The following is a 114616-nucleotide window of genomic DNA, read 5'->3' as shown; positions in this document are numbered from 1 at the left end:
TGGGCGCTTCGGGGTGCGCGCGGGGCAGCCAGGCGTGCAGCGGCACCAGGCCCGCCTTCGACGTGAACGCCACCGCCGTCAGCACGAAGACGAGCCCGCGCACGGTCGGCGACATGCCCGCCATGCCGGTACGCAGGGCGGCGAAAGTCTCACCCCCGGCCTGAGCGGCGTACACGGACAGTCCCGCGAGCAGCAGGACGAGCCCCAGGTGGGTCATCACCGCGTACCAGAGTGCCGCTTCCCGTACGGCGGGCCGGGCGCGGTGCTCGGCCAGGACGAGCAGCAGCGAGGTGAGCGCCATCAGCTCCCACAGCAGCAGGAACGTCGACACCGAGGCCGCTGTCGGCACCGTCAGCAGGGTCAGTGCGAACAGCGGCAGGGCCGCCTGCCCGCCCCGCGAGCCGAGGCCGTGCGGGCCGTGCCCGGCCACATAGCCGATGCCGTAGACGGCCACCGCCGCCACCACGGCTCCGGCGACCGCCATGAACAGTCCGGACAGGGCGTCCACCTCGAAGTGCGCCCCGGCCAGCGGGAGCAGCCCGGATACCTGGGCCGACCAGCGGCTTCCGCCCAGTGCAGCCACACCCGCCGTGCCACCGGCCACCCCCACACCCGCCGTCAACATCCCCGCCACCCCGCCGCGCACCCGCTGCGGCAGGACCAGCAAGGCCGCCCCACCCGCCACGCCGAGTCCGGTGGCCGTCGCGAGGGCGGCCGGGATCGTGCTCACCGGCCGGTCACCCTCCGCAGCGCCGCCACGATCTCGTCCGGCCGAGGCGGACATCCGGGCACCGCCAGATCCACCGGAACGACATCGCAGACGGCGCCCTCGACGCCGTAGCCACCCGCGAACTCACCGCAGTTGATCGCGCAGTCGCCGACCGCGACCACCAGCCGTGGCTCGGGCATCGCGGCGACCGTGCGCCGCAGCGGCTCGGCCATGTTCCGGGTCACCGGCCCGGTCACCAGCGCCACGTCAGCGTGCCGGGGCGAGGCCACCAGCCGGGCCCCGTACCGCTCGGCGTCGTAGACCGGATTGAAGGCGCCGGCGATCTCGATCTCACAGCCGTTGCAGGAGCCGGCGTCCACGCAGCGCACCTGCACCGAGCCGCCGAACTCCTTGGCTGCGGGCGGCTGTTCGCCCTCCGGCCTGGGTGGGGCGGGCTCGGCCACCCGCCCGGTGTCGTGGATCTTGCGCAGCAGACTCATTGACCGCCCCTCTCCCGTCGCTGGTGAGGACTTGCTTCCCGCAGGTGGCTAACGGGTTCTCCCGAAGCCGGAGTTACGTCACTTTTCCCATGTCTTGCAAAGTTCGCGTAGAATTGTCAGTTCTCGACGGGCCGGGATCCGCAGGGTCAAGGCGGCCGCCTCCCGCACCACAGAGCGCTGTCAACTCCCGGGAGACGGCCACCGCTTGGGAGCCGTCGCTAGGACGGCGGTTTCGCCTCCGTCTGGGCGGCCCGCAGATCGGCGAGCAGTTCGGCCTGCCCGGCCAGCACCCCGGACAGGATGGTGCGGGCAACCCTGAGCAGCTCGGCGATGTGCGGGCTGGTCAGCGAGTAGTACACGGTCGAGCCCTCCTTGCGGGTCACCACCAGGTTCGCCCGGCGCAGCACCGCGAGCTGCTGCGACAGGTGCGCCGGCTCGATGCCCACCTCGGGCAGCATCTCCGCCACCGCGTGCTCGCGCTCGCTCAGCAGCTCCAGCACCCGGATGCGGGCCGGGTGGCCGATCGTCTTGAAGAACTCGGCCTTCAGTTGGTACAGCGGCGTGCTCATCGTGCCGTCGCCTCCCCGGGACAGCAGTCCGGCCGCACCGGCCGGTCCTCGGCCCATCGCATCCACCTACTCGTCAACAACATGGGACCCATCCTCACGTGCGGCGACGGCCACGCCGAATCCGCGCACGAGAACCGGACCACCCGAAACCAGCAGTGACGACCTCAACAATTGCTAAGATTAGCAAGTTCATACGTGATGTGAGGGAGGCTTGCGTGAGAATCATCCCGCTGCGCGGCCCCGGGGTCGCCTGGTACAAGTGCCCCGCATGCCGCCTGAGGTGCCGCCCCAACGCCATCGGCGCGGACGGCGTCTGCCCACGGTGCGGGTATTCCCACATGATGCGGCTGTCCTTCGCCGTCGGCCGGGCCACGGCGTCCGCACCGCCCGGCGACCGGAACTGACCACAGGCGGAACAGGAGTTGGGTGAGGAGGCAGGGAATGGGTGTCTGGGCGGGGCAGAGCGGGAGTGGGATCCGTTTCGAGTGGGGGCCTGCTGGAGCGGGCCGCCTCAGCGCGGAGGTCGGTTGTCTGGTCGTCGTGGACGTGCTGTCCTTCACCACGGCGGTGAGCGTCGCCGTCCAACAGGGCATCCGGGTCCTGCCGTTCTGGCTTCCGGAGGGTCCCACCGCCCCGGTCGAGCGGGCCGCGGCACAGAAGGCCGCCACCGTTTACGCCCGGCAGTGTGGTGCGCGGCTGGCAGTTGCCCGCCGCGCCGTCACTCCGGACAGTCCCTGGTCGCTGTCCCCGGCCCATCTGCGTGCCGCCCCGTTGGTGGAGCGCCTGGTGCTGCCGTCCTCGAACAGTGCGGCCATCGCGGCAGCCGCACCGCCGAAAGTGCCGGTGATCGCCGCCTGTCTGCGTAACCTCACCGCGGTCGGCGGCTGGCTCATGGCCCACGGCTACGGCACCCCCGAGCATCCGGTGGCCGTGATCGCCGCAGGTGAGCGATGGCCGGACGGCAGCCTGCGCCCCTCACTGGAGGACCTGCTCTGCGCCGGCGCCCTCATCCGCGACCTGCACGCCCAAGGCGCGGGACCGCTGTCCGCCGAGGCGACGGCCGCAAAGGCGGCCTACGAGGGCACCGCCGACCTCACCCACGCGGTCGCCGCCAGCACCTCCGGCCGGGAGCTGGCCGCGACGGGCTTCGCCGCGGACGTGGCCGTCGCCACAGAGGAAGACACCTGCGCCGTCGTCCCCGTACGGGACGGCGACGGTGCTTTTGCCCCCGGCTGAACCCAGCGGGGTCGCTCTCCCGCCTGGTCTGCGGCCTGCCAGCCCGTCGTTTGCCACTCGTGGCAGCCCTCCGCAGGCTCGCCGTGCCGTGTGTGGTGGGCGGCGAGTGCGCCGACCCTGTCGCTGTGTACGGGGACGGTCGGGCACTCTCCGCCAGGAACGAGGGAGCCGTCGGCCGGGATCGCGGCCAGATCCAGGCCGCGGCCCGCCACCGCGAGACGCCCGCGTGCCCTCGGTGATCGCCGTCTGCCCCTCGGCCGACCAACTGCGCAGCTCGGTCAGATCGGCGATGACCGGACCGCTCCCGCGTCCCACCACCCAGCCGGTGGCACCGGCGAAGCTGTGGACGGCGTCCGGGCCCAGGCACCCGGAGACGGACAGGATGCCGAGATCCTGCTCGACGGTGTCGAGCCCCTCGACGGTCGAGGTCGTCAACTTCCTTGCGCGGTAAGCCTGTGCCCTTCAGAGGGGGAGCGTGATCCAGATGCTCTTGCCCTTGCCGTCGGCGTCGCCCCGGACGACCGCGGAGCCGCCCAGTCCGAGGGTGAGCTCCATGACGGTGGCCAGGCCGCTGCCGCCGGCATCGGTGACCGCGCCGTACAGCGGCGGCTGGTAGGGGTGGCGGTCGTGCACGGCGAAGGCCAGACAGCCTTCGCCCGCCGCGTAGATGACGGTCATCTGCGGGGAGAGCATCGCGGCGTGCCGGACACTGTTGGTGACCAGTTCGCTCAGGATCAGCAGAGCGGGGCCGACGGTGGGATGGCGCGCGCTTATGCCCCACTCGACCAGGGCCTGCTCGGCGGTCTCCCGGGCCGTGCGCACCGCGGACGGCATCGTGGGCAGCGTCAGCACATGCCGGTGGGGCAGGGCTTCCAGCCGGGTGGACATCAACTCTCCGTCCCGCGGGCCAGCCGGAAGCCGGAGACGGTCTGAGGGTGTACGCGGACGATCGTGTCGTGGGGGCCGTACGTCCAGCCGGTGAGCGTACGGCGGTAGTGGGCGGCCTCGTTCGGATCGGTGATCACCTCGGCGGGCCCGGCCACCGTCACCGTCCAGCCCGTGCCGGTCGCGACACGCACCTCGTCCACCTGGTACGTCGCCGTCAGCGGGACCGCTGCCGCCTGTACCGGAGTTCGCACCACCAGACGGCCGTACTCCCACGTATGCCGGCCGGGCCGGATGACGGTCAGGTCCCGCTGCGTGTACACCAGCCGCCCCAGCGCGCTGCCCTCCAGCAGCCACAGGGCCTCCGCGCCGGAGATCTCAACCATGCGCAGCGATGCGGGCGGTGTGCTCATCCGACGGTTTCCTCTGTTTCCTCACTGACGGACCGGGACCTCTGGGCGGGCAGCGGAGGCATCACACCGGCACACTCCAGATAAGCGCGCGCACCCTGGATCGCTTCCGGCGTGGTGGCGTACTCGCGCCCCTCCAAGCGCAGCAGTTCCAGCGCACCGACGGAATCCAGGACCTGACGCTGGCCTTCGCGTATCCCGGACGTCATGACGACGATGCCGCGCCGGTTCAGCTTCTCCACCACGTCCTTGAGGACCAGGGCGCCGGTGGCGTCGATGGTGGTGACCCGGGACATACGCAGGATGATCACGCGGACGTCGGCGACCTCGGCCAGCTCCAGCAGGAAGCGGTGGGCGGCGGCGAAGAACAACGGCCCGTCGATCCGGTAGGCCACGATGTGCTCGGCCAGCAGCGCGTGCTCCTCCACGCTGTGGTCACCGCGGTCGAGCGGGACCTCTTCGAGGCGGGCCTGCCTGGCGACCGCACGCAGGGCCAGGGCCCCCGCGACGACCAGACCGATGATCACGGCGTACACCAGGTCGAGGGCGAGCGTCGCGGCGGCGGTGAGGACGAGGATCAGCGCGTCGGAGCGAGTGGCCTTGGCCATCGCCTTGAGCGAGCCGACCTCGACCATGCGGATGGCTGTGGCCAGCAGCACACCGGCGAGCGCGGCGAGCGGGATCCTGGAGACGAGGGGCGCGGCCGCGAAGACGATCACCGCGAGGACCGCGGCGTGGACGAGAGAGGCGAGCCGGGAACTCGCGCCGGTGCGGACGTTGACCGCGGTCCGGGCGATCGCGCCGGTCGCCGGAACACCGCCGAACAACGGGGCCGCGATGTTGGCCAGCCCCTGGCCGAACAACTCCCGGTCGGGGTCGTGCTTCTGGCCGACCGTCATGCCGTCGGCGACCGAGGCCGACAACAGCGACTCCAGAGCGGCCAGCGCAGCCACTGCGACCGCCGGGGCGAGCAAAGTACCGAGCGAGCCGAGGTCGAGGAAGGAGAGGGAGGGCGCAGGCAGGCCGGACGGCAGGTCACCGATCGGCTTGGCCGCATCCAGGCCGGCGAGCTGCGCCACGGTCGTCGCCGCGATCACCGCGAGGATGGAAAAGGGGATCGTGGGCCGCCAGCGGGCCCCGATCAGCATGACGGCGGCGACCGCCACGGCGAAGGCCGAGGCAGTCCAGTTCGGGTGCTGCGCGAACTCCTGAAGCGCGTGCCAGGTCACCACCAGGACGCGGTCACCCTCGGGCTTGGGTACGCCCAGGGCGTTCGGGATCTGCTGCAGTGCGATCACGCAGGCGATGCCGAGGGTGAAGCCCTCGACGACGGGGGCGGGCACGTACTGCATGTACTTGCCGGCCTTCAGCACCGCCAGCGTGACGAGCATGACGCCGGCCATCAGCCCGACGGTCAGCACCCCGCCCGGCCCGTACTCGGCGACGATCGGCACCAGCACCACCGTCATCGCACCGGTCGGCCCGGACACCTGCAGATTCGACCCGCCGAAGAGCGCGGCGAGCGCACCGGCGATGACCGCGGTCGCCAGCCCGGCCTCGGCGCCGAGGCCGGAGGAGACGCCGAAGCCGAGCGCGAGCGGCAGCGCGACGATCGCCACGGTGAGACCGGCCAGCAGATCCCGGCGCGGATCCCGGTGCATCTCCGTCAGATCGGCACGGCCGGGCAGCAGCGAAGTGAACCGGGCCCCGGCCCGACCGAAGAAGATCCTCATCGCGCGACGGCCTCGGCGTCCCGCAGCTCGGCCAGCAACTCGTTCTGCCCGGTGAGCATCTCGGTCAGAATCCGGCGCGCGGCCCCCATCAGGTCCGCGACGTCTCCGCTCGCCAGCGCGTACACCACCGTCGATCCCTCGCGCTTCGAGCTGACGATGCCCGAGCGGCGCAGCACCGCAAGCTGCTGCGACAGGCTGGAGGGCTCCACCTCGATCGCGGCCAGCAGGTTCCGTACCGGCGTCGGCCCGTCCTGCAACAGCTCCAGCACCCGTATGCGTACGGGATGCCCCAGCATCCGGAAGAACTCGGCCTTGGCCTGATACAGCGGAACGGACACGGATTCCTCGGCTTCCCGACAGCGCCCCACCCGGAGCAGACATGAAGGCTGTGCCCGCGGCTACCGCGACGGATACAGCCGACACAGCATCTAATGAATTGCGAAGTTTTGCAATTCAGCATCCCGTTGCAGCCTGAGTGATTGCCCTATGAGCATGACGGCAGGCCGGGCAGCGGGGGCGGCTGTCGGTCGGGGAGTGGGCCGGTCGCCCCTCGCCAGTCGCGGATCAGGCTTTCTTGACCACGCTGGACTTGAGCTGCATCGCCCCGAAACTGTCGATCTTGCAGTCGATGTCGTGGCCGTCGACACCGTCGACGAGTCGGATGCCGCGCACCTTGGTGCCGGCCTTGATGCCCGAGGGGCTGCCCTTGACCTTGAGCGCCTTGACGACGACCACGGTGTCGCCGTCCTGCAACACGTTGCCGACCGCGTCCTTGACAACCCGCTCCCCAGCGGCGTCACCGCCCTCCGCGCCACTCTCGGCGGGAACCCATTCGTGGCCGCACTCCGGGCACACCACAAGGGCGTTCATCTCGTAGGTGTACTCACAGGAGCACTTCGGACAGGGAGGAAGATTCTCAAGCATCCCGTCAGGGTATCCGGCCCGAGCGTCTGTCCCGACGGACGAGAAAGACCACCGGTGACATCCCGGAAGCGAGGCATCCTCACTGACACGATCGGCCTGATCCTCGTTGCGACCGTCGCCGCTGCGATTCTCTCGGAGAATGCCCTGGGATACACCTCCTCGACCAGGCGAAAAACACGTACCCAACCATCACCAAGAGCTGGGTCGACACCGGCTTCAAGAAGGCCGTCGTGGAGCATGGCGCGAACCTCGGAATCGACGTCGAAGTCGTCGACAAAAACCCTGGGACCCACGGCTTTCACGTCCTGAAAAGGAGCTGGGCAGTGGAACGAAGTATGTGCACCACGAGGCGCCCTGTTTGTATCCCCGGCCGAGCCGGGAGGAACTCGGAAGGAGGTTTCTGGGCCGGATGACTTATCTGGATCCGAAAGGTGAAGGGGACAACAGCATGTCAGAGAACCAGTGACCGGGCCCAGTTGTCAGGGGCGGTGTGCTGGGCGGCCCGCGCGATATGGCGAAGACTGGATTGTTTGAAGCCCAATCTCTAGAAGATGCAAGTTCCCATCCGCCGGAAATGACAGCTGAAACCGGCGCCGCACTCTGCTCCGGCTTCGATTTTTGGCCGGAGCAGAGTGCGGCGCGATGTCCAGCGAGGACATTCAAGGAGATGAGTGGGATGCCTGTGTCGCGCTGGAACGTACGGACAGGGACGAACGTGGGATCGCCTACGGGACGCGAGTCCTATGGCGACGGAGGCCCCGTAGTAGTCGCCGGAGTCACGACCGGCCAGGGAGGACGGGAAAGCCGTTCGCATCGGGCGAAGGGGGCCAGGTGATTCGGACACCCCGACTCGGGAGGTATGCGAAATGCAGAGCGCCAAAACGGTGTTGGGTGTCCTGCGTGAACGCGGCAGGCATGGCCTGCCGTGTGATGAACTGTATCGGCAGCTGTTCAATCCGCAGTTGTATCTGCTGGCCTACGGGCGCATCTACGCCAACCATGGTGCGATGACGCCCGGGGTCACGTCAGAAACCGTGGACAGCATGTCACAGCGGAAGATCGACCGGATCATCGAGGCGATGCGCCACGAGCGTTACCGCTTTCGTCCGGTCCGGCGCGTTCATATCCCGAAGAAGAACGGGAAGACGCGTCCGCTGGGGCTGCCGACCTGGTCGGACAAACTCGTCGGTGAAGTGGTCCGCCTGTTATCGGAGGCGTACTACGAACCGACGTTCTCCGGCCGCTCTCACGGGTTTCGTCCCCGCCGTGGCTGCCATACCGCTTTGCGGGAGGTGGACCATACCTGGACCGGGACGTCCTGGTTCATCGAAGGGGACATCGCCGACTGCTTCGGCAGCCTGGACCATGAGGTCCTGCTGTCGATCCTCGGCGAGAAGATCCATGACCAGCGGTTTCTGCGGCTGGTGCGCAACATGCTGACAGCCGGATACCTGGAGGACTGGAGATGGGGCGCCACGCTCTCCGGAGCGCCGCAAGGCGGGGCGGCTTCCCCGATCCTGTCCAACATCTACCTGCACAAGCTGGATGAGTTCGTCGAGACAGTTCTGATTCCGGAGTACACCCGAGGGAAGCGCCGGGCCCGCAACCCGGCCTATCTGGAGTTGCAGAATCTGCTGGCGAAAGCCCGCCGGCGCGGCGACCGGGTACAGGCCCATGCGCTGCGTCAACGGATGGTGAGCCTGCCGAGCGCGGATCCCAACGATCCGGGATACCGCAGGCTGCGCTATATCCGCTACGCGGATGATCACCTCCTTGGTTTCACCGGACCGAAAGCCGAGGCCGAGCAGATCAAACAACGCCTGGGACAGTTCCTGCGTGATGAACTCAAGCTGGAACTGTCCCAGGAAAAGACACTGATCACTCACGCCCGCACCCGGGCAGCGAGGTTTCTCGGCTACGAGATCACGACCCAGCACAACGACACGAAGAAGACCGGCCGTTACCGTCGGGTCAACGGCCAGGTAGCACTCCGTGTCCCACAGGACGTGATCAAAGCCAAGTGCGCCCCCTATACCGATCGCGGAAAACCCGCGAAGAAGACGGCCCTGCTCAACAGCAGCCATCACGCGATCGTGGCGACCTTCGGGACCGTTTATCGGGGCGTTGTTCAGTACTACCTGCTTGCCGGAGATGTCTTCCGGCTGCATCGGCTGCAATGGGTCATGGAGACTTCTATGCTCCAGACTCTTGCAGCCAAGCACCGCTCGTCCGTGTCGAAGATGGCCGCCAAGCACAAGGCCAGAATCGACACCCCCAATGGGCCCCGAGTCTGTTTCGAGGCCCGAATCGAGCGGAAGAACAGGACGCCACTGGTGGCCCGGTTCGGCGGGATTCCCCTCCAACGGCAGCGGGCGGCGGAACTCGCCGATCGTGAGCCTGTCCGGGTGGACTACCCGCAGAAGGAACTCATTGCGAGACTCCTGGCGGATACCTGCGAGATCTACGGAAGCAAGGGCAACGTGCAAGTGCACCACGTCCGCGCTCTCGCCAACCTCGCACATGCCGGATGGCAGCCTTCCGACTGGGCGCGCGTCATGCTCCATCGACGCCGCAAAACAGTCGTGGCCTGCGACATCTGCCACGACCGTATCCATTCGGAACGGCCAGCCAGACCATTCACGCAGTAGTCACTGGAGAGCCGGATGACCGGGAAACCGTCATGTCCGGTTCGGCGAGAGGCCGCGCGGAACAGGACTCGCCCTCACGGCGAGCACCTCGCCGCGCGGCCGACCCAACCGGTTGGATCATGATGCACCGCCGCCTCGCCCGCGACTACGAGACCCTCACCGCCAGCTCCGTATGATCCACGTCGCATCGATCGACAACCTCGCCAAACGCATAACGGACGAGACCACGCCAACCTGGCGAGGAACTTACAAGGACTTAAAAGGCAATTCGACTAAATCAAATGCCCTCTGAAAAGGGGCGGTGATCTTGACGCTCACTGTCCCTCTTTTGTGCCGACTGAAAATCCTCGCCACAAGGCACTAACGCCGCACCCTCGGCATCCCCAGCCCGATCCACGAGATGATCTCCCGCTGGATCTCGTTGTTGCCGCCCCCGAAGGTGAAGATCACCGCTGAGCGGTAGCCGCGTTCCAGTTCGCCGTGGAGTATCTCGCCGGCCGAGCCCTCCTTCAGCGCGCCGGGGGCGGCGACGATCTCCAGGAGCCAGGCGTAGGCCTCGCGGCGGGCCTCGGAGCCGTACACCTTGACGGCGGAGGCGTCCTGGGGGGTGAGGGTGCCCTCCTGGACGGCGTTCACCATCTGCCAGTTGAGGAGTTTCATCGCGTCGAGCCTGGTGTGGATCTGGGCGAGGCGGCGGCGGACCCACGGGAGGTCGACGACGCGGCGGCCGTCGGCGAGTTTCGTCTCCATCGCCCAGCGCTGTACGTCGTGCAGGGAGCGGATGGCCATCGTGCCGTGGGCGGCGAGGGTGACGCGCTCGTGGTTGAGCTGGTTGGTGATCAGCCGCCAGCCCTGGTTCTCCTCGCCGACGCGGTGGGCGACGGGGACGCGGACGTTCTCGTAGTAGCTGGCGGTGGTGTCGTGCGAGGCGAGGGTGCGGATGAGGGTGCAGGAGTAGCCGGGGTCGGTGGTCGGCATGAGGAGCATGGTGATGCCCTTGTGCGGCGGGGCGTCCGGGTCCGTACGCACGGCCAGCCACACCCAGTCAGCGGTGTCCCCGTTGGTCGTCCAGATCTTCTGGCCGTTGACGACGTAGTCGTCGCCGTCCCGCACGGCGCGCGTCTTCAGGGCGGCCAGGTCGGTGCCCGCCTCCGGCTCGCTGTAGCCGATCGCGAAGTCGATCTCGCCGGCGAGGATCTTCGGCAGGAAGTAGGCCTTCTGCTCCTCGCTGCCGTACCGCATGATCGTCGGGCCGACGGTGTTGAGTGCCATCAGCGGCAGCGGTACGCCAGCCTGGGCGGCCTCGTCGAAGAAGATGAACTGTTCCATCGGGGACAGCCCTCGCCCCCCGTACTCCTGCGGCCAGCCGACGCCGAGCCAGCCGTCGCCGCCGAGACGGCGGATGGTCTCGCGGTAGAAGCGCTTCTGGGCCACGTGGTCGCTGAAGCGCGAGTAGGCCCGGTCCGGCACCAACTCGGCGAAGTAGGCGCGCAGTTCGGTGCGCAGCTGCTGCTGCTCGGGCGTGTATTCGAGATGCACGGCGCCTCCTGCTGGCTCCCCAAGGCCGGACCTGTCGGCGCACACGGTAGAACGTGTTCCAGAAATTGGGAATGGCGGTGCGGGTACCGGTGCACACATGCCGGAGGGGGTCCCGGACATCCGGGACCCCCTCGGGGCAGTGCCGCGATCCGGTCAGTGCGCCACGGGAGTCGCCTGTGGCTCGGCACCGCTCGCGCCGACGGCCGCTGCCGTCCTCGGAACGAGCAGTCGTTCCGCCAGCAGTCCGAAGACCAGGCCGAACGCGGTCCACATCGTCGCCTGGATGGCGAGCGTGGCCACCCGGTACTTCCACAGCAGGCTCGCGGAGAAGCCCGCCGGGACCTCGTTGGTGAACGACGGCAGGAAGGCGTACGCCAGTCCGACGACCACGACGAAGAAGGCGACCGCGGCGAGGGTCGCGTTCCAGTTGCCCAGGCGCGGCGCGAGGCGCTTGCCCAGGATCACCGCGCCGACGGCCAACAGCACGCTCAGCGCGACCATCAGGAAGAACAGCGCGGTGCGCTGGTTGAGAGTGTCGGGGTCGCCGACGGCGGGCGGGTTGGCCGGGTACTTGAGGAACGGCACGACGTACACGGCGAGCAGTCCGGCCCCGGCGAGGAGCAGCGCGGTCGCGCGCGGTCCGAAGCGGCCGATCCGGCCGAGCGCGAAGCAGTACGCGAGGGCCGCGATACCGCCGAACGCGACGCCGTAGACGAGGACGCCGGTCCCCAGACCCACGGTGGACTGCAACGCACGGGAGACGAGCGCCTGTTCGGCATGCCCGTGGGCCTCGTGCATCTCCTCGAACGCGATCGCGTCGTCGACGAGCGGCTCGGCGAAGAGGTACGCGACGACCCAGACGAGCACACCCGCGACAAGGCCCGCGAGCATGCCGCGGACCAGGAGGTTTCTGACAGTGGTGGAGTTCATGAGCTCGTACGTTTCCCCGTCGTCGTCAGTGGCAGGGGAAGCCGAGCAGGTGACGGGCGTCGTGCACCCACTCGTGCACGCCCTCGCCGGAGACCAGCGAGGTGGCGCCCTGTTCGGCGCCGACGAAGTAGAGCAGCACCAGCATCAGCACGCCGAAGAAGACCGCCCAGGGGGCGATCGCACCGATCGGCAGCTTCTCGGGTACGGCGGTGGGAACGGCGGTCGGCTGGACTGCGGACTGTGCCATGACAGGACCTCCTGGGGGAACTCGCGTCCCGTATCGGTGGTGCAGAGGACGACAGTCACGGGTCTGACTTGCCCCCGGACCGCACCGGGCGGGTGCGTACGGGGCTTACAGTGGCGCGACCGTGCCGGATTCCCACCGGCTTCCGTCGAACCGTCGTCAATATCGACGAGAAGGTACCGCGAAGCGGGGGCGCGGCCAAGGGCGCACAGGACGGCGTACAGCGCGCCGGTGCGCCGTACGCTGCCTCAAGTGCCGTACATGACAACGACATTGGGGCGGAATGAACGCGGGAGTGACCGGATGACGAGCCGAGTGATGTTGATCTCACCGGCGATCAGCGCGGCGCTGCGGGAGGCCCGTTTCGACGACGGCTGTCCCCTGGACGCGTCGGGTCTGCGGCTCGCCCGGGCGGCGGCGGGGACGCTCCCGCCGGTCTCCAGGGTGTGGGTCTCCCCCACCGCACGCTGCCGTGAGACGGCTCGGGCGCTGGGCCTCGACGCCGCTGCGGTGCCGGGCCCGGGCGGTCTGGACGTGGGCCGCTGGCGCGGCGCGACCCTGGCCGAGGTGGCGGAGAAGGAACCGGAGGCGCTGGCCCAGTGGCTGGCGGACCCTCGGTCGGCCCCGCACGGCGGTGAGCCGGTCCGCGCTCTCTGCGACCGCGTCGCGCGCTGGCTGGACGAAACGGCGGCGCAGGCCACGGGCCGGACCGTCGCGGTCGTCGAGCCGGAGGTGGTACGCGCGGCGACGGTACGGGTGCTGGGGGCGCCCGGGTCGGCGTTCTGGCGGATCGACGTTCCGCCGTTGACGGCAACGGAGTTGACCGGCCGGGCGGGACGCTGGAACGTGCGGGTGGGCGGGCAGCTCGGGGCGTCGCACGAGGAGTCGGGCGGGACGCCGCACCAGGGGCAGGGAGCGGCGCGGGCGTGAACCCGCGGGTTCACGAAACGCCGTGTCTCACCCGCCGACGCGCCCCGAGTCCGGCACCTGAAGCGTCCACGCGAAGTCCGTGCACGCCTGTGCGCACTCCCGGCACGCCTTCGCCGCGTCCTCGCCACCGGGGTGTTCGTCGAAGGCCTGGGCGGTTTCCAGGCAGACCGTGCTGCACCACTCCAGTTGGACCCGGAGAGCGGCCTCGTCCAGGTCCACCTGCTCGGCGAGCAGTCGGCATGTCGCGTCGCACACCTCCGCGCACAGAATGCCCTTGCGGCGCGCGAGTGCCTCGACGGCGGGCCCGTCCGGGTCCGCGAGACTCGCGCGCAGCGCACACGCCCGCGCGCACTCGGTGCACGCCTGGGCACAGACGAAACGGTCCTCCAGGAACCGGAAGAGTTCCTGTTGCGTAGTTGTAGGGGTCACGCCGATCGAGTTGCCGAAGCGCGACCCGCCAAACCTTTGATTCAGCTGTCGTAGTCGACCGTCAGCGTCTCCGACACCGGGAACGACTGGCAGGTCAGGACGTAGCCCGCGTCGACCTCCGCTGGTTCGAGGGCGTAGTTGCGGCGCATGTCCACCGCACCCGAGGTGACCAGCGCCCGGCAGGTGCCGCAGACGCCGCCCTTGCAGGCGAACGGCAGGTCCGGCCGGGTGTGCGCCGCCCCGTCCAGGACGGTCGCGTCCCGGGACAGCGCGGTGGTGGTGGAGCGGCCGTCGAGGGTGATCGTGACCCGGCTCACCGGGCCCTCGGCCACCGCGTCCGTGTGCCGGACCTGGCGGACCGGCTGGTCGTCTGCGTAGAAGAGTTCCTGGTGTACCCGGTCCGCGGGCACGCCCAGCTCCGCCAGCAGCCGCTGGGCGTCACGGACCATGCCGTGCGGTCCGCACAGCCACCAGTGGTCGGTGCCCGGCACGTCGACGAGGCCCGCGAGGAGTGCGGCGAGCCGTTCGGCGTCCAGCCGCCCCGACAGCAGCTCGGCCTCGCGCGGCTCCCGCGACAGTACGTGCCCCAGCTGGAAGCGCGTACGGTACATGTCCTTCAGGTCCGCCAGCTCGTCGGCGAACATCACGGTGTCCGTACGCCGGTTGCCGTACAGGAGGGTGACCTGTGAGCGGTCGTCGGCGGCGAGGACCGACTCGGCGATCGACATCATCGGGGTGATGCCGGAACCCGCGGCGATCAGCACGTGGCGGCCGGACACTGTCAGGTCGGGACTGAAGGCGCCGGTCGGGGTCATCACGTCGAGCACGTCACCCGGGCGCACCCCGTCGACCAGCCAGGACGAGAACAGGCCGCCGGGCACCACGCGTACGCCGATGCGGGGCTGTTCGCCTGCCGGGGCGCAGATCGAGTACGACCGCCGCTCCTCGCGCCCCTCGAACTCCCGGCGCAGGGTGAGCGACTGGCCCGGCGCGAAGGCGTACTCGGCGGCCAGGTCCGCCGGTACCTCGAAGGCGACGGCGACGGCGTCCGCGCACAGTCGTCGTACGTCGGCGACCTTCAGGGCGTGGAAGACCGGCCGGCGGCGTACAGGCGCCGTGGTCAGGGCGGTGGGCGCGGCCATCAGATCTCCTTGACGTACTCGAACGGCTCGCGGCAGGCGTGGCAGCGCCACAGTGCCTTGCAGGACGTGGCGGCGAAGCGGGAGGTCTCCTCCGTGTCCGCCGAGCCGCAGCGCGGGCAGGGCACCGTGCGCCGGACGGGCAGCAGCGAGAGGGCGACCGGGCCGCGCGGTGCGGCGCCGGGCGGGGCGATGCCGTGCTCGGTGAGCTTGCGGCGACCTGAGTCGGTGATCCAGTCGCTGGTCCACGGCGGGTTCAGCACCGTACGGATCTCCACCCGCGCGTACCCCGCCGCCCGCAGCCGGGCGGCGACGGCGGCGCGCATCTCGGCCATCGCCGGGCAGCCCGAGTAGGTCGGGGTCAGGCTCGCCACCACCGTCCCGTCCCCGGTCACCTCCACGGCGCGCAGGACGCCGAGGTCGGCCAGGGTAAGCATGGGCAGCTCGGGGTCCGGCACGCGCTCGGCGATGCTCCGGGCATGCCGGACCTCCTCGGGCCCGGTCGTGGTCACCATGTCGCCTCCGGGTGGGCGCGGGCCACGCTCTGCAACTCGGCGAGCAGCGGGGCGAGATGTTCGGTGTGCTGTCCGTCGCGACCGGCGCCGTGCGCCGCCGGAGCCTGCGGCACGGTCAGCCCGGCGGCTGCGGTGACCTGCCGCAGCACCTCGACGACCTCGGCCTCGACGTCGTACGCCGTGAACAACTCACCAATGTATGGGGCGACTTGGTCCAGGGCAGCGACCATCCGCCGGTGCGACTCGTCGGTGCCGTCGCCGAGCCGGACGGCCCATTCGGCCGCGTACTGCCGGTGGTACGTCAGCTCCTTGACGCCCTTCGCGGCGATCGCCGCGAGCACCGGATCGCGGTGGGCGGCGAGCCGTTCGAGGTGCGCGAGCCGCCAGGTGGACAGCACCAGCAGCCGCACGATCGAGAACGCGAAGTCCCCGATGGGCAGTTCGGCCAGACGTACGTTGCGGAAGTCGCCGGCGTCCCGGAAGTAGGCGTACGCGTCCTCGTCTCGGCCGGTGCCGTCGACCTGGCCCGCGCGCGCGTACAGCAGACGGGCCTGGCCGAGCAGGTCGAGGCCGATGTTGGCGAGCGCGACCTCCTCCTCCAGTTCGGGGGCGCGGGTGCACCACTGGGCCAGCCGCTGGGCCGACACCAGTGCGTCGTCGGCGAGTTCGACGCAGGTCGCGGCCAGCCCACCGGCGTCGACACCCTCGGGCACGGTGGTGTCGACGCCGTACAGCGGGTCCTCGAACCCGGTGCCGAAGGCCCAGCGGGCGTCGCTGCCGTCGTCGTGGCCCTCGGCGAGGGAGAGATAGACGTGGTCGTGGTCGATGTCGTTGCCGCTCATGTCCGCTGCTCCTCTCCCGGGGCTGGACGCGCTAGATGTGGGGGACATCGTCGGGGATGTCGTAGAAGGTCGGGTGCCGGTAGACCTTGTCGGCGCTGGGGGCGAAGAAGGGGTCCTTCTCGTCGCGCGAGGAGGCGGCGATGTGCTCGGAGGGCACCACCCAGATGCTCACGCCCTCGTTGCGCCGCGTGTACAGGTCCCGCGCGTGGGTGAGGGCCATCCGGTCGTCGGCGGCGTGCAACGAGCCCACGTGGACGTGGTTCAGCCCGCGCTTGCCTCGCACGAACACCTCGTACAGCGGCCACTCGTTGGACATCCCGTTGCTCATGCCACTGCCTCCTTCACGGTCCGGGCGCGCTGCTTGGCGGCGTGTGCCGTGGCCGCCTCGCGCACCCAGGCGCCGTCCTCGTGCGCTGTCCGGCGCCGTGCGATCCGTTCGGTGTTGCAGGGGCCGCCGCCCTTGATGACCCGCATCAGTTCGTCCCAGTCCGGGGTGCCGAAGTCGTGGTGGCCGCGCTCCTCGTTCCAGCGCAGGTCCGGGTCGGGCAGGGTCACCCCGAGCTTGTCGGCCTGCGGGACGGTCATGTCGACGAACCGTTGACGCAGTTCGTCGTTGGTGTGCCGCTTGATCTTCCAGGCCATGGACTGGGCGGAGTTGGGCGAGGCGTCGTCGGGCGGGCCGAACATCATCAGGGAGGGCCACCACCAGCGGTCGACGGCCTCCTGGACCATGGCGCGCTGTTCCTCCGTACCGCGCATCATCGTCATCAGCAGCTCGTACCCCTGCCGTTGGTGGAAGGACTCCTCCTTGCAGATGCGGACCATCGCGCGCGCGTACGGCCCGTACGAACTCCGGCACAGGGGAACCTGGTTGCAGATCGCGGCGCCGTCCACGAACCAGCCGATCACGCCGACGTCCGCGAAGCTCGGCGTCGGGTAGTTGAAGATCGACGAGTACTTCTGGCGGCCCTCGATGAGGCGTTCGGTGAGGTCCGCGCGGTCGGCGCCCAGTGTCTCGGCGGCGGAGTACAGATACAGGCCGTGCCCGGCCTCGTCCTGGACCTTCGCGAAGAGGATCGCCTTGCGGCGCAGCGAGGGCGCCCGCGTGATCCACTCGCCCTCCGGCTGCATGCCGATGATCTCGGAGTGCGCGTGCTGGGCGATCTGCCGGATCAGCGTCTTCCGGTAGCCCTCGGGCATCCAGTCGCGCGGCTCGATCCGGCGGTCCCGCGCGATCGTCGCCTCGAAGTGCTCTTCGAGCAGCCCCTCGCCGGACTGCTCGGCGCCGCCCGTGTCCGAGGCGGCGGAGTGTGTCGTCGTCATCGATACCCGCTCCCCAACCGACCATTCGTTCGGTATCAGTGTGACGACTTTTTCCCGCCCGCACAAGCCGTTGCCGGGACGGTCAGCAGGTGACGCGTCCGCCGCCGGTGTCGTACACCGCGCCGGTGGCGAAGCCGACCCGGCCGGAGGACGGGAAGGCGATCGCCTCGGCCGCCTCCTCCGGATGGCCGACCCGGCGCAGCGGGACGAGACGGGTGAGGCGGTCCAGGACCTGGGGGGCCGTGTCGTCGTTCATGGGCGTGACGGGTTCGCGTCAGTGCGACTCACGGCTCACCTCGGAGCCGCTGGAGCCGATGAGGAAGTCCAGGTCGGCGCCCGTGTCGGCCTGCAGGACGTGGTCGACGTACAGGCGTTCCCAGCCACGCCGGGGGTTGGCGAAGGCGGTGACGGTGGCCTCGTCGGGGGTACGGCGGGCGAGTTCGTCGGCGGGTACGTCGACGTCGAGGCGCCTGGCCGGCACGTCCAAGTCGATGATGTCACCGGTGCGGACGAGGGCGAGGGGGCCGCCGGCCGCCGCCTCCGGAGCCACGTGCAGCACGACCGTGCCATAGGCGGTGCCGCTCATCCGGCCGTCGCAGACGCGGACCATGTCACGGACGCCCTGTTCCAGCAGCTTCTTCGGCAACGGCATGTTGGACACCTCGGGCATGCCCGGGTAGCCCTTGGGGCCGCAGCCGCGCAGGACGAGCACGGAGTCGGCGTCCACGTCGAGGTCCGGGTCGTCGATGCGGGCGTGGAAGTCCTCGATCGAGTCGAAGACGACCGCGCGGCCCCGGTGTCGCAGGAGGTGCGGGGAGGCCGCCGCCGGTTTGACGAGCGCTCCGTCGGGGGCGAGGTTGCCGCGCAGGACCGCGATGCCGCCCTCGGCGACCAGCGGCTTCGCGCGCGTGCGGATGACCTCCGCGTCCCAGACCGTCGCGTCGTCGAGGTGGTTCACCAGCGGTTCTCCGGTGACCGTGAGCGCGTGGGGGTCGAGGAGGTCACGCACCTCGCGCAGGACGGCGGACAGGCCTCCGGCGCGGTGGAAGTCCTCCATGAGGAAACGCCCGGCCGGCTGGAGGTCCACCAGGACGGGGACGCGGGAGCCGATCCGGTCGAAGTCGTCGAGGGTGAGGGGGATGCCGAGGCGTCCGGCGACGGCCAGCAGGTGTACGACGGCGTTGGTCGAACCGCCGATGGCGGCCAGCGCGACGATGGCGTTGTGGAAGGACGCCTCGGTCAGAAAGGTGCTCGGCCTGCGGTCGGCGGCGACCATGTCCACCACCAGCCTGCCGGTGCCGTGGGCGGCCTCCAGCAGCCGGCTGTCGGGCGCCGGGATTCCGGCCACCCCCGGCACGGTCGTGCCCAGGGCTTCGGCCACCAGGGCCATCGTCGAGGCGGTGCCCATGGTGTTGCAGTGCCCGCGGCTGCGGATCATCGCCGACTCTGATCGGGTGAACTGCTCCTCGGAGAGCGTGCCTGCCCGCACCTCCTCCGACAGCCGCCACACATCGGTTCCGCAGCCCAGCGGCGCTCCCCGGAAGGTCCCGGTCAGCATCGGCCCGCCGGGCACGACGACCGCGGGCAGGTCCACCGAGGCGGCGGCCATGAGCAGCGAGGGGATCGTCTTGTCGCAGCCGCCGAGCAGGACGACACCGTCGACCGGGTTGGCCCGCAGCATCTCCTCCGTGGCCATCGCCGCCATGTTCCGCCAGAGCATGGCGGTGGGCCGCACCTGGGTCTCGCCCAGCGACACCACCGGCAGGTCCAGGGGGATGCCCCCGGCCTCGTACACGCCGTTGCGGACCGAGGCCGCCACCTCGTTCAGATGCGCGTTGCAGGGGGTCAGGTCGGAGGCGGTGTTGGCGATGGCGATCTGCGGCCGGCCGGTGAAGGCGTCGTCCGGTGCGCCCCGGCGCATCCAGGCCCGGTGGATGTAGGCGTTGCGCCCCTGTCCCTCGTACCACTGTGCGCTGCGAAGCCTCACCGTCGGCCCTTTCCAACAATCGGTACGGGGGTCTACCCTTCGGAACCTCATGGAGCATAGGCAGATGGACGGGGACGCGTCAGCCCCTGTGAGTGAGGCAGTCGCCGGGGGCGAGGGTGACGCCGCGCGTCTCGTGGGGTCCGACCGGGTGCTCGCCGTTCTCAAGGAGCTGGCCCGGTATCCCGACGGTGTGGGCCTGGAGGAGCTGACCCGGGTGATCGGGAGTCCCAAACCGACCGTGCACCGGGCGCTGGGGGCCCTGCGCCGAGCCGGGCTGGCCGACCGGGGCGCCCGCGGTCGCTACGTTCTCGGGGACGAGTTCCTGCGGATGGCCTTCTCCCACCACGAGGACCGTCCCGAGCACGTCCGGGTACGTCCCGTACTGGAGGCGCTGGCCGACCGGTTCGGCGAGACGGCGCACTACGCGGTCCTCGACGGCCGCGAGGTCGTCTACCGCGCCAAGGTCGACCCGCCCACCGGCGCCGTCCGGCTGACCTCGACTGTCGGTGGCCGCAACCCCGCCCACGCCACCGGCGTCGGAAAGACGCTGCTCGCCCATCGGTTGGACACCATCGAGGCGGTCGAGACGTGGATCGGCGACTCGCCCCTGGACCGCCGCACACCCCGGACCCTGTGCACGGCCGCCGCCCTGTACCGCGACCTGCGGGCCACCCGCGACCGGGGGTACGCCGTGGACGACCAGGAGAACGAGTCCGGCGTCAACTGCCTCTCCCTGCCCCTGTACGCGACCTCACCGACGAGTCCCTCCGGCGCCGTGAGCATCAGCGCGCTCGCCTATCGCACTCCGCTGCACACCCTGGTCGACGCGGTCGGCGAGATCCGGGAGCTGCTCGGCCCGCTGGGCCGGACCCGTCAATGACCCACCGATGACCCACCGTTGAGCCGTCGGCAGAACCTCGGCCCACTCCCCCGCTCCCCCACCGCCCCGCCGTCCGAACTGGAGACTGACCCGTGTTCCTCATGCGCATCGGTGCCGCAGGCGCCGAAAAGCCCGTCGCCCGCGTCGACGACGAGACGTACGTCGACCTCTCCGACACCGTCACGGACTTCGACGAGGCGTTCTTCGGGTCGGGCGGCCTCGACCGTGTCCGCCCCGTCGTGGCCGAGCGGACGGCCGCCGGCCAGGTGTCCCGCTTCGCCGGGGAGCGGATCGGCGCGCCGATCGCCCGCCCGCACCAGATCCTGTGCATCGGCCTCAACTACCGTGACCACGCGGCCGAGAGCGGGATGGCCGTGCCGGACGAGCCGATCCTGTTCACCAAGTCGCCCAACACCCTTGTCGGCCCGAACGACGACGTACGCATCCCGCGCGGGTCCGCCAAGACCGACTGGGAGGTGGAGCTCGGCATCGTGATCGGCCGCCGCACCAGCTACCTCGACTCGGTCGAGGAGGCACGCGAAGCCGTCGCCGGGTACGTGGTCGTCAACGACGTGAGCGAGCGCGCCTTCCAGCTGGAGCGTGGCGGGCAGTGGGCGAAGGGCAAGTCCGCCGAGACCTTCAACCCGGCGGGCCCCTGGCTGGCCACCCCCGACGAGATCGACGACGTCCTCGCGCTCGACATGTGGCTCGACGTCAACGGCGTCCGCCGCCAGACCGGCAACACCAAGACCATGATCTTCGACCCGTACTTCATCGTGCACTACCTGAGCCAGTTCCTCGTCCTGGAACCCGGCGACCTGATCAACACCGGCACCCCGCCCGGCGTCGGTATGGGTCTCACCCCGCCGGTGTGGCTCCGGCCCGGTGACGTGATGGAGCTGGGCATCACCCGCCTCGGCAGCCAGCGCCAGCACGTGCTCGGCCCGCGGTGACCGCCCACCGCCCCATGCGCGCGTTCGTCCTGACCGCCCCGGGGAAGTACGAGGTCCAGGAGGTCCCCGCCCCGGTGGCCGCCCCCGGCGAGGTCGTCGTCGACGTCGAGCGGGTCGGCGTGTGCGGCACCGACATGGAGTTCCACACCGGCGCGATGGCCTACCTGCACCAGGGCCACTCTTCCTACCCGATGCGTCTCGGCCACGAGTGGTCGGGGCGCGTGGCGGCGGTCGGCGACGGTGTCGACCGCGGATGGATCGGGCGCCGGGTCATGGGTGACACCATGCTCGGCTGCGGCTCCTGCCGTCGTTGCCGACGGGGCCATCAGCACGTGTGCGAGAAGCGGCAGGAGGTCGGTATCCGAGGTGAGCGGGCGGGTGCCCTCGCCGAGCAACTCGCCGTGCCGGCCTCCTCGTTGCACGCACTGCCCGACTCCGTCGACGCGGTGCTGGGCGCCCTGGTCGAGCCCGGGGGCAACGCCCTGCGCGCCGCCCGCGCGGCCGAACTGCGCCCAGGGGACCGGGTCCTGGTCCTGGGTCCGGGGACGATCGGCCTCCTGGTCGCGATGTTCGCGCGTGCCGCAGGTGCTGAGGTCCACCTGATGGGCGCCACCGACGGCTCGCTCGCCTTCGCCCGCGAGCTGGGCTTCGAGCACACCTGGCGGGAGGCGACCGTGCCGGAGCTGCCGTACGACGCTGTCGTCGACGCCTCCAACGCGGCCCATCTCCCCGATCTGGCCCTCCAGTTGGTCGAACCGGCGGGCCATGTCGTCTACATCGGCCTGGCCGGCGTACCCAGCAGGATCGACACCCGCGCCCTCGTCCTCAAGGACGTCACCGCGGTCGGTGTCCTGTCCGCCTCACCCGGTCTCGACGCCACCATCCGGGCGTACGCCGAGGGTTCGGTCGATCCTCGACCGCTCGTCGCCGCGACGGTGGGCCTCGACCGGGTCGGAGACGTCCTCGCGGGCGACCGCCCGGCGGGCGCGGGTCCCGGACCGAAGTTACATGTGGACCCGCGCCTGGGCTGAGGCCGGCGGAACACCGGCGCCTCGGTGACCGGCACGACGGACCGACCGCACCGCGACGCCGCTTCCTTCTACCGCTCTTCCTCTCTTCCTCTCTTCCTCTCTTCCTCTCTTCCTCTACTTGATGCTGATCTCCGCCACCTGGAGGCGGCGAATCGTGCTCTCGTCGGCGGCCGGTGCACCGAGTCCGGTGGCCCGTAGGCGCACATAGCGGCCGGTGGCAGCGGTGAGGGGGTAGGTCTGTGCGGTGCCGTTGGGGTTGGCCTGGCCGGTGACCGTGCGGACGGTGGTGTAGGACGTGGCGCCCTCGGCCCGGGTCCGCAGGGTGAAGTCGACGGGGAAGCCCGCGGTGCCGCCGCCGGCCGCGGCGGTGTCGGTACGGGGGTGCAGGGTGACCGAGCCGATGGCCCGGTCGGCGCCCAGATCGACCTCGATCCACACGGGTGTGTCACTGACATCGGCGGAGGCGAAGCCGATGCTGGTGAACCCCTTGGCACCGGTGACGCTTGAGGCGGTGCCGTCCAGCGCCCGGGTCTTGCCCCAGTCACCGTTCTCCAGCGTGCAGTTGCTGGTCACCGAGGTGGCCGCGGTGGGGACGGTGAGTTCGGCCAGCTGCAGCCTGTACTTGGAGGTCTCGTCCGCGGCGGGCGTGCCGAGCCTGGTGGCCTGCAGACGCACATGGCGGGCGGTGGTGGTCCGGAAACCGTAGGTCTGCACAAGGCCGTTGGGGTTGGGCTCGGCGGTGACGGCACGGACGGTCGTGTAGGCGCCGGCGCCGTCCGCGCGGGTCTGGACGGTGAAGTCCACCGGGAAGCCCGCCGTACCGCCACCGGCGGCGGGCGTGTCGGTGCGGGGGAAGAGGCGTACGGCGTCGATGTCCGTGTCGGCCCCGAGGTCGATCTCCACCCACACGGGGTTCGCGCCGACATCGGCGGAGGTGAACTCGTTGCTGGTGTAGCCCCTGGCGCCGGTCACGCCGGTGAGTGTGCCGTCGGTGAGCCGGTTCCCGCCCCAGTTGCCGTTCTCCAGGCTGTTGTTGCTGGAGACGGGCCTGCCCAGGGCGAGGTTGTCGAGCCGCCCGGTACCGGTGACGGTGAACCTCCAGGTGCCCGGCCGGAGGGTGAAGTAGACGTACGAGGAGTCCTCGCCCGCGTAGGTGAGGCCGCTGACGGCGCCGGTGGCGGAGCCGCCCGTGAAGACCGTGGTGCCGCCTGCCTTGATGACGGGCTGGGAGCCGCCGTAGGTGGGCACGCCGACGCGGGCCGTCGTGCCGTTCGGCGAGGTGAGGTCCAGCGCCACCTGGGTGCCCTCGCGGGTGAGGCCGAAGCGGATGTCGCCCTTGACGGTGGGCGTCACCGCGTTGATCTTCGTGAGGGTGCCGGTCTGCGGGACGACGTCGTACGTCGTCCAGCCGGGCCGGGTGGGGCGCACGCCGGCCGCGTAGGCGGACAGCGCGTACAGCGGGCCGCCGTTCCAGGCGTGGTTGTCGGTGCCCTCCGCCTTGGTCCACAGCTCCCACAGCGTGTGGGATGCGGGGTCGATGACCTGGGCGGCGAAGCGGTTGCGCATCCGCTCCTCGGCGACACCGGCCGCACCCATCAGGTACAGCGCCTCCAGGACGTAGAACTCCATGTACGGGCTGGCGTTGAGGTGGTTGCGCAGGACCTCGACGATCCCCCGGTGGCGCGAGACGGGGGCCAGGCCCGCGACCACGGCGAGGGCGTTGGCGCGGTCGTCCGTGTCGCCGTTGTAGCCGGGTGAGCGGTACTCGTTCTTCGAGGCGTTCCACAGCACACGGTCGAAGTTGGCCCTGATGCTGTCGCGTCGGGCCTTCCAGCCGGCCGTGTCGGCACTGTTGCCGCTGAGGTCGGCGAGGTTGGCGGCGGTGTCCAGAGCCAGGTAGTACCAGGAGTTGTCGAGGACGCGGGCGTCGATGTTGCTGCCCCAGTCCTCCCAGTCCCAGTCGCCGGCACGGTGCTTGACCAGGCCGTCGCTGTCCAGGGCCCACAGGTTCAGGTACTTCTTCACCGCCGGGTAGGCACCCGTGACCGCGTCGGCGTTGCCGGTGTGGAGGTAGTAGGTCCAGAACGACCACACCGAGGCGAGCATCTGGACGGGCAGTTCGGCGGTCCAGATGGTCGACGGCACCGGGGAGTAGAGCGCTCCGCTGTCCTTCTGCCAGGCCGCGAGCTGGGAGATGGCCTTCGCGCCGAGCGCGTGCGAGCGGGTGTCGAAGGTGTAGAAGCCCTCCTTGAGCTGGTTGACCACATCGCCCCACCACTGGGCACGCTCCCGGGTGGGGCAGTCCATGTAGTTGTCGCGCATGTTGACGTACATGGTGCGGGCGGCCTTGCCCCACAGGGTGTCGAAGAAGGCGTCGCTGCTGCTGAACGAACCGGCGAAGTCGGTGTCGTAGCCGGACTCGCGGTACTTCAGTTCCAGGACGGTGACACCGGCCGGGACGGTGTAGCGCACAGCGGTGCCGCTCATCCAGGCCAGCGACTCGAACTCCTGCACGCCGCCGGTGCAGACGTAGGTGGTGCGCACGTTGTAGGCGGTGCCGGGTTCGATGCCCGTCAGGTTGGCGCCGTCGTCGTAGTGGTCGGTCTGGATGCCGATCACCGCACCGGCCGGGGCGTCCACCTTGAGATACGGCGTGATCTGGAGGTTGGAGGGCAGGGTGGCGGAGATGGCGGTGCCGCCCTGCCCCGTGGACGGCAGCGACGCGGCGTTGGTGTAGGCCTTGAGGCCGGAGTAACGGAACAGCGGGACGGGCCGCTCGACGAGGTCGTTCCAGGGCGCGGCTCCGGCTGCGCCGAAGTCGGTGGGCGCCGTCCAGCCGCTGTCGTCGAAGCCGGGCGACTGCCAGTCCGCCAGGGAGACGGCGTTGCGGGCGTCGTAGTGGATGTTCGACTCGGGCAGCCGGAAGTTCGCCTGTGTCCCGCCGGTGTCGTTGGCGTAGCCGACGTGGACGGTGTGCTTCCAGCCGGTGTCGCTGACGATCCGGGTGGTCGTCGAGCCGGTCGTGACGTCCGACTGGAACAGTAGTCCGCCCTTGCCGCTGCTGTTGTGCGAGAAGCCCTGTTTGCCGAAGTGCCACACCAGCAGTGCGACGGTGTTGCTGCCGCCGGTCAGGTACGGGGCGAGGTCGATCACGTCGTGGTAGGTGCCCGTGCGGTTGGGGCCGCGCTTGAGCTGGCCCTCGAAGACCACCAGGGTCCCGTTCACCCACAGCCAGTACTTGGAGTCGGCGGCGATCCGTGTCACGGCACTGCCCGGCCTGGCGGCCAGGGTGAACGACCTGCGGAAGGCCACCCATTGGTTCGTCGTGGTGGACGGCGCCCAGATCCACTTGGCCGTCCAGGGGCCGGCGGCGGCTGCCGCCGGTGCGAGCGCGGGCAGCACCAGGGAGCTCAGCACGGGGGCGAGCGCCACGGCTGTGGCGGTGCGGAGGACAGACCTGCGGGTCATCTGTCGCATCGGGGGTCCGTTTCATGAAGGGGTGCGGGTTCGGAAGCTCGGGAAGGTCCCCGCCGCGCGAGCGCGCGTACGGGGAGGGCGAGCCGGCGTGCGTGGGACGGGTAAGGCAGGGCAGTGGTTGTCGCGGACGTCAGCCCTGTACGCCGCCCAGCAGCGCCTCCAGGTCGGCGGCGGCGCCGGCGCCCCCGTCCTCGAAGAGGACCTTGTTGGCCAGCGTGGGCAACTCACGTGCCGGCACGTCCAGATACGGCTCCAGTCGCCGGGCCAGCCGGGCGGTGTCCGTCCCCAGGCCGTGCCGGACCAGGACGCCGACCGTGCGCTCCCACAGACCGGGGTCGTCCATGAGGTCCCGTACGGTCGCCACCGAGGTCGAGGCCGGCGGGCAGGGATCCTCGGTCGTCCAGAAGTGCTTGCCGTGCGTCGCGGTCAAGGCCGGCCAGCCCTCGCCGGGCAGGTGGACGGTGGCCCGGGTCCCCACAGGGACGGTCACCTCCAGATGGAAGCGCCCGTTGTCGCGCCGCCAGCTCACCGAGGCCTCTCCGTAGGGCGTGATGTGCCGGGCGGAGGCATGGGTGAGGGCCCGGTCGGGCAGCGGTCGTACGGTGAACTCCCGGTATCCGGGGGCCGCGGGGGCGAGTCCGGCGACGGTGCGGTGCATCCAGTCGGCGACCGCGCCGAGCGCGTAGTGGTTGAACGACGTCATCTGGCCGGGGTTGACGCTGCCGTCGGGCAGCATGCTGTCCCAGCGTTCCCAGACGGTGGTGGCGCCCATCGTCACCGGATACAGCCAGGAGGGGCACCCCTTCTCCAACAGCAGCCGATGGGCGAGGTCGGAGCGTCCGACGGAGGTGAGGGCGTCGGTCATCAGCGGGGTGCCGACGAATCCGGTGGCGATCCGGAAGCCGCTCGTGCGGACCAGGTCGGCGAGCCTGCGCCCGGCGGTCCCGCGCTGCTCGGGGAGGGACAGCAGCTCCCACTGGAGTGCCATGGCGTACGCGGTCGGTGAGTCGCCCACGATCCGGCCGGCCGGGGTGACGAACGCGCGGGCGAACGCCTCCCGGGTCCGGGCGGCGAGCGCGGCGTACCGTGCCGCCTCCTCGGCGTGGCCCAGTGCCTCCGCGGTGCGGGCGACGACGTCCGCGCAGCGGACCAGGCACGCGGTGGCGACGACGTCCGCGGGCGTGCGGGCGGCGAACGGGTCGTCCGGCGGTGCGGCCGGGTCGAGCCAGTCACCGAACTGGAAACCGCCCGCCCACACCCCGTCGGTGGTCAGCGAGGCCGTCTTGTCGACCCAGGCGCGCGCACTGGCGAACTGCCGCCGCAGGACGTCGAGGTCGCCGTACCGCTCGTGCAGCACCCAGGGCACCACAGCGGCGGCGTCGCCCCAGGCGGCAGCGGTCGGCGTCTCGATGTCCAGGACGTCGGGGATCACCCAGGGCACCGCGCCGTCGGGGTGCTGGTCGGCGGCGAGGTCGGCGAGCCACGAGGAGAGGAAGCCCGCGGAGTCGAAGAGGAAGGCGGCGGTGGGTGAGAAGACCTGGATGTCTCCGGTCCAGCCGAGCCGTTCGTCGCGCTGCGGGCAGTCCGTGGGCACGTCGAGGAAGTTGCCGCGGGTGCCACGGACGACGTTCTCGTGGAACCGTTCGAGATCCGGGTCGGAACAGGCGAACCAGCCGGTGCGGCGCAGGTCGGTCCCCACCACCATGGCGTGCAGGTCCTCTGCCGTCAGGTCCGGTACGCCGCTGATCTCGGCGTAGCGGAACCCGTGGAAGGTGAGCGAGGGTTCGAGGACGGTCTCGGCGGCATCGGCCAGCAGGTAGGTGTCGACGGCGTCGGCCGTGCGCAGGGGCCGGGTGCACAGTTCCCCGTCCTCCAGGATCTCGGCGTGCCGGACGGTGACCTCCCGGCCGTCCGTGGCGCCGCGTACCCGAAGCCGGACCCAGCCGACGACGTTCTGCCCGAAGTCGGCGAGCGTACGCCCGGAGGGCGACTGCCAGACCTTCAGCGCCGGCAGCTTCTCGGTGATCCGTACGGGAGGACCCTCCGGGGCGACGAGTCGCGCCAGGTCCGCGTCCTCGTCGGGCAGCACCTCCACCGGGCCGGTCGCTTCGCCGGGCGTGATCCGCAGATCGGTGCGCTGGCCCTGGTAGAGGTCGTCGGCGACCACTCCGGTGTCCCGGGCCCGCCACTCCTCGTCGGTGCCGAACGTGTCCACCGAGCCGTCGGCGTACCGCACTTCCAGCTGGGCGAGGAGGGCGAGCCGGTCGCCGTACAGGGCGCGGGCGCCCCACCAGCCGAGGTGGCCCCGATACCAGCCGTTGCCGAGCACGACGGAGAGGGTGTTCTCGCCCTCCGCCAGCAGTGCGGTGACGTCGTGGGTCTGGTAGCGCAGCCGGTGACGGTAGCTGGTCCAGCCGGGTGCCAGGACCTCGTCACCGATCCGGGCGCCGTTGAGGGAGGCCGTGTAGACGCCGTGGGCGGTGGCGTACAGCCGCGCACTCACCAACCCCGGGCGCAGGACGACCGTCCGGACGAGTTCGGGGGCGGGCGCGTCCATGCCGCCGTGGTCGCGGGGGGTGATGAACCGGGCGCTCCAGTCGTCGGGGCGCAGCAGTCCCGTCTCGACGGTGGCGGGCGCGCTCCACTCGGTCGGCTCTCCCCCGGAGGCCACCCGGATCCGGACGGTGGCCCGGGTGCGGGAGGGCAACGGCTCGAACGGCCAGGGCACCAGGATCTGCTCGGCCGACTCGACCCGTACGACGGTGGCGGCGTCCAACTCCACCTCGTACGCCGTCTGCCGCCATCTGGGATCGTCGGTGCGCACCTGCCAGGAGAGGCGTGGCGCCGAGGCACCCACACCGAACGGATCGTCCCGGTGCTCGAACCGGATCGCTGCAACGGTGGTGCTGGGCTCCGGATGCTCCAGGATCATGCCTGTCCCCTCCCTCAAGTGTGGAACGTTCCACGTTTGAAACGACTCAACCATGAGCCGGGGAGGTCAGGGCGTCAAGAGGGGACGGGGAAGAAATCCGGGCGTTCGCTCTGCTCAGTGGCGCGGAGGAGCCGTGCTGCCGCGCACCACGAGGTGCGGGGTCGAGGCCATGACGACGGCGCGGTCACGACGGTTCTCGATCCGCTCCACGAGGAGCCGGGCGGCCGTCTCGCCCATCATGACGCCCGCCTGGTCCACGCTGGTCAGGTCCACCGGAGCGAGGGCGGCCACCGAGGTGTTGTTGTATCCGGCGAGCGAGAGATCCGCGGGAATGCGCAGGCCGAGTTCGGCGGCGGCCCGGAAGACGCCGGTCGCGGCGACGTCCGCGCCGGCGAAGATCGCGGTGGGCGGGCGCGTGGAGGTGAGCAGTTCCATGGCACCCCGGTAACCGCCCGCGTCCGAATACCCCGAGTTCACGACCCGGGCCAGGTCGGCGAGGCCGTGCCGGGCCATCGCCTCGCCGTAGGCGGCCCGGACGTGGTGTTCCGGCCGCTGCTGCCACTGGGTCCCGCGCACCGTCGGGTGCGAGAGGTGGGCGATGTCCCGGTGCCCCAGTCCGACCAGATGGTCCACCACGAGATCGACGCCCAGCCCGTCCTGGTTGACCACGCAGTCGTACGCCGGTGACGGGTCGTGGTGGCCGAGCACCACCGTCGGCACGTCGGCGGCGATGCGCACCACCTCCGTCCGGGGAACGGCGGGGGCGATCAGGATCAGGCCGTCCATCTGCCGGTCCACCATGGCGTGGATGAGCTTCGTCTGGTCGTCCATCTCGGCGGAGCCGCTGGAGCCCATGAACACCGCGTACTCACTGTTCCGCAGCTGCGCGTCCACCCCCTCCAGAAGGTCCGCGTAGAAGGCGTTCCGGATGCTCGCGAGCAGCACGCCGATGGTGTAGGTACGGCCCCGCATGCCGCGGGCGGCGGCATGCGGACGATAGCCCAGCTCGGCCATCGCGGCCCGCACCCGCTCGCGCATCGCGGGGCTCACCCCGTAGGCGTTGGTCAGCACCTTCGACACGGCCGAGGTCGACACGCCCGCGCTGCGCGCGACGTCGGCGATCGTCACTCTCTTCGCGCCGCCCGTTGTTCTCATGGGGGTCCCCACCTCCGTTGCCCTGTGCCGCTCCGACCCACATCGGCGTTTCCGGAACGTTACTCGCAGATGGCTTGACGGCTCCGGCAGGTTCGCTTCAATCTGTGGGGCATTCCCTTTGTGGCACGTTACACGAAAGGCCCGGCGCGGCAGGCCCAGCCGACAGCCACATCGCATCGCCCCGCGCCCGGGACCCGATGAACGGCCGCGACGGAACACAAGCCGATCCGGCAGCGAGCCCCACCGCTCCCCGCCACCTGCCTGGCCAAATCCACACTGAAACGATTCATCGACGCTCGAACGAAGGAACATCCATGAGGTCAAGCACTCTCGCCAAGAGAAGGGCCGTGGTGGCCGCGGCCGCCGTTCTGCCGCTGGTGCTCAGCGCCTGCAGCGCCGGCTCTCTCGGCTCGGCCGACGAGGACGGGGCCGCGACGTCGATCAAGCTTCTCGTCGACAACGCGCCCGACAACCTCCAGTCCGCGCAGCAACTGGCCAAGGCCTTCGAGGCGAAGAACCCGAAGATCAAGGTGAGCGTGGAAACACGTCCCGGCGGGACAGAGGGCGACAACCTCATCAAGACGCGGCTGCAGACGGACAGCATGGACGACCTGTTCGTCTACAACGTGGGTTCCCTGTTCCAGCAGATCGACCCGACGAAGACGCTCACACCCATCACCCAGGACCCGTACGTCAAGAATCTCGACGAGTCCTTCGTCCCGCAGGTCACGGTCGGCGGCCAGACCTACGGCGTCCCGTTGGGCTCGGCTCTCGGCGGCGGTGTCCTCTACAACAAGAAGGTCTACGACAGGCTCGGCCTGACGGTGCCCAAGACCTGGGCCGACTTCATCGCCAACAGCGAGAAGATCAAGGACGCCGGCATCGCTCCGGTCATCCAGACCTACCAGGACACCTGGACCTCCCAGCTTCTCGTCCTGGGCGACTTCCACAACGTGGCGGCGGCGGAACCGGGCTTCGTCAAGGACTACACGGAGAACAAGGCGAAGTACGCCTCCGACCCGAACGCGGTGAAGGGCTTCCAGCACCTGCAGCAGATCCACGACCTGAAACTGCAGAACTCCGACTACGCGTCGGCCACCCTCGTCAAGGGCCTCCAGATGCTGGCCACCGGCAAGGGCGCCCAGTACCCGATGCTCTCCACTGTCATCAGCGGGATCAAGACGAGCAACCCGGAGCAGCTCAACGACATCGGCTTCTTCGCGCTGCCGGGTGACGACGCCGCCACCAACGGCCTGACGGCGTGGTTCCCGAACGCCCTGTACGTCCCGAAGACCACCACGGGCGACAAGCTCGCCGCGGTGAAGAAGCTCCTCGCGTTCGCCGCGAGCCCGGCCGGCTGCACGGCCCAGGCCAAGGCGTCGACACCGACCGGGCCGTACCTGGTCAAGGGCTGCACCCTGCCGACGGACGTGCCGACGATCACCAAGGACGTCGCCGCGTACTTCACCAACGGCGCCCAGAGCCCGGCGCTGGAGTTCCTGTCCCCGGTGAAGGGACCGAGCCTCGACCAGATCAGCGTGCAGGTCGGCTCCGGCATCACCGACGCGAAGACGGGTGCGACCCAGTACGACAAGGACACGAAGAAGCAGGCACAGCAGCTCGGCCTGTCGGGCTGGTAGGAACGCACGTCAGTGCCTCCCCGCCCTCGTCGAGCGGTGCGGGGAGGCACCCGAGAGAGGTCGATCGATGACCACAGTTGCACCGACCCCGCCGAAGACGACCGGGCGGACACCGACGCCGGTCCGGGCGCGCCGGTCCCCGGGAACGCACAGTTCCTATCCCACCTGGTTCTACCTGCCCGCCGCGGCCGTCTACGGGGCGCTGTTCCTGGTCCCCACCCTCGCGTCGTTCTACTTCAGCCTGACCCGGTGGACGATCTTCAAGTCGACCTTCATCGGCCTGGACAACTACACCGAGTTCTTCCAGGAGCCCGCCCTCGTCAAGGGCTTCGTCAACACGTTCCTCTACGCGGTCGTCACCTCGGGCCTCAAGGTCGTCCTCGGCCTCTTCCTCGGGATCCTGCTGACCAGCCAGATCCGCGCCCGGGGCTATCTGCGCTCGGCCGTGTTCTTCCCCGTGCTGGTCAGCACCGTGGGCGTCGGCATCACCTTCACCGCCTTCATGGACCCCTCCACCGGCGCGATCAACAAGGCCCTCGCCGCGATCGGCATCGACGGTCCGGGATGGCTGACCGAGCCGTCGCTCGCACTGTTCTCGGTGGCCCTCGTAGACGTCTGGAAGGGCGTGGGCCTGGCGACCGTCATCTACATCGCCGGCATCGTGTCCATCCCACAGGACTACTACGAGGCGGCGAAACTCGACGGCGCGAACTCCTGGCAGCTGCTGCGCAACGTCGTCCTGCCGCTGAGCCGGCCCGCGACCTCCACCGTCATCATCCTGTCGCTCATCGGCGGCCTGCGCTCCTTCGACCTCATCTGGGCGATGACACGCGGCGGACCGGGCTTCAGCTCCGACGTGGTCGCCTCCGTCATCTACAAGCAGTACCAGGCGGGCTTCTACGGCCTGTCGACCGCCGGGAACGTCATCCTCTTCCTGGTCGTGACGGCGGTCGTCGTCCCGCTGTCCCGCTTCCTGGCCCGCAAGGAGGTGCAGCGATGAGGAACTCCACCCGCACCTGGCTGGGCGCCCTGTCGGTCACCGTCAGCATCGTCGTCTTCGTCGTCCCGTTCGCGTTCATCGTGCTCACGGCCGTCAAGGATCCGCAGCAGGCCTCCCAGCTCGACTTCTCCTGGCCACGCCACTTCCAACTGGTCGACAACCTCGTCGAGGTCGTGCAGGCGCGGGACTACATCCTCGTCATCGCGTTCGTGAACAGCGTGATCCTGACCGTCGCCAGTGTGACGGCGATGGTCGTCCTCGGCGCGATGGTCGCCTTCGTGCTCCAGCGCCGCGTCACCCGGTGGACGGGGATGATCAACTTCCTGGTCCTGTCCGGGCTGATCATCCCGCCGGCGGTCGTGCCCACGATCTGGGTCCTCCAGAAGGCCGGGCTGTTCGGCACGCTCCCCGGGCTGATCCTCGTGGAGATCGCCTTCGGGCTCTCCTTCTCCATCCTGCTGTTCCGCGCCTTCATCGCCACCATCCCGCGCGAACTCGACGAGGCCGCGATCATCGACGGCGCGTCCCCGCTGCGGCTCTTCTTCCGGGTCATCCTCCCGATGCTCCGCTCGGTCGTCGTGACCGTGATCGTCGTCCAGTCGGTGGCCGTCTTCAACGACTTCACCAACCCGCTGTACTTCCTGCCGGGCGAGCAGAACGCCACCGTCCAGCTGACCCTGTTCAACTTCCAGAGCCAGTACAGCACCAGCTACAACCTGCTCTTCATGGACATCCTGCTCATCACGATCCCGCCGCTGATCATGTTCCTGTTCTTCAACCGGCAGATCGTCGCGGGGATGACCGCGGGGGCCGTCAAGGGCTGAGTCCCGCCCGTACCGGCACCGGCACCAACACCTCACCGATACAAGGGAGTTTCGTGTGAACAGCCCCCATGCCGAAAGCCTCCTCCTGCGGATGCACAGACGACGGCGCCGTCCCGTCCTCGCCGCTCTGCTGGCCGCCACCCTGGCCGTCCTCGGTCTGGTCGCGACCGGCCGGGCGCAGGCGCTCAGCGGTGACATCCGTATGCACGACCCGTCCGTCATCAAGGTCGGCAGCTGTTACTACGGCTTCTCCACCGGGTTCGAGAACGACACGCTCAACCCCAGCGGGTCCATAACCGAGCGCAGGACATGCGATGCCACGGCGGCGACCGGCTGGACCAAGATAGGCAACGTCTGGGAGTCGACGCCGTCCTGGATCACCGCCAAGCTGGGTGCGACGCCGCCGAACATCTGGGCCCCCGACATCAAGTTCTTCAACGGCAAGTACCACCTGTACTACGCCGGTTCGCGCTGGGGCACCTCGTACGCCGTGATGGGTCTCGCCACGGCCACCAGCATCGAGGGGCCCTGGACCGACCAGGGCCTGGTCACCGACGTCAACTACCCCATCGACCCCAACGTCGACTGGGGACCGGACGGCCGGCTGTACGTCTCCTGGGGCTCCTGGACCGGCTCCGGCACCTACATGCACGTCCTGGACGAGTCGACAGGCAAGCTGTCCACGAGCGACAACAACCTCTGGCACATCGCCGTCGACATCGAGAACCCGACGATCATCCTCAACGGCGGCTACTACTACCTCTTCGGTTCGAAGGGGCTGTGCTGCAGCGGGACCAACAGCACCTACTACACGGTGGTCGGACGGTCCACGAGCATCACGGGCCCCTATCTCGACCAGAGCGGCACGAACATGGCGTCCGGCGGTGGGACACCGGTGCTCGCGGGCGCCTATCCCAAGGTGGCGGCCGGGGGCGCGGACGCCTTCGACGACGGCACGTCGAAGTTCCTCGCCTACCACTACTACAACGGCGACAACAACGGCCAGGAGTCCCTCGACATCCGCCAGGTCACCTTCGCCGGTGGCTGGCCCGTCCTCGCCGCCCCGCTGGGCTCCACCAGCAACCGCCTCCTGAACCGCAACAGCGCCAAGTGCGCGGACGTCTGGTTCGCGAGCACCGCCGACGGGGCGGCCGTCAACTCCGGCAACTGCAACGGCGGATCCAACCAGCAGTGGGCACTGACTCCCTCCGGTTCGGACTACCGCCTGGTCAACGTCAACAGCGGCAAGTGCCTCGAAATCCCCGGCGGTTCCAAGACCGACGGTGCGACGGCCGACCAGTGGACCTGTGACGGGGGCACGCACCAGCTCTGGCGCAGGACGTCGGTGATCGGCGCCTATGTCACCTTCACCAACGTCAACAGCGGGCTGTGCCTCCAGGTCACCGGAGGGTCGACCACCAACGGGGCGGCCCTGAACCAGTCGAGCTGCAACACCGGCACGAACCAGCAGTGGCTCGTGGTCTGACGCCAGGTACGCGTCCGCGGCGCCGCCGGCCGGCCCCGCGGACGCGTCCCTCCCACTGTCCCCTCAGCACACGCACATCAGCGCAGCCGGGCACTCACGCGGTACCGGCCGGACGCCAGCTAGCAGACATACACCCCGTCGGTGTGACCGACGAACCGGACGCCCTCCGCACGGTCCAGCGGTACACGGCCTTCGCGGACCGAGTCGGCCGACACCGCCGGAAGCCGCAGGGTCGCCGCACTGTTCGCGGGCACCACCACGTCGTACCCGAGGCCCCTGCCGCGGTCCGTGACGCGCCACTCGCTCCGGATCTCCCTGTACGGCGACTCGTACACCCCGGAGACCCGGGTGATCCCGCCTGTGGGATCGATGTGGTGTTGCGGCAGGAAGTGCTTGAACCCGGGGCTCTCCGGATCGCGGGCGATGCCGGCGTGCAGGCGTACATCCACTCCATGATCGCGCCGAAGGCGTAGTGGTTGAAGGAGTTCATGCCGACCGGCCCGAACCCGTCCTCCTCCGAGTACGAGTTCCAGCGCTCCCAGACCGTGGTGGCACCGTCCTTCACCGAGAACAGCCAGGACGGCAGCCCGTCCTGGTGGAGCAGTTCGTACGCCAGGTCCGCGCGGCCTCGTCGGTGAGGACGGGGGCGAGGACAATGACGCCGGCGTCCGCCCAACCGCTGCCGCCGCCCGGGAGGTTGAACCGGCCGGTCGGGGCGAGCCCGGTGAACTGCTCCTTGTCCGCACCGTAGTTGGCCTGGGAGTCGACGACGGTGTCCTGGAAGTGGCTGAGGACGACACCGGCGTCCACGTTGTACAGACCGGTCGCCGCGAAGACCTGGGTGTCGCCGGTCCAGCCGAGGCGTTCGTCGCGCTGGGGACTGCGCGATCGTTACGGCGGCGGCCTGCGTGCAACCGTCGCGAGGCGTCCGCCGGGCCACAGGCCCGTCCGTAGACTCGGCGGCAGCAGTTCCCAGGGAGAAGGAATCGAATGGAGCCGCCAGCACGACGTCGGCGCGTCACGATCGTCGATGTCGCACGCCACGCCCAGGTGTCCACGACCGCGGTGTCCAAGGTGCTGCGCAACGCGTACGGCGCCAGTCCCGAGATGCGCGCGAAGGTGCGCCGCGCGATCGACGAACTCGGTTACCGGCCGAACGCGGGAGCGAGAAGTCTCCGCGGGCAGACATACACCATCGGCGTGATGCTGCCCGACATCCGGAACCCCTTTTTCCCCGACGTGCTCGACGGCATCACCGGCCGGCTGACGGACACGGAGTACCAGGTGCTTCTGGGCCCCGGCTGCAACGGCGAGAAGGAGGAGGCGCGGGTCACCGAGGCGATGCTGGACCACGGCATGGACGGCCTCATCCTGGTCGCGCCGGTCTCGCCCCGCGCCCACCTCGAACACGTCGCCTCCTCCGTGCCGACCGTCGTCGTCGGCCGGCACGGTTCGTCTCCGGTGTACGACACGGTGGTCGACGACGATGTCGAGGGCGCGTCCCTGGCCGTCGGCCATCTCGCCGGTCTCGGGCATCGCCGCATCGCCCACATCGAGCACCACGAGACCGACCCGACACGCCTCATGGAGATGCCCAACGCCCGCCGCGCCGACGGATACCGGCAGGCCATGCGGGCGCTGGGGCTCGGGGAGTGGATCGACGTGGCCTCCACCAGCTACACCCAGGAGGGCGGCTACCAGGGCGCGCGGGAGCTGCTGGCCCGCCCCAGCGTTCCGACGGCCGTCTTCGCGGGTGCGGACATCGTGGCCATGGGTGTCCTGGCGGCGATCAACGAGGCGGGGCTCGACGTTCCCGGTGACATCTCGGTGGCCGGGTACGACAACACCACCTTCGCCGCGCTCGGCCCGATCTCCCTGACCAGCGTCGACCAGGCGGGCCACGAGATCGGCGGGCACGCCGCCCGCCTGCTCCTGGAGCGGCTCGCCGACCGGCAGAAACCCACGGACCAGGTCCGTCTGTCCCCCACCCTGGTGCCGCGCCGGACCACGGGCCGGCCACCGGAGTAGGCCGCGGGCCCAAGCAGCCCGGGGCATTCAACCGTTCGATTGAATGTGGGATTCCACCTGTGGAAAACGTTGCCCATCGAGGGGCGGCGGCGCAGGATGAAGGCCGCCCGGCGCCTCCGGCCATCGCCGACGTGCCGGTCGCTTCACCACGCCACCCCCCATCAGGAAGGCCACCCCAGCGTGTCCAGCTTCCTCAGCAGACGACGTGTCCTCGCCACCGGCGCGGGCGCCGCCCTCGGTGTCGGCGCGGTCGCCGCGAACGCCACCCCCGCTGCCGCCTCCCCCGCCACTTCCCGGGACACCACCCGGGGCACCTCCCGGGGCGAGGAGACCAGGACCCTCGACGAGCTCTACCGGACCGCTCTCGCGGAGGGCGGCAAGCTCGTCGTCTACGCCGGCGGCGACACCCCCACCCAGCAGGACGGCACCAAGGCGGCCTTCAAGGCCCGCTTCCCGGACATCGACCTGACGCTGATCGTCGACTACAGCAAGTACCACGACGTCCGTGTCGACAACCAGTTCGCCACCGACACCCTCGTGCCGGACGTCGTGCAGTTCCAGACCCTTCAGGACTTCGACCGCTGGAAGCAGCAGGGCCGTCTGCTGCACTACAAGCCCGCCGGGTTCTCCAAGGTCTACGACAGGTTCAAGGACCCACAGGGCGCGTGGGTGGCCACCGGAGCCATCGCCTTCAGCTTCATGTACGACACGGCGAAGGTCGGTTCGAGGACGCCTCTCACCCCGCGCGACCTGGTCGACCCGAAGTGGAAGGGCCAGATCGCCTCCTCCTTCCCGCACGACGACGACGCGGTGCTCTACCTCTTCACGCTGTACGCGCGGAAGTACGGCTGGGACTGGGTGGCGAGGTTCGCCGCCCAGGACGTGCGGTTCGCCCGCGGCAGCAACTCCCCGGGTGACGCCGTCTTCGGCGGGCAGAAGACCATCGGTGTCGGCACCGCGGGGTCGGCGGTCAGCACTTCACCCGTGACGTTCGCCATCGGCGCCGGGCATCCGTTCATGGCCTGGGGCCAGCGCATGGCCGTCCTCAAGCAGGCGAAGAACTCCACTGCCGCCAAGCTGTTCCTCAACTGGCAGTTGTCGAAGGAGATGCAGAACGGCTCCTTCAACGGCTGGTCCGTCCGGACCGACGTCACTCCCCCGGCGGGTCTGAAGCCGATCTGGGAGTACCCCGACGCCCACGTGGACGGCTTCCCCCGCTTCATGTCCGACCGCGCGGAGGTGGAGCGCTGGAAGCAGACCTTCGCCCTGTACTTCGGGGAGGTCAAGGGCGACCCGACACCCGGCTGGCTCGGGCTGCATCCGGGGGCGTAGAGACGGGTGGGCCGGCGTCCGGCCCACCCGGGACACCGGCGCCCGCCGCTCTCCCTGCCTCTCCCGGGGAGAAGCCGAGCGCTCCTCGAGATCAGGCCTCGGCCAGGGGAAGAGTCACCTCGAAGCGGCAGCCGCCGGGCACATTGCGCACGGCGGCCTGTCCGCGGTGTGCCTCGACGATGCCGCGGACGATGGCGAGACCGAGGCCGGCACCGGCCGGAGGGGTGCGGGCATGCGTGCCGCGCCAGCCGGTGTCGAAGACACGCGGCAGGTCCTCGTCCGGGATGCCACCGCAACCGTCGGTGACGGACACGACGACGCCGTCGGGGGAACGCTCGGCGGCGATCGCGACCGTACCGTCCGAGGGTGTCCGGCGGATCGCGTTGACCAGCAGATTGCTCAGCACCCGGCTCATCTCCTTGCCGTCGACCTCGACCGGCACCGGTTCGATGCGATCGCCGATCAGCCACACACCGTGCTCTCTCGCGAGAGCGTCCGCTCCCGCGAGGGCGTCGCCGACAAGGTCGTACATGGACATGCGCGACGGAGAGAGGGCGAGCGCCCCGGCGTGGATGCGGGAGAGTTCGAAGAGGTCACCCACCATGTCGTTGAGACGTTCGACCTCCGTGCGCATCTGGCGGAGGTAGCGGTCGGGTTCGGCGGCGACGCCGTCCTCCAGTGCCTCGGACATCGCGCGCAGCCCGGCGAGCGGGGTGCGCAGGTCGTGTGAGATCCAGGCGACCAGTTCACGTCTCGATGTCTCCAGGGCGCGCTCGCGGTCGCGGGACGCGGCGAGCTTCGCGCTGGTGCTGGCCAACTCCCGGCTCAGAGCGGAGAGTTCGGCGGTCGCCGAGCCGTCGGGAGCCGCGAAATGGCCGCCGTCACCGAAAGAACGGGCAGCCGCGGTGAGGGCCCTGCTGCCGGCGACGACCCGACGGCCGAGCAGCAGCGCGGTGGCCAGCGAGACGACCGCCGCCATCGCGACAACCATGGTCACAACGGTCAGGTCGTGCGAGGACAGGAACATGGCCCGCGCCACGGCCAGCGTGCCCGCGAGCATGGCCGCCACGGCAACGGCCACGACCACGGCGAGGGACATGGTCAGCGAGCGTCGCCGGATCAGCCACAGCACACCGGCCCCGACCAGCCCGGCCGCGACGGCGCCGAGAAAGGCGAACAGGGCGATCAGCAGGAAGGCGCGCATGGTCACACTGCCTCCTCGAACGGCGTGGTGTCGAAGCGGTAGCCCACTCCCCACACCGTCTGGATCAGCTGCGGGCTGGCCGGGTCGTCCTCCACCTTGCCCCGCAGCCGGCGTACATGGACGGTGACGGTGGACAGGTCGCCGAAGTCCCAGCCCCACACCTCACGCATCAGCTCTTCGCGGCTGTAGGCGCGGCCGTGGTTGCGCAGGAGGAAGACGAGGAGGTCGAACTCGCGGAGCGTGAGGCTGAGTTCGGCGCCGTTCTTGGTGGCGCGCCGGGCGGCCGGGTCGATGGTGATGCCTGCCCCGTGCACCGGGTGGGCTGCCGCGGCGGGCCGGGTCCGGCGCAGTACCGACTCGACCCGCAGCACCAGCTCGCGGGGGCTGAAGGGCTTCGTGACGTAGTCGTCGGCGCCCACTTCGAGGCCCAGGATCCGGTCGCCCTCGTCGCCACGGGCGGTGAGCATGATGACCGGCACGGGTCCACGGGCCCGAATCCGGCGGCACACCTCCAGGCCGTCCATGCCGGGCAGCATCAGGTCGAGCACCACCAGGTCCGGTCGGTTGGCGGCGGCCCGTACGAGTGCGGAGGGCCCGTCACCGGCGCGTTCCACGTCGTACCCCGCTCGGTCGAGATAGCCGGAGACGACCTCGGCGACCGTAGGGTCGTCGTCCACGACCAGGACGCGCATCGCGCCGACCCGCCCTCGGGGAGCGGGCTCGGTACCTGCGGATTCATGCGGCTGCTGCATGCACCCCAGCTTCTCACCCGCCTCACTTCGGTGCGGCGCGGCCGGCCCTACGTCCGCGATTCGTAAGAACCTGGCACCGCTGTCCTCCCGTGGCGGCTCGAAGGGGAGCCCTGTCGTCGGTCGTCACCACCCCGTAAGCAGCAGGTGGTTGAGGAGCAGGGCGAGAGCTGCCTGTGCCGTGAGCCAGGCGCGGGGCCGGGTCAGGAACGCGCAGGCCGGGAGCAGCCACAGGGCGAACGGCAGCCAGATGCGCTCCGTCTCCGCCTTGCTCATGCCCGAGAGGTCGGCGGTGAGCAGGGCGAGCAGCGCGGCGAACACGAGCAGGGCGAGCCGGGATCCGGGGGCGTCCACGCTCGTGCGCAGGCGACCGCGGAAGCCCTCGCGTACCGGAGCCGCGCCGGCCCGCCGCAGGCCCGCGACGGTCGCCGGACCCACCAGCAGGACCGTGCACGCGAGGTTCGCCCACACCCAGTAGCCGTAGGGGCGGACACCGCCGGCTCCCTGGTAGTAGCGGGTGACGAGCAGGCGATACGCCTCCCACCAGTTGAAGCCCGCGAACGTGAACGCGGCCGGGACGACCACGAGTCCGGCGAGGACGTACGGGAGTGGGCGCAGTCGTCGGGAGCCGAGCAGCACGACGCCGCCGGCGATCACCGCGAACAGTGTCAGCCCGTAGGAGAGATACGCGGTGAGCCCGAAGAGGAGCCCGGAGGCCAGGCCCGACGACCGTGGCCGGTGTCCGGTGACCGCGAGGGCGAGGAAGGCGACGGCCCAGGCGGCGACCGCCGCGAAGTATCCGTCCGCGGACGTGCCCATCCACACGGCCGCCGGGGCCAGGACCAGGAACGGCGCGGCCCGGCGGGCGAGCGCCTCCCCGCACAGCGCGCGCACGGTGACGAGAACCGCCACCGCCGCCGTCGCCCCGACGGTGACGCACCAGACGCCCGCCCAGGCCCCGCCGCCCAGCCCGATCCGGTCGAGGAGGACGAACGTGAGCGTGGCCCCGGGAGGATGCCCGGCGACATGCGCGGGCCAGGCGTCGGGGGAGCGGATCAGGATGTGGTGGGTGAAGTCCCGCAGGGCGGCGGGGATGTCGTGGAAACGGTTGACCGGTTCGATGACCTGGAGGTACTCGTACTTGGTCGTCAGCCGCAGGGCGATGCCGCGCTGCCATCCGTCGACCAGGGCGAGCGAGAACGTCCACGTCGTGGCGGTGCCGCAAGCGGTCAGCAGCAGCGCGCGCCAGGGCAGCCGGGCGGCGAGGAGCGGCCCGTACGCGACGACGGCGACGGCGACGCCAATCGCGGCCGGGGTGCCGGGGCCCACATGCGGCTCCCAGTGGCCGTACACGGGAGGCCAGCTCACACGAAGGGTTCCGTAGCGGTCCTGGATGACGGTACCGATCACAGCGGCCGTCGTGACGAGCAGCGCTGCGGCCAGGGCCGCGGACAGGTCGCGGAGATGATCACGGTTCACACCGGCACGCTAGGCCGGGGAGGGCCGGCCAGGGCTCCGGCGGGCCAGGACGTCAGCGTTTCGTCATGAGTCGCGGGCCCTGTCCCCCGCCTGTCCCGGCCTACGGTCGGACCATGCCCGACCAACTCCTCCCCACCTCCCCCGGTTTCTGGCGCAGTCCGCTGCGCGGCCCATGGTTCACCTCCGTGCTCGGCATCGTGCTGCTCGGCGGGATCACGGTGCTCTTCGTGACAGGCCTGCTGTCGTACGCGGCCTACAACCCGGATCTGTCCCCGGTGAACGACAAGACCCCGGACAAGCGCCTGCTGGGCTTCTACCTCTTCGCCTGGCCGACCGACCCGCCGTGGCTCTACCGGCTCACCCAGGGCGTCCACGTCACCCTCGGCATCGCGCTGATCCCCGTACTGCTGGCGAAGCTGTGGTCGGTCCTGCCCCGGCTGTTCACCCTCCCGCCCGTGCGCTCGCTCGCACACGGGCTGGAAAGGATCTCGCTGCTCCTGCTGGTCGGGGGCGCGCTGTTCGAGTTCACCACCGGCGTGCTGAACGTCCAGCTCGACTACCTCTTCCCCGGCTCCTTCTATCCGCTGCACTTCTACGGGGCCTGGGTGTTCTTCGCGGCGTTCGTGACACACGCGGTGCTGCGGGTACCGGCCGCGCTGCGCAACCTGCGCCACCTGCGCGACGAGGAGAACGGCCTCGTCGCGCCGGCCCCCACCCCGCCCACCTTCTCCCGCCGCGGCGCCCTCGGCTTCGTCGGCGGCGGCTCCCTGCTCCTGCTGGTCACGACGGCGGGCCGGAGTTTCGACGGGGCACTGCGGGAGACGGCTCTGCTCGCGCCGCACGGTGGCCCCGAACCGGGTTCGGGCCCCGGCGGCTTCCAGATCAACAAGACGGCCGCGTCGCGCGGGATCAGCACGACGGAGACGAGTGAGGAGGCGTGGCGGCTGGTCGTCGAGGGGCGCGGACGGACGGTCCGGCTGAGCCGGGCAGAACTGATGCGACTCCCCCTGCACGACGCCGCGTTGCCCATCGCCTGCGTGGAGGGCTGGTCGACCTCCGACCAGTCGTGGCGGGGCGTACGCCTACGGGATCTGGCGGCGCTCGTCGGGTACGAGGGCGACGCGCCGCCGGACGTACTGGTGGAGTCGCTCCAGCGGCACGGGGCGTTCCGCAGGGCCGCCCTGCGTGACAACCAGGTGGGCGACCCGCGTGCCCTGCTGGCCCTCTTCGTCAACGGCGCGCCTCTTACTCCTGACCACGGTCACCCGGCGCGGATCATCGTCCCCGCGGCGCCCGGGGTACTCAACACCAAGTGGGTGGCACGGATGACGTTCGGAGACCTGTGATGCGACGGCCTGTGGAGCGACGACCTGTGATGCGACGGCTTCCGGTGCGCCTGGGCTCGAGGAGCCCGTACGTCGGGAGCCCCTTCCAACTCCTGCTACTCGCCTGTTCGTTCACGCTCGCCGGGTACGCGGGAGTGCGGCTGTTCGCGGACGACTGGTTCTCGGTGGCGCTGTGGTTCGTGGGCGCGGCGCTGGTGCACGACCTGGTGCTGGTGCCCTTGTACGCGGGCGCGGACCGGATCGTCACACGGGCGCTGGGCATGCTGGGCTGCCGGGAGTGGACCGTCTTCGTGCGCGTCCCGGCGGCGTTCTCCGGCCTCCTGCTGCTGATCTGGTTTCCGCTGATCAGCGGACAGGTGGCGGACCGCTACCGGTCTGCCACCACCCTGTCCGGCGACGGGTTCCTGTCCCGCTGGCTGCTGATCACGGCCGTGCTGTTCGGCGGCTCGGCGGTGGCCCTCGTCCTGCGGTCGGCGCGGTCGGCGCGGTTGCGCAGGGCGACGAAGGAGCGGCCACCGGCCGTCCACTGACCCGCCGGGCGCCAGCCCGCGTGCGTCGCGAGCCGGAGCAGGGCCGGGGTGCCGAGGCGGGCCCAGGGGAAGGGCGGGCCGGCGGACCCGTGAGCGTCGGCGGCGATGCGGACGACGTGGACGGTGACGCGTTCGTCGACCTCACTGTCGGGGACGGTCTCGGTGATCAGGAGGCCGCCCTGACGGAGGAGTTGGGACATCCGTCGAAGGAGGGCGCCCGGGTCGCCGCCGATGCCGATGTTGCCGTCGATGAGGAGGACGGTGTCCCAGCGCCCCTCGGCGGGGAGCGGTTCGAAGACGGAGCGTTGCAGAGCCTGGCCGCCGAGCCGCACGGTGCGGGCGACGGCGGCTTCGCTGACGTCGATGCCGAGCGCGGGCAGGCCCCGGGACGCGAGTTCGGCGACGAGCCGCCCGGGCCCGCATCCCACGTCGAGCACGGCCCCTTCACAGTGCTCCAGGACCTTCATGTCCGCCGCGTCGGCCCCGGCGCACCAGCGTTCCACCTCCAGCGGCAGCAGCCAGCCGTCGGCGCGGCGGAGGAAGAGCGGCCCGCCACCGGTGGCCAGGGCCTCGGAGTACGGATCGGCAGCCCAGGGACGCGGAATGCCGGGGGACACGACGGACACGGGACGGTCCGAGCCGGTCGTCCTCGGCGACGTGATCTCGTGTGCGGTGCTCATCGACCGGCGACCGCTCCGAGACGCCCCAGCTCAGCGGCGAACCGGCTCCCCGGGGCAGCCGCGGCGACCGCCGCCGCGTCGCCCGCGGTGTCCACGTCCCGAAGGCACGGCAGCACGCGCACGCGCAGACCCGCCATGACGAGCCGCTCATACTGCACGGCACCCGTCGTGGGCGTCGACATCGGCACACCGCGCAGTAGTTCGGGGTCCGGGCGGGCGAGACCCAACGCCCAGAATCCACCATCCTCGGCCGGGCCGAAGTACGCGTCGCAGTCGGCGAAGTCCACGGTGAGCAGAGCGGGCGTCACCTGCGGGGTGTCCATGCCGATGAGCAGCGCGGGTCCGTCGCAACCGGCGAAGGCGGCGGCCAGCCGCTCGTCCAGACCTCCCGCGCACTGGGGGACGACGTCGAAGCCGGGCGGCAGCCAGGGGCCCGGCGCGCCGTCGAGCACCAGCACGCGGCGCCGGGCGGGGGTGGCCGCCACCGTCCGCAGGCTGTCCACGAGCGCCGCCTCGGCGAGCGCGGCCGCTTCCCGGGGCGTGTACGGCGGGGTGAGCCGGGTCTTGACCCGGCCCGGCCGCGGTTCCTTGGCGATGACGAGAAGTGTGGTCACTGAGCGGTTCCTCCAGGGAGTACGGAGAGCAAGTCGGCGGCGGTCCCGCCCCCGGGCGCCGGTGGTTCGGACAGGACCCGGCCCATGTCCCGTACCGCCTGCCAGGTGCCACGCCAGGTGCCGGTGACCTTGGAGTCACCGGTGCGCGGCAGGTACGGCACGTCGTGCTCGACGACACGCCAGCCGGAGTCGGCGGCGCGGACGACCATCTGCAGCGGGTAGCCGCTGCGGCGGTCCGTGAGCGCGAGGTCGAGCAGTTGTTCGCGGCGGGCGGCGCGGAGCGGGCCGAGGTCGTGCAGGCGCAGCCCGGTGCGGCGACGCAGCATCCGTGCGAGCGCGAGGTTGCCCATCCGGGCGTGCGCGGGCCAGGCGCCTCGGCCCTGCGGCCGGCGTCGCCCGAGCACGAGGTCGGCCGCACCCTCGCGTACCTCGCGCACGAAGGGTTCGAGGAGGGACGGGTCGAGTGACGCGTCGCAGTCGCAGAAGCACACGATGTCCGCGGTGGCCGCGGTCAGCCCGGCGTGGCAGGCGGCGCCGAAGCCGCGGCGCGGCTCGTGCACGACGGTCGCACCGAGGGCCCGGGCCAGCTCCGGCGAGCCGTCCGTGGATCCGTTGTCCACCACCAGCGCGCGCCAGTTGGGCGGGATGCGGGCGAGCACCCAGGGCAGGGCCTCGGCCTCGTTCAGGCAGGGAAGGACGACGTCGACAGGCGCGGCGACCGTCACCGCCTCCGGTTCTGACGCGGTTGCCGACACGGTTGCTGACGCTGATTCAGGAGGGGTCATCACGACTTTCACCCTACGAAGACAAGAGGCGGACGGCGGACTCCCGCTCCTTACGAAACACGGACGTCGCGTCGGGAGCGGGGCACACGGGAGAGGCGTGGGCTACTCCCCGCGAAGCCTTGCCTTCGCGAATTCCCGCATTCCCTCGGCGAACCCGACCTCGGCCTTCCAGCCCAGCTCGGCCCGCAGGCGGGACGAGTCCGCCGTGATGTGGCGTACGTCCCCCAGTCGGTACTCCCCGGTCACCATGGGTTCGGGCCCGCCGTACGCGGAGGCCAGCGCCTGCGCCATCTCCCCCACCGTGCGGGGCTCCCCGCTGCCGGTGTTGTACGCGACCAGCGCACCGGCCCGGGCCCCGGCCTCCAGCGCCGCCACGTTGGCCGTGGCCACGTCCCGCACATGCACGAAGTCCCGTCGCTGGCCGCCGTCCTCGAAGACCCGCGGAGCCTCGCCCCGGGCGAGCGCGGACCGGAAGAAGGACGCGACGCCGGCGTACGGGGTGTCGCGGGGCATGCCGGGCCCGTACACGTTGTGGTAGCGCAGCGACACCGCGGCGCCGTCCGTCGACCGGGCCCACGCTGCCGCCAGATGCTCCTGGGCCAGCTTGGTCGTCGCGTACACGTTGCGGGGATCGGCCGGCGCGTCCTCGCCGACCATTCCCGGTGTCAGGCCTTCCTCGCAGCGCGGGCACCGGGGTTCGAACCGACCCGCGTCCAGATCGGCCGCGGTCCGGGGCCCGGGTCGTACCGCCCCGTGCCACTCGCAGGCGTACGAGCCCTCGCCGTACACGACCATCGACCCGGCCAGCACGAGGTGCCGCACCCCCGCGTCCGCCATGGCGGAGAGCAGCACGGCCGTGCCGAGGTCGTTGTGCGACACGTACTCGGCCGCGTCACGGAAGTCCTTGCCCAGTCCCACCATCGCGGCCTGATGACAGACGGCGTCCACGCCCGGCAGTACGGCCGCGACCGCCTCGGCGTCGCGCACGTCCGGACCGTCGCGCAGGTCGAACACGACCGCCTCGTGCCCGCGCGCGGTCAGCGCCTCGACGACATGACTCCCGATGAACCCGGCTCCGCCGGTGACCAGTACTCGCATGACCGGAACGCTAGGAGCAGGGACGCACCGCACGGCAGCCCCACGCCCAGGTCGTCACAGCTCCGTAAGACCTCGGCACAGGTGGCAAACCCACGTCGCCCCTTCCCGGGGGATGTGCTCCGGAGACCTCGCGTCATGCCCACTTCGCCGCCCTGCCGACCACGCGACCCTGCGGTCGAACCCCCGGTTGAGCAGCGGCGGCAGCACGCTGCCGAAGCGCGCCGGCACTCGCGTGCCGGTGCCGGGGCAGATGGCGAAGCGTCGCCGGTCGATGCCGTCGACGATCACCGACGCGACCCTCTCCGCGCTCAGCGGTCCGATCGTGCCGCCGACCGCCCTGGTCTCCGCCGGCTTCCACCGGTTCTCCTCGGCGAGCGGCGGGGTGTCCACGTCCGCACCGCGCGGAGTCCATGTTCGCGGCGGCCGACAGCTCCTCCATCGGCGCCTCCGGACGCTCTCGTCCCCGCGCGATCAGCGATATCCGGGCGCCCGGTTACGCGAGCGGCCGGGCCGTGGCAACTCCGCTGCGGCGGCGCGGGCCGTCCGGCACGGGCCAGGGCGTTGTCGGCATCACTTCGGTGGTCGTACCGACTGCCGGATCACCAGTTGAGTGCCCAGCACCACATGGTCGTCGGCGAGAGGCTTCTCCCCCTCCAGCGCCAGGCGGACCGCGGTGCGTCCAAGGTCCTCGTAGGGAACCCGCACCGTGGTGAGCGCGGGCGTCAGGTCGGCGGCGAAAGGCACGTCGTCGAAGCCGACCAGGGACACGTCACCGGGCACGGACAGACCGGCCTCACGCAGCGCCGCCAGGGCACCGACGGCCACCACGTCCGTGCCCGCGAAGATCGCCGTGAAGCCCAGTCCTTCCTTCAGCGCGGCCCGGATCCGCTGATAGCCGGAGACCCTGGTGTACTGCCCGGCCACATCCAGCTCCTCGGCGTACGGAACGTCGTGGGCCCGCAGCGCCTGGCGATACCCGGACCGGCGCTGCTCCGCGCTGCTCATGAGGGGATCGCCCCCCAGGAACAGGACACGCCGGTGTCCCATGCCGAGCAGGTGGTCGACGGCCTGGAAGGCGCCGCCGCGATTGTCGTAGTCGACCACCGTCACCGGCAGGCTGGACGGCAGCGGCGGCCGTCCGCACAGGACCAGCCGGGAACCGGCGGATTCCAGCGCCCTGGCGTATTCGGCCATGCGCTCGTGATACGCGTCGTCCAGCACCGCTCCGCCGACGAGGATCACCGCCGCCGCGTGCTGCTCGCGCATGAGCTGCACCAGGTCGTCCTCCCGGCCCCGGTCGTTGTGGGTGACGCAGACCAGACTGAGCCTGCCGCGTGCCGCCGCCTCCTGCTCCACCCCTGCCGCGACATGGGCCAGTGAAGGTCCGGTGATGTCCTGCAGGACCATGGCGATCGGGCCGGCGACCTGGCCGGAGAGAGCCTTGGCGTGGACGTTCACCACGTAGTGCAGGGACTCGACGGCTGCCATGACCCGGGCACGCGTGGCCTCGGAGACCGGATAGTTCCCGGCGAGCGCTCGGGAAACGGTTGCCACCGACACGCCGGCCTTCACAGCGACATCACGAATCGTGCTGGGCCCGCCACTCGCACTCTTGGTACGCCGCCGCCTGCCGGGCTGCTTGAGTTCGGAGCCCGTTGGAGAGCCGCTTCCGTTGTCCGTCACAGCTCGACGTTACTGCATGTGAGGCCTCTTGCAGACAGCTGATGCGCGAATTACGGTCTTCGAACAGTAATCGTTTACTAGATTCACCGGAGTCGCCTCAATGTCCGTCACCCACCTGCGCTGGGGAACCGACGAACTGTCCCTGATCCTGTGCCTCGACCCTGCCGGTCCGGTCAGGGTGCTGGCAGCGGGCGAGGCGGCCACGCTGCCGGATCCCGGGCATGAACCCGAACTGTGCGCCCTGCTCACGCACCGCGCCCTGCCGTTGGTCGAGGTCCAGACCGCGGGCAGCGGCCGGCTCGGCACCTCGGGCAAGCGCCATGTGGACGGTGCCGCGGCGCTGGCCCTGCGCTACACCGGTCACGAGGAGGTGGTCCACGAGCGACGCGGGGACGGGAACAGCGACGGAGACGGGGACGAGGACGTACGCGTTCTGCGCGTGCGGATGGCCGACAGGACCACCGGTCTAAGCGTCACCGCCGTCTGCACCCTGCGGGAGGGCATCCCGGTTCTCCGCACCGAGGCCTGCCTGGAGAACGCGGGCGACCGTCAGGTCACCCTGGAGTACGTCTCCTCCTTCGCGTGCGCCAACCTCGCCCGCCATCTCGGGGACGGCGAACGCTGGGAGGACGGCCTGGCCCTGTGGCTCGCGGCCAATCCCTGGAGCGGCGAATACCGCTGGTCCAGGGCCACTCTGGCCGAGCGCGGTCTCTACGACGTGGGCATGGTGCCCTTCGGCCAGACCGGGTCGAAGAACCGGATCGCCGTGACCAGCACCGGCTCCTGGTCCTCCTCCGAACACCTGCCCATGGGCTGCCTGGAGGAGATCCGAACCGGCCGTGCCCTGCTGTGGCAGATCGAGCACAACGGGTCCTGGCACGCCGAGGTGGCCGATCGCTGCGACGACGTCTACCTCGCGCTGTCCGGGCCGACCGACCGCGAGCACCAGTGGCGCCGTGTTCTCGCCCCCGGCGGGTCGTTCCGTACCGTACCCGCCTCGGTCGCCTTCGTTCCCACGGGAGGACCGGAGGCCGCGCTCGACGCCATGACCCGGCACCGGCGCGCCACCCGGCGCCCGCACCCCGACCACCAGGTGCTGCCCGTGGTCTTCAACGACTTCATGAACAGCCTGATGGGCGAGCCCAGCACCAAGGCCCTGCTGCCTCTGGTCGACGCAGCCGCGACGGCCGGTGCCGAGTACTTCTGCGTCGACGCCGGCTGGTACGACGTCGAGCCGCCCGGCACGGTCGGCCCCGGCGGTGTCCCGGGATGGTGGGACTCGGTGGGCGAGTGGAAGGAGTCGGGGACCCGCTTCCCCGGCGGGCTCATGGAGGTCCTGGACCGCATCCGCGATGCGGGCATGGTCCCGGGACTGTGGCTGGAGCCCGAGGTCGTCGGCGTACGCAGCCCGGTCGCCGCCGCCCTGCCCGACGAGGCCTTCTTCCGGCGGGACGGCGTCCGTCTGGCGGAGTGGGGACGCCACCAGCTCGACCTGCGCCATCCGGCGGCGCGCGCCCACCTCGACGGGGTCGTGGACCGGCTGGTGCACCACTACGGCGTCGGCTACCTCAAACTCGACTACAACATCGACATCGGTGCGGGCACCGACGGCCCGGACAGTACCGACAGTCCCGGCGACGGCCTCCTCGGCCACAACCGCGCCCACCTGGACTGGCTCGACGGCGTCCTGGACCGTCATCCCGGCCTGGTCCTGGAGAGCTGCGCGGCCGGCGGCAGCCGCACCGACCACGCGATCCTCTCCCGCCTGCCCATCCACTCCGTCACCGACCAGCAGGACTTCCGGCTCCTCCCCGCCATCGCCGCCGCCGCGCCCACCGCGGTCACCCCCGAACAGGGCGCGATCTGGGCTTACCCCCTGCCGGAGCACACCGACGCCGAGCTGGGCATGGTGATGGTGACGGCCATGCTCGGCCGGGTCCATCTCAGCGGTCGCCCAGACCTTCTGACGGATCATCAAATGGACATCGTGCGCGAGGCGTTGGCCACCTACAAGACCTACCGCCATCTCCTGCCCACCGCCCGCCCCCACTGGCCGCTCGGCCTGCCGGACTGGCGCGGCGGCTGGCTCGCCCTGGCCCTCAGCACGGCCGACGACACGACCCTGCTGGCTCTATGGCGTCGGGACGGCGCGCCCGAGACCGTGTCCGTTCCCCTTCCGTGGACCACCGAGGCGGACCGGCCGCGCCTGCTGTTCGGGGCGGGGCCACGGCCGTCGTACGACTGGGACGGCCCGGAGCGCACCGTGCGGGTGACCCTCCCGGCCGAGCGGTCGGCGGTACTGCTGTCCTTCGGCACCGGCCCGGCCGACACCGCGACCTGAAGCCCGACGCTCTCGTGGGACGGCTGTGGCCCCTCGGTGAGCACGGGTTCACCGAGGGGCCACAGCCGTCCCACGACGACGGGGACCGGAAGGGACACAACACACGTACGCCGGCCGGAGGCCCATGCCGACAGCCGACTCAGGCGCTGATCGCCAGGTCCGCCAGGCTTACCGCGTGGGCGAGCCGGCGTCCTGCGGCGAGGAGTGCCAGTTCGTCGACGACCGTACGGCCGAGCCGTTCCAGTTCGTTGCCGAGCGATCCGGCGATGTGCGGGGTGAGAAAGACATTGGGCAGCCGATAGAGGGGGGACCCCGTGGACAGCGGCTCGGGTTCGGTGACGTCGAGCACGGCGCTGATCCGCCCGGCGACCAGCTCGTCGGTGAGCGCCTCGGGGTCGACGAGGGCGCCCCGCGAGGTGTTGATCAGTACGCCGCCGTCCCTGATCAGCGCCAGCCGGTCGCGGTCCAGCATCCGGTAGGTCTGCGGGATGTCCGGGGCGTGCAGGCTGACGATGTCGCTGGTGCGCAGCAGTTCCTCCAGGGACATCGGTACGGCGCCGAGGGAAGCCGCCTCGGCCTCGTCCACGTACGGGTCGTACAGGGCCGCCGTGAGGTCGAAGGGGCGCAGGAGTTCGAGCACCCGGCGGCCGATCCGCGAGGCGCCGATCACCCCGACGCGCCGGCCGAGGTTGCCGATGTCCGCGTACTCGGTGGGCGCGGGGTAGGCGCGCACGGTCCGAAAACGTTCACGCAGGCCGAAGGCGTCCTTACCGGCGAACAGGATCGCGGCGAGGGTGTACTCCGCCACCGGCAGCGCGTTGGCCTGCACCGCGCTGGAGACGGTGAGGCCGCGTTGCCAGGCATCCGCCCCGATGAGGCTGCGCACACTGCCCGCCGCGTGCAGCACGGTGCGCAGCCGGGGCGCGGCGGCCAGCGCCTCGGCGCCGATGTGCGGGCAGCCCCATCCGGTGATCAGGATCTCGGCCTCGGCCAGTGCCTCCCGCGCGGCCGGGTCGGTGAAGTCCTGGACGACGAGCGTGGAGTCGATCCGCACCAGTTCCCCCACCCGCGCCATCAGGTGTGGCGGAAAGAGCTCGGGCAGGTGGACCGGGTTCATCGCGAACACGGCTGAGGGCAGGTGTGGGCTGGGCATGGGACTCCTGCTTCGACGCGGAGAAAGGATCAGATGAAAGTAAACGTATTCTACGCTAGAGAGGATTCCAGCCAGGGGTCAATGGTTTCGCCTGAAGTCGAGACAGGGTCACCGTCACCCACCGGAATCACCAGGGACATAGATTTCCCAGGTCAGTAGCCCAGCAGGTAACGCATTTGAAAGTTTGGCGAAACAATCGGGCCTCGCCCTCTTGCGGTTCCAGCCATCAGCCCCTTACGGTCCACGCAGCAAACGGTTACTTTCCCTCTTCGGGTGTGACCCCGCCGGACCTTGCCGCCTTTGCCTCGCTGACCACCGCGCCGGCCCCCACACCGCACGCGCACCCTGTCCCCTGTGGAGGACCGATGACCACGTATCGCGCCAGAACCCTCAACGCGGCGGCCCTGACCGCCTCGCTCTGTCTCCTTCTCGCCGCCTGCTCAAGCGGCGACGGCACGAACGCCGAGGCCCGGCCGAGCACCGAGGGCAAGGTCACCCTGGAGTTCTGGAGCTGGACGGAGGGCATCGAGGCCCAGACCAAGGTCTGGAACAAGGAGCACCCCGAGACCCGGATCAAGTTCGTCAACGCGGCCGGCGACACCGCCTATCAGAAGCTCCGCGCAGCGGTGACCTCGGGCAACGCCCCGTGTCTGTCGAAGATGGACGGAATGAACCTGGCGGGCTTCGCCGCCGACGGTCTGCTCACCGACATCAGCGGGAACGCCGCCCAGTACAAGTCGCAGTACACCGCTCCGGCGTGGAACGCGGTCAGCCCGGGCGGCACCACCTTCGGCATCCCGATGGGCTCCTCGCCTCTGTTCACCGCCTACCGCGCGGACCTGTTCAAGAAGTACGGCATCGAGGCGCCCAAGACCTGGGACGACCTGATCGCCGCCGGCAAGAAGGCGAAGCAGCAGAACAAGGACGTCAAGATCTTCAACATGGCCGGCGAGGACCCGAGCACCCTGGTCGACCTGTCCTGGCAGGCCGGCGCCCAGTGGTACAAGGCGGACGGCGACCACTGGACGATCAGCTTCACCTCGCCGGAGGCGCTCAGGGCCGGTGACATCGTCCAGCAGCTCGTCGACGACGGCCTCGCCTCCAACGCCTCCTACTCCGACCCGGGCGTCTTCAAGACCTGGGACCTCGGCAGGACCATCGCTATGACCACCTCGACCTGGCAGCTGCCGATCTACGACACCAACTTCCCCAAGTCCAAGGGCAAGTGGCAGCTCGCGGACGCCCCGGTCTTCGACACCGCGCAGCCGCGGACCTCCAGCAACTTCGACACGACGGCCGTCCTCAAGGGCTGCAAGTACCCCGACCGCGCCACCCAGTTCGCCGCCTGGCTGAGCAGCAGCAAGGAGTCCCTGACCGCGCTCACGGACCCCGCCTCCAAGTCCGGCCTGTTCCCCGCGGTCAAGGACGTGTCGCCGTACGTGGACAAGATCATTCCGACCGAGATGTTCAACAAGGAGTCCGACAGCGCCACGGTGATCACCACGGCCGCCTCCCGGGTCGGCGACCAGTGGCAGTACGGGCCGAACTACGCGGCGATGTACTCCGAAATGCAGAAGCAGTGGGGCAAGGTCATCAAGAGGGAACTCACGGTCAAGGACATGCTGACCGGCCTGGAGAAGTGGACCGTCGACGACCTGAACAGCAAGGACATCAAGGCCGTCGCGGGCAGCTGACCCCTCCCGCCCGCTCGCCCGGAGACAGCCGACGCACCTCACCTGGAGACATCCCGTGCCCACCCTGACGCGACCGCCGGTCGCGACCGACTCCCCGGTCAGGCGGACCTCCCCCCGCCGGACCGGGAGGCGGGGAGCCTACAAGGGCCTGCTCTTCGCGCTGCCCTTCCTGGCCGGCTTCCTGTTCACCTACGTCCTGCCGATCGGCTACGCCTTCAGCCAGAGCCTGCACGAGAAGAAGAGCGCCGGGCTGGGCTTCGGCCCGACCCGGGTCGTCTTCACCGGCTTCGCCAACTTCGCGGCGATCCTGACCGACGGCGCCTTCTGGTCCAGCATGCTGCGCACCCTGCTCTTCGGAACCGCGCAGATCACGGTGATGCTGGGCATCTCGCTGCTGCTGGCCCTGCTGCTCGACGGTGTCGCCGCGCGGGCGGTCCGCTTCTTCCGGGCGGGGCTCCTTGTCCCGTACGTCGTTCCGAGCGTGGTCGCGACACTCATCTGGCTGTTCCTCTACAGCCCGACGATCAGTCCGGTCATCGACCTGGCCGACCGGGCGGGTGTGCACCTCACGTTGTTCGGCGGCATCAACACCTATCTCTCCCTGGGCAACCTGCTCACCTGGCAGGGCATCGGCTTCAACGTGATCCTGATCTCCGCGTCGCTCCAGGCCCTGCCACGGGAGCTGTACGAGGCGGCCCGGCTCGACGGGGCCCGCGAATGGCGCATCGCCTGGTCGATCAAGGTCCCGAACATCACCGGGATCCTCGTGCTGACCGGCATGTTCTCGCTCATCGGCCGGCTCCAGCTGTTCGCCGAGCCGCTGCTGCTGAGGTATGTCGCACCGGAGTCGATCAACACCGACTTCACACCGATGATGGAGATCTTCGACAAGGCGTTCAAGACCGGCAACTACCAGTACGCCGCCGCCGAGTCGCTGGTTCTCGCCGTCGTCACCGGCATCCTCGCCTTCGTCTTCTACCGCGTCACGAACAGGAAGATGTCATGACCACCGAGGCTGTCAACGCCACCGAGGCCACCAGTACCCCCGGGGCGGCCACCGGCCAGGGCGGCGGCACCGCGCACACGCGTCCCAGCAAGGCCACCGGCACGTCCGGCGGCGGTGTGCGCCCCACCCGGGGGGCGGTGGCACTCACCACCGGTCTGCTGATCGTCTTCCTGCTCTACTCGCTCGCACCCACCTGGTTCCTGCTCGTCTCCGCGACCAAGAACCAGACCGACCTCTACTCCACCTTCGGCCTGTGGTTCTCCTCCAACCACCTCGGTGACAACTTCCAGGCGATCTGGGACTACCACGACGGCGTCTTCCTGCGGTGGATCGGCAACTCCGTCCTCTACTCCACCCTCGGTGCGGCGGGCTCCACCTTCATCTCGCTCGCCGCCGGATACGGCATCGCGAAGTTCGAGTTCCGGGGCCGCGGCGCCCTGTTCGCGGTGATCGTCGGCGCCTCCCTGCTGCCGAGCACCCTGCTCGCGTTCCCGCTCTACCTCGTGTTCGCCGACATCGGGCTCACCAACACCATCTGGTCGGTGCTGATCCCGTACTTCATCAACCCGTTCGGGGTCTACCTCGGCAAGGTCTACGCCGACAGCTCCGTGCCCACCGAGCTGATGGAGGCCGCCCGCATCGACGGCGCCGGTGAACTGCGGATCTTTCTCTCCGTCGCACTGCGGCTGATGCGGACCGGTGGAGTCACCATCTTCATGCTCGACTTCATCGGCATCTGGAACAACTTCTTCCTGCCTCTGTTCATGCTCAACGGCGAGCGCACCTTCCCCGTCACCCTGGGCCTCTTCTCCTGGGTACAGCAGGCGCAGACCTCCCGCGACATGAACACGCTCGTCCTCACCGGATCGCTCTTGTCGATCATTCCGCTGGCGATCCTCATGTTCGCCCTCCAGAAGTACTGGCGCAGCGGAATTCTCATGGGCAGCCTCAAATAAGGATCAGCCATGACCAACACTCCCCAACGCCGTGAAGTGCTCAAGTACGCCGGTGCCACCGGTGCCGCCGCGGTCGGCCTCAGCTGGCTGACCAATCCGTCCGCGACGGCCGCGCCCGCCTTCCCGACCGCCACCCCCGGCCCCGGCTCGGCCGGCGCGTCCACGAAGTCCGCCGGCAGGCCCCTGGACATCGTTGTCTTCGGCAATGACGACTCCGAAAGCGCCCACGGTCTGACCGCCACGGGATCCGACACCGTCACCGGCGGCCTCGGCCAGAGCGCCCGCGTCCTCAACCCCTCGGAACCGGCGAGCTATTGGGGCGGCACCCTGAAGTTCAGCGTCGCCGTCAGCCCGACCGGCACCACCTACGTCACCGTCCGGCTGTGGGGCGACGAGCACGACCCGACCGCCACCGAGGCGGGCTTCGGATCCCAGAACTGGCGGCTGCAACTGTTCTGCGAGGGTCTTCAGATCGGCTACCAGGACGAGGGCGCCGTCGACAGCCTCGACATCCTCGACACCTCCCCGCGCGCCCCGGGCCGCTTCTTCTTCCACACCCTGCCCCTGCCCGAGAGGATGACCGCGGGCAAGGAGAAGGTGACCCTGGAGATCCGTTCCATGGGCCGCATCTGGTCCTACGGTCAGAACCAGGCCCAGCTCTACTACAACCAGACCACGCCCTCGCGCGGCATCTACCGGATCTACACCCACACGGAGCCGTACTTCGTGCCGCCCAAGGGCGAGGTCCAGGGGCCGGCCCCGATACCCGAGGCGCGCACCACGGGCGCGGAGGTGCTGGACGCCGTCAAGGCTCGGGTCCAGCGGGAACAGACCGACCTCCTCACCACCGCGACCCCCGCCACCATGGACGGCTGGGCGATGGAGTCGCTGGCCCAGGGCTACCTGTGGTCCGGCAGCCCCGCCTACCAGCAGGACGCCGCCGTCGAGCGGGTCCTGCAGGCCATCGACGGCCGCTACATGGCCTGGCAGTCCGACGCGACCGTGCTCACCGGCTCCGACCAGCAGTGGCAGGGCTTCGGCCGGGTCGGCCTGTGTCTGGCCCTGCTCTGGGACCATCTCGGCGACAGGCTGGACGCCAGGGTCACCGGCTCCCCCTACGAGATCGCCAACGCCGGCTTCGAGGACGGCGGCACCACCCCCACCTCCTGGAGCCGGCCCGGCTGGGCATCCGGCGGTGGCGGCACCTGGTCCCGCGACACCACCGTCTCCCGCACCGGCTCCGCCTCCCTCAAGCTCACCGCCACGACCGCCGGCGGCTACAGCTACGTCAACTCCGCACCCAGGACCAAGGTCGGCGCGGGCACGTACACGTACGGCGCGTGGATCAGGACGGACGGCGTGACCGGCCTCGGAGCCCACATCGACCCGCTCTTCTTCGACGCGAGCGGCAACCTGGTCGGCAGCGACCACAAGGTGTACGCCACCACCGGCACCCACGACTGGGAGTACGTCTCCGTCGATCTGACGACCCCCTCCGGGGCCACCCAGATCGAGCTGCATCTGCGGCTCTCCGGCCCCGGCACCGCCTGGTTCGACTCCGTCGACCTGGTCAAGCCGACCGAGCTGCGCAACGCCGGCTTCGAGGCCGGCGGCGCCACGCCCACCGCCTGGGCCAGGCCCGGCTGGGCCGCCGGTGGCACCTGGGCCCGCGACACGACCGTCGCGCGCACCGGCTCCGCCTCCCTCAGACTCACGGCCACCGGCGACAGCGGGTACAGCTACGTCTACGCCACCCCCAAGGTCCAGGTCGGCTCGGGCACATACACCTACGGCGCCTGGGTCAGGACCGACAGTGTGACCGGCCTCGGAGCCCACATCGACCCGCTCTTCTACGACGCGAGCGGCAACCTGGTCGGCAGCGACCACAAGAAGTACGCCACCACCGGCACCCACGACTGGGAGTACGTCTCCCTCGACATCGCGACCCCGGACGGCGCCACCCATGTCGAGTTCCACCTGCGCCTGACCGGCCCCGGCTCGGCCTGGTTCGACGACGTCGACGTCATCGCCCCCGCCGCCGGCACGGCGCAACAGCCGGTTCGCCGGGCGGCGTACAAGAACATGCTCCAGTCCAGCCGTGACTACTGGCGGCAGCACTTCCCGCACTACTCCAACCAGGCCCAGATATGCGCCATCGGCATCTACCAGACCAACCGGGGCCTGGGACTGCTGGACCAGGACCTCGCCCTTCCCGAGGCCAAGGCGCGCGACTACCTGTACCAGTCCATCGGCATGGTCCCCTACCTCGGCCCCGAGGACGCCGACGGCAACCCGACGAAGCCGCTCGGCGAGGGCTACTACCAGGTCACCAGGGCGGGCCTGACCCGCGAGCTGGGCTATGTCGGCAGCTACGGCGAGGTCACCGACTGGCTGGTCATGATGTACGAGTCGGTGACCCTGGGCCACGGTGGCCAGGAGGCTCCGGAGCTGCGCGAGCAGATGATCAAGATGGTCAAGGCGCGGGGCCGGTTCCGTGTCGTCGACGTGGACGGTGACAACGCCCGGGTCTCCCGCACCGAGACGGTCATCGGCTGGCGCAACGAGGTCTACCCCGGGGCCATCGCGTACGCCTCCCGCACCGCGTGGGACTCCAACCCGCTGATGTCCGCCGCCGTCTTCAAGGACCCCGACCTGGTCGGCTGGACCCAGGAGATGGTGGCGGACGGCCAGCTCTGGCCGCAGCTCAAGATCATCTCGACGTACAACTGGACCCGCGTCGGCCTCAACGCCCTGCGTCTGGTCTCCCGCGACTGGGACGACTTCCAGACGCTCGCCTCCCGCCCGGGCCGGCTGCCCACCGGCTGGGACAGCCCCGACTTCGTCTTCACCGACGAGGAGAACGGCGCCGTCGCCGTCAAGCACGGCAGGCAACTGCTCTTCGCCTCGCTCTACTGGCGGGCCCGCCAGGGCGTCAACGACTACGCCCGCATCCACCACGTCACCCCCGTCGACCAGCGTTCGGCGACCATCCGTCAGCACTCCGCGGGCACCACCGACGACACCTTCACCGCCCGCGACTGGATCCTGTGGGACTACGCCATCAACGACCCCGGTGCCGGAGGCCTCCCGCCCGGCGGTTTCCCCCCGCCCGGCGACACCCTCCACCAGTCCCAGGAGGGCGACGTCTACCATCTGGCGCCGGTCCCGGCCGACGTCCCCGACCCCACCCTCGGCGTCCACTTCGACGGCGTGGAGACCATGCTCGTCGGCCGCGCACCCTTCTACCACTGCGAGTACGGCGACTACCTGATCGCCATGAACACCAGCACCGACAAGGTCTTCACCCTCCCCGCACGTCAGGACTTCGGCCCCGCCCGCGACCTGGCCACCGGAGAGACCATCGGCGCCGGCGTCCGCCCCAGGGTGGGCCCGCGCAGCACGCTCGTCCTGCACCGGATCTGACCGTTCCCGAATCCCGTTCCCTTCACCGCACTCAGCGTCGAGTCGACAAGGAACCCCATGCAGAGCGCGCAGTCGCCGGCTTCCGGCCCCGAACTCCCGTCTCCCGCCGACCCCTACGGTCCCTCCACCGGGCCCAACCGGCGCCGCTTCCTCCAGCTCACCGCGATCGGCGCCGGCACCACGGGTATGGCCGGGGCCGCAGGACTGGCGGGAGCGACCAACGCCGCCGCCGTCACCTCCGGCCTCACCTCCCTCACCCACCCCGGCGTACTGCACGGCCTCGCCGACCTCAACCGGATACGCGCCAAGGTCGCCGCCGGCGCCTCACCCTGGATCGACGGCTACAACGTCTTCGCCGCCGACTTCTTCTCGTCGTCCTCGTACGTGGTCGCGGGCGGCCGGGCGACGGTCACCCGGGGCACCAGCCCCGAAAGCGGCAACGCGGAGCTCTGGTACGACTGCAACGCCGCGTACCAGAACGCCGTCATGTGGTACATCACCGGCGACACCGCCCACGCCTACAAGGCGCTGACGATCATCAAGTCCTGGACCGACGCGCTGCAGACCATCAACGGCGCCGACGCCGAACTCGCCGCCGGAATCTACGGCGCCAAGCTGGCCGCCGCCGTCGAGATCATGCACTACACCGGCCCGTCCGGCAGCTGGACTCAGTCCGAACTGGACGCCACCGTCGCCATGTTCCAGAACATCTTCGTCCCGCTCATCAACATCTACGGTGACGGCGGCTACGGCCTGATGGGCCTCAAGGGCATGATGCAGATCGCCGTGGCCTGCAACAACCTCACCCTCTTCAACGACGCGTACAACGCGTTCCACACCAACAGCTGCTGCGGGCTGACCAAACTCGTCCAGTCCGGCACCGGCCAGTGCTGCGAGTCCGGCCGCGACCAGGGGCACACCCAGCTGATCCTGGGCTCGCTCGCGGAGATCTGCCAGACCGGCTGGATCCAGGGCCTCGACATGTACGGAGCATCCAGCTCGCTTCTGCTGTCGGGCTTCGAATACACCGCGAAGTACAACCTCGGCAACACCGTCGCGTACGACGCCACCTTCGGGCGGTGCAACTGGCACTGGCCGAGCATCGGGTCGGACGGGCGCGGCGCGTTCAAGCCCATCTACGAGATGGCTTACAACCACTATGTGAAACGGGCCGGAAAGTCCGCTCCCTACACGGCCCAGGTGGCGGGCAGCCTCCGCCCGGAGGGCGCGCCGACCCAGTGCGACCAGGTCGGCTTCGGCACCCTGCTGTTCTCCCTCTGATCCAGCGACACCCGATCGGACCTCACGTGATCCACAACCCCGTCCTGCGCGGCTTCGAGCCCGACCCGGTGATCCTGCGGGTCGGCGCCGAGGACTACTACATCGCCACCTCGACCTTCGAGTGGTATCCGGGAGTTCGGCTCCACCACTCCCGGGACCTGGTCAACTGGCGTGCGCTGGGCGGCGCGCTGGACAGCCGCCGGCTGCTCGACCTGGCCGGGGTCCCCGACTCCGGCGGGATCTGGGCGCCGGGGCTGTCCTACGCGGACGGACTTTTCCACCTGGTCTTCACGGTGGTGGACACCTACGCGGAGGGCTGGAAGGACCTGCCGAACCACGTGACCACCGCGCCGTCGATCGAGGGCCCGTGGTCCGACCCGGTGCCGTTGCACGGCCGAGGTTTCGACGTCTCGCTCTTCCACGACCGGGACGGCCGCAGTTGGCTGCTCAACATGCGCTTCGACTGGCGCCCGGAGCACGACATGTTCGCGGGGATCGAGTTGCAGGAGTACGACCGCACCTCTCGAAAGCTCCTGGGACAGCCCAGGACGATCACCGTGGGCACGGCCGCCGGGGTCGCCGAGGGCCCGCACCTGTACCGCCGGGGCGACTGGTACTACCTCGTGCACGCCGAGGGAGGCACCGGCTACGAGCACGGGGCGGCCGTCGCCCGATCCCGCGACCTGTTCGGCCCGTACGAGCCGGACCCGGCCGGGCCGCTGCTCACCTCCCGGCACGACCCGACGCTGGACCTGCAGAAAGCCGGCCACTGTTCGCTGGTCGAGACCCCGGGCGGGGAGTGGTACGCCGCCCACATCACCGCCCGCCCCCACACCGAGCGGGGCCGCTGTGTGCTCGGCCGGGAGACCGCGCTGCAACCGGTCACCTGGACGGAGGAAGGCTGGCCGCGCATCGCGGGCGGCATCCCCGCGGTCACCGTCCCGGCGCCCGCGCTGCCGCCCGCGCCGTTCCCGGCACCGCCCGCGACCGACCACTTCGACGCGCCCCTCCTCGGCCCGGACTGGTCGACGCTGCGCCGCCCGGCCGACGAGGACTGGCTCAGTCTGACCGAGTGCCCCGGCTCGCTGCGGATCCGGGGCGGCCAGCCCCCGGCCGGTCGCCGGTCCCCGAGCCTGGTCGCACGCCGGGTCACCTCCGCCCACTGCTCGTTCGAGACCCGGGTGACCTTCGACCCGCACACACCGGACCACCTCGCGGGCGTGACCGCGTACTACAACACCCGCAACTGGCACTACCTGTACGTCACTTCGGCCGACGACGGCAGCCCCGTCCTGCACGTGCTCAGCTGCGAACAGGGCGCCCGCACCGCCCACCCCGTCCGAGTCCCCCTGGCTCCCGGTACGCCCGTCGTACTGCGGGCCGAACTCGACGGTCCCGTGCTGCGCTTCTCGTACGACACCGGAGGCGGGGCCGAGACCCTCCCGCTCGAACTCGACGCCACGGTTCTGTCGGACGAGGCCGCCGACGAGTTCCACGACGGCCAACTGCGCGTTCTCGGTTTCACCGGCGCGATGCTCGGTCTGTGGGTCCAGGACCTCGACGGCGCGGGCGTGCACGCCGACTTCGGCCACGCCACGTATGAGGCGGTGACCGGGTGACCACCACTGTCGACCTGTTCCACACCGTCCTCGGCCCCTCCGGCGCGCCCGCCCTGCTGCTGGTGCACGGGTGGGGCGGCGACGGTCGTGAGTGGTCACGGCACGCCGAGATCCTGGCCGCCGCCGGACACCGCGTGATCGTCCCCGACCTGCGCGGCCACGGCCGCTCCCCCGTCCCTGACGAGGGCAACACCCCGACGGCGATGGCCCAGGACCTGACAGCACTGGTCACCCGTCTGGGAGCCGGACCCGTCACCGCCGTCGGTCACTCCATGGGCGGCCAGGTGGTGAACCTGCTCGCCGTCGACCACCCGGACCTCGTACGCTCCGTCGTCGCCCTCGACCCCGCCCACGGAGCACACGGAGCCGAACTCGACGAGATCCCGCGCCGCCTGACCGCATACCGCGAGAGCGGCGCCCCGGCCGCGGTCCCCCTGGTGGCCGGCGCCTTCTCCCCCACCGCCCCGGCCGGTCTGCGCACCGCGCACATCCGCGCCATGCTCGGCACCCCCGGCCATGTCATCGCCCAGGCCTACGCGGGTATGTACACCGACCCCGGCGCGGTGGGCATCCGCCCGCACAGCGAGGCGTACCTGCGTCGTCGCACCTGCCCCGCCCTGACGGTATGGACCTCAGCCGAGGCCGCCGACTGGGAACGCGGCACCCTGTGGGCACCCGGATCCCGAGTCGACCACTGGGCCGCCACCGGCCACTATCTGCACGAGGAACACCCGGACCGCACCGTCCGGCTCATCGAGCAATGGACTGCGGCCGGACCGGCCCGCTGACCGGACCGGACGGCAAGTGGTCTACCTGATCCGCCCGACAGCCCTGGACGGTCACCCCTACACGTCGAAGGCGTGCCGAGGACAGCAGTTCAACAACAGCGTGCTCAGGCATGTGGTACCTCCAGGGGGCCATGTCGGCTTACCGGCCCGCCAGGACCGATGCCGCCGGGGCTTGTCAGGCGCTGTGGGTGGGGTAGTCGGTGTAGCCGGCCTCGCCGCCGCCGTAGAAGGTGGCGGGGTCGGGGGTGTTGAGGGGTGCGTCGACGCGTACGCGTGCGACGAGGTCGGGGTTGGCGAGGGCCATGGTGCCGACGGTGACGACATCGGCCAGGCCGTCTTCGATGTCCTTGGCGCGGGTGGCGATGTCGGTGCCGGCCCGGTTGAGGACGAGCGTGGTCGGCCACAGCTTGCGGAGGGTGTGCAGGAGTTCGTCGTCGCCGCCGTGAGCGATGTGCAGGTAGGCGAGATCGAGCGGGGCGAGGGCGCGCACGAGTGCCGGATACAGCTCGTGGGTGTCGCTCTCCGCGATGTCGTTGAACGGGTTGCCGGGAGAGATCCGGAGGCCGGTGCGGCCGGCGCCGATCTCCTCGGCCACAGCGGTGGCGACCTCGACGGCGAAGCGGATGCGGTTGTCGACGGAGCCGCCGTACTGGTCGGTGCGCTGGTTGGTGTTGTCGGCGAGGAACTGGTGCACGAGGTAGCCGTTGGCGCCGTGGATCTCGACGCCGTCGGCGCCTGCCGCGATGGCGGCCGCGGCGGCACGCCGGAAGTCGTCCACCGTCGCGGCGACTTCCTCGGTGGACAGTTCGCGCGGTACCGGCATCTCCTGGAGCCCGGTGGCGGTGAACATCTCGCCCGCCGCCTTGATCGCGGAAGGGGCCACCGGCTGCCGGTGGTGGGGGGTGTTGTCCGGGTGGGCGATACGTCCCGCGTGCATGAGCTGGATGACGATGCGTCCGTCGGCCTTGTGCACGGCGTCGGTGACCTTGCGCCAGCCGGCGATCTGCTCGCCGGTGTGGATGCCCGGGGTCACCGGGTAGCCCTGGCCGTCGGCGTTGGGCTGGGTGCCCTCGGTGATGATGAGGGCGTGCGAGGCGCGCTGTGCGTAGTACTCGGCGTTCAGCTCGGTCGGTACGCCTTCGGGGGTGGACCGGTTCCGGGTCAGGGGGGCCATGGCCAACCGGTGCGGCAGGGGGATCTCTCCGACGACGGTCGGGTTCCACAGGGCGTTCAACATGGGGATGTTCCTCGCAAAAAAAAGGGGGGTTAGAGAGCTTGCCTGGTGGCCTTCCGCCGTGGAAGGCAGACCGCGCGTAGGGGCAGTCGACGGTGCGCAGGAGCCTGCCGCGCTCATGACCGCCGGCGACGGAGGGGCTGGGTCCCGGCCGGCCGATCAGGAGGGAGGTCGCCGAGCGGGTCGGTCTTCACCCACGCCCCAGGACGCGTCGGTCGTGTGGGCGGCAGCGGCTGTGGCGTTGTCACAAGAGGACTCCCGCACCGGAGTCGGAGCGGTGGTCAGCCGCGGTAGCGATCGGCCGGGACCTTCAGCGACAGGTTCGGCACGAGCGCCTGACGCGCCTTCTCGAACGACTCCCAGTCGCTGATGTCCGGCAGCGACAGGATGGTGACGGGCTCCCCGGCGTCGAGGCCGGCGAGCGCCGCGTCGACGGCGTCGTCCACGTTCATGATGATCTCGTCGGGGAACGTCGCGAGGTCGACGCCGGAGCCGTCCCAGAGATCCGTGCGGACAGCGCCCGGCAGCACGGCCTGCACCACGACGGGGCTCTCGGCGAGTTCCTGCTGCAGTGCCTGGGTGAACGTCAGCACGTAGCTCTTGGTGCCGCTGTAGACGGCGCTGACGGGCAGGATATTGAGAGCCATGGCAGAGGAGATGTTCACGACGGTGCCCCGCCCGCGGGCCGTCAGCCCCGGCAGGACCGCGATGGTCAGCCTGGTCAGCGAGGTCACGTTGAGGTTGAGCAGCGCCTCGTAGGCCGCCGCGTCGGCGCCTGTCAGCGGTGTGAGCAGCGCACCGCCGGCGTTGTTGACCAGCATCTCGATGCTCTCGTCGGTCCGCAGACGCTCCTCGACCACGGAGAGCTGCGCCGCATCGGTGAGGTCGGCGGCGACGACGTCCACCGCGCGGCCCGTGCGGCTGCGGATGTCCGACGCCAGAGTCTCCAGCCGCGCGGCGTTCCGGGCCACCAGGATCAGGTCGTAACCCCGGTCGGCAAGCCGATGCGCGTAGGCGGTGCCCAGGCCTGCGGACGCTCCGGTGACGACGGCTGTCTTGTTCTGCGTGGTCATGGGGGGGGGATCTCGTTTCTGGTACGGCGGATGAGTAGGGGGCCAAAGCGTCGCCCTCGCTTTAGATTACGATAGATATCTAAAGGGCGCCAGTCAACGGCCCGGGCACCGCCGGCAACCGCACACAGCTGGAGACCGCTCGGCACACAGGGGGCCGGAGGACCGGCGCGGAGGGGGTTTCGGATGGCGCCCCCAGGCGCCTGGCCGCCATGGACGGTTACGCATACCGCTCTCACGACGGGCACGCGGGCACATGGGCACGGCAACGGCACCCCTACGGAGACCCGCACACCTCACATACGCCGAGCACAGCGCGAGCCGCCCCCAGCCGGCGTCGAATCGCTCCGGGCCCCTCGGGGGCGAGCGGCACGGCATCCGACTACGACAACTCCTCGACTTGCCGAGTACGGACCCAGGCGCCCAGGCATGGATTCACGCGGAAGAATGCGCTGCGGCCGACCGCCCGGCGCTTCACATATGATAGATGCACTTCACTATCTATCATGGACGGGTGGCCGATGAGTCGCGTTTCGCAGGCGCAAGCGCTAGAGAACCGTAGGCGCGCGGTCGCCGCGGCCTCCCGGCTCTTCCGGGAACGCGGCGTGAACGGCATCAGCGTCGCCGATCTGATGAAGTCCATCGGGCTGACCACAGGCGGCTTCTACAAGCAGTTCCCCTCCAAGGAGGCCCTGGTGGCCGAGGCGGCTCAAGCCGCTTTCGGGGACCTAGACCAACTCCTGGCTTCGTTCGACACGGCGCACGGCGATCACGCCACCGCACGCGGCGCCCTCGTCGACTTCTACCTGTCGACCGAGCACCGCGACCAGCCCGGCACCGGCTGCCCCACCGCGGGATTCGCCGGGGACACGGCTCGCGAGTCCGCAGCTGCGGAGGTGCGCGAAACGTACGCGGCCGGAGTCCAGGAATTCGCCGCGTGGATGTCCACCGACACCGACGACGGCCTTCCTGCGGTGGCCACCTTGGTGGGTGCGCTCCTGCTTGCCCGGGCCACGGCGGGAACAGAGCTGTCGGAGAAGATCCTGACGTCGACCCACGAAGCCCTGACCGCTCCACAGCAGCCTTGACCGAGATCCGGAACCCCGGTTGAACGGGTGTGGCCCAACGCCACGTAGCCAAAGGGTTGTTGGTCCCCTCAAGGGGATTGATCTCCCTGCGGCGGCAAGAACGCACTTCCCGTAACCGATCTTGCTGAGCCCCGCCCGCTGGGGCCGTTTCAGCGTCGGGCCGACGACCGCGCGAGACGGGCGAGACGTGCCCGATCGCGTGCCGGGCCTCCCAGAGGGACCGCCCGGCGCCGCCACGGATAGCTCACTCCTGGGCTCCAGCCGTCTCCACACGCGCAGAGACCGGAAGGCGACCTCGCTCTCCAGCGATGCCTCGGGGAAACCGACGCCCGTGCAACCCGCACACTCCCGTTGGCGTCCGTACCCGTGCCCCCGCCCAATCAGCGTCGATACTCTCGGGAGGAGGCTTCCAGAACCGTCCAACCACACGCCAACCGCACGCCAGCCACACCTGACGAACCATCATCGAATTCGGCATCCGTACCGCCGGAGCGGGGTTCCGAACGCCACGGACCGCCACGGTCCACAACTGACGCGACTTACTCTGACCTGGAAAGATACAAATCATAGGTCCATCCGCCAATCTCACCAGGAGGTACCCATGAAGATGCTCATCAACGTTCCGGAGACCGTGGTCGCGGATGCGCTGCGGGGCATGGCGGCGGCCCATCCCGAACTGACCGTCGACGTGGAGAACCGGGTGATCGTGCGGCGCGACGCGCCCGTCGCCGGGAAAGTGGCCCTCGTCTCCGGGGGCGGGTCGGGGCACGAGCCGCTGCACGGCGGGTTCGTGGGGCCGGGGATGCTGTCGGCCGCCTGCCCGGGCGAGGTGTTCACGTCTCCCGTGCCCGACCAGATGGTGCGGGCCGCGGCTGCCGTGAACAGCGGGGCGGGCGTCCTGTTCGTCGTGAAGAACTACACCGGCGACGTTCTCAACTTCGACATGGCGGCGGAGCTCGCCGAGGAGGAGGGCATCCAGGTCGCGAAGGTCCTCGTCAACGACGACGTCGCCGTCACCGACAGCCTCTACACGGCCGGGCGACGCGGTACGGGCGGCACCCTGTTCGTGGAGAAGATCGCCGGTGCCGCGGCGGACGAGGGTCGCTCGTTGGAGGAGGTGCGTTCCATCGCCCAGCAGGTCAACGACAGTTCCCGCAGCTTCGGCGTCGCACTCGGCGCCTGCACCACCCCGGCGAAGGGCAGCCCCACCTTCGATCTGCCGCCGGGCGAACTGGAGTTGGGCGTCGGCATCCACGGCGAACCGGGCCGGGAGCGGCGGCCGATGATGACCTCGGGCGAGATCGCCGACTTCGCGGTGGAAGCCGTGCTGGAGGATCTCGACCCGCGCAATCCCGTACTGGTCCTGGTCAACGGGATGGGCGCGACGCCGCTGCTGGAGCTGTACGGGTTCAACGCCGAGGTGCAGCGCGTGCTGACCTCGCGCGGGGTCGCCGTGGCCCGCACACTCGTCGGCAACTACGTCACCTCGCTCGACATGGCCGGCGCCTCGGTGACCCTGTGCGAGATCGACGAGGAACTGCTGCGCCTGTGGGACGCGCCGGTGCGTACGGCGGGTCTGCGCTGGGGCATGTGAGCCCCGCCGGACACACGGGGCAGTCGTCGCCCGGGCGGGCGGACCGCCCTCCGGGAGGGACAGCGACCAACGTACCTACCACGCAAGGAGATCTAGTGCTCGACGCCGACTTCTTCCGCCGCTGGATGACGGCGACGGCCGAGTCCGTCGGCCGCGAGGCGGAGCGGCTCACCGAACTGGACTCGCCGATCGGTGACGCCGACCACGGCATCAATCTGCGACGCGGCTTCGACGCCGTGGCCGACGTCGTGGCGGAGAAGGTGCCGGACACACCCGGTGCCGTCCTCGTTCTCGCCGGAAGCCGGCTCATCTCGACGGTCGGCGGAGCCTCGGGCCCCCTGTACGGAACGCTGCTGCGCCGCACGGGCAAGGCGCTCGGGGACACGGCCGAGGTGAGCCCGGAGCAGTTCACGGACGCGTTGCGTGTCGGGGTGGACGCGGTGATGGCGCTCGGCGGTGCGGCTCCCGGCGACAAGACGATGATCGACGCCCTCGTTCCCGCCGTGGACGCCCTCGGTGAGTCGTTCGCCGCCGCACGCGCTGCCGCCGAACAGGGCGCCCTCGCGACCACGCCCCTACAGGCCCGGAAGGGCAGGGCGAGCTATCTCGGCGAGCGCAGCATCGGTCACCAGGACCCGGGGGCCACCTCAGCGGCCCTGCTGATCGCGGCTCTCGCGGAGACCGCCGGTGAGTGACGGGACCGTGTCGAGCGGCGAGCAGGGCGCGCAGTTGGTCGGGGTCGTGCTGGTGTCGCACAGTGCGGCGGTGGCCGCCTCGGTGGCGGACCTGGCCCGGGCACTCATCGGCGGCGGTGGGACTGTTCCCGTCGCCGCGGCGGGCGGCACCGAGTCGGGCGGGCTCGGCACGAGCGCCGAACTGATCACCGCGGCGGCCCGTTCCGTGGACCGGGGTGCCGGGGTCGCCGTCCTGACGGACCTGGGCAGCGCGGTCCTCACGGTGAAGGCACTCCTGGCGGAGGGCGACGAACTCCCGGACGGCACCCGCCTGGTGGACGCCCCGTTCGTCGAGGGTGCGGTGGCGGCGGTCGTCACGGCGTCCACGGGAGCCGACCTCGCGGCGGTCGAGGCGGCGGCTGCGGAGGCGTACACGTACCGCAAGGTGTGAGCGAGCGGGGGAGGAAGCGGCGGCGAGCGGTCCACGGCCCGGCCCGCCGCCCCTCCCCCGGAACGGCTCGTCCGGAACGGGACGGGTCGGCTCAGTCGCCGGCCACGGTCTCGGTGCTCTCCGTGCTCTCGGTGCCCGCAGCGCCCGCCGTGCCGCCCACGCCGTCACTGCCGTCACTGCCGTCACTGCCGTCACTGCCGTCGACGGTCGGGCCGACGAACTGTTTCGCCAACCGCTCCCCCGCCTCCACCGCCGCCGCGTGGCTCTCGATCGGCGACACCCTGGAGTTCCTGAAGACGATGTACGTGACGCCGGAGGCCGTTCCGCCACCGTGCGGGTCGGGGTTGATGCCCAGCGCCGCGGCGGTGGCGTAGGACGCCTCGCCGATGATGTCCTGCGGGCCGGTGTCGCCGACGACCGCGTACTGGACGCGATCCTTGTAGATGACGGCGGCGACCGAGCCGCCCCGGATGCCGTGGTCGCGGTAGTTCCAGATGCTGCTGGCCATCGGGACGACGATGAACGGCAGGCGCTCGGGGTCCAGATAGCGGCCGTCGGACTGCTGGAAGGCGGTGGTGTCGGCGAAGTACGGGTCGGTGCGCCCGTTGCACCGCGGACCCGGACGGCCGTCGCAGTCGATGTCCATGTCGGCCTTCCAGAAGACGGCCTCCGCGGTGCCGCAGACCGGAATGTCCGCCCGGGCTCCGGCGTCGCTGCGGTAGTGGCCGTTGGACACGGGAACGCAGTCACGCACCTTGGCCAGCAGGTCGGAGGCCCGGACGCTGCCCTCGTACCGCACCGGCTCGTTCGGGTGGACGGCGGCGGGCATGGTCGGGGCGAGCAGGGCGGCGCCGGCCACGGCGAGCGTCAGCGTCTGGACACGCACGATAGGGGCCTCTCCTGGGGGAACTGACGGACACTCGGTCCAATCTGGTGCCGGTCCGATCACGCGTCCACCGTTGGGGGGCCGTACGGTGCATGCCCCGAACTCCCGACAGGGGCCGGGCGCCTGAGCCCGTGTCGGCTCCGGCCGCCCGGCCACCAGCGCCGGCGCGGGTCCTGCGACGACAGCGGTTCCGCGCCACTGACATGAACTGCCCTGGCAGCAGGGCCCGTTCAGTCTTGGTGCGCATCAGCATACGTAGTCGCGGCAGGCACGGAGCAGCCGCATCCCTCTTGATGCGCGCACCCCGCCGGGTCCATATTGGTCCGGACCAATACCGTGCGGGAGGGGCGGAGGGGAAGCAGCTGTGCGACGCGTCGCCCGGTACGTCACGTCCGTCTGCGGGGCACTGCTGCTCATCGTCTCCTGTGCCTGGAGCGGAGACGGGAGCGGCACCGACGGCCGGCTCCCGCCCGCCCCGGCCGGGGTCACGGCAGCCGCGGGCAGCGCGACCAGCGTGCACGTGATGTGGAACCGGGCGCCGGACGGACCCGAGGTCGCCGCGTACGAGGTGTATCGGGGCACGGTGAAGGTCAAGGAGGTGCCCGGCTCGGAGTACATGGTGGACGTCGTCGGCCTCGCCCCGGCCACCCGGTACGTCTTCACCGTGCGGGCGCGGAACACCGACGGGCGCTCCGGGCCGCCCAGCGAGGGCGTCCGGGCCACGACCCCCGCCGCGTCGGTCACGGACGCCACCGCTCCCACGCGCCCCGGCCGCACGCGGGGCAGGCCCGCCGGCAGCCGGTCGGTCCAGCTGTCCTGGGGCGCGTCGACGGACGAGCGGGGTGTGGTCTCGTACGACGTCTACCAGGGCCGGTCGAGAATCCACACCGTCAGCGGGGAGCGGACGACCGCCGTGGTCACCGGGCTGCGGCCGGGCACCCGCTACACCTTCACCGTCCGCGCCCGGGACGCCGCCGACAACGTCTCCCCCGCCGGCGCCCCCGTGCGGCTCACCACCGCGCCCGGCACCGACGACGGCCGCGCCACCGCCCCGACCGGCTTCCGTGCGGCGACCCATCGTGCGGACGGGGCGTACTACCTCGATCTGTCCTGGATTCCGCCGCGTGCGGACGGGCTCGTCACGGAGTACGGGATCCAGCTCGACGGGCGTCCGGCCACATCTCTCGTGTGGGGCGGGCCCGCTCCGCGCGAACGGGCCTCGTACAGCTTCTACGTGGGCCGGGACGCGGGGATCGCCCACCGGGTGCGGATCAGGGCACTGCTGCCGGACGGGACATGGGGCGGGTTCTCGGCGGAGCTGACGGCGGTGACAGCGCCGTAGGACGCGGGGAGACGACAGAGGGAGACACCGTCGGGCCGGGGCCGGGATCGCCTTGACAGGCCATCAGCGGTCCGCCGTACGAAGGAATCCGTCACCTGCCCGGTGGCCGTCCGGATGCGGGCCGGGACGGAAGCGCTTTGGCTGACCCCGAGGCAGCACGGGCGATCCCCGACCCTCGGCGGCGCATGGGACGTACCGCCAACCGTGCCGCCGAAGGGCAGTCCACATGCGAACCGTTCCCCTCCTCCTCCGATCCGGCCCGACCGTGGCAGCCGCCGTTCTCACCCTGGCCCTGACCGCCCAGACGGCTTCGGCGGCCGGGATCTCCGTGAGCACCAGCGGATCCACGGTCTCGGTGACCACCAGTGCGTGCCCCACCAGCAGCGGCAGCGGCTACGGCAGCGCCTCGCTCCTCAACAGCAGCCAGCGGTCCTTCACCGAAGGGCGTGTGGTCACGCTGTCGGGGACGAGCACCAGCCAGTCCGCCGTCTGGTCCAACGTCGGCACCGGCACCCACACCGTCACCGTGCGGTGCGCGAACGGCGACACCGCCGGTTCCCAGGCCGTCATCGTCAGCACCGCCTCGACACCCACCATCTCCGCGACGGCCTCCCCCACCCGGGGTGTCATGGGCGGACTCGGGGGCGCCGCCAAGGACTACGGCACCCTCACCTTCGCGGCGGGCGGCGCTCTGGTCGCGTGCGGGCTCGTGGCGACGGCCTGGGTACTGCGCAGGCGGGCCAAGCCCTACCGACTCTGAGCCGGGACCGCACACGGCCGGTGGCCGTCCGCGCGAGCACCCTCGCACGGACGGCCACCGGTCGTTGCGCGCGCCCGGGCCGCGCCTAGGCCCCGACTCCGATCACCACGTGCGCGTACAGCTCCTCGGACACCGCGAGCCGTGTGACCAGGCCGACGGCCTCGAAGGCCTCGACCGCGGTCGGCGCCTGTCGTTCACTCGTCTCGACCAGGAGGCAGCCGCCGGGGGCCAGCCACTCCGGTGCTCCGGCTGCGACCCGGCGCAGCACGTCGAGGCCGTCACCGCCGCCGTCCAGGGCGACCAGTGGTTCGTGGTCGCGCGCTTCCGGGGGCAGCAGACCGACCTCCTCGGTGGGTACGTAGGGCACGTTGGCGGCGAGGATGCCGACCCGGCCGCGCAGGCCGGCGGGCAGGGCGTCGAACAGGTCGCCCTCGTGGGCGTGTCCGGCGTACGCGGCGACATTGCGGTGGGCGCAGCGCACGGCCACCGGGTCGATGTCGGCGGCGTGCAGTTCGACTCCGGTGAGTTCGGCGGCCAGCGCGGCGCCGACCGCGCCCGAGCCGCAGCACAGGTCCACGACGACGGACGCGTCCGGGGCCTGGGCGAGAGCCTCGGCGACGAGGAACTCGGTGCGTCGGCGCGGCACGAAGACACCGGCCTCGACCGCGATGCGCAGGCCGCTGAACTCGGCCCAGCCGAGGACGTGTTCGAGCGGCAGGCCCGAGGCGCGGCGGGCGACCATGGCGGCCAGCTCCTCCGGATCGCGGGCGGCGGTGAGTATCAGTCGTGCCTCGTCCTCGGCGAAGACACAGCCGGCCGCGCGCAGGGCGGCGACAACGGAGGCCGAGGAGGAGTTGAGCGAATGAGAACTGGAGGGCATGGGAGCCGAGAGCCTTTCGGGAGCCGAAGGGCGCTCTCGCAGTCGGCTAAGCGGACCCGGCGAGGTCGGATGCGGTTCCGCAGCGCCCCAGAGGGGCGCGGGGAACCGCGCGACCAGCCGCGACGGCGCCGCAGCGGACCGACAGCCCCTCGCTGCACTTCCAGCGGAGGCGGTCCGTGCTGCCTTGAGGTGAGAGCACCCGAGCTGACACAGCGGTAATGGGTCTCACCTCCCAGGTGATGTCCGGCCGGGGCGTTCCACAGCCGGACGGCAACAGTACCCGAACAGTTCGGCCCGGGCGCCCCGACTCCGGTTGTTCCCGCTACGGCACCGCCAACTCCCGCTCGTCGCCCAGGTGTTCGGGCACCCGGGCGGCCAGGAACGCGGTTCTGCGGCGCAGCCGGAAGCCAAGGGACTCATAGAGCCGGATGGCGTGGGTGTTCCGGGCGGCGGTGTGCAGGAAGGGCGTCTCGCCGCGTTCCCGGATGCCGTGGGCGACGGCGAGGATCAGCCGGGTCGCCAGGCCCTGGCCGCGTACCGCGGGGTCGGTGCAGACCGCGCTGATCTCGGTCCAGCCGGGCGGGTGCAGCCGCTCTCCCGCCATGGCGACGAGGGCGCCGTCCCGGCGGATGCCCAGGTAGGTGCCCAGCTCGACCGTGCGGGGCAGGAAGGGGCCGGGCTGGGTCCGTTCGACGAGGTCGAGCATCTCGGGCACGTCCGCGGGGCCGAGGCGGACCGCTTCCGGGTCCGGCGCGGCGGCGAGGCCGTCGTCCACGAACTGCACGCCATCGATCTCGAACGTGATCTCCCAGCCCGCCGGGACCTGTCCGGCGAAGCCCGCCAGCGGCACTTCGGCGCCGGGGCCCGCGAGCACGGCGACGTCGGCCCAGTCGTCGGCGTCGGGCTCGTCGGGCAGCGCCAGCCACGGCGACACGTCGACGGGATAGCGCAGCACCCGGCCGCGCCGCTCGGCGAAGTGGGCGTGCGGGCCGGTCAGCGCGGCCAGGGCGGGGTTGTCGAGGACGTGCGGCGTGCCGTCGCTCATCGGGCGACCTCGATCACGATCTTGCCGCGTGCGTGACCTTCCTCGACCGTGCGCAGGGCCTCGCCCGCCCGGTCGAGCGGGAAGGTGCGGGTCACCTGCGGGTCCAGGTCGCCGCGTACGACGAGGTCCGCGACCGCTTCGAGGACGGCGGCGTTGCGGGCGCGCGCGACCCGGGCGCCGCCCAGTCCCTCCGCGACGTCGGCGGGCGCACCCGCCGTGATCAGCTTCGTGCGGTCGGTCAGCAGGGTCGCGGTCTCGGCGAGCACCTCGCCGCCGACCAGGTCGTAGACACCGTCGACGCCTTCGGGGGCAGCCGCCCGCACCCGTGCGGCCAGGCCGGGGCCGGACGGGACGTGCACCGCGCCCAGCGACTCGACGAAGTCCTTCTTGCCGTCGCTCGCGACCCCCACGACCCGCAGCCCCCGGGTGCGGGCGATCTGGAGGATCGCGGCGCCGACCCCGCCGCCCGCGCCGGTGACCAGCAGGGTCGCGCCCTCCGGCAGGGCGAGCTGCTCGACGCCGTCGTACGCGGTGGCCGCCGCGACGGGCAGGGCAGCCGCGTCCGTGAAGGACAGCCCGGCGGGCTTGGGCGCGGTCACCGTGACGGGCAGCAGGGCGTACTCGGCGTAGCCGCCCGCGACCGGGTTGCCGAAGACAGCGTCCCCGGCCTGGAAACCGGTGACGTCCGCGCCGACCTCAGCGACCACCCCGGCGACCTCGTTGCCGAAGACGGCGGGCAGCTCGCGCGCCGCGCCGCCCGCACGGGCGTACCCGGTGCGCTGCTTCCAGTCGACGGGGTTCACACCGGCCGCACGGACCGCCACGAGCAGCTGTCCGGGACCGGGGCGCGGCCGGTCCACGTCGACGAACGCCTCGGTCTCCGGACCGCCGAACCGTGTGAAGACGTACGCCTTGGGCATCTGCTCCCACTCTCCCTCGCTCGCGCCGGACCGGCCGAAACGCCGATCACCACAACCCGCACTCAACGGCAAGGCCGATCGCGGGGGTGCTATTCCCGGGGTCGGGAAGACCTGGGGAGAGTTCATACGCGCGCAATGATCACCGCGGGCCCGCGGTCCGGGGCATGTCCGGCGACCCCGTACGGTGGTACGCGTACCCACTGACCAGGCCTGACCGTGAGGCGCCCACCCTATGAACGTCACCCGAGGCTTCACCGGACGCCCGCGCGTCCTCCCCCACAGCCCTGAAGGCGTGGGAGGTGCCCCCATCGCCGGGTTGCCGCCCGGCCAGTACGACGCGGGCGACGACTGGCCCGTCCTGTCCGCCGAGGTCACCCCCGACCTGACGCCCGCGGACTGGTCCTTCCGCATCGACGGCCTGGTGGCCGAGCCGCACACATGGGACTGGGCCGGGGCCCACGCGCTGCCCGCGTCGGCGTACGAGGGTGACATCCACTGTGTGACGAGCTGGTCCAAGTTCGGGGTGCGGTTCGGGGGCGTGTCCCTGGACGCGTTCCTCGACGTCGTCCGCCCCGACGAGTCCGCCACCCACGCGGTCGCCTACTCGCACACCGGCTACACCACGAACCTCCCGCTCGCCGACCTGACCGGCGGCAGGGCGTGGATCGCCTGGGAGTACGAGGGGCGGCCACTGGCCGCCGAGCACGGTGGCCCGGCGCGGCTGCTGGTGCCGCACCTGTACTTCTGGAAGAGCGCCAAGTGGATCGCCGGCCTGCGGCTCCTCGACCACGACGAGCCGGGGTTCTGGGAGCAGAACGGCTACCACGCGCGCGGGAACCCGTGGGAGGAGCAGAGGTACTCCGGTGACTAGGACCACCTCCGACACCACGGCGCCCGGCCTCTTCGTGCCCCCGACCCGGTTCGCCGTGCCCGGCCGCATCGCCGTCAGCAACCGCGAGGCGGCCCTCTGGCAGACGGCCACGCTCACCGAGGTGCGACGGGAGACACCCCACGCGTCCACCTTCCGGTTCGCGGTGCCCGGCTGGGCGGGTCATCTGCCCGGCCAGCACCTGATGCTGCGGCTGCGGGCCGAAGACGGTTACACGGCCCAGCGCCACTACTCGATCGCCTCGGCCCCGGACGACGCCGGGCACATCGAACTGACCCTGGACCACGTCGAGGGCGGCGAGGTCTCCGGCTGGTTCCACACACTGGCCGAACCGGGCGACGAGGTGGAGGTGCGCGGTCCGCTCAGCGGTTTCTTCGCCTGGCCGGGCGACCGGCCCGCGCTGCTGATCGGCGCCGGTTCCGGGGTCGTACCGCTGATGTCGATGATCCGGCACCACCGCGCGCGCGGCCTGACCGTGCCGCTGCGGCTGCTGGTGTCGGCGCGCGGCCCGGAGGAGCTGATCTACGCGCGGGAGTACGGGGCCGAGACCACGCCCGTCTTCACCCGCCGGGCGCCCGAGGGCATGCCGGTCGGTCGGCTGACGGCCTCGCAGGTGGCTCCGCTGCTGGCCGACGAGCGGCCGCCGGGCGGGTGGGAGGCGTACGTGTGCGGCTCGAACGCCTTCGCCGAGCACGCCTCGCGGCTGCTGGTGTCGGCGGGTCAGCCCGTGGACCGGATCCGGATCGAACGCTTCGGCTGAGGGCGCTCGGAACAGGGGCGCCGAGAACTGGGTCCGCGGTGGTGCGCCGGGCCCATGGGGGCGCGGGCGGGTCGTCCACGCCGACCTTCGCGCGCGGCTCCCCTTCGGCCGGTGTCGCGCGCGACGATGGGCGGGTGGGGGTCTTCGGCGGAACGCGGGTGTACGGCCGGCGCCGGCGACGCAATCCGCTGTGCCGCCGCTCGGACGTGGTGGAGGCGTGGGCGGTCCTCGTCGTCGCCGTGGTGGTGTGCGTCGGCGCGCCCCTGGCCGGTGTGGTCACGGCCCGGTGGGCGTACGACGGGGCGATGGCGACGGCCGCCGTTCAGCGTGCCGAGCGTCATCGTGTCCATGCGGTGGCCGTCGGCAGAGCCGGGGCGGGGGCTCCCTCGGCAGTGTCCGGCAGACAGCACCTGTACCGGGTGCGGGTGCTGTGGACGGAGCCCGGTTCCGGGACGCGCACGGTGACGGCGTACGTGCCGCCCGGCACACGGCGCGGTGACACCGTCGACCTGTGGCTCGACGCGAGCGGACGGCCCGTCACCCCGCCGCCCGGCGCCCTCTCGGTCCGCCTGCACACGGCGGCGGTGGGCGTCTGTGCCGCGGGGCTGGCCGCCGGTGCCGCCCTTCTCGCCGGAACCGCACTGCGCCGTACGCTCGTTCAGCGCCGGCTCGTGGAGTGGGAACGGGCGTGGGCGCTCACGGAGCCGGAGTGGACGGGCCGCCGGGCGTGATGGGCGGGACCGGTCGTCACACCGTCTCCTGCATCCGGCGGGCGATCCTGCGGTGGTCGGTGAGCGCGTCCCTGAGGCCCGGCAGGACGGGTTCGCCCCGGTCTACCAGGACGCGTCCGGCGACGACCGTTGTCCACGCGCGGGCCGGTCCGCAGCGCAGCCACGCCTCGACGGGGTCGCTCAGCGCGCCGGCGAGCGCGACCTCGTGCAGGTCCCACACGACGAGGTCGGCGCAGGCGCCGGGCCGCAGATGCCCGATCTCGTCGGCACGGCCCAGGCAGCGCGCCGAGCCCCGGGTGGCGATGTCGAGGGCGTCGCGCGCGGTCATCGCGCCGGGTCCGCCCCGGTAGCGGCCGAGGAGCAGGGCGCCGCGTGTCTCCATCCAGAGCGAGGCGTGGTCGGTGGAGGCGGAGCCGTCGCAGCCGATGCCGACGGGCAGGCCCAGTTCGCGCATCTCCTTCACTCGTGCGGTACCGCCGCCGATGAGCATGTTGGAGCTGGGGCAGTGCGCGACGCCGACGCCCGCGGCGGCGAGGCGGCGCAGTTCCGCGTCGTTGGGATAGATGCAGTGCGCGACCCAGGTGCGGTCGCTCATCCAGCCGGCCTCCTCGAAGTACTCGACGGGCCGGCAGCCGTAGGTCTCCAGGCAGTACGTGTCCTCGTCGTGGTCCTCCGCGAGGTGCGTGTGGAGGCGTACGTCGTACCGCTCGGCGAGTTCGGCGGTGGCCGTCATCAGTTCCCTGGTCACCGAGAAGGGCGAGCAGGGCGCGAGGGCGACCCGGATCAGCGCGCCCGGTTCCGGGTCGTGGTGGGTCTTGATGAGCCGCTCGCTGTCGGCGAGGACCTCGTCCTCGGTCTGTGTGACGCTCCGGGGCGGCAGGCCGCCGTCCTCCACGGACCGGGTCATGGAGCCGCGGGTGGCGTGGAAGCGGAAGCCGATGTCGCGGGCGGCGCGGATCTCGGCGTCGACGAGTCCGGGACGCGGATGGACGTACAGGTGGTCGGAGGAGGTGGTGCAGCCGCCCATGAGCAGTTCGGCCATGCCGACGTAGGCGGACACGTACGCCGCCTCCTCGTCGAGCGCGGCCCACAGCGGGTAGAGCGTGGTCAGCCAGTCGAAGAGGGTGCCGTTGACGGCGGGCGCGTAGGAGCGCGTGAGGTTCTGGTAGATGTGGTGGTGCGTGTTGACCAGACCCGGGGTGACGAGCCGCCCGGCCGCCGACACGGTCGTCACGGCCTCGGGCTCGGTCCCGGCGGCGCCCACGGCCGTGACGCGCCCGCCGTCGACGGCCACCCACCCGCCGGGAATCTCGCGCGCGCCGTCCACGACGAGCAGTTCGGCGTCCCTGACCAGCAGTTCCACAGCAGTCGGCATGGATGTCATCGTAAAGGTGTGCGGGTCCGGGCCCGCGCTTGAGGCCTGGCGGGTCGCCGACCCTCCCACGTACGGTGTGATCATCCGCAAGCGCTTGCCACTACCCCACAAAGGCGGTCCGACATGGCCCAGTTCGACCTCCCCCTGGACGAACTCCAGGAGTACCGCAGCGAGTCCGCCGAGCCCGAGGACTTCGACGCCTTCTGGTCCAAGACGCTCCAGGAGACCCGGGAACACGACCTGGACGCCCGTTTCGAGCCGGTGGAGACAGGGCTGACCACCGTCGAGGTGTACGACGTGACGTTCGCCGGATTCGGCGGTCACCCGGTGAAGGGCTGGCTGCGACTGCCCGCCGGGACCTCGGAGCCGCTGCCGGTGGTCGTGGAGTTCATCGGGTACGGCGGCGGACGCGGTCTGCCGCACGAGAACCTGTTGTGGGCGTCGACCGGCCGCGCCCACTTCGCCATGGACACGCGCGGCCAGGGCAGCGCCTGGGGCGGCGGTGGCGGTACGGCCGACCCGGTGGGCAACGCGCCCTCGTACCCCGGATTCATGACCCGTGGCATCGACGCCCCCGAGAACTACTACTACCGGCGGGTGTACACGGACGCGGTGCGTGCGGTGGAGGCGGCCCGCTCGCATCCGCTGGTCGACCCGGCGCGCACGGTGGCCCTCGGCTCCAGTCAGGGCGGCGGGATCACGCTCGCGGTCGGCGGGCTGGTGCCCGATCTGGTCGCCATCGCCCCGGACGTGCCGTTCCTGTGCGACTTCCCGCGCGCGGCGACCCTCACGGACCGCCATCCCTACCGCGAGATCGGCAGCTATCTCAAGACCCACCGGGGCCGCACCGCGGACGCGCTGAGCACGCTCGCCTACTTCGACGGCGTGCACTTCGCAGCGCGCGGCCGGGCCCCTGCGCTCTTCTCGACGGCCCTGGAGGACCAGACCTGCCCGCCGTCGACCGTCTTCGCGGCCTTCAACGCCTGGGCGAACGACGACAAGAAGATCGAGGTCTACGACTTCAACGACCACGAGGGCGGCGGCCCGTTCCAGGAGGCCACGAAGGTGGGCTGGCTGCGCTCGTACGCCTGACGGGCCGGTACGCGGAACTGGTCGTTTCCGACGCCTTCCGCGCGATCCGACCAGTCGGTATGTTCGTCCGTGCCGGGTCACAGCGTCGTGGCCCGGTGTTCCGGCGGACCACGGAGGGCCCATGTCCGAGCACGTGCCACATGTACACGGCGACTGCGACGCACGCTTCTCGGCGGTGCGCACGGCGTTCGAGGAGAACTTCCGCGACCGCGGGGAGCTGGGCGCGGCGGTGAGCGTCACGGTCGGCGGCGAGACGGTAGTCGACCTCTGGGCCGGCTGGGCCGACGGAGGGCGCACACGCGCGTGGGAGCGCGACACGCTCGTCAACGTGTGGTCGACGTCCAAGGGCCCGGTGGCGCTGTGCGCGCACATCCTCGCCGACCGGGGGCTGCTCGACCTCGACGCCCCGGTGGCCGCGTACTGGCCGGAGTTCGCCGCGGCCGGCAAGGAGGGCGTGCTCGTACGGCATCTGCTGTCGCACCGGGCGGGTCTGTCCGGCCTGCGTGAGCCGCACTCGCTCGCCGACCTCTACGACTGGGAGCTGACAACCGGCCGACTGGCGGCGACGGAACCCTGGTGGGAGCCGGGGACGCGGTCCGGCTATCACGCGCTGACGTACGGCTTCCTGGTCGGTGAGGTGGTCCGCCGGGTGTCGGGGCTACTCCCGGGCGCCTTCCTGGAGCGGGAGGTGACCGGGCCCCTGGGCATCGACTTCACCATCGGGCTGCCGGAGAAGGAGGCCGGACGGGCCGCCGAACTGGTGCAGCCACCGGCCGCCTCGACCAGCGAACAGGCCGCGGTCTTCGCCCAGTTGACGCCCACGGCGATCGCCGCCCTGGCCAATCCCCTCACGGGTCCGGCGGTGGCGAACAGCCCCGAGTGGCGGGCCGCCGAGATACCGGCGGCCAACGGCCACGGCACGGCACGCGCGATCGCCGCGCTGTACGGCGTCTTCGCCGGACAGGGCTCGTACGGCGGCCGGCGCGTCCTCTCCGCCGAGGCGGCCGAGCGGGTGCGCGAGGGGCAGGGCAGCTGCCGCGACCTGGTGCTCGGCGCCGGTTTCGGCCACGACACGGAGATCGCGCTCGGGCTGTGGCTGAGCGGCCCGGGCGGCTCCTACGGGCCCAACCCGAGGGCGTACGGCCATGACGGATTCGGCGGTTCCTGCGGGCTGGCCGACCCGGACGGCGGAGTGTCGATGGGGTATGTGATGAACCGCATGGGTCCCCATATCGCCGACGACCCGCGGAAGATGGCGCTGGTCGACGCCCTGTACAGCGCACTCTGACCTAGGTAAGGACCGCAGTGCATATGTGAGTCGTACAGGTCGGGTGGCAGGTGTAGTCAGATGACAGATTCGGTGAAGGCGATGTGCGCATAGCTTCGAGGCATGACATCCGACGGTGCGCAGCGGACCGGGCGTCCGTCGGATGATGTCCAACGTCTCGAAAGGCACACATGAGTACGTTCACCACCTCCGACGGCACCGAGATCTTCTTCAAGGACTGGGGCACGGGACAGCCGGTGGTGTTCAGCCACGGCTGGCCGCTGAACGCCGACACGTGGGACGGCCAGTCCCGCCTGGTCGCCGAGCACGGCTTCCGGGCCATCGCGCACGACCGGCGCGGGCACGGCCGTTCCGCGCAGCCCTGGCAGGGCAACCACATGGACCAGTACGCGGACGACCTGGCCGAACTGATCGAGTCGCTCGACCTCGACAACGTTATCCTCGTCGGCCACTCGACCGGCGGCGGCGAAGTGACCCGCTACATCGGCCGCCACGGGACGGGGCGCGTGGCCAAGGTCGTGCTGCTGGGCGCGGTGCCGCCGCTGATGCTGAAGACCGACACCAACCCCGAGGGCACGCCCATCGAGGCCTTCGACGGTATCCGGGCGGGCGTCGAGGCGGACCGTTCGCAGTTCTACTGGGACCTCAGCGAGGCCTTCTTCGGCTTCAACCGGCCGGACGCGACCCCGTCCGAGGGCATGCGTCGCGCGTTCTGGCTCTGGAGCATGCAGGTCGGGCTGAAGGCCGCCTACGACTGCGTCAAGCAGTTCTCGGAGTCCGACTTCACCGAGGACCTGGGCCGCATCGACGTCCCGACGCTGATCGCGCACGGCGCCGACGACCAGATCGTGCCGATCGCCGCGTCGGCGGAGAAGACGGCCCAGCTGGTCAAGGACTCGACGCTGAAGGTCTACCCGGGTGCCCCGCACGGCCTGGTGGGCGACTTCGAGAAGGCGTTCAACGCCGACCTGCTGGAGTTCATCAAGAGCTGACGGGCTGTCGCCCGGCGGGTGTCCGCGTCGCCACCACCATCCGGCAGCGCGGACTGCCGTCCGGCCTGCGCCCGAACTCGGGCAGGGCGCGGGTCTCCACGTCGAAGCCGGCGTACGCCAACTCGCGTCGTACGTCGGCCAGCCGGAAGGCCCGGTAGTACATGACGAACGGAGGCTTCCACACGGCGTTGCGGATCCTCATCGCCGCGTCGAAGCCGAGCAGCGCCCAGTAGGCGCGCGTTCCCGGGCGGGCCGGGGCCACGACGGGGAAGGCGAAGCGCCCGCCCGGCCGCAGCACGGAGTGGACCTGGGCGAACAGCCCCGGCAACTCGCCCGGCAGGAAGTGCCCGAACGCCCCGAAGCTGACGACCAGATCGAAGGCGGGGGCGGAGCCGGACGCGGGGGCGAAGGGCAGGGCCCGGGCGTCGCCGCGTACCAGGGCGGCGCGCGGCCCGCCGGGACGTCCGCCCGCCCCCGCCCGCCGCCGGGCCACCTCCAGCATGCCCGCGCTGATGTCGATCCCGGTGACGCTCCCCCGGCACACCCCTTCCAGCACCGCCAGTCCGGCGCCGGTGCCGCAGCACAGGTCGAGGCCGTCGTCGAAGGGCCCGAGCGGGGCGAGCGCCGACGCCACCGCGTCGAGGATCGTGTCCGGTGTACGGAACGGGGTGTGGTCGAACTTCGGCGCGAGCAGGTCGTAGCCGTGCTCGACGGACGACAGCGCCTGCACGGCGAGTTCACGGAGGGTGGGGCCTTCGGGGCTGAACATCGGCCCAGCTTAGGGCGCGTGGACGGGGCGGAACCGTGGAGAACGTCGTGTTCAGCGGTCCGGTCGCGTTCCGGCCGTACCCCGGGAAGGCGATCACCGAGGCGATCCCGCGCGGTGTGTCCCGGGTCTTCGAGGACTTCCGGTACGGGCGGGAGACCGGCGCTCCGGACAGCCGTGACCGCGCGCTGGTGTTCAGGGCGCGGGTCGGCGAGCGCGGGATTCAGGGCTGCGACTTCCCGCACCTCGACGAGGCCGGTCTGATCGCCGAGCTGACGGTCAAGGTCCGTCCGCTGTCCGTCCGCTGTCCGCCGCGCGGGCGCTGTCGGTGGCCATGGTCGCCGGGTTCGAGTGGATCGCGCGGCAGGCGCAGGAGGCCGGGTCCGCGTGAGCGGACCCGGGGTCTCCTCCCGAGGAACGGCTCACCCCACGGTCAGTGCGATCGCTCCGGCGTACGTCTGCCCGGCCACGACGGGTGTGACCGTCCCGTCGACAGTCATGGTCAGCTTCTTGCCGCTGGGTGCCTCGACCGCCGCGTCGGCCGCGAGGGTGAGCTTCGTCAGGTGCGAGGTGCCGGTGACCGTCCAGGTGGAGCCGGCGCCCAGCGCGACTATCACGCCGTTGTTCACCGCCGCCCGCGTCGTGTTGGTGACCTCGCCGAGCTCGTAGAAGTTGGACGCGTCGATCGTGGAGACGTGGTGCCGGGTGCTGGAGGCCGAGATGACGCCCCGCACGCTGCTGTCGTCGAAGGTGAGGACCATGTTCTTGCCCTTGCGCATGCCGTTGTAGAAGTCGCCCTTGAGCGCGATGGAGGTGAAGGTGGCGGCCCCGTCGGTGGTGTGGACGGCGGTGACGTCGAAGGCGGTGTCCTTGGCGGGGTCGCCGGTGGGCTCGGTGTAGACGCCGACGTTCATCATCCTGCCGTCGACGCGGACCGGGCCCGGGTCGTCCAGTTCCATCATCTGAAGGACGATCCCGTTGCGCGGGTTGAGGCGGGCGCCCCGGGAGCCGTCGACCGTGATCGTGGTCCGCTGGCCCTTGTTGAGGAAGGTGGCCTTCTCGGAGTTGACGACAGTCCCGCCGTCGAGCGTCAGCGTTCCGGCGCCGAAGAACATGTAGCCGAAGTGCCCTGAGTTCACGACCGTGTTCCGGGCCGGTACGGCCTGCAACTCGGCCTTGCTCAGGCCGAGTTCGAGTTCGGCGTTGAGCGCGGCGACGGCTTCGCGCGTGCTGTCGCCGTAGTGCACGTTCGCCGCGGGGCCCGCGATGATCGTCGCGTAGCTGCCGACGTCGAACCGGGAGCCGAGGACGCGGACCGTCGCGTCGCCGATGGCGTAGGTGCCGTAGCCGTACGAACCGGTGTTGCCGACCCGGCTGTTGACCACCGTCAGTTTCAGGCCCTGGCCGCCCTCCACGGACAGCGCGCCCCAGGTCTCGGAGAACACCGTCGAGTCGAGGTAGGTGGCCCGGCTCCCGGCGCCGATGAGGTTGGTGGCGCGGACGTTTCCGTCGAGGCCGAGCATCCAGGGCACCGACTGCATGTACGGCGTCTCCACGGTGGCCTGGTAGTCGGCGGGCAGGACGCCGTTGCGGGTGTGGATCCGGGAGTTCTTGACGACGACGTTCGCGCCGGCGTCGGCGATGACACCGGTACGGACGACGCCCTTGGTCGTGATGCGCGCGCCGTCGACGACAAGAGTGGTCGCGGCCCCGGCGCCGACCACCGCGGCACCGTATCCGGCGAAGTCGCAACGCCCGTTCCCGGTGAGGGAGATGACGGGCCGTTCCAGGGTGTAGTCGGCGTCCTTCACGTACACGCCGTCGAAGCACTCGCCGGTCGAGGTGATCGACACGTCCTTCGCGACGGTGTCGGTGAGCCGGCCCCCGATGACGCTGGTCAGCACGGACTTGGCACGCTCCACGCCGTCGGCGTCCACGTAGAGGGCCTGGCGGAAGGGGAAGGTGAGTGTCTCGTAGGTCACCGGGTTCGCCTCGGCCACCGTCAGGACGACGTCGCCGCGATATGTGCCGGCCTGGATCAGCGTCCGCGTGCCGCCGGTGGCGGTCAGCCGCTGGCCCGTCTCGACGCCGTCGACGGTCAGGGTGACGCTGTGGCCGTCGGGGGCGACGATCGTTCCGCCCTCGGCGATGGACAGCCGGGCCACGCGGGTGGTCGCGGAGAGCTCGTACGTCTCCCCGGCGGCGACCGTGATCCGCGTGCCCCGAGCGGTCGCCGGCGCGGCGGTCGCGGAGGGCACCGGGGCCAGTACGGCACCGGCGGTCGCGGTACCGGCGATGAGAATCGAGCGTCGGGTGATCAGCGTCATGGCAAGCCTTCCCAGGGATCGAGTGCGCGACGGGATCAGAGCGGGTACGCCAGTCGCGCGGAGTTACTGTCCGGCCGCCTCGACACGGCGGCCACGGCTCGGACTCGGGGCACCGGTGGGTGCACAAGCCGAGTGAAACAGCCCTGCTCACAGGGGAGAAGGCGTTCGGCTTACACATCCCGGAACCCGATGCCTCGGATCGTGCGGCCCGGTTCATGGCGTTCACAAAGAGTGGCAACAGGGCTTGCACATCGGGCGGGTTCAGGAGGTCACGCCGGGGCGATCATGCCCGCCGACAGGTCGATGTCCGCCCCGCACAGGCCCGGCATCGCGAGCATCGCCAGCAGGGCCCGGGCCACCTCGTCCGCCTCGACGAGGCGTCCCAGCGCGGCCCGGGACACGAAGTCCCGTTCCGCCTCCTGCCGTGTGCAGCCGGTCAGTTCGGCCGTCAGACGGAAGTTGCGGTCCATGCGCGGTCCCCGAACCGGGCCCGGGGAAAGGGAGTTGACCGAGACGCCCCGCGGTCCGGCCTCACCTGCGAGGGTGCGGGTGAGGCCGAGGAGTGCCATCTTCGACGCCGTGTAGGGAGTGCGGTGGAGCAGGGGGCGCTTGCCGCTGACCGAGGCGATGTTGACGATGTCTCCGCGGCCCGCCGTCAGCATGGGCGGCAGGAAGGCCCGGCACATCAGATAGACGCCCCGCACGTTGGCGGCGAACACGTCGTCCCACTCGTCCGGTTCGATGTCGACGAGCGGTCTCACCGGACCCGCCACGCCCGCGTTGTTGACCAGCAACGACACGTCCTCGTCGGCCAGTTGATCCGCCAGCGCGCGCACCGACTCCGGGTCGGAGACGTCGCACACCGCCGTACGCGCCTCACCGCCCTCCTTGGCGATCCGGTCCGCCGCGTCGGTGAGGGCGGCCTCGTCGCGGCCGACGAGGACCACCCGGGCCCCGGCGTCCGACAGCGACGACGCGAACGCCCGCCCGAGCGGCCCTCCCCCGCCGGTGATGAGCGCCGTACGCCCACGCAGGTCGTTGCACTGGTTCGGATACGGGCTCATGCGCTGTTCCACGGCAGTTCGTCGCCCTCGGCCTTCGCCGCGCGTACGTCGCCGGAGCGGGCGTGGCCCTCGAACAGCTCGACGCGGGAGGCGCGCCCGCAGAGACGGCCGAGGAGTGCCTGCGAGGCGGTGTCGGTGACCTCCTGGTAGGTCACCGTCTTGAGGTACTTCCCCACCCACAGGCCCCCGGTGTAGCGGGCGGCACCCCGCGTGGGCAGCACGTGGTTGGTGCCGATGACCTTGTCGCCGAACGACACGCAGGTGCCCTCGCCGAGGAACAGGGCGCCGTACTGGGTCATCTTCTCCAGCGCCAGACGCGGTTCGGCGGTCAGGACCTCCACGTGTTCGAAGGCGAGGTCGTCGGCCAGCGCGTACATCTCGTCCAGGGTGTCGACGACGTGCACCTGGCCGTGGTCGCGCCAGGCCGGCCCCGCGAAGTCACGGGTGGGCATGGCGGGGAGGAGCCGTTCCACCTCGGCGATGGTCCGCTCGGCGACCTCGCGGGAGGTGGTGATGAGGACGGCCGGTGAGTCCGGACCGTGCTCCGCCTGGGAGAGCAGGTCGACCGCGCAGACGAACGGGTCGGCGTCCGCGTCGGCGAGGACGAGGATCTCGGTCGGTCCGGCGAAGAGGTCGATGCCGATCTCGCCGAACAGTTGCCGCTTGGCCTCGGCCACGTAGGCGTTGCCGGGCCCGGCGATCAGGTTGACGGGGCGCATCGAGTCCGTCCCGACCGACATCGCGGCGACCGCCTGCACTCCGCCGAGGAGCCAGATCTCGTCCGCGCCGGCCAGATGCATCGCGGCGACGGTGGCGGCCGGTATCTCACCACGGATCGGCGGTGTGCAGGCGACGACGCGCGGCACGCCCGCGACCTTGGCGGTGACGACGGTCATGTGGGCGGAGGCGGTGAGCGGGTAACGGCCGCCCGGGACATAGGCGCCGGCGGCCTGTACGGGGATGTGCTTCTGCCCGAGCCTGACGCCGGGCAGTGTCTCCACCTCGAACTCCCGCATGGAGTCCAGCTGTTGCCGGGCGAAGGCGCGGACCTGGTCCTGGACGAAGCGGATGTCGGCGATGACCTGCTCGGGCACCGACGCGACGATCTTCTCGACCTCCTCGTCGGAGAGCCGGAAGGAGTCCGGGCTCCAGTCGTCGAACTTCTCGGAGTACTCGCGCACGGCGGCGTCACCGCGCTCGCGGATGTCGGCGATGACGCCGGTCACGGTCTCGCGCACGTGGGCGAGCGAGGCGGCCACCTCGGCCCCGGGTACGGCGTGCTTCAGGATCTCTGCCACAACTGCGGCCTTTCTCAGGTGAGTTCGGGTCGGCTTCTCAGACGGGCGGCGCGACGAACAGGACGTCGGGATCGTTGAACTGCTCCTTGGCGACCGACTCGCTCATCGGATCGGCCGTCCCCCACTGGTCCTGGGTGATCGGGTCGTCGACGTCGTGACGGCCGGGATGCCACAGGTCCTCTTCGAGGACGGCGAGTTCGGTCGTGTACTCGACGGTGTTGCCGTGCGGGTCGTGGAAGTAGGAGAAGGTGTTGTCGCCGGCCAGATGGCGGCCCGGGCCCCAGGTGAGCCTGGTCCCGGCACGCAGGGCACGACCTGTGCCGCGCATGTACTCCTCGACGCCCCGCATCTCGAACGAGGCGTGGTGCAGGGAGACATGGGGTCCGCGTGCGATGGCGAAGGAGTGGTGGAGTGGGCTGCACCGCAGGAAGTACATGAGGTCGCCCATGTGGGCCGAGCAGAGGGTGTCGGTGAGCCGGAACCCGAGGTGCCGGACGTAGAAGTCCCGCAGCCCTTGCGGGTCCTGGGAGTTGACCACGCAGTGCGAGAGCCGTACGGGAATGGCCTCGCGTTCCTCGATCCTGCGGTGGGCACGGGTCGCGACCTCCGCCGACACCTCGACGACCCGCCCGTCCGGATCGAAGAAGCGGAAGCCGTAGCCACCCCCCGGGGTGTGCAACTCCGCCGGTTCGGAGACGAGTTGCACTTCCGCCCGGGCCAGTCGCAGCGCGAGTTCGTCCACGGCGGCGGTGGAGACGGCGCCGAAGGCGATCAGGTCCATCCGCTTGCGCTCGTCCTTGCGGATCCGCACGATGTACTGCTCGGGGCTGCCCTCGGCGGCGAAGAACGTGATTCCGCTGTCGTTCGCGATCTCGGTCAGGCCCCAGGTGGTGCCGTAGAAGGCACGCTGTGTGTCGAAGTCCGGTACGGCCAGGTCGACATGGCGCAGATGGGTGATGGGCCGGAAGACGGCGTCCGGGGTGCTCATGCGTGGCTCCTGACGGTGTTGCGCTGGTGTCCGAGACCGGTGACTTCCGCCTCCAGCACGTCTCCCGGTTTCAGGAACACTCCCCAGTGCGCGCCGTTGCCCGCCGGCGAACCGGTGAGGAGGAGATCGCCGGGGCGCAGGGTGGTGGTCGTGGAGACGTAGGCGATGAGCCTCGGGATGTCGAAGATCATGTCCTTGGTGGACTCGTCCTGGCGGACGACTCCGTTGTGGCGCAGGGTGATCCGCAGGTCGTTCGGGTCGCCGACGAAGGCGGCCGGGACGAGGAAGGGGCCTGTCGGCAGGAAGGTGTCGGCGTTCTTGGCGGTGAACCAGTCGGTGCCGATGGCCTTGAGGTCGGGGCGGTAGAGGCGGTCGCGGGTGGTGAGGTCGTTGCAGATCGTGTAGCCGGCGACGTGCGACATCGCCTGCTCGGCCGGGATGTTCCTGCCCGGTTTACCGATGACGAGGGCGAGTTCGAGCTCCCAGTCGTGCTGCTCGCCGAGCGCCGGGAGCACGATGTCGTCGTACGGGCCGCACATCGCGCGCGGCGAGCCGAGGAAGACGTAGGGGACGCCGTCGCGTGCCCGTTCGTCCATCATCTTCTCGGCGTCGGCCCGGGCCTCCTCGGGGGTCGCGCCGTGCACGCTCTCCTTCTCGGCGGCGACCAGATCGACCACGTGCTTGCGGTAGTTGGCGCCGCTCTGCAAAATCTGGCCGGGCTCGACCGGGGCCAGGACGCGGAGCGCCGCCAGGTCGTGCCAGGGGCCGTCGGCTGTTTCGGCGAGGTCGTGGAGGCGGGGCAGCCAGGCGTCCCACTCCTCGACGATCGCGCGCACGGAGGACACCAGGGCGGACAGGTCCCGGACGCGGGCCCCGGTGACCAGACCGGGGAAGACACGTGAACCGCTCCGACACGTGCCGAGCGCGAACGGTCCGGAATGAGTGGGCAGGGGATCGGTCACGGGCGGCTCTCCTCGCAGGGGCTGGGGGCTCGCCCTCGACGCTAGGCAGCATCGCGGGGCGGCGGAAATGGCCGTTGGCGATGCCTGCCATCACCGGTCCGCCCCGGTCCCGGTGGCATCGCCGTACGGGATGGATGACGTGCCCCTTGTCGATGCCTCGATCCGTTGACCCTGCATCCATCGCCCACGCAGGCTCGGACCACCCACCGAGGCCGAGGAGACAGCCGTGATCGTCGAGCATGCCGAGCTGACCGTCGAGGCCGGTCGTGAGCAGGCGTTCGAGGAGGCCTACGAGAAGGCCCGCACCGTTCTCGCCGAGGCGGACGGGTTCCGCTGGACCGAGCTGCTGCGCTGCGAGGAGCGGCCGGACACCTATCTGCTGCTGGTCGGCTGGGAGTCGGTCGCCCATCACACGGAGGGGTTCCGCGAGTCCGAACGGTTCGCCCGCTGGCGCTCACTGGTCGGCCCGTACTTCGCCGCGCCGCCGGTGGTCGAGCACTACAGCGAGCGCGCCGCCCGCTTCACGGGCTGACCGCCACCCCCCTGCCTGCCACTACGTTCGCAAGGATTCCCATGCCCGTTGAAAAGGTGCTCGTCGTCGGCGGCGGCATCACCGGAAGCGTGCTGTGCCTCGCGCTGGCCCAGCGCGGCGCCGACGCCGAACTCGTGGAACTGTCGCCCCAGTGGTTCGGGGTGGGGCACGGCATCACACTCCAGGGCAACGCCCTCAAGGCGCTGCGTTCCGTGGGCGTACTGGAACGGGTGCTGGCCCGGGCGGTGCCGTTCGACTCCATGCGGTTGCGCGGCGCCGACGGCGAGCTGATCACCGAGCTGCCGACGCCGCACACCGGGGGGCCCGAACTCCCTTCCACGGCAGGGGCGTTGCGGTCCGATCTACAGAACGCGTTGTGCGCCGCCGTACACGCGCACGGGGTGCGGGTCCGGCTCGGGCTGAGCGTCGAGCGGCTCGACCAGTCGGCCGACCACGTGGACGTCACGTTCACGGACGGTTCGACCGGTCGGTACGACCTGGTGGTCGGGGCCGACGGCATCAACTCACGGATGCGCGGCCGGCTCGGCATCGGTACGCGGCCCCACCCGGTCGGCATGTCGATCTTCCGTGTCGTCGCCGAGCGCCCCGCCGAGATGGACTGCGCGGAGGTGTACTACGGCGGCCCCCGCTACAAGGCCGGCTACAGCCCGATCTCCCCGGACCAGTGCTACGCCTACCTCCTCGACGAGAACCTCGACGCCTCCCTGGTCGGCCCGCGCGCGCCCCTCGGGCTGCTGCGCGAGCGCGGCGCCGGGTACGGCGGCACCTGGGGCAGGATCCTGGCCTCGCTGCCCGACGACACGGCGGTCGACTACCGCTGGATCGAGGCGATCCTCGTCGACGGGCCCTGGCATCGCGGCCGTACGGTGGTGATCGGGGACGCCGCGCACGCGTGCCCGCCGCTCATCGCGCAGGGTGCGGCGATGTGCGCGGAGGACGCGGTGCTGCTGGCCGAGCTGGTGACCGGGGAAGAGCCGGTGGACCTGGCGCTGGACCGCTTCATGGCGCGGCGGCTGCCGAGGGTGCGGATGGTGCTGGAGAACTCCCTTCAGCTGGCCGCCTGGGAGATGACGCCGGACACGCCCGGTGCCGACCCGGCGGGCATCATGTCGCGGACGCTGAACTCCCTGACGGCGGCGGCGTGAGCGGCCCCGTCGTCGACTTCCACGGCCATCTCGCGGTACCGGCAGCCGACGCCCTGTGTGCGGGCACGCCCGGACTCGCCGCCGAGCTGTCCGCCGAGCAGCGCGCCCACTCCCCCGCCACCCTCGCCGTGAACCGAGCCCAACTCCAGCACGTGTCAGCCCAGTTGACGAATGCCGGGACCAGGCTCGCCGATCTCGACGCGATGGGTGTGGACGTCCAGGTGGTCGGTCCGATGCCGATGCACCACTACTGGGCCGACATCGCGCTGGCCGCACGTCTGACCCGCACCGTCAACGAGGCGGTGGCCGCGCACTGTGCCGCGGCGCCGGAACGGCTGTTCGGGCTGGGTACGGTTCCGCTCCAGCACCCGGACCTCGCCGTCGCCCTGCTCGGCGAGGCGGTCGCCGACCACGGGCTGTACGGGATCAGCGTGTCCACGTCCGTCGAGGGACGGGAGCTGGCCGATCCGGCGCACGACGTGGTGTGGCAGCGGGCGGAGGAGCTGGGTGCGGTGGTGTTCGTGCATCCCTGGGGCTGCTCGCTCGGCTCCCGGCTGGCCACCCACTACCTCGGCAACACGGTCGGGCAGCCCGTGGAGACGACGGTCGCGCTCTCGCATCTCATCTTCACCGGCGTCCTCGACCGCTTCCCCCGTCTGAAGGTGGTGGCCGCACACGGCGGGGGCTACCTGCCGACGTACGTCGGACGCTCCGACCACGCCTGGCGGGTCCGCGAGGACGCGCGCGGCTGCCTCGAACCACCGAGCACGTATCTGCGGCGCATGTGGTTCGACTCGCTCGTCTACACTCCGCGCGCGCTGCGCCATCTGGTCGAGGAGGTGGGCGCGGACCGGGTCGTCCTCGGTACCGACTACCCCTTCGACATGGGCGTGAACGACCCGGTGGCCCGACTGCACGCCGCCGGGCTCATCGGCGCCGACCGGTCCGCCGTCGCCGGGGTCAACGCCTACGACCTGCTGCTGAAAGGACGTGTCCGATGAACCTCGGTCCGAATCCCGGTCCCGATCTTGGCCCCGTCGAGGAAGAACTCGCCAAGGCCCGTTCCGCGTACCGCAACTGGGGCCGCTGGGGGCCGGACGACGTGCTGGGCACCCTCAACCACATCGACGACGCGATACGGGCGCACGCGGTGGGACTGGTACGGCGCGGGCGGCCCTTCTCGCTCGCGCAGGAGTTCAACGAGCAGGGCCCGCAACGCGGTTTCCGGGGCCGGATCAACCCCGTCCACTACATGAAGGACACCGGTTCGGACGCGGCGGCCGGCACGCAGGGCTTTCCGCACGGGTTCGGCGGCGCCGACGACCATGTCGTGATGCCGTTGCAGGCATCCACGCAGTGGGACGGGCTCGGCCACATCTTCGACAACAAGCAGGCGTGGAACGGCCGTTCGTGCACGATCGTCAACGGTGACGGCGACTCCGTCACCGGTATCGAGCACATGAAGGACGTCTTCACCGGCCGCGGTGTCCTCCTGGACGTCGGCCGCGCGATCGGTGACGAACACGGCGAACTCCCCGACGGTTTCCCGATCCTGGAGGAGCATCTGCGCGCCACGATCGACGCCCAGGGTGCCACCTCGACCGTCCGCCGCGGCGACCTCGTCCTCGTGCGCACGGGCCAACTCGGCCGTGTACGACGGCTCGGCGACTGGGGAGGCTACGCGGCCGGCGACGCCCCCGGCCTCTCCTTCACCACCCTCGGCTGGCTGCACCGCACGGAGATCTCGGCGATCGCTGCCGACACCTGGGGACTTGAGGTCCGGCCGTACGAGTTCGCCGAGCGTGCCATGTCCCCGCTGCACCAGATAGCGATCCCCAACATGGGTCTGCCGTTGGGCGAGATGTGGGACCTGGAGGAGTTGTCGGAGGACTGTGCGGCCGACGGCGTGTACGAGTTCCTGCTCGTCGCGGCGCCCCTGCCGGTGACCGGCGCGGTGGGCGCCCCCGTCAACCCGATCGCGATCAAGTGAGTACGGAGCCGATGACTGTCATCCATCGGGGGACGACCCCCGAACCCCCGCAGAGCAGCCGATTCTCCGGCAGCCTCCATCTCCCCGGTGACGAGGACTTCGACGAGGCCTGCTTCGGCCGGGTCTTCAACGCCCGCCGGCCGTCGGACCGTTCACCGGCCGCCGTCCTGCGGGCAGCGACCGAACAGGACGTCGTCGAAGGCGTACGGCTCGCCCTTGAACGGGGCTGGCAGGTCGCCGTCCGTTCCGGCGGGCACAGCTGGGCCGCCTGGTCGGTGCGTACGGACGCGCTGCTGATCGACCTCGGGGACCTGCGCGAGATGACGTACGACGACGCGACCGGGATCGTGTCGGCCGGCCCGAGCGTCAAGGGCGGCGACGAACTCAACCCGTTCCTGGGCGGGTTCGGCCGCTTCTTCAACGGCGGGCACTGCCCGTCGGTCGGCATCGGGGGCTTCCTCCTCCAGGGCGGCCAGGGTTGGAACGCGCGCGGCTGGGGCTGGGCCGCGGAGAACCTCGTGGCGATCGATGTCGTCACCGCCGAGGGCGAGTCGGTCCGCGCGGACGAGACGACGAACCCCGACCTGTTCTGGGCGGCGCGGGGTGCCGGCCCGGGTTTCTTCGGCGTCGTCACCCGCTTCCACCTCCGTACCCGCCCCCTGCCCCGGCAGCTGGCGCACACGGTCCACGCGTACCCGCTCGCCCTGTTCGACGAGGTCATGACCTGGCTGCACGGGATGCACCACACGGTGTCGGAGCTGGTGGAGATCGTCGCCCTCACCCAGACCCCGCCCGGCCATGACGAGCCTTTGCTGCTGGTCACGGGCGTGTCCATGACCGACACCGCCGAGCAGGCCGCCGAGGCGCTGGCACCGCTGCACACGAACCCGTACGCCGACCGGGCCGTCTTCCGCGTCGAGGCGCAGCCGACCACGCTCGCCGAGCAGCTCCGGGGCCAGCGGGCGGCGAACCCCGAGGGGCATCGCTACCTCGTCGACAACGCCTGGCTGACCGGAACCGCCGAGGAGGTCGTGCCGGCCGTCCGGAAGGCGTTCACCGAACAGCCCACCCCGCAGACGTTCACCATCTGGTTCTCGATGGCGCCGCTGCGCGAACTGCCCGACATGGCTTTCTCGTTGCAGTCGGAGATCTACTGCGCCACGTACGTCGTCCACGACGAGCCCGGGCGGGACGCGGAGTTGCGGGCCTGGCTCGACGACGCGATGGCGGACATGCGGCCGGTGACCGTCGGCCAGTACCTCGGGGACTCCGACTTCACCGTCCGGCAGGTCAGGTTCATGGGCGACACGCAGTGGCGGCGGCTGCGCGAGATCCGGGCCGCACGCGACCCGAAGGGCCTCTTCGCCGGATATCTGAGCACCGGGGCCGTCACCAACACCAACCACTGGGAGCAGTGAGGCATGCGGTTCGCGACATACGAGTACGAGGGCGTGGAGCACGCCGGAGTCGTCCAGGGCCGGACTCTCCACCCGTTGCCGTCCGGAGTGACCGTCCTGTCCCTCGTCGAGGCGGCGACACTGCACGCGGCCGGAACCGAAGCGCTGGGCCGCGCAAGCGAGTTGACGGTGGATCAGGTACGACTGCTGCCACCGCTCAAGCCGCCGTCCATCCGCGACTTCGTCGGCTTCGAGGCGCACATCGAGGGTGTGTCCAAGTCGCTCGACGGACTGGAGCACGTGCCCGAGGAGTGGTACCGGGCGCCCAACTTCTACTTCACCAACCCGCACGCCGCCTACGGCGCTCATGACGAGGTGCCGGTACCGGCGGGCTGCTCCGTCCTCGACTTCGAACTGGAGGTGGGTGCGGTCATCGGGCGGGCGGGACGCGACCTCACACCGGAGCAGGCCCGCGAGCACATCGTCGGCTACCTCGTCTTCAACGACTGGTCGGCCCGTGACCTGCAGAAACCGGAGAAGAACCTGGGCCTCGGCTTCTCCAAGGGCAAGGACTTCGCCAACACGCTGGGCCCGTATCTCGTCACCGCCGACGAGGTGGAGGACCGCAGGGACGGGGACGGCTTCCTCGACCTGGAGATGACCGTCGCCCTCAACGGCGAGCTGATCGGCCGGGACACGCTCGCCAACGTGTCGTGGACCTTCGAGGAGATGGTCGCCTACGCCGCCCGTGACACCTGGGTGCGCCCCGGTGACATCCTCGGCTCGGGCACCTGCGGGTGGGGCGCGCTGGCGGAGTTCTGGGGGCGCGTCGGAGAACGCACACCCCCGCCTCTCGTCCCCGGTGACGAGGTGACGCTCTCCGTGGAACGCCTCGGCAGCCTCTCCAACCGCATCGTCACCGGACGCGGCGACGCGTACCTTCCGCGCGCCCGCAAGCGGGGCCGCACGCCGCGGCCTTAGCACGCGATCCTGTGCTGTCGCCGGGTCCGGCATGTGTGTGCCCTGTGTGCGCATACGCCTGTCGACCTGCGCGTATTCCCGGTGGCGATGCCTCGCATCCGTCTTCCTGAGAATGCGCGCACGCACCTTCCTCGCGCCCGCCTGCCCTCGTTACGCTCCGGTTTCACGGCCGTACGACGATGTGGCCGGCGCCTGCCGCCAGGCGGGACGGAAGGAGACATCCGTGGGTCTGGGAGCGATCGATCTCAATCTTCTGGTGGCGCTGGAGGCCCTGCTGGAGGAGAGGAACGTCACGCACGCCGGCGTCCGGCTCTCCACCAGTCAGTCCGCGATGAGCGGTTCGCTCGCCCGGCTGCGGCGGCACTTCAACGACGAGCTGCTGGTGAGGGTCGGCCGCGAGTACGAGCTGACCCCGCTGGCCGAGCGGCTGCTGCCCGTCGTACAGGCCTCCCTGTACAAGGCCGAGGAGGCGCTGTCGCTGACCCGGCGGTTCGACCCGGAGAACAGCCGGCAGCGCTTCTCCGTGGTGATGTCGGACTACGTGATGACGGTGTTCGTGGAACCGCTGCTGCGGGCCATCGCCGACGAGGCGCCCGGCGTACGCATCGACTTCCACCCCCTGGTGCACGGCCAGCCGGAGAACGAGACCCATCTGCGCTGTCACGACCTGATGGTGGTGCCGCTCGGCTACCGGCTGCCCGGGATCAGCGAGGCCGTGATGCACGACCGGTTCGTGTGCATCGTCGACCCCGACAACCCGCGCCTCGTCGACGGCCGCCTCACCCTCCGTGACCTGGCCGACATGCCGCATGCCGCCTCCGCGTTCGGCAAGAGCCAGACGCCCGCGGACCGGCAGCTGGAGACCCTGGGCATCGCCCCGAAGGTGCAGGTCAGCGCCCCCGGGTTCAGTGTGCTGCCGTTCCTGGTGGGCGGCACCGACCTGGTCGCCCTGGTGCCCGAGCGGCTCGCCCGGCGCTACGAGGGCTTCGCGCGCTGTGTCGCCGTACCGACGCCGTTCCCGGACGTACCGCTGGTCGAGGCCATGTACTGGCACCACAACCGGCACTCCGACCCGGCACACCGCTGGCTGCGCGAGACGATGCGCAGGGTGGGCGTCTCCCTCGACGAACCGCAGGAATCGGCGGTCGGCACGGCGATCGCGGCCACGGATGCCAGCCATGAGGAACGTGCGTTTCCGGAGCTGGCCCCCGCTTCCTAGCGTGGGAGGGGAGTCCCGAGCCCCCTTGGAGGAACCGTGAGCCGTACGCGTCTGGCCGGCCGCACCGTCGTCGTCACCGGAGCAGCACAGGGCCAGGGCGCCGCGGAGGTGACGGCGGCGGCCCGGGAGGGCGCGTCGGTGATCGCGACCGACGTCCTCGACGAACCCGGCGAGAAACTCGCCGCCGCCCTGCGCGCCGACGGCCTCGACGTCGTCCACCGGCACCTGGACGTGTCGTCCGAGGACGACTGGGCGGCTCTCGCGGCCTCGCTGGATGTGGTGCACGGGCTCGTGAACAACGCGGGCATCGCCGTACGGGCGCGGCTCGGCGAGGTCGAAATCGCCGACTGGAACCGGGCGTTCGCGGTGAACACCACGGGCGCGCTGCTCGGCATCCAGGCGCTGGCTCCGCTGATGCCGGCCGGTTCGTCGATCGTGAACGTCGGCTCGGTGGCCGGTCTGACGGCCCATCACGCGGTCGCGTACACGGCGAGCAAGTGGGCGCTGCGGGGCCTGTCGCGGGTGGCCGCGCTGGAGTTGGCGCCCCGGGGCATCCGTACGAACGTGATCCACCCCGGATACATCGAGACCCCGCTGATGGCGAGCGCCAACCCGGTGTTCGTGCGCGCGCATCTCGCGATGACACCCCAGGGCCGCCCCGGCACCACCGACGAGGTGGCGCCGCTCGTCGTCTACCTGCTCTCCGACGAGGCGTCGTACGTCAACGGCGCGGAGATCACGGTGGACGGCGGCTACGCGGCGCACGGCGGCGTGAAGGCCATCACCAACGCCCTCGACGCGTCCTGACGAAACCACAGCGCGAGAGCGGGGAGGCCCGGGCATCTGCCCGGGCCTCCCCGCTCTCGCGCGTCACGGTTCACGCGGACGCGGGCTGCACCGCCGCCTCTCCGGTCACGTCGGCCTCCGACCGGGCGGTGTTCTTCCGGACCAGGAGCAGGGTGACCACCGCGCCCAGCAGCGAGGCGCAGCCGCAGATCACCACGCCCACCGCCATGCCGTGGCCGAGGGCGGTCTGGGCGGCGGCCCGGGCACTGTCGCTGCCCGCGTTGACGACGGCGAGCGGTCCGGCCGCCGCCTCCATCCCCGCGTCGGCGCCGCTGAGCTTGCCGACGAGCGCGGAGGACGCGGCGCTCATGGCGATCGTGCTGATGACGGCCGGACCGAGCCCTTGTCCGAACTCGCGCACGAGACTGGTGGCACCGCTGGCCATACCGGTCATGTGGATCGGTACGGCGTTCACGGCGGCGGAGGTCAGCGACGACACCACGCAGATGAAGCCGACGCCGAGCAGCAGCACCGGCCCGATGAAGGCCGCGAGGGAGGTGGTGGTGATGGGCAGGGCGGCGATCCAGAACTGGCCGGCGGCCATCGGCAGCAGCCCGCCCATCAGCAGCCAGCGGGCGTCGATCCTGGTCAGCATCCGGCTCAGCACGGGGGCGAGGAGCAGCGGGATCAGCTGGAGGATGACGAAGGGCATGCCGGCCTTCAGGGCGCTCAGGTGCATCACCGCGCCGAGCCGGATCGACACGCAGTAGGCGGTGCCGATGAAGCCGAACATCCCGGCGAGGGCGACGACGGCAGCCGCCGCGAACGAGGGGATCTTCAGCAGTTCCAGGTTGAACATCGGTGACACGGCGCGCAGTTCGGCGACGACGAACCCGACGAGGGCCACCGCGGCCAGGGAGAGCGAGCCGACGATCGCCGCACTGCTCCAGCCGCGCTCGCCGCCCTCGATGATGCCCCAGAGCAGGGCGGTGAGCCCGACGGCGATGGTGATCTGGCCGGGCCAGTCGAGTGTGCGGCCCTCAGGTGCCCTGGAGTCGGTGACCAGCTTCCAGCACGCGACCGCGACGACCAGCCCGAGGACGACCGGCGGGACGAACGCCCAGCGGAAGTCGGCGACCGTGGCGAGGATTCCGGAGGACAGCGGTCCGGCGGCCGAGGCGAGGGAGATGCTCAGTGCCCAGGTGGACACGGCTTTCGCCCGGTCCTTCTGGTCCGGGGTGGCCGCGGCGATGACCGCGAGGGAGCTGGGGAAGAGCGCGGCGGCACCGACACCGGCGAGGGCCTGGCCGGCCCAGAGCATGCCGATGCTCTGGGCGGTGGCGTTGAGGAGTTCGCCGAGGGCCAGGATCAGTCCGCCGAGCACCAGCAGGCGTTTCCGGCCGAACAGGTCTCCGACCACACCGAAATTCAGTTCCAGAATGGCGGTGGGGAGAATGAAGGCGGAGGTCACCCAGGCCACCTGGGAACCCGAGGCACCGAATGCGGCCTGGATTTCCCCATTGATGGGCGAGGGAACGGTAATGCACAATTGTGCCGCCGCGACCGCGAGGCAACAGGCAATGAGCGTGCCCTTGTCGAGTCTGTTCGGGGAGATCGATTTCGTTGTCTGCGTCATCGCGGCTTCTTCTCTATGAGTTCGATGAGATTTCCCTCGGGGTCGCTGACCCAGGCCATACGCACGCCCGGTTCGGGGGACGGCCCCGGTTTCATGACCTCGCCCGCGCCGAGGGCCACCAGTGCTTCGTGAACGGGGTCGAGTTCGGGGGTGGTGACCGCGAAGTGCCCGTATCCCTCGGTGAGCGCGGCGGTCAGTGGATCCGGGGCGCGCAGTCCCGGGGCGGAACCGGGCCGGGCGAGCAGTTCGACGCGCCAGCCGTCCGCGTGTTCCAGGACGACTCCGCTCAGTCCGGGACCTTCGAGGTGGAACTCGAAGACGGTCCTGAGTCCGAACGCGCCCTGGTACCAGGCGGTCTGGGCGGTCAGATCGCGTACGTTGACGCCCACGTGGTCGAGTCGGGTGGTCACGTCGGCTCAGCCCGCCATCGCGCTGTCGCCGCCGTCGACCATGAGGTTGGCGCCGTTGACGAAGGCCGCCTCGTCGGAGCAGAGGAAGGCGGCGGCCCGCGCGATGTCCTCCGGTTCGCCGACCCGCCCGACCGGGATGCGCGCCTCCAACTGCGCCCGGGGTCCGTCCGGATCATCGAGGAAGGGGGCGGTGGCCGAGGTGCGGGTCATGCCGGGGGCGATGGTGTTGACGCGGATGCGGTGCGGGGCGCCGGCCGCGCACAGGTGCCTGCTCATCGCCAGCACGCCGCCCTTGGCGGCCCCGTGGGGCACCATCGGCATGAACGGCGCCCCGCGTACGGCGGCCACGGAGGCCACGTTGAGGACGGCCCCGCCGCCGCGCGCGATCAGGTGCGGCCAGGCCGCCCGGGTGCAGAAGTAGGGGATGTCCAGTTCGTTGCGGATGGTGAAGTACCAGTCCTCGACGGGCTGGGTGTCGAACGGCCCGTTCCGCAGGGCGGAGGCGTTGTTGTAGAGGATGTCGATCCCCCCGAACACCGCGAGGCCGGCTTCGATCCACTCCCGGGAGCCGCTTTCGGTGGAGAGGTCCACGGGAGCCAGCGACCGCATGATCCCGCCGGCCTTCTCGACGAGTTCGACGGTTTCTCCGGCACTGTCCTCGTCGAGATCACAGCCGAATACAGTGGCGCCTTCGGCGGCGAATACGAGGGCCGCGGCACGGCCTATTCCGGCCCCCGTTCCACTGATGAAAGCGATTTTCCCGGCCAGTCGACCCATGGCTGCCATGTCCCTTGTCCAGTGCCGCCGGAGTGCGGTGTTGGAAGCGTAGGTACGGCCATTCGGCAGAACAAGAAATGCGTCGCTCCAGGTCCATCGGGGGTTCGTATGGCTGGTATGCGCACCACGGCGGCGGACGCGTTTTGGTTGGATGGCCTCATGACCACCGACGAGCACGCGCGGATGATGCGGGCCAACGAGGCCAACTGGGACGCGCGTACCCCGGTCCATCTCGCCAGCCGCTTCTACGGCCTGGCCGAGAGCCTCGACCCGTCGCGCTGGTTCGCCTCCTGGGAGTGGGACGACCTCGGCGAACTGGCCGACCGCGATGTGCTCCACCTCCAGTGCCACCTCGGCACGGAGACCCTCGCCTTCGCCGAGCGCGGGGCACGGGCCGTCGGACTCGACATCTCCGAGGCGTCCGTGACGGCCGCGCGCGGCATCGCGGCGAAGGCGGGCCTCGACGTGACGTACGTACGGGCCAACGTCTACGACGCCGTGGAGGCCCTGGGACAACGGCGGTTCGACGTCGTGTACACCGGGAAGGGCGCCCTGTGCTACCTGCCCGACCTGGACCGCTGGGCGGAGACGGTCGCCCGACTCCTGCGCCCCGGCGGCCTGTTGTACCTCGTGGAGTTCCATCCGCTGCTCAACTCGCTGGGCCCGAAGCCCGCACCGGACGACACCGGTGAACTCCTGCTGCGGCACGACTACCTGGGCGCGCCGGGCGTCGCCGTGCACCGTGACTCGACGTTCACGTACACCGACGGGCCGGCCGTCGCGGGAGCCACCGAGAGCTTCGAGTGGATGCACGGAATGGACGAGACGGTCAACGCGTTGATCGGTGCGGGACTGACCGTCCGGCGGTTGCGCGAGAGCGACGAACTGCCCTGGCCGCGCTGGCCCCGTATGGAACGTACGGAGTCGGGCTGGTGGCGGCTGCCCGAGCCGCGCATCCCGCTCCTGTACGGGCTCCTCGCGAGCCGCTGAGTCGCAACGCACAGCAGCACCCGCGCACCGTGTGGTACGGTGCTGTCAGCACTTGTGTACGCCCCGTTGCGGGCGCCGGTGCAGTTCTTCCTCAGTTCGCCGAACCGCCCGTCGGATTCCGATCGGCACATCGGCTCTTCCAGTACCACCTCATCAACCACGACGCGGTTCTGTCGTACCCGAGGTGTCGCTGTCTCCCGCCGCCCGTAGCGCGCCCGGCGCGCTCAGTTCTCGCGGCCCTCACCCTCCGTTCTCTTCCGCGTGCCTCATGCGGCATGCGTTTCCCCGTCCGTGAAAGGACCCCCCGACCATGACCACCACACTCGAACATCCTCCGGTAGAACAACTGCCCCCGACCCGGATCGCGACCGGTGTCCTCGACATCGACGGCAACGGGAAGGGGTACCTGCGGGCCGCCGACAGCTGCCTGCCCACACCCACCGACCTCCAGGTCTCCCCGGCGCTGATCCGCCGCCACGGCCTGCGCAAGGGCGACCTCGTCGTCGGCGCGCAAGGCACCCAGCGCGCAATGACCGAGGTCGCGCTGGTCAACGGCCGTGCGCCCGAAGAGCTGCGCGGGCGTCGCCACTTCCGCGACCTCACCCCGCTGCACCCTCGTGACCGGCTCCGCCTCGAACACCCGGCGGCCGGACTCACCGGACGCGTCGCCGACCTCATCGCCCCCGTCGGCAAGGGCCAGCGCGGGCTGATCGTGGCCCCGCCCAAGACCGGCAAGACCGTGCTGCTCCAGCAGGTGGCGGCTGCCGTCGCCGGCAACCACCCCGAGTGCCGCCTGATGGTGGTGCTGCTCGACGAGCGGCCCGAGGAGGTCACCGACATGCGGCGCTCCGTGCGCGGCGAGGTGTACGCCTCGACCTTCGACAAGGCGCCCAAGCAGCACATCGCGCTCGCCGAACTCGTCGTCGAACGGGCCAAGCGGCTCGTCGAGGCGGGCGAGGACGTCGTCATCCTCCTCGACTCGCTCACCCGGCTGTGCCGGGCACACAACAACGCGGCGGCCTCCGGTGGACGCACCCTCAGCGGCGGTGTCGACGCCGCCGCGCTGCTCGGACCGAAGCGGCTGTTCGGCTCCGCGCGCCTGGCGGAGGAGGGCGGTTCGCTCACGATCCTCGCCACGGCCCTGGTGGAGACCGGCTCCCGCGCCGACGACTTCTTCTTCGAGGAGCTGAAAGGCACGGGCAACCTGGAGCTGCGGCTGAGCCGCGAGCTGGCCTCCCGGCGCGTCTACCCGGCCGTCGACATCAACCCGTCCGGCACCCGCCGCGAGGAACTCCTGCTGTCCCCGGCCGAGTTGACGACCGTACAGGGGCTGCGGCGGGCCCTGCAGACACGGGACGGCCAGGCGAGCCTGGAGACGCTCCTGGAGCGGCTCCGCAGCACGCCCGACAACGCGACCTTCCTGCGGCGGATCCAGCCGACGCTGCTCGCCGAGTAGCCACGCCCTCGGGGGCCCGCGCGCTCCCGGGTGTGGCATCCGGGTGTTCGGGCTCGCCCAACGGCCCCGGCAGCGCGGTGTTCGGCTCGTCCATTCTTACGTTTGCGGTATGACCATCAGATTCTCTTCCCGGATCGCCGCCTCCTGCTGTGCGCTGAGCGTGACGGGCGTCCTGGCGCTCACGCCCGTCCCGGCGTCCGCCCGCACCGGTGCCGACCCCGGCACACCGACGGCGGCGGACGCTCGTGTGCTGTACCGCTCGGGCACCCAGGCCCGGCTCCGGCCCGGCGCACCCCGCCTCCCCCGGGACGTGTCCGCGCTGTCGTGGCTGGTGGCCGACGCCGGCACCGGTGAGGTGCTCGCCGCGCACAACGCGCACCGCAAACTGCCGCCGGCCAGCACGCTCAAGACACTCTTCGCCCTCACCGTGCTGCCCACGCTGCCCGCGGGCCTGCGGCACAAGGTCACCGAGGCCGATCTGACGGGCATCGGCGCCGGCAGCAGTCTGGTCGGCGTCGCGGCCGGACGCACGTACCGTGTCTCCGACCTGTGGCGCGGGGTGTTCCTCAACTCCGGGAACGACGCCGTGCACGTACTGGCCGCCATGAGCGGGGGCTGGCGCGACACCGCCGTCCGGATGCAGGCCAAGGCCCGTTCCCTGGGCGCCCGCGACACCCACGTGCGCTCGCCCGACGGCTACGACGCGTCGGGGCAGGTGTCGTCGGCCTACGACCTCGCGGTGTTCGGCCGGACCGGGCTGCGCAACGCCGACTTCGCCGCGTACTGCGGCACGGCCTACGCGAAGTTCCCGGGCGGAGGCGGCCGGTCGTACGAGATCCAGAACACCAACCGGCTGCTGACCGGCGCCAACGGCGTCGAGCGCTATCGGGGGGTGATCGGCGTCAAGAACGGCTACACCAGCAGGGCGGGCAACACGCTGGTCGCCGCCGCGCGCCGGGGCGGGCGCACCCTGGTCGTCACCGTGATGAACCCTCAGGACGGCGGCGGACTCGCCGTCTACGAGGAGGCCCGCTCACTGCTCGACTGGGGCTTCCGCGCCGCCGGACGCGTCACTCCCGTCGGCTCGCTGGTCGCCGCGCGGGCCGTACCGCAGGCGGGCCCGGAGGCTCCCGTGCCGGTCCCGGTCCCGGTGGCCGCCACCGTGACGTCCGGCAGCGGGCCGGGCTGGCCGGAGACCTGGACGATCCTCGCAGCGGCCGTCCTGGGCGCCGGAGCGGTGTCGCTGCTGTTGCGGATCGTGGGCCCGAAGCGGGTCTGACCGGCGGCGTCCACCGGCAGCCACAGCAGCAGCCCGAGCGTGACCCAGACGTACGCGCTGCCGCCCACGAAGCCGTCGACGCCGGACGCGTCGTCGAACCACAGCCACACCACGCTCGTGCACAGCACCGCGTACAGGGCGCCCGCCACGCGCGCGTGCCCGGTGCGCAGCAGGACGGCGAACGACGGCAGCAGCCAGACGAGGTGGTGCACCCAGGTGATCGGGCTGACCAGGCACGCGGTCAGCCCGGTGAGGGCGAACGCGGCCCACCAGTCCCCCACCGCGACGGCCCGCCGGGCCCGCCACGCCCACACCCCGAGGACGACCACGACCAGCACCAGCCACACCGCACGGCTCGGTTCCTCGGGCGCGGCCAGCCGCGCGAGCACACCCTGGAGCGACTGGTTGGAGACGTACGCCGTCCTCCCGATGCGCCGGGTGTCCCACAGCGCCTCGCTCCAGTAGAAGCGCGAGGCGTCCGGCGCGACCCAGACCGCGAGCGCGGTGGCCGCACCGGCGACAGCCGTCGCGACCCCGGCTGCCCGGCGCCGCCCGGCCAGCAGCAGCAACCCGATGAACAGGGCGGGGGTCAGTTTGATGGCGGCGGCGAGACCGATCGCGATGCCCGCCCGGCGGGCCCGCCCGGTCGTCAGCAGCCAGGCGTCGGTGAGGACGAGGGCCAGCAGTACGAGGTTCACCTGGCCGAAACTGACGGTGTCGCGGACGGGTTCGAACAGCGCCAGCACACAGCCGGTCAGGGCCCACCCGTACCAGCCGTACCGGCGCACCACGGGCCCGGCGGTCATCCACACCACCGCGCCGAGTGCCGCCAGGTTGAGGAGCAGGGCGACGGTGATCGCGGCGCGCAGCCCGAGCAGCGCCATCGGCAGCATGCTGACGGCCGCGAACGGCGGATAGGTGAAGCCGTACTCCGTGCCGGGCACCCGGTAGTCGTAGATCCGGCCGCCGTGGTGGACCCAGGTGTCGACGGTCCCGTAGTAGACCCGCAGGTCGAACCAGCCGCGCAGCAGGGGCACGGTCGCCGTGAACACGGTCACCGTGACGGCGAGGACGAGCACCAGGAGCAGCCGTTCCCGGTCGGTGCGGGGCAGTCCCACAGGGCTCGGGCTCATACCGTGCTCTCCCGCAGGGGTGTGTGAGCCGCCTGATGGGCCTGGTGGGCCTGCCAGAGGACGACCATGGCCAGTGCCCCGCCCGAGACGGCCAGGACCAGTTCCTCTGCCCCGGCGGGCGCGCCGCTCGGCAGGGCCAGGAGCGCGACGACACCCGTGACGGCGGCGAGGCGGTGGCGTACGGAGGTGCTGGGCGCCGCGGCGGCGATGAGGAACAGGGCCCACAGCGCGTACCAGGGCCGGATCGCGGGGCCGAGGACGACCACGACGGCCAGGCTGAGGCCGAGCGCGTAGAGCGGACTGAGGCGTGGGCGGCGCAGCCATATGAAGGCGATGGTGAGGGCGGTGATCGCGAGGCCCAGCAGATGCCAGGCCGGGACGGCGAGCGGTGCCAGATCGCTGCCCGTCTTCGTGAGCGCGGCGGCCGTGGCGCGGCCGAGGAGGCTGGTGAGGGCCCAGTTCTGGGGTGACACCGGGGTTCTCAGGGCACCTATCCAGCCGTATCCGGTGCCGGCCAGCGCGGTGACGGCGACGGTGGTCGCGGCTGCCGCGCCCACGGTGGTCAGTACCGCCCGCACCGGGCTGCGGCCCGCGCGGATCTGGAGCGCCACGACCGCGGCGAGGCCCAGGACGGCGGGTGCCTTGACGAGGGCGGCGAGCGTGACGAGTACGGCGCTTAGGACCGGCCACCGGCCCAGCGCCGTCACCAGACCGACGCCGAGCAGCCCGAGCATGATCGCGTCGTTGTGCGCGCCTGCCACCAGATGCAGCAGGACCAGCGGGTTCAGGGCACCCAGCCACAGCGCGGCGGCCGGGTCGGCGCCGCTGTGCCGGGCCAGGCGGGGCAGGGCCGCCGCCATCAGCGCCACGCCGAGCAGCGCGACCAGCCGCAGGCCGAACAGACCGGCCGGGATCTCGCCCCGGGTCAGTCCGGAGAGCCCGGACGCCACGGCGAGGAACACCGGGCCGTACGGCGCCCCGGTCTGCTGCCACACCGGGGCGACCTCGGCGGCGAGCGGGCCGCCGAGCAGGGCGGGGCCGTGCGTGTACACGTCCATGTGCGCGTCGACCATCGCGCCCTGGGCGAGATAGCTGTAGACGTCCCGGCTGAACAGGGGTGGGGCGAGGAGCAGCGGGGTCGCCCAGACCGCGAGGACGAGCATCAGGGAGCGCACGGTGGGCGGCTGCGGGCCCCGGACCAGTCTGCCGAGCAGGGTCCAGGCGGCTATCAGCAGGACGACACCGAAGTAGACACCGACCAGGCCCAGTGCGGCGCGGGCGTTGGAGGGTGCGATGAGTTCGCGTACGGGGAGGGCTCCGGCGGTCTCTCCTCCGAGGGCGAGGCACGCGGTGCCGACCAGGCCTGTTGCCCGGCAGCGGGAGAGGGTCGTCGGGGGAGCCTTCACCGGTGCAGCGTGACAAGGGCGGGTGGACGGGGTGCCCTCCGGGCGGAGGCCTGGGAGTTACTGGCTGGTGACCTCTGGGGGTCGGCGGCCGGGCGCGGACCGGTGGGGCCTGTCGCACAGCCCCCCGCGCCCCTGAAGTGGCTGCTCCCCGACAGGACGTCGAGGAGTCCCGCAGGAACACCCGACGGCTAGAAGACCGATACTCCCGTCAGTGTCGTGAAGCGGTCCAGGGCCGCCACCCCCGCGACCGAGTTGCCGCGCTCGTCGAGCCCGGGGCTCCAGACGCACAGCGTGCAGCGGCCCGGCACGATGGCGATGATGCCGCCGCCCACTCCGCTCTTGCCGGGGAGGCCCACCCGGTAGGCGAAGTCGCCTGCCGCGTCGTAGGTGCCGCAGGTCAGCATGATGGCGTTGATCTGCTTGGACTGGCTGCGGGTCAGGAGACGGGTGCCGTCGGCCCGGACGCCGTGGCGGGCCAGGAAGTTCGAGGCCAGGGCGAGGTCCGCGCAGGACGCCTCCACCGAGCACTGCCGGAAGTACTGCTCCAGCAGGTCCGGCACCGGGTTGTCGATGTTGCCGTACGAGGCCATGAAGTGGGCGAGGGCCGCGTTGCGATGGCCGCGGCCGGCCTCCGAGGCGGCGACCTCCTTGTCGAAGGTGAGCCCGGGGTTGCCGGACTCCGTGCGCAGGAAGTCGAGGAGCGCGCCGGCCGCGTCCCCGGTACGGGTGTGCAGTCGGTCGGTCACGACGAGGGCGCCCGCGTTGATGAACGGGTTGCGCGGGATGCCGCTCTCGTACTCCAGCTGGATCAGGGAGTTGAAGGGGTTTCCGGAGGGTTCGCGGCCGACGTGCTCCCAGAGTTCGTCGCCCTCGCGGGCCAGGTCGAGGGCGAGGGTGAAGACCTTGGTGACGGACTGCGCGGAGAACGGCTCCCGCCAGTCCCCCACCCCGTACACCGTCCCGTCCAGTTCGGCGACGGCCATACCGAAGCTGCGTGGGTCGCGGGCGGCGAGCGCCGGGATGTAGTCGGCGGGGCGACCGCGGCCGGGGGTGCGTCCGATCTCCTCGGCGATGCGTTCCAGGACCGGCTGGAAGGTCGGGGGCGAGGCCGAGGGCGAGGGTGAGGGCGACGGAACTGATGCCATGATCACCATTCTCCCTCCGGGCCGGTCCTCGTGCGCGTTCGTGTGTGTCCGAGCGGTGCTGGTGAAGCCGAGGGCGCGAACGCGCCCCTCGGTGGAGCGCTACGCGCCGTTGCCCGCCAGGATCTCGGGACGCAGCAGGCCGGCGAGTCGTTCGGCGGGCAACAGGCCCTTCTCCAGGACGAGTTCGGCGACGCCGCGACCGCTGACGAGCGCCTCCTTGGCGATGTCGGTGGCTGCCGTGTACCCGATGTACGGGTTGAGGGCGGTGACCAGGCCGATGGAGTTCTCGACACTCGCGCGCAGCGCCTCGGTGTTGGCGGTGATGCCGTCGACACAGCGCTCGGCGAGCGTGAGGCAGGCTGCGCGCAGATGCGTGATGGACTCCGAGAGGGAGTGCAGGATGATCGGCTCGAAGGCGTTGAGCTGGAGCTGCCCGGCTTCCGCGGCCATGGTGATGGTGACGTCGTTGCCGATCACCTCGAAGGCGACCTGGTTGACGACCTCGGGGATCACCGGGTTGACCTTGCCGGGCATGATCGACGAACCCGCCTGCACCGGCGGCAGGTTGATCTCACCGAGCCCGGCGCGCGGCCCGGAGGACAGCAGACGCAGGTCGTTGCAGCTCTTCGACAGCTTGACGGCGACCCGCTTGAGCACGCCGGACATCTGGACGAACGCCCCGCAGTCCTGGGTGGCTTCGACCAGGTTGGCGGCCGTGACGAGCGGGAGTCCGGTGATCTCGGCGAGGTGGCGGCGGGCCGACTCGGCATATCCGGCGGGGGCGTTGAGGCCCGTGCCGATCGCGGTGGCGCCGAGGTTGATCTCGTGGATCAGCTCGACCGCCTCCGCGAGGCGGCTGCGGTCCTCCTCGATCATCACGGCGTACGCCGAGAACTCCTGCCCGAGCGTCATCGGTACGGCGTCCTGGAGCTGCGTGCGCCCCATCTTCAGGACGTCACGGAACTCGACGGCCTTGCGGGCGAAGGCGTCCTGGAGCACCTTCATCGCCTTGAGCAGTTCCCGCACCGCGAAGACGGTCGCGACCTTGACGGCGGTCGGGTAGACGTCGTTGGTGGACTGGCCGAGGTTGACGTCCTCGTTGGGGTGCAGGTACTGGTACTGGCCCTTCTCGTGGCCCAGCAGCTCCAACGCCCGGTTGGCGACGACCTCGTTGGCGTTCATGTTCGTCGAGGTGCCCGCCCCGCCCTGCACGACGTCCACCACGAACTGGTCGTGCAGGCCGCCGCCCCGGATCTCCCGGCATGCCTCGACGATCGCGGCTGCCTTCTTCGTTTCGAGGAGACCGAGTTCCTCGTTGGCGAGGGCGGCGGCCTCCTTGACGGCGGCGAGGGCGTCGATGAGATGCGGGTAGGCGGAGATGGTCATGCCGGTGATGGGGAAGTTCTCCGTGGCACGCAGGGTGTGGACACCCCAGTACACCTCGGCCGGCACGTCCCGGTCGCCGAGGAGGTCGTGTTCGCTACGAGTGGCTGCGCCGGTCATCAGTGAGTCGGCCTGCTTCCGTGAAGGGGGCTGACAATTCAGCCCGTCCGATGTTCGAGAACGTGGCCCGCCACCCACCCAGCCCGTCCGGCGTTTGAGGACGAGGCCCATCCACCCAGCCCGTCCGATGTCCGAGAACGAGACCCACCCACCCAGCCCGTCCGGCGTTTGAGGACGAGGCCCGTTCAGGGCCGAAAGCGGGGGTCTGGGGGCGGCAGCCCCCAGGAACGGGATGGGACGGGTAGGGGCGGCGGGGGCGAAAGAAGCGGATCCCCTACCGTCGCGGCACAGGATCGAGCACGCGGGCCGGCCGAACCCGTCCGACCTCACGTCCACCACCCAGCAGAGCCTCACCCTCGAACTCGGTGAGCAGCTCCGGATCCACGCCCGCCCGCACCAGTGCCGCCGCCGTCACCGGAACACGGGCCCGGTTCGCACCATCGGCGATCTTCACCGCGACGGCCCGGCCGTCGGGAAGGGCCGCGACCTGGACACCCTCGAAGCCGTCCTTGCTGAGCAACCCGGGTACGGCCCGCATCAGCGCGGCCACGTCCCGCCCGGAACCGGACGCCATCTCGGCGTGGTCTCGCATCGCGTCGGCGACCAGCGCCTCCGGGGTGTCCGGGGCGGCGGTGGTGATGCGGGCCGCGGCGCGGGCGAGACCGTGCAGGGAGATGGAGAAGAGGGGCGCTCCGCAACCGTCGACGGTCACCTGGGCGATGCGCTGCCCGGTGAGGTCCTCGACGATCTCGGCGATCGCCTGCTGGAGGGGGTGGCCGGGGTCGAGGTAGCTGTCGAGGGGCCAGCCGTTGAGCTCGCAGGTGTAGAGCATCGCCGCGTGCTTGCCGGAGCAGTTCTGGGCGAGGCGGGAGGGCAGGCGGCCCTCGCGTATCCAGCCGTCCCGGACGACCGGGTCGAACGGCAGGTCCGGCACGTTGCGCAGGTCGTCCTCGGCGAGGCCGGCCAGCTCCAGGATGCGGCGGGAGCCGGCCAGGTGGCGTTCCTCGCCGGAGTGGCTGGCGGCGGCCAGGGAAAGCAACTCGCCGTCGAGGGGCAGCCCTGCCCTGAGCATGGCCACCGCCTGCACCGGCTTCAGGGCCGAGCGCGGGTAGAAGGCCGCCTCGATGTCGCCCACCTGGAGTTCCACCTGTCCGTCAGTGCCGAGGACGACGACGGAACCGTAGTGGATGCCCTCGATGACCCCGCCGCGCACGAGGTGCGCGACGGGCGAGTGGAGGGGTTCACGGATCGCGGGAGCGTCCGCGAGAGAACTGCCGTACATGGCTGCCTGCACTGCTTCCTGCATTACTTCATCCTGCATCACCGCGTGGTTCACGCGTCGGCTCCGGTCGGCCCGCCGGCTTGGGTGGACTGGCCGGCCGTTTTCGCCTCGGCGGCCTTGCGGGCCACCTGGGCGCGGACGCCGTACCAGCCCGCGACCAGCACCCCGGCGATCAGGGGCAGACACAGCACGGTGGTGCGGCCGGCGCCGCCGTCGGCGTACATCAGGACGAGGACGGAGGCGAGGAAGGCCAGCGTCACGAGCTCGGTCCACGGGGAGCCGGGAAGGCGGTAGCTCGGGCGGGTCAGCTCGCCGTTCTCGGTCTTCCGCCAGAACACCAGGTGGCAGATCATGATCATGCCCCAGGTGGCGAGGATGCCGATCGCGGCGAAGTTCAGCACGATCTCGAAGGCGTCGGCGGGGACGACGAAGTTGAGGCCGACGCCGAGTACGCAGAAGCCGCTGGTGAGCAGGATGCCGCCGTACGGGACCTGGCTGCGGCTCATGTTGCCGGTGAACTTCGGCGCGGAGCCGGACATCGCCATCGAGCGCAGGATGCGGCCGGTGGAGTACAGGCCCGAGTTGAGGGACGACATGGCCGCCGTGAGGACGACCAGGTTCATCACACCGCCGGCCGCCGGGATGCCGATGTTGGACAGGACGGTCACGAAGGGGCTCTCGCCGGACGAGTACTTGTTCCACGGCAGGAGCATCGCGAGGAGGACGACGGAGCCGACGTAGAAGAGGCCGACCCGCCACATGATCGAGTTGATCGCCTTCGGCATGATCTTCTCGGGGTTCTCGGTCTCGCCCGCCGCGACACCGACGAGTTCGACGGAGGCGTAGGCGAAGACGACGCCCTGGATGATCAGCAGCATGGGCAGCAGGCCGTTGGGGAAGACGCCGCCGTTGTCGGTGATCAGGGACGGGCCGGGGGTGGTGCCGTCGACCTCGTGCTGGGTGACCAGCAGGAAGATGCCGATCAGCATGAAGACGACGAGGGCGCTGACCTTGATGATGGCGAACCAGAACTCCAGTTCACCGAACATCCGCACGGAGATCAGGTTCACGGTGAGGACGACCGCCAGGGCGATCAGCGCGAGCACCCACTGCGGAATGTCGGAGAACAGGCCCCAGTAGTGGGTGTAGAGGGCCACCGCGGTGATGTCGGCGATGCCGGTGGTGGCCCAGTTCAGGAAGTACATCCAGCCCGCGACGTACGCGCCCTTCTCGCCCAGGAACTCACGGGCGTACGACACGAAGGCGCCGGACGAGGGCCGGTAGAGGACGAGTTCGCCCAGTGCCCGGACGACGAGGAAGGCGAAGACGCCGCAGACCGCGTAGGCGATGAAGAGGGACGGGCCGGCGTCGGCCAGCCGGCCGCCCGCGCCGAGGAACAGGCCGGTGCCGATGGCACCGCCGATGGCGATCATGTTCACGTGCCGGGACTTCAGCGACTTGCTGTAGCCCGCGTCACCGGCGTCGACGTGGACGGCCTTCTTCTGCGCCGTCCCGTTCGCCGTGCCGTCGTGCAGGGATTGCTCGCTCACGCCTCGGGTCCGCCTTCCGGGGTTGTCTCGTGGGGGGTGTCCGTGTGCGCGGCGCGCACGATGTCGGTGAGGGTCGTGGAGACCCGGTCGAGGTGGTGGGACATGGCCGCCACCGCGTCGTCCTCGCTGCGGTCGATCAGTGCCTCGACGATCGCCCGGTGCTCACGGTTGGACTGCTCGCGCCGGCCGCCCAGCTCGTTCAGGAACGCCGACTGACGGGCCAGCGCGTCCCGGATCTCCTCGATCACCCGGCGGAACACCGGGTTCTGGGCGGCCTGCGCCACGGCCAGATGGAAGAGGGTGTCCATGGCGACCCACGCGGTGGTGTCGGTCTCGTGCTCCATGCGCTCCAGCAGGTGCGCGAGGTGGTCGAGGTCCTCGGGGGTCCGTCGTACGGCCGCGTAGCCGGCGACCGGGATCTCGACGTGCCGACGGACTTCCAGGAGGTCGCTGGCCGCGTAGTCGCCGAAGGTGGGGTCCTCGACGGTGCTGGACACGACGAAGGTGCCTTTGCCGGTCCTGGAGACGGTCAGGCCCATGGTCTGCAGGGCCCGCAGGGCCTCCCGCAGTACGGGCCGGCTCACCTCCAGGCGTCGGCACAGCTCGGCCTCGGAGGGGAGCTTGTCCCCCACGGCGTAGTCTCCGCGCTCGATGGCGCTGCGCAGATGACCGAGGACCGCTTCCATCGCGCTGACGCGCCGCGGTACCGAGCCACCTGTCTGGCTGTCTGACAGGTTCACGGGGGTGATCCTGCGGGTGAAGGGACGGGACTGTCAAGGGTGTGCGGCCGGGGACGTCCTCACGGCGGCCCCGTCTCCCGCCCCGCCTCAGTTCAGTACACCCGCGCCCAGCAGGCCGAAGAGCAGCACGCCGACGATGATCCGGTAGATCACGAAGGCGTTGAAGGAGTGCTTGGCGACGAACTTCAGCAGCCAGGCGATGGAGCCGTAGGCGACGACGAAGGACACCACCGTGCCGACGGCCAGCGGCGCGACGCCCACCCCCGCGCCCAGGGCGTCCTTCAGCTCGTACAGTCCGGCGCCGGTCAGGGCGGGGATGCCGAGGAAGAAGGAGAGACGGGTGGCGGCGACCCGGTCGAGGTCGAGGATCAGCGCCGTCGACATGGTGGCGCCGGAGCGCGAGAAGCCGGGGAACAGCAGGGCGAGGATCTGTGAACTGCCCACCAGCATCGCGTCCTTGAACGTCGTGTCGTCCTCACCGCGCTTGTGCCGGCCCATCTGGTCCGCGGCCCACATCACCCCGCTCCCGACGATCAGCGAGGCGGCGACCACCCACAGCGAGGCCAGTGGGCCCTCGATCAGCGGCTTGGCGGCGAGGCCCACGACGACGATCGGGATGGTCGCCCAGATGACCCACCAGGCGAACTTGTAGTCGTGGTGGTGGCGCTCGTCGCGGTTGCGCAGTCCCCTCCCCCAGGCGGTGACGATCCGGACGATGTCCTTGAAGAAGTACACGAGCACCGCCGCGATCGCGCCGACCTGGATGACGGCCGAGAACCCGACCACCGCGTTGTCGTCGACGGGGATGTTCATCAGCCCCTCGGTGATCTTCAGATGACCGGTCGAGGAGACCGGCAGGAACTCGGTCACCCCCTCGACGGCTCCGAGGACGATGGCCTGACCGACGGAGATGGTGCTCATGGAATCCAGTTCTGCTGGGCGGGGACGGGCTGCGGCGGAGTCAGTCCTACTACACGCCGGCAAGGCCAGGACGCCGTCCGTCTACAGCGCGCCTCCCAGCCACACACCCGCGAAAGCCGCCCCGAGACCGGCCACCACGCTCACCATGACGTTGGCGACGGCGAAGAGACCTGCCCCGTCCTCGGCCAGCCGCAGCGTCTCGTACGAGAAGGTCGAGTACGTGGTCAGCGCGCCGCACAGTCCGGTACCCAGGAGCAGCTGGAGGTCAGGGCCCGGGGCGGCGCCGGTGAGCAGGCCCAGGATCAGGCAGCCTGTGACGTTGACGGCGAGGGTGCCCCAGGGGAAGACCGTGTCGTGACGGGACTGGACGATCCTGTCGGTGAGATAGCGGAGGGGCGCGCCGACCATTCCGCCCGCGATCACGAGCAGCCAGTTCACAACGACTTCTTACCCTTCCCGCCCGCTTCGCCCGGTTTCCCCTCGGTCCGGCCGACGTACCGGATGACCTCGCAGTCGTCGAGGACGACGAGGCCCTCGGTGACGAGTTCGTCGAGTTGCGGCAGGAACGACCGCACGTGTTCCTCGGTGTCGACGATGACGACCGCGACCGGCAGGTCCTCGCTGAGGGAGAGCAGGCGCGAGGTGTGGATCAGGGAAGAGGCGCCGAAGCCCTCGATGCCGCGGAAGACGCTCGCGCCCGCGAGGCCGGCCGCGCGGGCGCGGTGGACGATCTCCGAGTAGAGCGGCCTGTGGTGCCAGGTGTCGTGCTCGCCGATGAGGACGGTCACGCGCAGGGCGCCGCCGGTCAGCCTGGTCATCGTCGCCTCCGTTTCAGGACCCGGCGGGTCGCGGTCGCCGCGAGCGTCACGGCTGTGAGGGCCGCGAGCAGGGTCGCGGCGAGGTAGGCGAGACCGGTGCCGGGGTGGCCCCCGTCGACCAGCTTCCGGATGTCGACGGCGTAGGTGGAGAAGGTGGTGAAGCCGCCGAGCACACCGGTGCCGAAGAAGGGGCGCACGAGGCGGTGGGCGGCCCAGGCATCCGTGATGACCACCATGAACACGCCGATCACGGCACAGCCGACGACGTTGGTCCAGAAGGTGGTCCAGGGGAAAGCGCCTGTCGGCGCGGGCCAGGCGAGGGAGGCCGCGTATCGGGCACAGGCGCCGACCGCGCCGCCGACCG

General features: G+C 70.7%; 104 protein-coding genes, 4 pseudogenes and 1 riboswitch (2 of these 109 only partly in view). Of the genes and pseudogenes, 48 read left to right on the top strand and 60 right to left on the bottom strand.

The window, feature by feature from the left end:
- The 3 genes from OG595_RS40165 to OG595_RS40155 form a co-directional block, all read right to left on the bottom strand.
- A protein-coding gene (locus OG595_RS40165; protein ID WP_329280964.1) for a proton-conducting transporter transmembrane domain-containing protein crosses the window boundary here: on the bottom strand, nt 1-730 show its 5' portion. 1307 nt of this gene lie to the left of the window's left edge; the window shows 730 of its 2037 coding nt (coding positions 1-730); it begins with the start codon at nt 728-730; its stop codon lies beyond the left edge, outside the window.
- Nucleotides 727-1209, bottom strand: coding sequence for an NADH-quinone oxidoreductase subunit B family protein (locus OG595_RS40160; protein ID WP_329280962.1), 483 nt, complete (start codon nt 1207-1209; stop codon nt 727-729). Before OG595_RS40160 ends, OG595_RS40165 begins: the two co-directional genes overlap by 4 nt.
- Before the next feature lie 218 nt (nt 1210-1427).
- On the bottom strand, nt 1428-1778 hold the full coding sequence (locus tag OG595_RS40155; protein WP_329283570.1) for an ArsR/SmtB family transcription factor: 351 nt from the start codon (nt 1776-1778) through the stop codon (nt 1428-1430).
- 215 nt (nt 1779-1993) lie between these two features.
- Between OG595_RS40155 and OG595_RS40150 the strand changes: the two genes are divergently transcribed.
- The 3 genes from OG595_RS40150 (at nt 1994) to OG595_RS40140 (ending at nt 3465) form a co-directional block, all read left to right on the top strand.
- Nucleotides 1994-2182, top strand: a complete 189-nt coding sequence (locus tag OG595_RS40150) for a hypothetical protein (protein ID WP_329280960.1) — start codon at nt 1994-1996, stop codon at nt 2180-2182.
- Between the two features lie 37 nt (nt 2183-2219).
- Nucleotides 2220-3014: a 2-phosphosulfolactate phosphatase gene (locus OG595_RS40145; RefSeq protein WP_329280958.1), complete on the top strand. Its 795-nt coding sequence runs from the start codon at nt 2220-2222 to the stop codon at nt 3012-3014.
- Nucleotides 3015-3240: 226 nt separating this feature from the next.
- Nucleotides 3241-3465: a hypothetical protein gene (locus OG595_RS40140; protein ID WP_329280956.1), complete on the top strand. Its 225-nt coding sequence runs from the start codon at nt 3241-3243 to the stop codon at nt 3463-3465.
- Between the two features lie 11 nt (nt 3466-3476).
- Here the strand turns inward: OG595_RS40140 and OG595_RS40135 are convergent, their stop codons facing one another.
- The 5 genes from OG595_RS40135 to OG595_RS40115 form a co-directional block, all read right to left on the bottom strand.
- Complete coding sequence (locus OG595_RS40135; RefSeq protein ID WP_329280954.1) at nt 3477-3902, bottom strand: ATP-binding protein; 426 nt, start codon at nt 3900-3902, stop codon at nt 3477-3479.
- On the bottom strand, nt 3902-4312 hold the full coding sequence (locus tag OG595_RS40130) for a pyridoxamine 5'-phosphate oxidase family protein (protein ID WP_329280952.1): 411 nt from the start codon (nt 4310-4312) through the stop codon (nt 3902-3904). The genes OG595_RS40135 and OG595_RS40130 overlap by 1 nt, the downstream gene beginning before the upstream one ends.
- Nucleotides 4309-6042, bottom strand: coding sequence for a SulP family inorganic anion transporter (locus tag OG595_RS40125; protein ID WP_329280951.1), 1734 nt, complete (start codon nt 6040-6042; stop codon nt 4309-4311). Before OG595_RS40125 ends, OG595_RS40130 begins: the two co-directional genes overlap by 4 nt.
- On the bottom strand, nt 6039-6380 hold the full coding sequence (locus OG595_RS40120) for an ArsR/SmtB family transcription factor (RefSeq protein ID WP_329280949.1): 342 nt from the start codon (nt 6378-6380) through the stop codon (nt 6039-6041). The genes OG595_RS40125 and OG595_RS40120 overlap by 4 nt, the downstream gene beginning before the upstream one ends.
- 226 nt (nt 6381-6606) lie before the next feature.
- On the bottom strand, nt 6607-6966 hold the full coding sequence (locus tag OG595_RS40115; RefSeq protein ID WP_329280947.1) for a zinc ribbon domain-containing protein YjdM: 360 nt from the start codon (nt 6964-6966) through the stop codon (nt 6607-6609).
- 54 nt (nt 6967-7020) lie between these two features.
- Between OG595_RS40115 and OG595_RS40110 the strand changes: the two are divergent.
- The 3 genes and pseudogenes from OG595_RS40110 to OG595_RS40100 all read left to right on the top strand — a co-directional run.
- Nucleotides 7021-7304: pseudogene (locus tag OG595_RS40110) on the top strand (IS5/IS1182 family transposase); the annotation flags it as partial.
- Nucleotides 7305-7832: 528 nt separating this feature from the next.
- Entirely contained in the window at nt 7833-9614 is a 1782-nt protein-coding gene (locus tag OG595_RS40105) for a reverse transcriptase/maturase family protein (protein WP_329280945.1), read from the top strand.
- Nucleotides 9615-9724: 110 nt separating this feature from the next.
- Nucleotides 9725-9906: pseudogene (locus OG595_RS40100) on the top strand (hypothetical protein); the annotation flags it as partial.
- Between the two features lie 68 nt (nt 9907-9974).
- On the opposite strand, the gene OG595_RS40095 reads toward OG595_RS40100, so the two are convergent.
- From OG595_RS40095 to OG595_RS40085, 3 genes are all read right to left on the bottom strand, one after another.
- Nucleotides 9975-11153: an acyl-CoA dehydrogenase family protein gene (locus OG595_RS40095; RefSeq protein WP_329280943.1), complete on the bottom strand. Its 1179-nt coding sequence runs from the start codon at nt 11151-11153 to the stop codon at nt 9975-9977.
- A 153-nt stretch (nt 11154-11306) separates the two neighbouring features.
- On the bottom strand, nt 11307-12083 hold the full coding sequence (locus OG595_RS40090; protein WP_329280942.1) for a CbtA family protein: 777 nt from the start codon (nt 12081-12083) through the stop codon (nt 11307-11309).
- A 25-nt stretch (nt 12084-12108) separates the two neighbouring features.
- A complete protein-coding gene (locus OG595_RS40085; RefSeq protein WP_329280940.1) occupies nt 12109-12330 on the bottom strand; it encodes a CbtB domain-containing protein in 222 nt (73 codons plus the stop codon).
- 37 nt (nt 12331-12367) lie between these two features.
- Nucleotides 12368-12499: riboswitch (cobalamin riboswitch) on the bottom strand.
- Between the two features lie 131 nt (nt 12500-12630).
- Here OG595_RS40085 and OG595_RS40080 point away from each other — a divergent pair.
- Complete coding sequence (locus OG595_RS40080) at nt 12631-13257, top strand: histidine phosphatase family protein (protein ID WP_329280937.1); 627 nt, start codon at nt 12631-12633, stop codon at nt 13255-13257.
- 27 nt (nt 13258-13284) lie between these two features.
- Here OG595_RS40080 and OG595_RS40075 read toward each other — a convergent pair whose 3' ends face one another.
- The 8 genes from OG595_RS40075 to OG595_RS40040 all read right to left on the bottom strand — a co-directional run bounded on the left by OG595_RS40075 (nt 13285) and on the right by OG595_RS40040 (nt 19492).
- Nucleotides 13285-13686 (bottom strand): ferredoxin, encoded by a 402-nt coding sequence (locus tag OG595_RS40075; protein ID WP_329280935.1) that lies wholly within the window; start codon nt 13684-13686, stop codon nt 13285-13287.
- Between the two features lie 41 nt (nt 13687-13727).
- Nucleotides 13728-14828, bottom strand: coding sequence for a 1,2-phenylacetyl-CoA epoxidase subunit PaaE (gene paaE, locus OG595_RS40070; RefSeq protein WP_329280933.1), 1101 nt, complete (start codon nt 14826-14828; stop codon nt 13728-13730).
- Nucleotides 14828-15340, bottom strand: a complete 513-nt coding sequence (gene paaD, locus OG595_RS40065) for a 1,2-phenylacetyl-CoA epoxidase subunit PaaD (protein WP_329280931.1) — start codon at nt 15338-15340, stop codon at nt 14828-14830. The genes paaE and paaD overlap by 1 nt, the downstream gene beginning before the upstream one ends.
- Nucleotides 15334-16167 (bottom strand): 1,2-phenylacetyl-CoA epoxidase subunit PaaC, encoded by an 834-nt coding sequence (gene paaC / locus OG595_RS40060; protein ID WP_329283568.1) that lies wholly within the window; start codon nt 16165-16167, stop codon nt 15334-15336. Before paaC ends, paaD begins: the two co-directional genes overlap by 7 nt.
- 46 nt (nt 16168-16213) lie before the next feature.
- Nucleotides 16214-16498 carry a 1,2-phenylacetyl-CoA epoxidase subunit PaaB gene (gene paaB, locus OG595_RS40055; protein ID WP_329283565.1) on the bottom strand — a complete coding sequence of 95 codons (285 nt, stop codon included), beginning with the start codon at nt 16496-16498 and terminating at the stop codon, nt 16214-16216.
- A gap of 8 nt (nt 16499-16506) precedes the next feature.
- The gene (gene paaA, locus OG595_RS40050) at nt 16507-17505 is read right to left on the bottom strand and encodes a 1,2-phenylacetyl-CoA epoxidase subunit PaaA (RefSeq protein WP_329280929.1); all 999 of its coding nucleotides are present in this window, start codon (nt 17503-17505) and stop codon (nt 16507-16509) included.
- A gap of 82 nt (nt 17506-17587) precedes the next feature.
- On the bottom strand, nt 17588-17761 hold the full coding sequence (locus OG595_RS40045) for a hypothetical protein (protein ID WP_329280927.1): 174 nt from the start codon (nt 17759-17761) through the stop codon (nt 17588-17590).
- 18 nt (nt 17762-17779) lie between these two features.
- Nucleotides 17780-19492 carry an IlvD/Edd family dehydratase gene (locus OG595_RS40040; RefSeq protein ID WP_329280925.1) on the bottom strand — a complete coding sequence of 571 codons (1713 nt, stop codon included), beginning with the start codon at nt 19490-19492 and terminating at the stop codon, nt 17780-17782.
- Between the two features lie 133 nt (nt 19493-19625).
- Here OG595_RS40040 and OG595_RS40035 point away from each other — a divergent pair, with 133 nt between their 5' ends.
- From OG595_RS40035 to OG595_RS40025, 3 genes are all read left to right on the top strand, one after another.
- The gene (locus tag OG595_RS40035) at nt 19626-20372 is read left to right on the top strand and encodes an IclR family transcriptional regulator (protein WP_329283562.1); all 747 of its coding nucleotides are present in this window, start codon (nt 19626-19628) and stop codon (nt 20370-20372) included.
- A 92-nt stretch (nt 20373-20464) separates the two neighbouring features.
- Nucleotides 20465-21325: a fumarylacetoacetate hydrolase family protein gene (locus OG595_RS40030; protein WP_329280923.1), complete on the top strand. Its 861-nt coding sequence runs from the start codon at nt 20465-20467 to the stop codon at nt 21323-21325.
- A 14-nt stretch (nt 21326-21339) separates the two neighbouring features.
- Nucleotides 21340-22356, top strand: a complete 1017-nt coding sequence (locus OG595_RS40025) for a zinc-dependent alcohol dehydrogenase (RefSeq protein WP_329280921.1) — start codon at nt 21340-21342, stop codon at nt 22354-22356.
- Nucleotides 22357-22470: 114 nt separating this feature from the next.
- Here OG595_RS40025 and OG595_RS40020 read toward each other — a convergent pair whose 3' ends face one another.
- The 3 genes from OG595_RS40020 to OG595_RS40010 all read right to left on the bottom strand — a co-directional run bounded on the left by OG595_RS40020 (nt 22471) and on the right by OG595_RS40010 (nt 29920).
- The gene (locus OG595_RS40020) at nt 22471-25833 is read right to left on the bottom strand and encodes an alpha-L-rhamnosidase-related protein (protein WP_329280919.1); all 3363 of its coding nucleotides are present in this window, start codon (nt 25831-25833) and stop codon (nt 22471-22473) included.
- 130 nt (nt 25834-25963) lie between these two features.
- Nucleotides 25964-28765, bottom strand: coding sequence for a family 78 glycoside hydrolase catalytic domain (locus tag OG595_RS40015; protein WP_329280917.1), 2802 nt, complete (start codon nt 28763-28765; stop codon nt 25964-25966).
- 114 nt (nt 28766-28879) lie between these two features.
- The gene (locus OG595_RS40010) at nt 28880-29920 is read right to left on the bottom strand and encodes a LacI family DNA-binding transcriptional regulator (RefSeq protein ID WP_329280915.1); all 1041 of its coding nucleotides are present in this window, start codon (nt 29918-29920) and stop codon (nt 28880-28882) included.
- Nucleotides 29921-30234: 314 nt separating this feature from the next.
- On the opposite strand from OG595_RS40010, the gene OG595_RS40005 reads away from it, so the two are divergent.
- From OG595_RS40005 to OG595_RS39990, 4 genes are all read left to right on the top strand, one after another.
- Nucleotides 30235-31560 (top strand): ABC transporter substrate-binding protein, encoded by a 1326-nt coding sequence (locus OG595_RS40005; protein ID WP_329280913.1) that lies wholly within the window; start codon nt 30235-30237, stop codon nt 31558-31560.
- A 67-nt stretch (nt 31561-31627) separates the two neighbouring features.
- A complete protein-coding gene (locus tag OG595_RS40000; protein WP_329280911.1) occupies nt 31628-32560 on the top strand; it encodes a carbohydrate ABC transporter permease in 933 nt (310 codons plus the stop codon).
- Nucleotides 32557-33384: a carbohydrate ABC transporter permease gene (locus tag OG595_RS39995; RefSeq protein WP_329280909.1), complete on the top strand. Its 828-nt coding sequence runs from the start codon at nt 32557-32559 to the stop codon at nt 33382-33384. Before OG595_RS40000 ends, OG595_RS39995 begins: the two co-directional genes overlap by 4 nt.
- 55 nt (nt 33385-33439) lie before the next feature.
- Nucleotides 33440-34870: an RICIN domain-containing protein gene (locus OG595_RS39990; protein WP_329280907.1), complete on the top strand. Its 1431-nt coding sequence runs from the start codon at nt 33440-33442 to the stop codon at nt 34868-34870.
- A gap of 119 nt (nt 34871-34989) precedes the next feature.
- Here the strand turns inward: OG595_RS39990 and OG595_RS39985 are convergent.
- Nucleotides 34990-35749 (bottom strand): annotated as a pseudogene (locus OG595_RS39985) (alpha-L-rhamnosidase-related protein); the annotation flags it as partial.
- Nucleotides 35750-35860: 111 nt separating this feature from the next.
- Between OG595_RS39985 and OG595_RS39980 the strand changes: the two are divergent.
- Both OG595_RS39980 and OG595_RS39975 read left to right on the top strand, forming a co-directional pair.
- On the top strand, nt 35861-36898 hold the full coding sequence (locus OG595_RS39980; RefSeq protein ID WP_329280905.1) for a LacI family DNA-binding transcriptional regulator: 1038 nt from the start codon (nt 35861-35863) through the stop codon (nt 36896-36898).
- 180 nt (nt 36899-37078) lie between these two features.
- Entirely contained in the window at nt 37079-38230 is a 1152-nt protein-coding gene (locus OG595_RS39975; RefSeq protein ID WP_329280903.1) for an ABC transporter substrate-binding protein, read from the top strand.
- Between the two features lie 91 nt (nt 38231-38321).
- On the opposite strand, the gene OG595_RS39970 is transcribed toward OG595_RS39975, so the two are convergent.
- The 3 genes from OG595_RS39970 to OG595_RS39960 form a co-directional block, all read right to left on the bottom strand.
- Nucleotides 38322-39434: a sensor histidine kinase gene (locus OG595_RS39970; RefSeq protein WP_329283560.1), complete on the bottom strand. Its 1113-nt coding sequence runs from the start codon at nt 39432-39434 to the stop codon at nt 38322-38324.
- Nucleotides 39435-39436: 2 nt separating this feature from the next.
- Entirely contained in the window at nt 39437-40186 is a 750-nt protein-coding gene (locus OG595_RS39965) for a response regulator transcription factor (RefSeq protein ID WP_443073297.1), read from the bottom strand.
- Nucleotides 40187-40309: 123 nt separating this feature from the next.
- A complete protein-coding gene (locus tag OG595_RS39960) occupies nt 40310-41662 on the bottom strand; it encodes a hypothetical protein (RefSeq protein ID WP_329280902.1) in 1353 nt (450 codons plus the stop codon).
- Between the two features lie 113 nt (nt 41663-41775).
- Between OG595_RS39960 and OG595_RS39955 the strand changes: the two genes are divergently transcribed.
- Entirely contained in the window at nt 41776-43008 is a 1233-nt protein-coding gene (locus OG595_RS39955; protein WP_329280900.1) for a molybdopterin-dependent oxidoreductase, read from the top strand.
- Between the two features lie 367 nt (nt 43009-43375).
- Here the strand turns inward: OG595_RS39955 and OG595_RS39950 are convergent, their stop codons facing one another.
- The 6 genes from OG595_RS39950 to OG595_RS39925 form a co-directional block, all read right to left on the bottom strand.
- A complete protein-coding gene (locus OG595_RS39950) occupies nt 43376-44218 on the bottom strand; it encodes a class I SAM-dependent methyltransferase (RefSeq protein ID WP_329280898.1) in 843 nt (280 codons plus the stop codon).
- Nucleotides 44215-44832 (bottom strand): TIGR04282 family arsenosugar biosynthesis glycosyltransferase, encoded by a 618-nt coding sequence (locus OG595_RS39945; protein WP_329280896.1) that lies wholly within the window; start codon nt 44830-44832, stop codon nt 44215-44217. Before OG595_RS39945 ends, OG595_RS39950 begins: the two co-directional genes overlap by 4 nt.
- Complete coding sequence (locus OG595_RS39940; protein ID WP_329283556.1) at nt 44829-45557, bottom strand: glycosyltransferase family 2 protein; 729 nt, start codon at nt 45555-45557, stop codon at nt 44829-44831. Before OG595_RS39940 ends, OG595_RS39945 begins: the two co-directional genes overlap by 4 nt.
- Before the next feature lie 162 nt (nt 45558-45719).
- Nucleotides 45720-46715: an NAD-dependent epimerase/dehydratase family protein gene (locus OG595_RS39935; RefSeq protein ID WP_329280895.1), complete on the bottom strand. Its 996-nt coding sequence runs from the start codon at nt 46713-46715 to the stop codon at nt 45720-45722.
- A gap of 54 nt (nt 46716-46769) precedes the next feature.
- Entirely contained in the window at nt 46770-47105 is a 336-nt protein-coding gene (locus OG595_RS39930; protein ID WP_329280892.1) for a hypothetical protein, read from the bottom strand.
- A 180-nt stretch (nt 47106-47285) separates the two neighbouring features.
- Complete coding sequence (locus OG595_RS39925; RefSeq protein ID WP_443073296.1) at nt 47286-48398, bottom strand: LacI family DNA-binding transcriptional regulator; 1113 nt, start codon at nt 48396-48398, stop codon at nt 47286-47288.
- A gap of 100 nt (nt 48399-48498) precedes the next feature.
- Here OG595_RS39925 and OG595_RS39920 point away from each other — a divergent pair, with 100 nt between their 5' ends.
- Entirely contained in the window at nt 48499-50739 is a 2241-nt protein-coding gene (locus tag OG595_RS39920) for an alpha-galactosidase (protein ID WP_329280890.1), read from the top strand.
- 139 nt (nt 50740-50878) lie between these two features.
- Here the strand turns inward: OG595_RS39920 and OG595_RS39915 are convergent, their stop codons facing one another.
- On the bottom strand, nt 50879-51892 hold the full coding sequence (locus OG595_RS39915) for a hydroxyacid dehydrogenase (protein WP_329280888.1): 1014 nt from the start codon (nt 51890-51892) through the stop codon (nt 50879-50881).
- A 365-nt stretch (nt 51893-52257) separates the two neighbouring features.
- On the opposite strand from OG595_RS39915, the gene OG595_RS39910 reads away from it, so the two are divergent.
- The 7 genes from OG595_RS39910 to OG595_RS39880 all read left to right on the top strand — a co-directional run bounded on the left by OG595_RS39910 (nt 52258) and on the right by OG595_RS39880 (nt 62659).
- Nucleotides 52258-53586: an ABC transporter substrate-binding protein gene (locus OG595_RS39910; protein ID WP_329280886.1), complete on the top strand. Its 1329-nt coding sequence runs from the start codon at nt 52258-52260 to the stop codon at nt 53584-53586.
- 55 nt (nt 53587-53641) lie between these two features.
- Complete coding sequence (locus OG595_RS39905; protein ID WP_329280884.1) at nt 53642-54592, top strand: carbohydrate ABC transporter permease; 951 nt, start codon at nt 53642-53644, stop codon at nt 54590-54592.
- A 116-nt stretch (nt 54593-54708) separates the two neighbouring features.
- Nucleotides 54709-55548, top strand: a complete 840-nt coding sequence (locus tag OG595_RS39900; protein WP_329283552.1) for a carbohydrate ABC transporter permease — start codon at nt 54709-54711, stop codon at nt 55546-55548.
- A 9-nt stretch (nt 55549-55557) separates the two neighbouring features.
- Complete coding sequence (locus tag OG595_RS39895; protein ID WP_329280883.1) at nt 55558-58971, top strand: Tat pathway signal sequence domain protein; 3414 nt, start codon at nt 55558-55560, stop codon at nt 58969-58971.
- Nucleotides 58972-59028: 57 nt separating this feature from the next.
- Nucleotides 59029-60252: a hypothetical protein gene (locus OG595_RS39890; protein ID WP_329280881.1), complete on the top strand. Its 1224-nt coding sequence runs from the start codon at nt 59029-59031 to the stop codon at nt 60250-60252.
- Between the two features lie 26 nt (nt 60253-60278).
- Nucleotides 60279-61871, top strand: a complete 1593-nt coding sequence (locus OG595_RS39885) for a glycoside hydrolase family 43 protein (RefSeq protein ID WP_329280879.1) — start codon at nt 60279-60281, stop codon at nt 61869-61871.
- Nucleotides 61868-62659, top strand: a complete 792-nt coding sequence (locus OG595_RS39880) for an alpha/beta fold hydrolase (protein WP_329280877.1) — start codon at nt 61868-61870, stop codon at nt 62657-62659. Before OG595_RS39885 ends, OG595_RS39880 begins: the two co-directional genes overlap by 4 nt.
- A 175-nt stretch (nt 62660-62834) precedes the next feature.
- Here OG595_RS39880 and OG595_RS39875 read toward each other — a convergent pair whose 3' ends face one another.
- Entirely contained in the window at nt 62835-63896 is a 1062-nt protein-coding gene (locus OG595_RS39875; RefSeq protein ID WP_329280875.1) for an alkene reductase, read from the bottom strand.
- A gap of 278 nt (nt 63897-64174) precedes the next feature.
- Nucleotides 64175-64966, bottom strand: coding sequence for an SDR family NAD(P)-dependent oxidoreductase (locus OG595_RS39870; protein WP_329280874.1), 792 nt, complete (start codon nt 64964-64966; stop codon nt 64175-64177).
- Between the two features lie 503 nt (nt 64967-65469).
- Here OG595_RS39870 and OG595_RS39865 point away from each other — a divergent pair.
- The 4 genes from OG595_RS39865 (at nt 65470) to OG595_RS39850 (ending at nt 68770) form a co-directional block, all read left to right on the top strand.
- On the top strand, nt 65470-66051 hold the full coding sequence (locus OG595_RS39865) for a TetR/AcrR family transcriptional regulator (protein WP_329280872.1): 582 nt from the start codon (nt 65470-65472) through the stop codon (nt 66049-66051).
- A gap of 601 nt (nt 66052-66652) precedes the next feature.
- Complete coding sequence (dhaK, locus tag OG595_RS39860; protein WP_329280870.1) at nt 66653-67645, top strand: dihydroxyacetone kinase subunit DhaK; 993 nt, start codon at nt 66653-66655, stop codon at nt 67643-67645.
- A gap of 95 nt (nt 67646-67740) precedes the next feature.
- Nucleotides 67741-68340: a dihydroxyacetone kinase subunit DhaL gene (dhaL, locus tag OG595_RS39855; protein WP_329280868.1), complete on the top strand. Its 600-nt coding sequence runs from the start codon at nt 67741-67743 to the stop codon at nt 68338-68340.
- Nucleotides 68333-68770, top strand: a complete 438-nt coding sequence (locus OG595_RS39850) for a PTS-dependent dihydroxyacetone kinase phosphotransferase subunit DhaM (RefSeq protein WP_329280867.1) — start codon at nt 68333-68335, stop codon at nt 68768-68770. The genes dhaL and OG595_RS39850 overlap by 8 nt, the downstream gene beginning before the upstream one ends.
- Nucleotides 68771-68861: 91 nt before the next feature.
- Here OG595_RS39850 and OG595_RS39845 read toward each other — a convergent pair whose 3' ends face one another.
- On the bottom strand, nt 68862-69656 hold the full coding sequence (locus OG595_RS39845) for a glycoside hydrolase family 75 protein (RefSeq protein ID WP_329280866.1): 795 nt from the start codon (nt 69654-69656) through the stop codon (nt 68862-68864).
- A gap of 364 nt (nt 69657-70020) precedes the next feature.
- On the opposite strand from OG595_RS39845, the gene OG595_RS39840 reads away from it, so the two are divergent.
- Nucleotides 70021-70998: a fibronectin type III domain-containing protein gene (locus OG595_RS39840; protein ID WP_329280864.1), complete on the top strand. Its 978-nt coding sequence runs from the start codon at nt 70021-70023 to the stop codon at nt 70996-70998.
- Nucleotides 70999-71224: 226 nt separating this feature from the next.
- Nucleotides 71225-71758, top strand: coding sequence for a hypothetical protein (locus tag OG595_RS39835; RefSeq protein WP_329280861.1), 534 nt, complete (start codon nt 71225-71227; stop codon nt 71756-71758).
- An 85-nt stretch (nt 71759-71843) separates the two neighbouring features.
- On the opposite strand, the gene OG595_RS39830 is transcribed toward OG595_RS39835, so the two are convergent.
- From OG595_RS39830 to OG595_RS39820, 3 genes are all read right to left on the bottom strand, one after another.
- Nucleotides 71844-72638 (bottom strand): putative protein N(5)-glutamine methyltransferase, encoded by a 795-nt coding sequence (locus OG595_RS39830; protein WP_329280859.1) that lies wholly within the window; start codon nt 72636-72638, stop codon nt 71844-71846.
- Nucleotides 72639-72960: 322 nt separating this feature from the next.
- Complete coding sequence (locus OG595_RS39825) at nt 72961-73683, bottom strand: GNAT family N-acetyltransferase (RefSeq protein WP_329280857.1); 723 nt, start codon at nt 73681-73683, stop codon at nt 72961-72963.
- The gene (locus tag OG595_RS39820) at nt 73680-74603 is read right to left on the bottom strand and encodes an NADP-dependent oxidoreductase (RefSeq protein WP_329280855.1); all 924 of its coding nucleotides are present in this window, start codon (nt 74601-74603) and stop codon (nt 73680-73682) included. Before OG595_RS39820 ends, OG595_RS39825 begins: the two co-directional genes overlap by 4 nt.
- 232 nt (nt 74604-74835) lie before the next feature.
- On the opposite strand from OG595_RS39820, the gene OG595_RS39815 reads away from it, so the two are divergent.
- The 3 genes from OG595_RS39815 (at nt 74836) to OG595_RS39805 (ending at nt 76983) form a co-directional block, all read left to right on the top strand.
- Nucleotides 74836-75474, top strand: coding sequence for a sulfite oxidase-like oxidoreductase (locus OG595_RS39815; RefSeq protein ID WP_329280854.1), 639 nt, complete (start codon nt 74836-74838; stop codon nt 75472-75474).
- The gene (locus tag OG595_RS39810) at nt 75467-76252 is read left to right on the top strand and encodes a ferredoxin reductase (RefSeq protein ID WP_329280852.1); all 786 of its coding nucleotides are present in this window, start codon (nt 75467-75469) and stop codon (nt 76250-76252) included. Before OG595_RS39815 ends, OG595_RS39810 begins: the two co-directional genes overlap by 8 nt.
- Before the next feature lie 134 nt (nt 76253-76386).
- Nucleotides 76387-76983 (top strand): Rv1733c family protein, encoded by a 597-nt coding sequence (locus OG595_RS39805; RefSeq protein WP_329280850.1) that lies wholly within the window; start codon nt 76387-76389, stop codon nt 76981-76983.
- Nucleotides 76984-76999: 16 nt separating this feature from the next.
- Here the strand turns inward: OG595_RS39805 and OG595_RS39800 are convergent, their stop codons facing one another.
- Entirely contained in the window at nt 77000-78358 is a 1359-nt protein-coding gene (locus OG595_RS39800) for an 8-oxoguanine deaminase (RefSeq protein ID WP_329280848.1), read from the bottom strand.
- Nucleotides 78359-78481: 123 nt separating this feature from the next.
- On the opposite strand from OG595_RS39800, the gene OG595_RS39795 reads away from it, so the two are divergent.
- From OG595_RS39795 to OG595_RS39785, 3 genes are all read left to right on the top strand, one after another.
- On the top strand, nt 78482-79450 hold the full coding sequence (locus OG595_RS39795; RefSeq protein WP_329280846.1) for an acetylxylan esterase: 969 nt from the start codon (nt 78482-78484) through the stop codon (nt 79448-79450).
- Between the two features lie 121 nt (nt 79451-79571).
- Complete coding sequence (locus OG595_RS39790; protein ID WP_329280843.1) at nt 79572-80738, top strand: serine hydrolase domain-containing protein; 1167 nt, start codon at nt 79572-79574, stop codon at nt 80736-80738.
- A 170-nt stretch (nt 80739-80908) separates the two neighbouring features.
- Nucleotides 80909-81730: an alpha/beta fold hydrolase gene (locus tag OG595_RS39785; RefSeq protein ID WP_329280842.1), complete on the top strand. Its 822-nt coding sequence runs from the start codon at nt 80909-80911 to the stop codon at nt 81728-81730.
- Here the strand turns inward: OG595_RS39785 and OG595_RS39780 are convergent.
- From OG595_RS39780 to OG595_RS39750, 6 genes are all read right to left on the bottom strand, one after another.
- Nucleotides 81720-82499, bottom strand: a complete 780-nt coding sequence (locus tag OG595_RS39780) for a class I SAM-dependent methyltransferase (RefSeq protein ID WP_329280840.1) — start codon at nt 82497-82499, stop codon at nt 81720-81722. The two genes, OG595_RS39785 and OG595_RS39780, sit on opposite strands and share 11 nt — an antisense overlap.
- Nucleotides 82500-82918: 419 nt before the next feature.
- Nucleotides 82919-84823: a hypothetical protein gene (locus OG595_RS39770; protein ID WP_329280838.1), complete on the bottom strand. Its 1905-nt coding sequence runs from the start codon at nt 84821-84823 to the stop codon at nt 82919-82921.
- A gap of 269 nt (nt 84824-85092) precedes the next feature.
- Nucleotides 85093-85887, bottom strand: a complete 795-nt coding sequence (locus OG595_RS39765) for an SDR family NAD(P)-dependent oxidoreductase (protein WP_329280836.1) — start codon at nt 85885-85887, stop codon at nt 85093-85095.
- Complete coding sequence (gene hisD / locus OG595_RS39760; RefSeq protein ID WP_329280835.1) at nt 85884-87185, bottom strand: histidinol dehydrogenase; 1302 nt, start codon at nt 87183-87185, stop codon at nt 85884-85886. The genes OG595_RS39765 and hisD overlap by 4 nt, the downstream gene beginning before the upstream one ends.
- Before the next feature lie 37 nt (nt 87186-87222).
- Nucleotides 87223-88173 (bottom strand): VOC family protein, encoded by a 951-nt coding sequence (locus OG595_RS39755; protein ID WP_329280833.1) that lies wholly within the window; start codon nt 88171-88173, stop codon nt 87223-87225.
- On the bottom strand, nt 88170-89135 hold the full coding sequence (locus OG595_RS39750; protein WP_329280831.1) for a fumarylacetoacetate hydrolase family protein: 966 nt from the start codon (nt 89133-89135) through the stop codon (nt 88170-88172). The genes OG595_RS39755 and OG595_RS39750 overlap by 4 nt, the downstream gene beginning before the upstream one ends.
- A gap of 226 nt (nt 89136-89361) precedes the next feature.
- Here OG595_RS39750 and OG595_RS39745 point away from each other — a divergent pair, with 226 nt between their 5' ends.
- From OG595_RS39745 to OG595_RS39710, 8 genes are all read left to right on the top strand, one after another.
- Nucleotides 89362-89667 (top strand): antibiotic biosynthesis monooxygenase family protein, encoded by a 306-nt coding sequence (locus tag OG595_RS39745; protein ID WP_329280829.1) that lies wholly within the window; start codon nt 89362-89364, stop codon nt 89665-89667.
- Between the two features lie 41 nt (nt 89668-89708).
- Nucleotides 89709-90833, top strand: coding sequence for an FAD-dependent monooxygenase (locus tag OG595_RS39740; protein ID WP_329280827.1), 1125 nt, complete (start codon nt 89709-89711; stop codon nt 90831-90833).
- Complete coding sequence (locus OG595_RS39735) at nt 90830-91834, top strand: amidohydrolase family protein (protein ID WP_329280825.1); 1005 nt, start codon at nt 90830-90832, stop codon at nt 91832-91834. Before OG595_RS39740 ends, OG595_RS39735 begins: the two co-directional genes overlap by 4 nt.
- The gene (locus tag OG595_RS39730; protein ID WP_329280824.1) at nt 91831-92823 is read left to right on the top strand and encodes a cyclase family protein; all 993 of its coding nucleotides are present in this window, start codon (nt 91831-91833) and stop codon (nt 92821-92823) included. The genes OG595_RS39735 and OG595_RS39730 overlap by 4 nt, the downstream gene beginning before the upstream one ends.
- Before the next feature lie 11 nt (nt 92824-92834).
- Complete coding sequence (locus OG595_RS39725; protein WP_329280823.1) at nt 92835-94241, top strand: FAD-binding oxidoreductase; 1407 nt, start codon at nt 92835-92837, stop codon at nt 94239-94241.
- 3 nt (nt 94242-94244) lie between these two features.
- Nucleotides 94245-95201, top strand: a complete 957-nt coding sequence (locus tag OG595_RS39720; protein ID WP_329280821.1) for a fumarylacetoacetate hydrolase family protein — start codon at nt 94245-94247, stop codon at nt 95199-95201.
- Between the two features lie 223 nt (nt 95202-95424).
- Entirely contained in the window at nt 95425-96420 is a 996-nt protein-coding gene (locus tag OG595_RS39715; protein ID WP_329280819.1) for a LysR family transcriptional regulator, read from the top strand.
- A 36-nt stretch (nt 96421-96456) separates the two neighbouring features.
- Nucleotides 96457-97227 carry an SDR family NAD(P)-dependent oxidoreductase gene (locus OG595_RS39710; protein ID WP_329280817.1) on the top strand — a complete coding sequence of 257 codons (771 nt, stop codon included), beginning with the start codon at nt 96457-96459 and terminating at the stop codon, nt 97225-97227.
- Nucleotides 97228-97297: 70 nt separating this feature from the next.
- On the opposite strand, the gene OG595_RS39705 is transcribed toward OG595_RS39710, so the two are convergent.
- Genes OG595_RS39705 through OG595_RS39695 form a run of 3 tightly spaced genes read right to left on the bottom strand, consistent with a single transcriptional unit; the run spans nt 97298 to nt 100038 of the window.
- A complete protein-coding gene (locus tag OG595_RS39705; RefSeq protein ID WP_329280815.1) occupies nt 97298-98842 on the bottom strand; it encodes an MFS transporter in 1545 nt (514 codons plus the stop codon).
- Nucleotides 98839-99252, bottom strand: coding sequence for a VOC family protein (locus tag OG595_RS39700; RefSeq protein ID WP_329280813.1), 414 nt, complete (start codon nt 99250-99252; stop codon nt 98839-98841). The genes OG595_RS39705 and OG595_RS39700 overlap by 4 nt, the downstream gene beginning before the upstream one ends.
- A gap of 6 nt (nt 99253-99258) precedes the next feature.
- Entirely contained in the window at nt 99259-100038 is a 780-nt protein-coding gene (locus OG595_RS39695) for an SDR family NAD(P)-dependent oxidoreductase (RefSeq protein ID WP_329280811.1), read from the bottom strand.
- Between the two features lie 150 nt (nt 100039-100188).
- On the opposite strand from OG595_RS39695, the gene OG595_RS39690 reads away from it, so the two are divergent.
- The 3 genes and pseudogenes from OG595_RS39690 to OG595_RS39680 all read left to right on the top strand — a co-directional run.
- Complete coding sequence (locus OG595_RS39690; protein WP_329280810.1) at nt 100189-101019, top strand: class I SAM-dependent methyltransferase; 831 nt, start codon at nt 100189-100191, stop codon at nt 101017-101019.
- A 310-nt stretch (nt 101020-101329) separates the two neighbouring features.
- Nucleotides 101330-102475, top strand: a complete 1146-nt coding sequence (rho, locus tag OG595_RS39685; RefSeq protein ID WP_329280809.1) for a transcription termination factor Rho — start codon at nt 101330-101332, stop codon at nt 102473-102475.
- 109 nt (nt 102476-102584) lie between these two features.
- Nucleotides 102585-103457: pseudogene (locus tag OG595_RS39680) on the top strand (D-alanyl-D-alanine carboxypeptidase family protein); the annotation flags it as partial.
- 35 nt (nt 103458-103492) lie between these two features.
- On the opposite strand, the gene OG595_RS39675 reads toward OG595_RS39680, so the two are convergent.
- The 11 genes from OG595_RS39675 to OG595_RS39625 form a co-directional block, all read right to left on the bottom strand.
- The gene (locus tag OG595_RS39675; RefSeq protein WP_329280807.1) at nt 103493-104887 is read right to left on the bottom strand and encodes a glycosyltransferase 87 family protein; all 1395 of its coding nucleotides are present in this window, start codon (nt 104885-104887) and stop codon (nt 103493-103495) included.
- Nucleotides 104884-106293: a polyprenol phosphomannose-dependent alpha 1,6 mannosyltransferase MptB gene (gene mptB / locus OG595_RS39670; protein WP_329280805.1), complete on the bottom strand. Its 1410-nt coding sequence runs from the start codon at nt 106291-106293 to the stop codon at nt 104884-104886. Before mptB ends, OG595_RS39675 begins: the two co-directional genes overlap by 4 nt.
- 188 nt (nt 106294-106481) lie before the next feature.
- Nucleotides 106482-107438, bottom strand: coding sequence for a glutaminase (locus tag OG595_RS39665; RefSeq protein ID WP_443073295.1), 957 nt, complete (start codon nt 107436-107438; stop codon nt 106482-106484).
- 99 nt (nt 107439-107537) lie between these two features.
- Nucleotides 107538-108941 carry an aspartate ammonia-lyase gene (aspA, locus tag OG595_RS39660; RefSeq protein WP_329280801.1) on the bottom strand — a complete coding sequence of 468 codons (1404 nt, stop codon included), beginning with the start codon at nt 108939-108941 and terminating at the stop codon, nt 107538-107540.
- A 274-nt stretch (nt 108942-109215) separates the two neighbouring features.
- A complete protein-coding gene (locus OG595_RS39655; protein ID WP_329283550.1) occupies nt 109216-110223 on the bottom strand; it encodes an asparaginase in 1008 nt (335 codons plus the stop codon).
- Nucleotides 110224-110273: 50 nt separating this feature from the next.
- A complete protein-coding gene (locus OG595_RS39650) occupies nt 110274-111773 on the bottom strand; it encodes an amino acid permease (protein WP_329280800.1) in 1500 nt (499 codons plus the stop codon).
- On the bottom strand, nt 111770-112459 hold the full coding sequence (locus OG595_RS39645) for a FadR/GntR family transcriptional regulator (protein WP_329283548.1): 690 nt from the start codon (nt 112457-112459) through the stop codon (nt 111770-111772). The genes OG595_RS39650 and OG595_RS39645 overlap by 4 nt, the downstream gene beginning before the upstream one ends.
- Before the next feature lie 141 nt (nt 112460-112600).
- A complete protein-coding gene (locus OG595_RS39640) occupies nt 112601-113434 on the bottom strand; it encodes an undecaprenyl-diphosphate phosphatase (protein ID WP_329280798.1) in 834 nt (277 codons plus the stop codon).
- A gap of 81 nt (nt 113435-113515) precedes the next feature.
- Nucleotides 113516-113872, bottom strand: coding sequence for a fluoride efflux transporter CrcB (gene crcB, locus OG595_RS39635; protein ID WP_329280796.1), 357 nt, complete (start codon nt 113870-113872; stop codon nt 113516-113518).
- Nucleotides 113869-114252 (bottom strand): DUF190 domain-containing protein, encoded by a 384-nt coding sequence (locus OG595_RS39630; RefSeq protein ID WP_329280794.1) that lies wholly within the window; start codon nt 114250-114252, stop codon nt 113869-113871. The genes crcB and OG595_RS39630 overlap by 4 nt, the downstream gene beginning before the upstream one ends.
- Nucleotides 114249-114616 carry the 3' portion of a fluoride efflux transporter FluC gene (locus tag OG595_RS39625; protein WP_329280792.1) on the bottom strand. Its footprint extends 91 nt past the window's final position, so only the last 368 of its 459 coding nucleotides appear in the window; its start codon lies beyond the right edge, outside the window — the gene reads right to left on this strand; its stop codon occupies nt 114249-114251. Before OG595_RS39625 ends, OG595_RS39630 begins: the two co-directional genes overlap by 4 nt.

Source organism: Streptomyces sp. NBC_01451 (assembly GCF_036227485.1).
Classification (GTDB): Bacteria; Actinomycetota; Actinomycetes; order Streptomycetales; family Streptomycetaceae; genus Streptomyces.
This window is presented reverse-complemented; position numbering and strand designations above follow the sequence as displayed.

Excerpts from the sequence above, each read along its gene's own strand:
- OG595_RS39780 (WP_329280840.1), bottom strand. The coding sequence starts at position 82,499 with ATGTTCAGCCCCGAAGGCCCCACCCTCCGTGAACTCGCCGTGCAGGCG.
- OG595_RS39970 (WP_329283560.1), bottom strand. The coding sequence starts at position 39,434 with ATGCGCGCCTTCCTGCTGATCGCCCTGTTCGCCTTTCTCGGCGCCGTC.
- OG595_RS39920 (WP_329280890.1), top strand. The coding sequence starts at position 48,499 with ATGTCCGTCACCCACCTGCGCTGGGGAACCGACGAACTGTCCCTGATC.
- OG595_RS39695 (WP_329280811.1), bottom strand. The coding sequence starts at position 100,038 with ATGGCAGCCATGGGTCGACTGGCCGGGAAAATCGCTTTCATCAGTGGA.
- OG595_RS39800 (WP_329280848.1), bottom strand. The coding sequence starts at position 78,358 with ATGCCGACTGCTGTGGAACTGCTGGTCAGGGACGCCGAACTGCTCGTC.
- OG595_RS40160 (WP_329280962.1), bottom strand. The coding sequence starts at position 1,209 with ATGAGTCTGCTGCGCAAGATCCACGACACCGGGCGGGTGGCCGAGCCC.
- OG595_RS39765 (WP_329280836.1), bottom strand. The coding sequence starts at position 85,887 with ATGAGCCCGTATCCGAACCAGTGCAACGACCTGCGTGGGCGTACGGCG.
- OG595_RS39705 (WP_329280815.1), bottom strand. The coding sequence starts at position 98,842 with ATGACGCAGACAACGAAATCGATCTCCCCGAACAGACTCGACAAGGGC.
- OG595_RS39825 (WP_329280857.1), bottom strand. The coding sequence starts at position 73,683 with ATGAGCGACGGCACGCCGCACGTCCTCGACAACCCCGCCCTGGCCGCG.
- OG595_RS39720 (WP_329280821.1), top strand. The coding sequence starts at position 94,245 with ATGCGGTTCGCGACATACGAGTACGAGGGCGTGGAGCACGCCGGAGTC.
- OG595_RS39815 (WP_329280854.1), top strand. The coding sequence starts at position 74,836 with ATGAACGTCACCCGAGGCTTCACCGGACGCCCGCGCGTCCTCCCCCAC.
- OG595_RS39740 (WP_329280827.1), top strand. The coding sequence starts at position 89,709 with ATGCCCGTTGAAAAGGTGCTCGTCGTCGGCGGCGGCATCACCGGAAGC.
- OG595_RS39640 (WP_329280798.1), bottom strand. The coding sequence starts at position 113,434 with ATGAGCACCATCTCCGTCGGTCAGGCCATCGTCCTCGGAGCCGTCGAG.
- OG595_RS40125 (WP_329280951.1), bottom strand. The coding sequence starts at position 6,042 with ATGAGGATCTTCTTCGGTCGGGCCGGGGCCCGGTTCACTTCGCTGCTG.
- paaB (WP_329283565.1), bottom strand. The coding sequence starts at position 16,498 with ATGTCCAACGAGTGGCCGCTGTACGAGGTGTTCGTGCGAGGCAAGCGC.
- OG595_RS39730 (WP_329280824.1), top strand. The coding sequence starts at position 91,831 with ATGAACCTCGGTCCGAATCCCGGTCCCGATCTTGGCCCCGTCGAGGAA.
- OG595_RS39950 (WP_329280898.1), bottom strand. The coding sequence starts at position 44,218 with ATGAGCACCGCACACGAGATCACGTCGCCGAGGACGACCGGCTCGGAC.
- OG595_RS40085 (WP_329280940.1), bottom strand. The coding sequence starts at position 12,330 with ATGGCACAGTCCGCAGTCCAGCCGACCGCCGTTCCCACCGCCGTACCC.
- OG595_RS40010 (WP_329280915.1), bottom strand. The coding sequence starts at position 29,920 with ATGAGAACAACGGGCGGCGCGAAGAGAGTGACGATCGCCGACGTCGCG.
- paaA (WP_329280929.1), bottom strand. The coding sequence starts at position 17,505 with ATGACGACGACACACTCCGCCGCCTCGGACACGGGCGGCGCCGAGCAG.
- OG595_RS39755 (WP_329280833.1), bottom strand. The coding sequence starts at position 88,173 with ATGAGCACCCCGGACGCCGTCTTCCGGCCCATCACCCATCTGCGCCAT.
- OG595_RS40025 (WP_329280921.1), top strand. The coding sequence starts at position 21,340 with ATGCGCGCGTTCGTCCTGACCGCCCCGGGGAAGTACGAGGTCCAGGAG.
- OG595_RS39830 (WP_329280859.1), bottom strand. The coding sequence starts at position 72,638 with ATGCCCTCCAGTTCTCATTCGCTCAACTCCTCCTCGGCCTCCGTTGTC.
- OG595_RS40000 (WP_329280911.1), top strand. The coding sequence starts at position 31,628 with ATGACCACAGTTGCACCGACCCCGCCGAAGACGACCGGGCGGACACCG.
- rho (WP_329280809.1), top strand. The coding sequence starts at position 101,330 with ATGACCACCACACTCGAACATCCTCCGGTAGAACAACTGCCCCCGACC.
- OG595_RS39955 (WP_329280900.1), top strand. The coding sequence starts at position 41,776 with ATGCCCGACCAACTCCTCCCCACCTCCCCCGGTTTCTGGCGCAGTCCG.
- OG595_RS40005 (WP_329280913.1), top strand. The coding sequence starts at position 30,235 with ATGAGGTCAAGCACTCTCGCCAAGAGAAGGGCCGTGGTGGCCGCGGCC.
- OG595_RS39725 (WP_329280823.1), top strand. The coding sequence starts at position 92,835 with ATGACTGTCATCCATCGGGGGACGACCCCCGAACCCCCGCAGAGCAGC.
- OG595_RS39645 (WP_329283548.1), bottom strand. The coding sequence starts at position 112,459 with ATGGAAGCGGTCCTCGGTCATCTGCGCAGCGCCATCGAGCGCGGAGAC.
- aspA (WP_329280801.1), bottom strand. The coding sequence starts at position 108,941 with ATGACCGGCGCAGCCACTCGTAGCGAACACGACCTCCTCGGCGACCGG.
- OG595_RS39770 (WP_329280838.1), bottom strand. The coding sequence starts at position 84,823 with ATGACGCTGATCACCCGACGCTCGATTCTCATCGCCGGTACCGCGACC.
- OG595_RS39785 (WP_329280842.1), top strand. The coding sequence starts at position 80,909 with ATGAGTACGTTCACCACCTCCGACGGCACCGAGATCTTCTTCAAGGAC.
- OG595_RS40155 (WP_329283570.1), bottom strand. The coding sequence starts at position 1,778 with ATGAGCACGCCGCTGTACCAACTGAAGGCCGAGTTCTTCAAGACGATC.
- OG595_RS39890 (WP_329280881.1), top strand. The coding sequence starts at position 59,029 with ATGCAGAGCGCGCAGTCGCCGGCTTCCGGCCCCGAACTCCCGTCTCCC.
- OG595_RS39835 (WP_329280861.1), top strand. The coding sequence starts at position 71,225 with ATGCGAACCGTTCCCCTCCTCCTCCGATCCGGCCCGACCGTGGCAGCC.
- OG595_RS39665 (WP_443073295.1), bottom strand. The coding sequence starts at position 107,438 with ATGGCATCAGTTCCGTCGCCCTCACCCTCGCCCTCGGCCTCGCCCCCG.
- OG595_RS39965 (WP_443073297.1), bottom strand. The coding sequence starts at position 40,186 with ATGCAGCAGCCGCATGAATCCGCAGGTACCGAGCCCGCTCCCCGAGGG.
- OG595_RS39630 (WP_329280794.1), bottom strand. The coding sequence starts at position 114,252 with ATGACCAGGCTGACCGGCGGCGCCCTGCGCGTGACCGTCCTCATCGGC.
- OG595_RS39690 (WP_329280810.1), top strand. The coding sequence starts at position 100,189 with ATGACCACCGACGAGCACGCGCGGATGATGCGGGCCAACGAGGCCAAC.
- paaD (WP_329280931.1), bottom strand. The coding sequence starts at position 15,340 with ATGGTGACCACGACCGGGCCCGAGGAGGTCCGGCATGCCCGGAGCATC.
- OG595_RS40020 (WP_329280919.1), bottom strand. The coding sequence starts at position 25,833 with ATGCGACAGATGACCCGCAGGTCTGTCCTCCGCACCGCCACAGCCGTG.
- OG595_RS40045 (WP_329280927.1), bottom strand. The coding sequence starts at position 17,761 with ATGAACGACGACACGGCCCCCCAGGTCCTGGACCGCCTCACCCGTCTC.
- OG595_RS40145 (WP_329280958.1), top strand. The coding sequence starts at position 2,220 with ATGGGTGTCTGGGCGGGGCAGAGCGGGAGTGGGATCCGTTTCGAGTGG.
- OG595_RS39865 (WP_329280872.1), top strand. The coding sequence starts at position 65,470 with ATGGACGGGTGGCCGATGAGTCGCGTTTCGCAGGCGCAAGCGCTAGAG.
- OG595_RS40115 (WP_329280947.1), bottom strand. The coding sequence starts at position 6,966 with ATGCTTGAGAATCTTCCTCCCTGTCCGAAGTGCTCCTGTGAGTACACC.
- dhaK (WP_329280870.1), top strand. The coding sequence starts at position 66,653 with ATGAAGATGCTCATCAACGTTCCGGAGACCGTGGTCGCGGATGCGCTG.
- OG595_RS39820 (WP_329280855.1), bottom strand. The coding sequence starts at position 74,603 with ATGCCCAAGGCGTACGTCTTCACACGGTTCGGCGGTCCGGAGACCGAG.
- OG595_RS40105 (WP_329280945.1), top strand. The coding sequence starts at position 7,833 with ATGCAGAGCGCCAAAACGGTGTTGGGTGTCCTGCGTGAACGCGGCAGG.
- OG595_RS39790 (WP_329280843.1), top strand. The coding sequence starts at position 79,572 with ATGTCCGAGCACGTGCCACATGTACACGGCGACTGCGACGCACGCTTC.
- OG595_RS40080 (WP_329280937.1), top strand. The coding sequence starts at position 12,631 with ATGACGAGCCGAGTGATGTTGATCTCACCGGCGATCAGCGCGGCGCTG.
- OG595_RS39795 (WP_329280846.1), top strand. The coding sequence starts at position 78,482 with ATGGCCCAGTTCGACCTCCCCCTGGACGAACTCCAGGAGTACCGCAGC.
- OG595_RS40135 (WP_329280954.1), bottom strand. The coding sequence starts at position 3,902 with ATGTCCACCCGGCTGGAAGCCCTGCCCCACCGGCATGTGCTGACGCTG.
- OG595_RS40130 (WP_329280952.1), bottom strand. The coding sequence starts at position 4,312 with ATGAGCACACCGCCCGCATCGCTGCGCATGGTTGAGATCTCCGGCGCG.
- OG595_RS39935 (WP_329280895.1), bottom strand. The coding sequence starts at position 46,715 with ATGCGAGTACTGGTCACCGGCGGAGCCGGGTTCATCGGGAGTCATGTC.
- OG595_RS40090 (WP_329280942.1), bottom strand. The coding sequence starts at position 12,083 with ATGAACTCCACCACTGTCAGAAACCTCCTGGTCCGCGGCATGCTCGCG.
- OG595_RS39870 (WP_329280874.1), bottom strand. The coding sequence starts at position 64,966 with ATGACCACGCAGAACAAGACAGCCGTCGTCACCGGAGCGTCCGCAGGC.
- OG595_RS39995 (WP_329280909.1), top strand. The coding sequence starts at position 32,557 with ATGAGGAACTCCACCCGCACCTGGCTGGGCGCCCTGTCGGTCACCGTC.
- OG595_RS39980 (WP_329280905.1), top strand. The coding sequence starts at position 35,861 with ATGGAGCCGCCAGCACGACGTCGGCGCGTCACGATCGTCGATGTCGCA.
- OG595_RS40015 (WP_329280917.1), bottom strand. The coding sequence starts at position 28,765 with ATGATCCTGGAGCATCCGGAGCCCAGCACCACCGTTGCAGCGATCCGG.
- OG595_RS39655 (WP_329283550.1), bottom strand. The coding sequence starts at position 110,223 with ATGTACGGCAGTTCTCTCGCGGACGCTCCCGCGATCCGTGAACCCCTC.
- OG595_RS39895 (WP_329280883.1), top strand. The coding sequence starts at position 55,558 with ATGACCAACACTCCCCAACGCCGTGAAGTGCTCAAGTACGCCGGTGCC.
- OG595_RS39910 (WP_329280886.1), top strand. The coding sequence starts at position 52,258 with ATGACCACGTATCGCGCCAGAACCCTCAACGCGGCGGCCCTGACCGCC.
- OG595_RS39875 (WP_329280875.1), bottom strand. The coding sequence starts at position 63,896 with ATGTTGAACGCCCTGTGGAACCCGACCGTCGTCGGAGAGATCCCCCTG.
- OG595_RS39675 (WP_329280807.1), bottom strand. The coding sequence starts at position 104,887 with ATGAGCCCGAGCCCTGTGGGACTGCCCCGCACCGACCGGGAACGGCTG.
- paaE (WP_329280933.1), bottom strand. The coding sequence starts at position 14,828 with ATGGCCGCGCCCACCGCCCTGACCACGGCGCCTGTACGCCGCCGGCCG.
- OG595_RS39915 (WP_329280888.1), bottom strand. The coding sequence starts at position 51,892 with ATGCCCAGCCCACACCTGCCCTCAGCCGTGTTCGCGATGAACCCGGTC.